The organism is Paenibacillus crassostreae (assembly GCF_001857945.1).
In the GTDB taxonomy this organism is placed as follows: domain Bacteria; phylum Bacillota; class Bacilli; order Paenibacillales; family Paenibacillaceae; genus Paenibacillus_AQ; species Paenibacillus_AQ crassostreae.
Map to the genome: position 1 here is coordinate 3171937 of NZ_CP017770.1, position 115343 is coordinate 3287279.

General features: G+C 40.2%; 111 protein-coding genes, 14 tRNA genes, 7 rRNA genes and 1 other annotated feature (2 of these 133 only partly in view). Of the genes, 126 read left to right on the top strand and 6 right to left on the bottom strand.

Features of this window, described 5'->3' with window-relative positions:
* Positions 1–1403, bottom strand: partial view of a Wzy polymerase domain-containing protein gene (locus tag LPB68_RS14455; protein WP_068657485.1) — the 5' portion only. It extends 1063 nt beyond the left edge of the window; 1403 of the gene's 2466 nt are visible here — the first part of the coding sequence; its start codon is at positions 1401–1403; its stop codon lies off the left edge, out of view.
* A 101-nt stretch (positions 1404–1504) separates the two neighbouring features.
* Here LPB68_RS14455 and LPB68_RS14460 point away from each other — a divergent pair, with 101 nt between their 5' ends.
* From LPB68_RS14460 to LPB68_RS14595, 28 genes are all read left to right on the top strand, one after another.
* Positions 1505–2800 carry a glycosyltransferase gene (locus tag LPB68_RS14460; RefSeq protein WP_232510204.1) on the top strand — a complete coding sequence of 432 codons (1296 nt, stop codon included), beginning with the start codon at positions 1505–1507 and terminating at the stop codon, positions 2798–2800.
* 1 nt (position 2801) lies between these two features.
* Positions 2802–3878 carry a mannose-1-phosphate guanylyltransferase gene (locus LPB68_RS14465; protein ID WP_068657482.1) on the top strand — a complete coding sequence of 359 codons (1077 nt, stop codon included), beginning with the start codon at positions 2802–2804 and terminating at the stop codon, positions 3876–3878.
* 43 nt (positions 3879–3921) lie between these two features.
* Entirely contained in the window at positions 3922–4887 is a 966-nt protein-coding gene (gmd, locus tag LPB68_RS14470) for a GDP-mannose 4,6-dehydratase (RefSeq protein ID WP_068657479.1), read from the top strand.
* An 11-nt stretch (positions 4888–4898) separates the two neighbouring features.
* Positions 4899–5861 (top strand): GDP-mannose 4,6-dehydratase, encoded by a 963-nt coding sequence (locus LPB68_RS14475; RefSeq protein ID WP_068657477.1) that lies wholly within the window; start codon positions 4899–4901, stop codon positions 5859–5861.
* Positions 5858–6625, top strand: coding sequence for an ABC transporter permease (locus LPB68_RS14480; RefSeq protein WP_068657475.1), 768 nt, complete (start codon positions 5858–5860; stop codon positions 6623–6625). The genes LPB68_RS14475 and LPB68_RS14480 overlap by 4 nt, the downstream gene beginning before the upstream one ends.
* A gap of 15 nt (positions 6626–6640) precedes the next feature.
* Positions 6641–7336, top strand: a complete 696-nt coding sequence (locus LPB68_RS14485; RefSeq protein WP_068657473.1) for a hypothetical protein — start codon at positions 6641–6643, stop codon at positions 7334–7336.
* Positions 7323–8942 carry an ABC transporter ATP-binding protein gene (locus LPB68_RS14490; protein WP_082865687.1) on the top strand — a complete coding sequence of 540 codons (1620 nt, stop codon included), beginning with the start codon at positions 7323–7325 and terminating at the stop codon, positions 8940–8942. Before LPB68_RS14485 ends, LPB68_RS14490 begins: the two co-directional genes overlap by 14 nt.
* Positions 8932–10764 (top strand): methyltransferase domain-containing protein, encoded by a 1833-nt coding sequence (locus LPB68_RS14495; RefSeq protein WP_068657471.1) that lies wholly within the window; start codon positions 8932–8934, stop codon positions 10762–10764. Before LPB68_RS14490 ends, LPB68_RS14495 begins: the two co-directional genes overlap by 11 nt.
* Before the next feature lie 11 nt (positions 10765–10775).
* Positions 10776–11819 (top strand): glycosyltransferase family 4 protein, encoded by a 1044-nt coding sequence (locus tag LPB68_RS14500; protein ID WP_068657469.1) that lies wholly within the window; start codon positions 10776–10778, stop codon positions 11817–11819.
* Between the two features lie 10 nt (positions 11820–11829).
* Entirely contained in the window at positions 11830–13191 is a 1362-nt protein-coding gene (locus LPB68_RS14505; protein WP_068657467.1) for a glycosyltransferase family 4 protein, read from the top strand.
* Between the two features lie 86 nt (positions 13192–13277).
* Positions 13278–15977 (top strand): YfhO family protein, encoded by a 2700-nt coding sequence (locus LPB68_RS14510; protein ID WP_068657465.1) that lies wholly within the window; start codon positions 13278–13280, stop codon positions 15975–15977.
* Positions 15978–16103: 126 nt separating this feature from the next.
* Positions 16104–16967: a glucose-1-phosphate thymidylyltransferase RfbA gene (rfbA, locus tag LPB68_RS14515; RefSeq protein ID WP_068657463.1), complete on the top strand. Its 864-nt coding sequence runs from the start codon at positions 16104–16106 to the stop codon at positions 16965–16967.
* A 42-nt stretch (positions 16968–17009) separates the two neighbouring features.
* A complete protein-coding gene (locus LPB68_RS14520) occupies positions 17010–18365 on the top strand; it encodes a hypothetical protein (protein WP_068657461.1) in 1356 nt (451 codons plus the stop codon).
* A gap of 50 nt (positions 18366–18415) precedes the next feature.
* Positions 18416–18832, top strand: coding sequence for a sugar 3,4-ketoisomerase (locus LPB68_RS14525; protein ID WP_099458672.1), 417 nt, complete (start codon positions 18416–18418; stop codon positions 18830–18832).
* Positions 18832–19392 (top strand): acyltransferase, encoded by a 561-nt coding sequence (locus LPB68_RS14530; protein ID WP_068657459.1) that lies wholly within the window; start codon positions 18832–18834, stop codon positions 19390–19392. The genes LPB68_RS14525 and LPB68_RS14530 overlap by 1 nt, the downstream gene beginning before the upstream one ends.
* Before the next feature lie 20 nt (positions 19393–19412).
* Positions 19413–20504 carry a DegT/DnrJ/EryC1/StrS family aminotransferase gene (locus tag LPB68_RS14535; RefSeq protein ID WP_068657457.1) on the top strand — a complete coding sequence of 364 codons (1092 nt, stop codon included), beginning with the start codon at positions 19413–19415 and terminating at the stop codon, positions 20502–20504.
* Positions 20491–21426 (top strand): glycosyltransferase family 2 protein, encoded by a 936-nt coding sequence (locus tag LPB68_RS14540; RefSeq protein ID WP_068657455.1) that lies wholly within the window; start codon positions 20491–20493, stop codon positions 21424–21426. Before LPB68_RS14535 ends, LPB68_RS14540 begins: the two co-directional genes overlap by 14 nt.
* Entirely contained in the window at positions 21410–21781 is a 372-nt protein-coding gene (locus LPB68_RS14545; RefSeq protein ID WP_068657524.1) for a GtrA family protein, read from the top strand. The genes LPB68_RS14540 and LPB68_RS14545 overlap by 17 nt, the downstream gene beginning before the upstream one ends.
* 48 nt (positions 21782–21829) lie before the next feature.
* The gene (rfbC, locus tag LPB68_RS14550) at positions 21830–22378 is read left to right on the top strand and encodes a dTDP-4-dehydrorhamnose 3,5-epimerase (protein WP_068657453.1); all 549 of its coding nucleotides are present in this window, start codon (positions 21830–21832) and stop codon (positions 22376–22378) included.
* 14 nt (positions 22379–22392) lie between these two features.
* Positions 22393–23415, top strand: coding sequence for a dTDP-glucose 4,6-dehydratase (gene rfbB / locus LPB68_RS14555; RefSeq protein ID WP_068657451.1), 1023 nt, complete (start codon positions 22393–22395; stop codon positions 23413–23415).
* Positions 23412–24284, top strand: coding sequence for a dTDP-4-dehydrorhamnose reductase (rfbD, locus tag LPB68_RS14560; RefSeq protein WP_068657449.1), 873 nt, complete (start codon positions 23412–23414; stop codon positions 24282–24284). Before rfbB ends, rfbD begins: the two co-directional genes overlap by 4 nt.
* A gap of 92 nt (positions 24285–24376) precedes the next feature.
* A complete protein-coding gene (locus LPB68_RS14565) occupies positions 24377–25318 on the top strand; it encodes a glycosyltransferase family 2 protein (RefSeq protein WP_068657447.1) in 942 nt (313 codons plus the stop codon).
* Positions 25319–25440: 122 nt separating this feature from the next.
* The gene (locus LPB68_RS14570) at positions 25441–26349 is read left to right on the top strand and encodes a glycosyltransferase family 2 protein (protein ID WP_068657446.1); all 909 of its coding nucleotides are present in this window, start codon (positions 25441–25443) and stop codon (positions 26347–26349) included.
* Positions 26346–27752: an undecaprenyl-phosphate glucose phosphotransferase gene (locus tag LPB68_RS14575; RefSeq protein WP_068657444.1), complete on the top strand. Its 1407-nt coding sequence runs from the start codon at positions 26346–26348 to the stop codon at positions 27750–27752. Before LPB68_RS14570 ends, LPB68_RS14575 begins: the two co-directional genes overlap by 4 nt.
* A gap of 295 nt (positions 27753–28047) precedes the next feature.
* A complete protein-coding gene (locus tag LPB68_RS14580) occupies positions 28048–29121 on the top strand; it encodes an acyltransferase family protein (RefSeq protein ID WP_068657442.1) in 1074 nt (357 codons plus the stop codon).
* 346 nt (positions 29122–29467) lie between these two features.
* Complete coding sequence (locus LPB68_RS14585) at positions 29468–29701, top strand: DUF3953 domain-containing protein (RefSeq protein ID WP_068657440.1); 234 nt, start codon at positions 29468–29470, stop codon at positions 29699–29701.
* A gap of 329 nt (positions 29702–30030) precedes the next feature.
* Positions 30031–30369 (top strand): type II toxin-antitoxin system RelE/ParE family toxin, encoded by a 339-nt coding sequence (locus LPB68_RS14590; RefSeq protein ID WP_068657438.1) that lies wholly within the window; start codon positions 30031–30033, stop codon positions 30367–30369.
* Positions 30362–31468: an ImmA/IrrE family metallo-endopeptidase gene (locus LPB68_RS14595; protein ID WP_068657436.1), complete on the top strand. Its 1107-nt coding sequence runs from the start codon at positions 30362–30364 to the stop codon at positions 31466–31468. The genes LPB68_RS14590 and LPB68_RS14595 overlap by 8 nt, the downstream gene beginning before the upstream one ends.
* 79 nt (positions 31469–31547) lie before the next feature.
* Here the strand turns inward: LPB68_RS14595 and LPB68_RS14600 are convergent, their stop codons facing one another.
* The gene (locus tag LPB68_RS14600) at positions 31548–32678 is read right to left on the bottom strand and encodes a Fic family protein (RefSeq protein ID WP_068657434.1); all 1131 of its coding nucleotides are present in this window, start codon (positions 32676–32678) and stop codon (positions 31548–31550) included.
* A 336-nt stretch (positions 32679–33014) separates the two neighbouring features.
* Between LPB68_RS14600 and pcrB the strand changes: the two genes are divergently transcribed.
* The 3 genes from pcrB to ligA all read left to right on the top strand — a co-directional run bounded on the left by pcrB (position 33015) and on the right by ligA (position 38343).
* Positions 33015–33692, top strand: coding sequence for a heptaprenylglyceryl phosphate synthase (gene pcrB / locus LPB68_RS14605; RefSeq protein WP_418303838.1), 678 nt, complete (start codon positions 33015–33017; stop codon positions 33690–33692).
* Positions 33693–33959: 267 nt separating this feature from the next.
* Positions 33960–36290, top strand: coding sequence for a DNA helicase PcrA (gene pcrA, locus LPB68_RS14610; protein ID WP_068657431.1), 2331 nt, complete (start codon positions 33960–33962; stop codon positions 36288–36290).
* Between the two features lie 40 nt (positions 36291–36330).
* The gene (gene ligA / locus LPB68_RS14615) at positions 36331–38343 is read left to right on the top strand and encodes an NAD-dependent DNA ligase LigA (protein ID WP_068657429.1); all 2013 of its coding nucleotides are present in this window, start codon (positions 36331–36333) and stop codon (positions 38341–38343) included.
* Positions 38344–38438: 95 nt separating this feature from the next.
* Here ligA and LPB68_RS14620 read toward each other — a convergent pair whose 3' ends face one another.
* A complete protein-coding gene (locus LPB68_RS14620) occupies positions 38439–39689 on the bottom strand; it encodes a molybdopterin-dependent oxidoreductase (RefSeq protein ID WP_068657428.1) in 1251 nt (416 codons plus the stop codon).
* Between the two features lie 494 nt (positions 39690–40183).
* Between LPB68_RS14620 and LPB68_RS14625 the strand changes: the two genes are divergently transcribed.
* From LPB68_RS14625 to pssA, 11 genes are all read left to right on the top strand, one after another.
* A 16S ribosomal RNA gene (locus LPB68_RS14625) occupies positions 40184–41739 on the top strand.
* 103 nt (positions 41740–41842) lie between these two features.
* Positions 41843–41915 (top strand) — tRNA-Ala (locus tag LPB68_RS14630).
* A 190-nt stretch (positions 41916–42105) separates the two neighbouring features.
* A 23S ribosomal RNA gene (locus tag LPB68_RS14635) occupies positions 42106–45036 on the top strand.
* Positions 45037–45233: 197 nt separating this feature from the next.
* Positions 45234–45350: ribosomal RNA gene (gene rrf, locus LPB68_RS14640) — 5S ribosomal RNA — on the top strand.
* The 16S, 23S and 5S rRNA genes sit together here with 1 tRNA gene alongside, the layout of an rRNA operon.
* A 633-nt stretch (positions 45351–45983) precedes the next feature.
* On the top strand, positions 45984–46445 hold the full coding sequence (locus LPB68_RS14645; protein WP_068657301.1) for a CtsR family transcriptional regulator: 462 nt from the start codon (positions 45984–45986) through the stop codon (positions 46443–46445).
* Between the two features lie 27 nt (positions 46446–46472).
* A complete protein-coding gene (locus LPB68_RS14650) occupies positions 46473–46997 on the top strand; it encodes a protein-arginine kinase activator protein McsA (protein WP_068657303.1) in 525 nt (174 codons plus the stop codon).
* Between the two features lie 27 nt (positions 46998–47024).
* Positions 47025–48092 carry a protein-arginine kinase McsB gene (locus tag LPB68_RS14655; RefSeq protein ID WP_068657305.1) on the top strand — a complete coding sequence of 356 codons (1068 nt, stop codon included), beginning with the start codon at positions 47025–47027 and terminating at the stop codon, positions 48090–48092.
* Positions 48093–48147: 55 nt separating this feature from the next.
* On the top strand, positions 48148–50601 hold the full coding sequence (gene clpC, locus LPB68_RS14660; RefSeq protein ID WP_068657307.1) for an ATP-dependent protease ATP-binding subunit ClpC: 2454 nt from the start codon (positions 48148–48150) through the stop codon (positions 50599–50601).
* 343 nt (positions 50602–50944) lie between these two features.
* Positions 50945–52312: a DNA repair protein RadA gene (gene radA / locus LPB68_RS14665; RefSeq protein ID WP_068657309.1), complete on the top strand. Its 1368-nt coding sequence runs from the start codon at positions 50945–50947 to the stop codon at positions 52310–52312.
* 62 nt (positions 52313–52374) lie between these two features.
* Complete coding sequence (gene disA / locus LPB68_RS14670; RefSeq protein WP_068657311.1) at positions 52375–53451, top strand: DNA integrity scanning diadenylate cyclase DisA; 1077 nt, start codon at positions 52375–52377, stop codon at positions 53449–53451.
* A gap of 56 nt (positions 53452–53507) precedes the next feature.
* Positions 53508–54233: a CDP-diacylglycerol--serine O-phosphatidyltransferase gene (gene pssA, locus LPB68_RS14675; protein WP_068657312.1), complete on the top strand. Its 726-nt coding sequence runs from the start codon at positions 53508–53510 to the stop codon at positions 54231–54233.
* Between the two features lie 114 nt (positions 54234–54347).
* Here pssA and LPB68_RS14680 read toward each other — a convergent pair whose 3' ends face one another.
* Positions 54348–54743 carry a nucleoside triphosphate pyrophosphohydrolase family protein gene (locus tag LPB68_RS14680; RefSeq protein WP_068657314.1) on the bottom strand — a complete coding sequence of 132 codons (396 nt, stop codon included), beginning with the start codon at positions 54741–54743 and terminating at the stop codon, positions 54348–54350.
* A 212-nt stretch (positions 54744–54955) separates the two neighbouring features.
* Between LPB68_RS14680 and LPB68_RS14685 the strand changes: the two genes are divergently transcribed.
* The 63 genes from LPB68_RS14685 to LPB68_RS14985 all read left to right on the top strand — a co-directional run bounded on the left by LPB68_RS14685 (position 54956) and on the right by LPB68_RS14985 (position 102519).
* Positions 54956–56044, top strand: coding sequence for a PIN/TRAM domain-containing protein (locus LPB68_RS14685; RefSeq protein ID WP_068657316.1), 1089 nt, complete (start codon positions 54956–54958; stop codon positions 56042–56044).
* A gap of 66 nt (positions 56045–56110) precedes the next feature.
* Entirely contained in the window at positions 56111–56809 is a 699-nt protein-coding gene (ispD, locus tag LPB68_RS14690; protein ID WP_068657317.1) for a 2-C-methyl-D-erythritol 4-phosphate cytidylyltransferase, read from the top strand.
* Positions 56806–57294 (top strand): 2-C-methyl-D-erythritol 2,4-cyclodiphosphate synthase, encoded by a 489-nt coding sequence (gene ispF / locus LPB68_RS14695; RefSeq protein WP_068657319.1) that lies wholly within the window; start codon positions 56806–56808, stop codon positions 57292–57294. Before ispD ends, ispF begins: the two co-directional genes overlap by 4 nt.
* Before the next feature lie 42 nt (positions 57295–57336).
* The gene (gltX, locus tag LPB68_RS14700) at positions 57337–58797 is read left to right on the top strand and encodes a glutamate--tRNA ligase (protein ID WP_068657321.1); all 1461 of its coding nucleotides are present in this window, start codon (positions 57337–57339) and stop codon (positions 58795–58797) included.
* Positions 58798–59366: 569 nt separating this feature from the next.
* Positions 59367–60056 (top strand): serine O-acetyltransferase EpsC, encoded by a 690-nt coding sequence (epsC, locus tag LPB68_RS14705; protein WP_068657323.1) that lies wholly within the window; start codon positions 59367–59369, stop codon positions 60054–60056.
* A 4-nt stretch (positions 60057–60060) separates the two neighbouring features.
* Entirely contained in the window at positions 60061–61467 is a 1407-nt protein-coding gene (cysS, locus tag LPB68_RS14710; RefSeq protein WP_068657325.1) for a cysteine--tRNA ligase, read from the top strand.
* Positions 61464–61901, top strand: a complete 438-nt coding sequence (locus LPB68_RS14715; protein WP_068657326.1) for a Mini-ribonuclease 3 — start codon at positions 61464–61466, stop codon at positions 61899–61901. The genes cysS and LPB68_RS14715 overlap by 4 nt, the downstream gene beginning before the upstream one ends.
* 30 nt (positions 61902–61931) lie before the next feature.
* On the top strand, positions 61932–62678 hold the full coding sequence (rlmB, locus tag LPB68_RS14720; protein WP_068657328.1) for a 23S rRNA (guanosine(2251)-2'-O)-methyltransferase RlmB: 747 nt from the start codon (positions 61932–61934) through the stop codon (positions 62676–62678).
* A 6-nt stretch (positions 62679–62684) separates the two neighbouring features.
* Positions 62685–63206 carry an NYN domain-containing protein gene (locus tag LPB68_RS14725; RefSeq protein WP_068657330.1) on the top strand — a complete coding sequence of 174 codons (522 nt, stop codon included), beginning with the start codon at positions 62685–62687 and terminating at the stop codon, positions 63204–63206.
* Between the two features lie 159 nt (positions 63207–63365).
* Positions 63366–64010: an RNA polymerase sporulation sigma factor SigH gene (gene sigH / locus LPB68_RS14730; protein WP_068657332.1), complete on the top strand. Its 645-nt coding sequence runs from the start codon at positions 63366–63368 to the stop codon at positions 64008–64010.
* Positions 64011–64455: 445 nt separating this feature from the next.
* Positions 64456–64605 (top strand): 50S ribosomal protein L33, encoded by a 150-nt coding sequence (gene rpmG, locus LPB68_RS22350; RefSeq protein WP_082865682.1) that lies wholly within the window; start codon positions 64456–64458, stop codon positions 64603–64605.
* A gap of 27 nt (positions 64606–64632) precedes the next feature.
* A complete protein-coding gene (secE, locus tag LPB68_RS14735) occupies positions 64633–64824 on the top strand; it encodes a preprotein translocase subunit SecE (RefSeq protein WP_068657334.1) in 192 nt (63 codons plus the stop codon).
* A 22-nt stretch (positions 64825–64846) separates the two neighbouring features.
* Positions 64847–65383 carry a transcription termination/antitermination protein NusG gene (nusG, locus tag LPB68_RS14740; RefSeq protein WP_068657336.1) on the top strand — a complete coding sequence of 179 codons (537 nt, stop codon included), beginning with the start codon at positions 64847–64849 and terminating at the stop codon, positions 65381–65383.
* Between the two features lie 68 nt (positions 65384–65451).
* Entirely contained in the window at positions 65452–65877 is a 426-nt protein-coding gene (gene rplK, locus LPB68_RS14745) for a 50S ribosomal protein L11 (protein ID WP_068657338.1), read from the top strand.
* An 88-nt stretch (positions 65878–65965) separates the two neighbouring features.
* The gene (rplA, locus tag LPB68_RS14750; protein ID WP_068657340.1) at positions 65966–66658 is read left to right on the top strand and encodes a 50S ribosomal protein L1; all 693 of its coding nucleotides are present in this window, start codon (positions 65966–65968) and stop codon (positions 66656–66658) included.
* Between the two features lie 72 nt (positions 66659–66730).
* Positions 66731–66887: a sequence feature (ribosomal protein L10 leader region), on the top strand.
* A 59-nt stretch (positions 66888–66946) separates the two neighbouring features.
* Positions 66947–67450 (top strand): 50S ribosomal protein L10, encoded by a 504-nt coding sequence (gene rplJ / locus LPB68_RS14755; RefSeq protein WP_068657342.1) that lies wholly within the window; start codon positions 66947–66949, stop codon positions 67448–67450.
* Between the two features lie 64 nt (positions 67451–67514).
* The gene (gene rplL / locus LPB68_RS14760) at positions 67515–67877 is read left to right on the top strand and encodes a 50S ribosomal protein L7/L12 (RefSeq protein ID WP_068657344.1); all 363 of its coding nucleotides are present in this window, start codon (positions 67515–67517) and stop codon (positions 67875–67877) included.
* A gap of 208 nt (positions 67878–68085) precedes the next feature.
* On the top strand, positions 68086–68691 hold the full coding sequence (locus LPB68_RS14765; RefSeq protein WP_068657345.1) for a class I SAM-dependent methyltransferase: 606 nt from the start codon (positions 68086–68088) through the stop codon (positions 68689–68691).
* 346 nt (positions 68692–69037) lie between these two features.
* The gene (gene rpoB, locus LPB68_RS14770) at positions 69038–72583 is read left to right on the top strand and encodes a DNA-directed RNA polymerase subunit beta (RefSeq protein ID WP_068657347.1); all 3546 of its coding nucleotides are present in this window, start codon (positions 69038–69040) and stop codon (positions 72581–72583) included.
* An 86-nt stretch (positions 72584–72669) separates the two neighbouring features.
* Positions 72670–76287, top strand: a complete 3618-nt coding sequence (rpoC, locus tag LPB68_RS14775) for a DNA-directed RNA polymerase subunit beta' (protein WP_068657349.1) — start codon at positions 72670–72672, stop codon at positions 76285–76287.
* 164 nt (positions 76288–76451) lie between these two features.
* Positions 76452–76703 carry a ribosomal L7Ae/L30e/S12e/Gadd45 family protein gene (locus tag LPB68_RS14780; RefSeq protein WP_068657351.1) on the top strand — a complete coding sequence of 84 codons (252 nt, stop codon included), beginning with the start codon at positions 76452–76454 and terminating at the stop codon, positions 76701–76703.
* 142 nt (positions 76704–76845) lie between these two features.
* Positions 76846–77265: a 30S ribosomal protein S12 gene (rpsL, locus tag LPB68_RS14785; protein WP_068657353.1), complete on the top strand. Its 420-nt coding sequence runs from the start codon at positions 76846–76848 to the stop codon at positions 77263–77265.
* A gap of 45 nt (positions 77266–77310) precedes the next feature.
* On the top strand, positions 77311–77781 hold the full coding sequence (gene rpsG / locus LPB68_RS14790; protein WP_068657355.1) for a 30S ribosomal protein S7: 471 nt from the start codon (positions 77311–77313) through the stop codon (positions 77779–77781).
* Between the two features lie 43 nt (positions 77782–77824).
* On the top strand, positions 77825–79903 hold the full coding sequence (fusA, locus tag LPB68_RS14795) for an elongation factor G (RefSeq protein ID WP_068657356.1): 2079 nt from the start codon (positions 77825–77827) through the stop codon (positions 79901–79903).
* Between the two features lie 93 nt (positions 79904–79996).
* Entirely contained in the window at positions 79997–81187 is a 1191-nt protein-coding gene (tuf, locus tag LPB68_RS14800) for an elongation factor Tu (protein ID WP_068657358.1), read from the top strand.
* Positions 81188–81488: 301 nt separating this feature from the next.
* Entirely contained in the window at positions 81489–81797 is a 309-nt protein-coding gene (gene rpsJ / locus LPB68_RS14805) for a 30S ribosomal protein S10 (protein WP_068657360.1), read from the top strand.
* A 46-nt stretch (positions 81798–81843) separates the two neighbouring features.
* On the top strand, positions 81844–82467 hold the full coding sequence (rplC, locus tag LPB68_RS14810) for a 50S ribosomal protein L3 (RefSeq protein WP_068657362.1): 624 nt from the start codon (positions 81844–81846) through the stop codon (positions 82465–82467).
* A gap of 25 nt (positions 82468–82492) precedes the next feature.
* Complete coding sequence (gene rplD, locus LPB68_RS14815) at positions 82493–83116, top strand: 50S ribosomal protein L4 (RefSeq protein WP_068657364.1); 624 nt, start codon at positions 82493–82495, stop codon at positions 83114–83116.
* The gene (gene rplW / locus LPB68_RS14820) at positions 83116–83409 is read left to right on the top strand and encodes a 50S ribosomal protein L23 (protein WP_068657366.1); all 294 of its coding nucleotides are present in this window, start codon (positions 83116–83118) and stop codon (positions 83407–83409) included. Before rplD ends, rplW begins: the two co-directional genes overlap by 1 nt.
* A gap of 30 nt (positions 83410–83439) precedes the next feature.
* Positions 83440–84270 carry a 50S ribosomal protein L2 gene (gene rplB, locus LPB68_RS14825; protein ID WP_068657367.1) on the top strand — a complete coding sequence of 277 codons (831 nt, stop codon included), beginning with the start codon at positions 83440–83442 and terminating at the stop codon, positions 84268–84270.
* 69 nt (positions 84271–84339) lie between these two features.
* Positions 84340–84618, top strand: a complete 279-nt coding sequence (gene rpsS, locus LPB68_RS14830; RefSeq protein ID WP_068657369.1) for a 30S ribosomal protein S19 — start codon at positions 84340–84342, stop codon at positions 84616–84618.
* A 35-nt stretch (positions 84619–84653) separates the two neighbouring features.
* Positions 84654–84986 (top strand): 50S ribosomal protein L22, encoded by a 333-nt coding sequence (gene rplV, locus LPB68_RS14835; protein WP_068537318.1) that lies wholly within the window; start codon positions 84654–84656, stop codon positions 84984–84986.
* 13 nt (positions 84987–84999) lie between these two features.
* Entirely contained in the window at positions 85000–85668 is a 669-nt protein-coding gene (gene rpsC, locus LPB68_RS14840) for a 30S ribosomal protein S3 (RefSeq protein WP_068657371.1), read from the top strand.
* 2 nt (positions 85669–85670) lie between these two features.
* Entirely contained in the window at positions 85671–86105 is a 435-nt protein-coding gene (gene rplP / locus LPB68_RS14845; protein ID WP_068657373.1) for a 50S ribosomal protein L16, read from the top strand.
* Positions 86095–86292, top strand: coding sequence for a 50S ribosomal protein L29 (gene rpmC / locus LPB68_RS14850; RefSeq protein WP_068657375.1), 198 nt, complete (start codon positions 86095–86097; stop codon positions 86290–86292). Before rplP ends, rpmC begins: the two co-directional genes overlap by 11 nt.
* A 44-nt stretch (positions 86293–86336) precedes the next feature.
* Positions 86337–86603 carry a 30S ribosomal protein S17 gene (gene rpsQ / locus LPB68_RS14855; RefSeq protein WP_068657377.1) on the top strand — a complete coding sequence of 89 codons (267 nt, stop codon included), beginning with the start codon at positions 86337–86339 and terminating at the stop codon, positions 86601–86603.
* A 37-nt stretch (positions 86604–86640) separates the two neighbouring features.
* Positions 86641–87009 (top strand): 50S ribosomal protein L14, encoded by a 369-nt coding sequence (gene rplN, locus LPB68_RS14860; RefSeq protein WP_068657379.1) that lies wholly within the window; start codon positions 86641–86643, stop codon positions 87007–87009.
* A gap of 53 nt (positions 87010–87062) precedes the next feature.
* The gene (gene rplX / locus LPB68_RS14865; RefSeq protein ID WP_082865684.1) at positions 87063–87416 is read left to right on the top strand and encodes a 50S ribosomal protein L24; all 354 of its coding nucleotides are present in this window, start codon (positions 87063–87065) and stop codon (positions 87414–87416) included.
* 32 nt (positions 87417–87448) lie between these two features.
* Positions 87449–87991, top strand: a complete 543-nt coding sequence (rplE, locus tag LPB68_RS14870) for a 50S ribosomal protein L5 (protein WP_068657381.1) — start codon at positions 87449–87451, stop codon at positions 87989–87991.
* A gap of 46 nt (positions 87992–88037) precedes the next feature.
* Positions 88038–88223 carry a type Z 30S ribosomal protein S14 gene (locus LPB68_RS14875; protein ID WP_068591169.1) on the top strand — a complete coding sequence of 62 codons (186 nt, stop codon included), beginning with the start codon at positions 88038–88040 and terminating at the stop codon, positions 88221–88223.
* 31 nt (positions 88224–88254) lie between these two features.
* Complete coding sequence (rpsH, locus tag LPB68_RS14880) at positions 88255–88653, top strand: 30S ribosomal protein S8 (RefSeq protein WP_068657383.1); 399 nt, start codon at positions 88255–88257, stop codon at positions 88651–88653.
* 33 nt (positions 88654–88686) lie between these two features.
* A complete protein-coding gene (gene rplF / locus LPB68_RS14885; RefSeq protein ID WP_068657385.1) occupies positions 88687–89229 on the top strand; it encodes a 50S ribosomal protein L6 in 543 nt (180 codons plus the stop codon).
* Positions 89230–89312: 83 nt separating this feature from the next.
* Positions 89313–89681, top strand: coding sequence for a 50S ribosomal protein L18 (rplR, locus tag LPB68_RS14890; RefSeq protein ID WP_068657387.1), 369 nt, complete (start codon positions 89313–89315; stop codon positions 89679–89681).
* 28 nt (positions 89682–89709) lie between these two features.
* Positions 89710–90207, top strand: coding sequence for a 30S ribosomal protein S5 (rpsE, locus tag LPB68_RS14895; protein ID WP_068657389.1), 498 nt, complete (start codon positions 89710–89712; stop codon positions 90205–90207).
* Between the two features lie 12 nt (positions 90208–90219).
* Positions 90220–90405, top strand: coding sequence for a 50S ribosomal protein L30 (rpmD, locus tag LPB68_RS14900; protein ID WP_068657391.1), 186 nt, complete (start codon positions 90220–90222; stop codon positions 90403–90405).
* 45 nt (positions 90406–90450) lie between these two features.
* On the top strand, positions 90451–90891 hold the full coding sequence (gene rplO / locus LPB68_RS14905) for a 50S ribosomal protein L15 (protein ID WP_068657392.1): 441 nt from the start codon (positions 90451–90453) through the stop codon (positions 90889–90891).
* Positions 90891–92189, top strand: a complete 1299-nt coding sequence (gene secY / locus LPB68_RS14910) for a preprotein translocase subunit SecY (protein WP_068657394.1) — start codon at positions 90891–90893, stop codon at positions 92187–92189. The genes rplO and secY overlap by 1 nt, the downstream gene beginning before the upstream one ends.
* Before the next feature lie 75 nt (positions 92190–92264).
* On the top strand, positions 92265–92909 hold the full coding sequence (locus LPB68_RS14915; protein WP_068657396.1) for an adenylate kinase: 645 nt from the start codon (positions 92265–92267) through the stop codon (positions 92907–92909).
* Between the two features lie 5 nt (positions 92910–92914).
* Positions 92915–93130, top strand: coding sequence for a hypothetical protein (locus LPB68_RS22845; RefSeq protein WP_157756181.1), 216 nt, complete (start codon positions 92915–92917; stop codon positions 93128–93130).
* 59 nt (positions 93131–93189) lie between these two features.
* Positions 93190–93498 carry a KOW domain-containing RNA-binding protein gene (locus LPB68_RS14920; protein WP_068657398.1) on the top strand — a complete coding sequence of 103 codons (309 nt, stop codon included), beginning with the start codon at positions 93190–93192 and terminating at the stop codon, positions 93496–93498.
* 2 nt (positions 93499–93500) lie between these two features.
* Positions 93501–93716 (top strand): translation initiation factor IF-1, encoded by a 216-nt coding sequence (gene infA / locus LPB68_RS14925; RefSeq protein ID WP_068537283.1) that lies wholly within the window; start codon positions 93501–93503, stop codon positions 93714–93716.
* Positions 93717–93871: 155 nt separating this feature from the next.
* Positions 93872–93985 (top strand): 50S ribosomal protein L36, encoded by a 114-nt coding sequence (gene rpmJ, locus LPB68_RS14930; protein ID WP_026688601.1) that lies wholly within the window; start codon positions 93872–93874, stop codon positions 93983–93985.
* 19 nt (positions 93986–94004) lie between these two features.
* Positions 94005–94373 (top strand): 30S ribosomal protein S13, encoded by a 369-nt coding sequence (rpsM, locus tag LPB68_RS14935; RefSeq protein WP_068657400.1) that lies wholly within the window; start codon positions 94005–94007, stop codon positions 94371–94373.
* Between the two features lie 19 nt (positions 94374–94392).
* Positions 94393–94788: a 30S ribosomal protein S11 gene (rpsK, locus tag LPB68_RS14940; protein ID WP_068657402.1), complete on the top strand. Its 396-nt coding sequence runs from the start codon at positions 94393–94395 to the stop codon at positions 94786–94788.
* 133 nt (positions 94789–94921) lie between these two features.
* The gene (locus LPB68_RS14945) at positions 94922–95866 is read left to right on the top strand and encodes a DNA-directed RNA polymerase subunit alpha (protein ID WP_068657404.1); all 945 of its coding nucleotides are present in this window, start codon (positions 94922–94924) and stop codon (positions 95864–95866) included.
* A 32-nt stretch (positions 95867–95898) separates the two neighbouring features.
* Positions 95899–96264, top strand: a complete 366-nt coding sequence (gene rplQ / locus LPB68_RS14950) for a 50S ribosomal protein L17 (protein WP_068657405.1) — start codon at positions 95899–95901, stop codon at positions 96262–96264.
* A gap of 232 nt (positions 96265–96496) precedes the next feature.
* Positions 96497–97285 carry a tRNA pseudouridine(38-40) synthase TruA gene (gene truA, locus LPB68_RS14955; protein ID WP_068657407.1) on the top strand — a complete coding sequence of 263 codons (789 nt, stop codon included), beginning with the start codon at positions 96497–96499 and terminating at the stop codon, positions 97283–97285.
* Between the two features lie 184 nt (positions 97286–97469).
* The gene (rplM, locus tag LPB68_RS14960) at positions 97470–97907 is read left to right on the top strand and encodes a 50S ribosomal protein L13 (RefSeq protein WP_068657408.1); all 438 of its coding nucleotides are present in this window, start codon (positions 97470–97472) and stop codon (positions 97905–97907) included.
* Positions 97908–97927: 20 nt separating this feature from the next.
* Entirely contained in the window at positions 97928–98320 is a 393-nt protein-coding gene (gene rpsI / locus LPB68_RS14965; RefSeq protein ID WP_068537266.1) for a 30S ribosomal protein S9, read from the top strand.
* A 191-nt stretch (positions 98321–98511) separates the two neighbouring features.
* Positions 98512–99204: a phosphoadenylyl-sulfate reductase gene (locus LPB68_RS14970; RefSeq protein WP_068657410.1), complete on the top strand. Its 693-nt coding sequence runs from the start codon at positions 98512–98514 to the stop codon at positions 99202–99204.
* A 36-nt stretch (positions 99205–99240) separates the two neighbouring features.
* A complete protein-coding gene (sat, locus tag LPB68_RS14975) occupies positions 99241–100410 on the top strand; it encodes a sulfate adenylyltransferase (protein ID WP_068657412.1) in 1170 nt (389 codons plus the stop codon).
* 83 nt (positions 100411–100493) lie between these two features.
* On the top strand, positions 100494–101258 hold the full coding sequence (gene cwlD, locus LPB68_RS14980; protein WP_068657413.1) for an N-acetylmuramoyl-L-alanine amidase CwlD: 765 nt from the start codon (positions 100494–100496) through the stop codon (positions 101256–101258).
* A gap of 157 nt (positions 101259–101415) precedes the next feature.
* The gene (locus LPB68_RS14985) at positions 101416–102519 is read left to right on the top strand and encodes an Mrp/NBP35 family ATP-binding protein (RefSeq protein ID WP_068657415.1); all 1104 of its coding nucleotides are present in this window, start codon (positions 101416–101418) and stop codon (positions 102517–102519) included.
* Positions 102520–102701: 182 nt separating this feature from the next.
* Here LPB68_RS14985 and gerD read toward each other — a convergent pair whose 3' ends face one another.
* Complete coding sequence (gerD, locus tag LPB68_RS14990; RefSeq protein WP_068657417.1) at positions 102702–103400, bottom strand: spore germination lipoprotein GerD; 699 nt, start codon at positions 103398–103400, stop codon at positions 102702–102704.
* 125 nt (positions 103401–103525) lie between these two features.
* Between gerD and LPB68_RS14995 the strand changes: the two genes are divergently transcribed.
* The gene (locus LPB68_RS14995) at positions 103526–104116 is read left to right on the top strand and encodes a KinB-signaling pathway activation protein (protein WP_068657419.1); all 591 of its coding nucleotides are present in this window, start codon (positions 103526–103528) and stop codon (positions 104114–104116) included.
* A gap of 44 nt (positions 104117–104160) precedes the next feature.
* On the opposite strand, the gene pdaB is transcribed toward LPB68_RS14995, so the two are convergent.
* Positions 104161–104937 carry a polysaccharide deacetylase family sporulation protein PdaB gene (pdaB, locus tag LPB68_RS15000; protein WP_068657426.1) on the bottom strand — a complete coding sequence of 259 codons (777 nt, stop codon included), beginning with the start codon at positions 104935–104937 and terminating at the stop codon, positions 104161–104163.
* Positions 104938–105070: 133 nt separating this feature from the next.
* Here pdaB and LPB68_RS15005 point away from each other — a divergent pair, with 133 nt between their 5' ends.
* The 20 genes from LPB68_RS15005 to ppc all read left to right on the top strand — a co-directional run.
* Positions 105071–105685, top strand: a complete 615-nt coding sequence (locus LPB68_RS15005; RefSeq protein ID WP_068657421.1) for a stage II sporulation protein M — start codon at positions 105071–105073, stop codon at positions 105683–105685.
* Positions 105686–105815: 130 nt separating this feature from the next.
* Positions 105816–106046: a hypothetical protein gene (locus LPB68_RS15010; RefSeq protein ID WP_068657423.1), complete on the top strand. Its 231-nt coding sequence runs from the start codon at positions 105816–105818 to the stop codon at positions 106044–106046.
* A 419-nt stretch (positions 106047–106465) separates the two neighbouring features.
* Positions 106466–108021 (top strand): 16S ribosomal RNA (locus LPB68_RS15015).
* Between the two features lie 130 nt (positions 108022–108151).
* Positions 108152–108268: ribosomal RNA gene (gene rrf / locus LPB68_RS15020) — 5S ribosomal RNA — on the top strand.
* A 43-nt stretch (positions 108269–108311) separates the two neighbouring features.
* Positions 108312–108388: transfer RNA gene (locus LPB68_RS15025), tRNA-Ile, on the top strand.
* 24 nt (positions 108389–108412) lie between these two features.
* Positions 108413–108488: transfer RNA gene (locus LPB68_RS15030), tRNA-Ala, on the top strand.
* Between the two features lie 310 nt (positions 108489–108798).
* Positions 108799–111888, top strand: a 23S ribosomal RNA gene (locus LPB68_RS15035).
* A 255-nt stretch (positions 111889–112143) separates the two neighbouring features.
* A 5S ribosomal RNA gene (gene rrf, locus LPB68_RS15040) occupies positions 112144–112260 on the top strand.
* 61 nt (positions 112261–112321) lie between these two features.
* Positions 112322–112397, top strand: a tRNA-Asn gene (locus tag LPB68_RS15045).
* Between the two features lie 2 nt (positions 112398–112399).
* Positions 112400–112475 (top strand) — tRNA-Thr (locus tag LPB68_RS15050).
* 16 nt (positions 112476–112491) lie between these two features.
* Positions 112492–112566, top strand: a tRNA-Glu gene (locus tag LPB68_RS15055).
* A 22-nt stretch (positions 112567–112588) separates the two neighbouring features.
* Positions 112589–112664 (top strand) — tRNA-Val (locus LPB68_RS15060).
* A 27-nt stretch (positions 112665–112691) separates the two neighbouring features.
* Positions 112692–112766 (top strand) — tRNA-Gln (locus LPB68_RS15065).
* A gap of 5 nt (positions 112767–112771) precedes the next feature.
* Positions 112772–112847: transfer RNA gene (locus LPB68_RS15070), tRNA-Lys, on the top strand.
* A gap of 16 nt (positions 112848–112863) precedes the next feature.
* Positions 112864–112948 (top strand) — tRNA-Leu (locus tag LPB68_RS15075).
* Between the two features lie 7 nt (positions 112949–112955).
* Positions 112956–113030 (top strand) — tRNA-Gly (locus tag LPB68_RS15080).
* 14 nt (positions 113031–113044) lie between these two features.
* Positions 113045–113121 (top strand) — tRNA-Arg (locus LPB68_RS15085).
* Between the two features lie 14 nt (positions 113122–113135).
* A tRNA-Pro gene (locus LPB68_RS15090) sits at positions 113136–113209 on the top strand.
* 18 nt (positions 113210–113227) lie between these two features.
* Positions 113228–113301 (top strand) — tRNA-Gly (locus LPB68_RS15095).
* A 356-nt stretch (positions 113302–113657) separates the two neighbouring features.
* Positions 113658–115343, top strand: the 5' portion of a protein-coding gene (ppc, locus tag LPB68_RS15100) for a phosphoenolpyruvate carboxylase (protein WP_068656934.1). Its footprint extends 1116 nt past the window's final position; only the first 1686 of its 2802 coding nucleotides appear in the window; it begins with the start codon at positions 113658–113660; its stop codon lies off the right edge, out of view.

The window sequence follows — 115343 nt, forward strand, 5'->3', positions numbered from 1 at the left end:
TAGAATATATAGATTAGGAAGGCCATGAATATCACAAATCCAACGATACCGACCTCGACTAAGTATTGAAGGAAGAAATTATGGGCTTGACGGCTTATATAAGGGTTGTTCTGATATTTCTCATATAATGCACCCCAAGCACCACCGCCTGCGCCTAGAACAGGATAATCTTGTACAACCTTCATTGCATCTTTATAAAATGTTATCCGCTCTAGTACACTATGTTGTTGAAAGTTAATATTCTCTAGACGTGTACTCATATTCTCAGGGAGAATGTTACGTGCACTTGTTCCGATCAATAGAAAGGCAACAGCACCTACCACGATGACCGAGCCAACTGGAATCCATAGACTAGAAGTTTTACGTTCCGACCAAGCTTGAAGTCCACGCTCAAGTAATGGAGCGACGAAACGTTGAATAACCCATCCGAGAAGGGCAACAACTGCCGATGCAAAAAGTAATATTCCCCATCCTTTTGCGGCTTCACTGCCATTGTAGGTTGTATTCAATTGCAATCCTAATTCAGTAACCGTACTCGAGATCAATAGGGAGGCAATACCTGCGATACCGATATACACAACCCATAGGATCTGTTTCACTGGCTTCAAAAACAACAGTAGTAGAACAAACACTACGGGAAGCATAACCAATCCACCACGTGATAATGTTAATAGAACAGATAGGATAATAGGTACTAACATAAAAGCGTGAATAGCCTGACCATACCACTTCTTGGAACGAATCAGAAGAAATACGGTAGCGAACAAGAAAGCCATGAGAAATGCAGCATATGTGTTAGCATACTGGAACACCGATGTCAGACGTAATCCATTAGAATCGCTCATGACAGCATCCGTATACTTTCCGTTCAAGACCCCACTAGAGAACCAGTTTACTAACTTTCCAGCGAATGTACCTTGTCCGAACCAATTAAGTAAACCGAATCCGACAATGATGTAAGCTACCGTCATGATCGCAATTTGGATTACTTTATTCGCTAACTTGTCTCGTAGTAAGAACAGTCCAATAATGAACATGATGGCATATGTACATTGGATGATCACCATATTCATTGCTAGATAATGCGAAGCAGCGCCGAAGAGTGAAAGTACAAACGTGATAGGTAGCAACAATACCCATATTGCCATCCAATCTCGTTGACCTTCTAGATTAATAGACTTGTGATCTTTAGCAATCCAGATCAATAGAATCACACAGGCCAGAGCTGCTGCCCAAAAGATAGGTTTCTCAAAGTTAAGCATCTGTCCATTAAATAATGCCACTTGAAATGGCGTCCATGCTAAATATAGAATGAGAGCGGCCATTAATACCCATGATAATACTGGTAATTTAATGACATCACTCGACCTTTTAGCCTGTTTACCGTATACTTGTTTAGACAAAGTTTTCAATCTCCTTTATTTGTAGATATGTAGTATTTTAACATAGGGAATGAATCACGGCTACTTGATTGGACTTGTAAGCAATTGATATGATATCGGTGGTGTTTAACATTAGTAATAAGTTATATCTGGTTCTTTATAAATTTGGCATATTGACGAAGCCTGTATTAAAAAGGATCTTTCCTTCATCATTAATCCAACGAACTAAGAAAAGGTTATTAAAGTCAGCATTTCCTATTGATAATAACAAAAAAGGTTTTTCGAATAATGAGGTTCTTTATATAGAAGGTGTTAATTTACTAGGATATGCTAGGGCTGAGATGGGAATTGGCGAGTCCTGCAGAATAGCTGCTAAAAGTATGGATGCAGTAGACCTTTCGTTTGGGATACTTAACTTCACAGGTACAAATAGTGCCAGAATGTCCGATTTGACTTGGGCAAAGAAGGAAATATCTGAACCTATTTATAATGTGAATATATTTCATATTAATGCAGAACAAATGATTGAAGTATACGCACATTACGGGAATACGATTTTTCAAAATAGATATAACATTGGATACTGGCATTGGGAGTTACCAGACTTTCCTGATGAATGGCAAGAGAGCTTTAGTCTAGTGGATGAAATATGGGCACCCTCAACATTTGTAGTAGATTCTATTGCAATGAAAAGTCCAGTTCCTGTTGTGAAAATACCACATAGTATTGAAGTGAACATTAATGAAATTCGAGATCGGGCTTACTTCAATTTACCAGAAAGGACATTCTTGTTCCTCTCTATGTATGACTTGAAAAGTTATCAGCAAAGGAAGAATCCACAAGCATCTATCAAGTCCTTCCAATTAGCTTTCCAACCAGATGATGTATCTGTTGGATTGGTAATAAAAGTGAATAGTGCAACACGTCCTTCACAGGAATTAGATGAACTTTATTCACTAATAGGAAATTATAAGAATGTATATCTAATTGAAAAAACGTTATCAAGAAATGATACTAATGCTTTAATTTTCGTAACAGACAGTTACATATCTCTTCATCGAAGTGAAGGCTTTGGTCTTGGACTGGCAGAAGCTATGTATCTAGGTAAACCGGTCATTGGGACCAATTGGTCATCAAACACTGATTTTATGGATCACAGCAATTCATGTTTAGTAGATTACAATTTAATTAAGCTTAATCATAATCACGGTCCATATAAAGCATACCAACACTGGGCGGATCCAGATGTTGAGCATGCAAGTAGATATATGCGAAAACTTTGTGAGGATAGAAACTTTTATAAAGAGATTTCGTTAAAAGGTGAGCAAGACATTAAAAGAAATTACTCTCCACAAGTTATAGGTGAAATGATCGAGAAAAGGCTACAGTATATTAATTTGTGGAAATTTGGAGGATGAAATGACAATTACTTGTGTAATCATGGCAGGGGGTAAAGGCGAAAGATTCTGGCCTAAAAGCCGAACTAATCTCCCTAAACAGTTTTTGAATATCTCGGGTAACAAATCGATGATTCAACAATCTATAGCACGACTAGAGAAGTTGGTTGATATTAGCCAGATATTTATTGTGACCAATGAATTGTATGCTGAATTAATTAAAGCGCAAATACCACATTTGCCGTTAGCAAATATTATTATTGAGCCAGTTGGAAGAAACACGGCACCATGTATTGGGTTGGCGTCGATTATTATTGAGGAACGCTTTCCGGACAGCACAATGATTGTAATTCCTTCTGATCATATTATTGAGAATGAAGAAGGATTTATACAAATTTTGGAAACCGCTGTAGAAGTGGCGCAGGATAATAGCAACTTAGTGACGCTAGGTATCCAACCAACTTATCCAGAGACCGGATATGGATATATTGAAAGTAGTGACCAATTTGAACTAATTAATCAATTATCTGTTCACAAAGTAAGTAAATTCGTTGAGAAGCCCAATCTTGAAACAGCTCAATCTTATCTGGAATCAGGAAATTTCTTCTGGAACAGTGGAATTTTTGTTTGGAAAGTTGAGACAATAAGAAGCTATATAAAGGATCTAATGCCGGAGATGCATGATATCTTGGAGACTATGAAGACAGTATTTGAATCTAAAGACCGTGATGCGATCATTCGGTCAGAGTTTATTAAAATGCCAGACCAATCTATCGACTACGGTATTATGGAGAAGGTCTCTAATATATATGTTATTCCTTGTGTGTTCGGGTGGGATGATGTTGGTAGTTGGACAGCCTTAGAACGGATTAATGAGCTCGATGAGAATGGCAATGTAATTAAAGGTAATATATTAAACCTTGATACGAAACGTTGTATTATTGAGAGTAATGGTAAGTTGATTGCCACCTTAGGAATTGAGGATTTAATTATTGTTGATACTGAGGATGTAACTTTGATCTGTACAAAGGATAAAGCGCAGGAAGTAAAACTACTTCTGAAAGAATTACGTATGCAGAAACTTGAAAAGTATTTATAAGTAAAAATCATACTATTTATAAGAATAAAGGAGAACTATACAAATGACTAAACGTGCACTAATCACAGGAATCACAGGACAAGATGGATCATATCTGGCGGAACTTTTGTTATCTAAAGGCTACAAGGTATTCGGCTTACGTCGAAGAACGAGTGTGCCAATCCTTGAAAATATCGAACACTTGATGAATGATATAGAATTTATTGATGGTGATTTGCTTGATATGGGTTCTCTAATAAATGCAGTGCGTATCTCTAATCCTGATGAAGTCTATAATTTGGCAGCTCAATCTTTCGTTGCAACTTCTTGGATTCAACCAGTTGCAACAGGACAAGCAACGGGTATTGGTGTCACTAATATGCTGGAGGCAGTACGTTTAACGAAACCCGATGCAAGATTTTATCAAGCTTCTAGCAGTGAAATGTTCGGGAAAGTAGTGGAAACACCGCAAAAGGAAACTACGCCATTCTATCCTCGTAGTCCTTATGGTGTCGCTAAAGTATACGGTCACTGGATTACAGTGAACTATAGAGAAAGCTATGATATGTATGCATGTTCAGGCATTTTATTCAATCATGAATCACCACGTCGTGGCATTGAATTCGTAACACGCAAAGTCACTGATGCGGTTGCCAGAATCAAACTGGGATTGCAGAATGAACTACGTCTCGGCAACTTAGATGCCAAGAGAGATTGGGGCTTTGCAGGCGATTATGTCAAGGCGATGTGGTTAATGCTACAACAAGATAAGGCTGATGATTTCGTTATATCTACTGGAGAGACTCACACTATTGAAGAATTAGTGGAAATAGCATTCAGTCATGTTGGTTTGAACTGGAGAGACTATGTAGTTGTTGACCAGAAGTTTGTTAGACCGGCTGAAGTGGAATTGCTACTTGGTGACTGTTCGAAGGCGAAAGAAGAATTAGGCTGGGAACTTGAGGTTGGTTTTGAGCAATTAGTGAAGATGATGGTTGATAGTGATCTAGCAAAATTGAAAAGTAAATAGAGGCGGTATGAATGAGAAATGTATTAATAACAGGAATTAATGGTTTCGCCGGAAGGCATCTGGGTGAACACTTGAAGAAAAACCATTATAAGGTTTATGGAACGACTAGAGAATCTAATAATTGTGCGGATCCATCTAAATATGTTGATGAAATGATTGTTTCAGATTTGGATAGTAAGGAAAATATTATTGAGCTAATTAAGCGTGCTAAACCTGAAGTTATCTTTCATTTAGCTGCGCAGAGTAACATAAAAGAATCATGGGATCATCCAAGTTCAACGATGTATGCTAACGTAGTTAAAAGCTTGTTCTTATTTGAAGCAGTTAAAGAAATCTCAAAAACGATCCGTGTGATTAATATTGGATCTTCTGAGGAATATGGTCACTATGAAGGAATGTCATTTCCGATACTTGAGGGAAGTCCACTGCACCCGTTAAATCCTTATGGAGCATCTAAGATGAATATATCCATATTAGCTAAACAATTTTCTGAAAGTTTTGATATGGATATTATTCATTTAAGACCGTTCAATCATATTGGAACTGGACAAATAAAAGGCTTTGTAGTTCCTGACTTCGCGCATCAAATTGTGAATATTGAATCGGGACTTCAAGAACCAATCATATCCGTTGGTAATCTTACGTCAAAGAGAGACTTTACGGATGTAAGGGATATGGTAATGGGTTATCTTTTAGCTGCAGAAAAGGGAGTTAAGGGTGAAGTTTATAATCTCTGCTCAGGAAAAGAAATATCTATACAACATTTATTGAATTTGATGATTTCCTTGTCCGATAAATCGGTGACAGTTAACCAAGACTTGAATAAAATGAGACCGGTTGATATTCCAACATATTTCGGATCTAACAAGAAATTCGTAGAACAGACTGGTTGGGAATGTTGTATAGACATTATTCAAACACTTGAAGATGTATTAAATGAAATAAGAAAAAGAGATTGGAAGAGGTTGACATGAGACTTCATACTGTTTATATGGTTTGGGATATGGTGAAGCGAGACTTTAGGAATAAATATGCTGGATCATTTTTTGGATTGCTTTGGACTCTTCTATTACCAATGGCGTCGATCGTTATCTATACTACGGTATTTTCTCAACTGATGGCTGCAAAGCTTCCCAATATGACGGGTAAGTTGGATTATAGCGTCTATTTAAGTTCAGGTATATTAGCATGGACTATATTTAATATTACGATTACTCGTTTTCAAAATATATTTATTGAGAACTCAAATATTGTGAAGAAAATTTATTTTCCTAAATTTGTACTTTTCTTGTCGTTATTGATTTCGTCTATTATTGAACTAATTGTAAATTATGCCTTGTTATTAGTTGTTTTGTTACTACTAGGATATAGTGTGCATATTAACTATCCATTAGTTTTACTAATTATAGTTCTTCAACAAATATTTTGTACTGGTATTGGATTGATTCTTTCAGTATTTAATGTTCATTTTAGAGATTTAAATCAAATTACGTCGATCGTTATTCAGCTATGGTTTTGGTTAACTCCAATTGTTTATGTCGTTGATATTCTTCCTGTAGGATTAAAGAACTTAATGTATCTTAATCCTATCTATTACTTTATGAAAGGATATCAAGTTCTGATTCTCGAGGGACGGTTGGAAAATATATTGATAATGATGTGTATTTCTATAGGTACCTATATAGTAGGGTGGATTGTTTATAAAGTAATGATTGATGATATATCTGATTTGATTTAGGTAGGGGGGCGAAATATGGAAAACTTAAATTTTAATGAGAAACAAATGAAGGAACGCCTAACTGAAAGGATTCTCCATAGAATAAATAATGGGCTTAAAGAAAGAGCGGAAATTTCAAAAGATAACAATCAAAGTATAGACTTGAAACCATTGATTGATTCTCACAATATAATGGATGTCGAATATTTCTCTCATAGAAGAATACTTGGAAAGCTAATCATATTTAGCAAAAGGGCTTTAAGGAAACTACTGTCTCCAATATTAATGAGACAGATTCATTTCAATCAGAGAGTTATTGATCACTTATATATTATTGATCATAAGATCACTTCTGATAATACATTAGAAGAGAATTATAAACAAATGACCATTGATATTGTTGATGAAATTGTTTGTGAAATGAAGGTCTTGATTGATGCTTCTATTAATAAAGAAGAATATCATAATGAAATTGAAGAGTTAAGACAAAGTACACTTAGTCTTAGCTCCGAGATATTAGAAATGAAAAATAATAACCCTAGCTTGCGTTCCAATATATTATGTGCGTTATTAAATGATCTGGCTAAACTTGAAAATGATAACGGAAAAAAATATCATTTATTATTAATGGCGTTAAATGAGAATCCAGATGATTTGGACTTAGAAGCGCGTGTTTTAAGTGCATTTGAAAGTATGAATAAAAGTAGGTTGAATACTAATGAATCAGTATGATGCGCAAATAAAGTTGATGGATGATCAGGTTGCTTTGTTAGCTACTCAAGGACAAATGAATTCTGTGGGTTTGTTCATAACAAATATAGGTAGTGAAGTTTGGTATGCTTATGATAGAGAGAATCCAATTCTAGTAGGGTATCATTATAACGATGATCAAGGAGTTCTCAGAGAAGGTCTGAGAACAAAGTTACCTTACAATTTGGCTCCAGGTGATAGTGTATTACTCAAATGTAGTTTTATTCTAGAGACAAAAGCTAAAGATGTTATTTTACATTGGGATTTAGTGCATGAGAATAAATCGTGGTTTGAAGCATATGGATCTACGATATTAACAGTCTCAGTAAACCTTAGTGATAAGTTTATTCAAGGAAATGTACTTCATGAAGATACTGCTATTATTTGTGAGAATATATCAAAAAGATTTAAAATGTATCCTAAAAATAGTTCCAAAATTAAAGAGTTTTTATCATTGGGTATAAAAAAGGGTCACCAAGACTTTTGGGCTCTTAAAAACTTGTCATTTGAAGTGAAAAAAGGTGAAACGTACGGTATCGTTGGATTTAATGGTTCTGGAAAAAGTACACTTCTTAGTATACTTGCTCAGACAAAACAACCAACGCAAGGTCAGTTCGAGGTCAATGGTAGAATTGCGGCATTGCTAGAGTTAGGTGCAGGATTCCATCCGGAATTAACAGGTCGACAAAATGTCATGTACAACAGTTATTTATATGGGATACCTAGTTATGAGATTGAAGACAAGATGGAGGACATTAAGGAATTTGCTAGTATTGGCGATTTTTTTGATAAACCAGTTAAAAGTTACTCAAGTGGGATGTATGTTAGACTGGCCTTTGCTTTAGCAATTCACGTTGATCCTGACGTACTGATTATAGATGAGGCGTTGGCTGTAGGGGACGAAGTGTTTCAACGGAAATGTTACTCGAAATTTGAGGAGTTTAAGGCCTTAGGGAAAACTATTATATTAGTGACACATGATTTGAATGCGGTTAGAGCATTGTGTGATCGCGTTGCAATTATTTATGATGGGAATTTAATATTTGAGGGTAATTCTAACGATGTAGTTAATTATTATCAAAAGATGTCTCTAACAGCAAATCTGCAGATGTCCGATCAACTCACAACAGAAGTAAATGAAATTAGATATGGTAATGGAAAAGCAAGAATAGTTGAATATAAATTAACTGATGAATTAAAAAATGAATCTACTGTATTTAAGACAGGAGAAAAAATTAACATTCATTTAAAGGCTGAAGTTTCGGACACTATTAATGTGCCAGTTGTAGGGGTTATTATTAAAACCATTAATGGAATTGAGGTTTTTGGAACTAATACAAAGATACTGGGCTGTGAATCTACTACAGTAGTAAAAGGAAATATGATATGTAGCGAGATTTCACTTCCGATGTACTTAAATGAGGGGACTTATTTTCTTACATTGGGTATTACAGATCAATCAAACGGAGAAACTGTAACCGTAGATCGTATGATTGATGTAACATTTATAAGAGTTGTATCGGAAACTAAGAGTATTGGATTAGTGAATTTAAATTTGGGGGGAGAGGCTAAAATCGATGTTAAATAATATGATTTTAAATAAACCCAAAATCTATATTTTTTGTTTTGGATTTAAAAGAGAAAGAGATATTGAGGCAATAAAGAAGGAAGCTAGAACGTACTATCAGTTTTATAAAAGTATTAGCCAGAGTTTGGAGTTTAAATTTATCTCGCTCGAGAATGAGTTGCTAGATAATGAGGAAATATATGATGCTGATAATGATGTATATTATTGGAGTTACAATTTTAATGAGTTAATCCAACAACAATCTCCTACGATTGCTCATGTTTTTGTCGACAGTTTAGATGGATATTTCCTTTTCGAAAAAAATTATTCGAGTAAGTCTATTATTACTTTTAATACAGTGACCGGTATTGATGCATTTCGTGAGTTCGATGAAGGCTATTTAGAGCATTTAAGACATGCTATTGACGTTGGGAACCTATATTTATTTGTAGAATCAAAGGTTGTTAAGGATGAATTTCTAAAGATGGGATTACAAACTTACTTAATGTATCCTCGCATTAAAGCGCTAAGGAATAGACCCGAGATGATTGAGAATAAACCTTTTACTATTGGATTTGCTTCAGCACCCTTATCAAAAAAAGATTGGGAGGGTCGTGGAATTCAGCTCCTAGTATCCCTGGCTGCTCAATTGAAGCACTATAAATTTAAAATTGCATGGAGAAATGAAGGGTATGACGACTTTATTGCGTTATTAAATGAGAATAATTTAACCAATTTCGAAGTCTATAACGGATATTTAGATATGAACGATTTTTATAAAGGTGTTGATGTCATGCTTGCTCCATATACAACACAGAAGAATAATCATTCATGTCCACTATCTATATTAGAATCAATTCTTCTAGGAATACCTGTAGCCGTAACGAACGTTGTTGGTTTGCAAGATGTCGTAGAACAATATAACTTTGGAGTAGTTTCCAAATGTGAAGTTGGCGAATTGGCTGAGAAAGTCGGTATTTTAGAGAAAAACTATGATTTTTATAAAAAAAATGCAGAGGATTTAGGCTCGGAATTATTTGATATAAACAAACTAGATAATAATAATTATCTTAAAATATATGATGAAGTCATATATCAGGTAGCAGCTCCAACTCTGAATGAATGGCGAAGCCAATTGAATGCTAATAATAAGTATTTGGTCATGAATCAGGATGGAATGGCGGAGTACTACAATGATTCTTTTATAGCAAATAATTATGATGAATCAAGGTTCTCAGAATTCCCGATGCGTACGTATGATCTTCTTGAGAGAAATGCTCTAAATATACTTACTGAGAAGCATTCTCCAAAAGGTATAGGAATGAATAACATTCTTGATATTGCCTCAGGTGAGGGCAGAATAATGCGTAGTTTATTGGAGTATGGACAAATAACAGCGGTTGAAAATTCTGCATTCATGATCTCTGTGTCTGTTAGAAAACTAAGTGATATAAACAAGGTCACTTATGTGAAAAATGATTTCTTCAGCTTTATAACGGATGAAAAATACGATATTATCTCTGTTTTTAGATTTATTAGACACTTTAATTATTTAGACCGGATTATATTGTATCAGAAGATATACAAGCTATTGAACGATGATGGAATTATAATTGCAGACTTTCCGAACAAACAAGCCGAAACACAGTTGCGATCAGTTTATCAATGGGGATCATTCAATGTATATGATGTATTTTGGAATGAATTTGAGATTATTAATGAACTTAATGATAATGGATTTCAGATACTTGACTCAATATCCGTTGGTGAATATTTGAATAAAGGAATAATGAATAATGATGAACTTCCTTTATCCAGAATTGTCTGTTTCGGTAAAAGATAGGTGGTATTAACATGAAGAAGAAAATTGCTATTTGCCACGCTCAGGTTCCTTTTGTTAAAGGAGGTGCTGAGTTATTAGTTACTTCATTAAGTACGGAGTTGCTTCGTAGAGACTTTAATGTTGATATTGTTCAGCTGCCGTTCAAGTGGTATCCAAACGAACAACTGATTCAAAGTATGATGAACTGGAAGTTCATTGATCTTTCGGAAAGTAATGGAGAAAAGATCGATCTTGTTATAGGGACTAAATTTCCTTCTTACGGTGTAAATCACAATAACAAAGTTACTTGGTTGGTTCATCAATTCAGACAAATATATGACTTGCAGGGGACGAAATATAGTCAGTACGACTTTTCTCCAGAAAGCCTATCAATTAAAGAATTAGTTAGTCGATATGATAACAACAGTTTAAGTGATTCAAAGGAAATTTTTACTATAGCTCAAAATACCACTGACCGATTAGAAAGATTTAATCATATTAAGTCGGAGGTGTTATATCATCCTCCTAAACATGTTGGGCTTTACTTTAATAATAGTTTTGATAATTATATATTGTCAGTAGGTAGACTTGATAAATTAAAAAGAATAGACATATTGATAGAATCGTTAAAACAAACAGATTCTAGTATTAAATGTATTATAGCAGGACAAGGACCAGAACGAGAAAATCTTGAGCGATTGGTATCAAAGTTAGGATTAAATGATAGAGTGAAGTTCCTTGGATTTGTTGAAGATAAACAATTGCTTAAGTTATATGCCGATTGTTTAGCAGTTTACTTCGCACCGTATGATGAGGACTATGGATATGTTACTCTGGAGGCTTTCTTATCAGCAAAACCAATAATTACATTGAACGATTCAGGTGGAGTATTAGAATTTGTGAAGGATGAGATTAACGGTTTTGTGTTAACAAATACGAATGAGATCTCTTCCAAAATAGATTACTTATATCGGAACAAACAAGTGGCTAAAGAGTTTGGAGTAATGGGTTATGAATCTGTTAAACATATTACGTGGGATCACGTGATAGATCGATTAACGGAGACAATAAGATAGGAGAAATAAAATGAAAAAGATTGCATATTTTTCACCATTAAATCCGATTCGTTCAGGAATATCTGATTATAGTGAAGATTTGCTACCCGAGTTGGCTAAATCTTTTGAAATAGATGTATATGTCGGAAATGGATTTCAAATTCAGAATAGTGAAATTAAAGAGTGTTTTTCTATAAGGGAGTATGCTGAGTTTTCTAAAAGATACAATGAGAAGCATTATGACGCAATAATTTATCATATGGGAAACAACTATTCTGCTCACGATGAAATATATGAATTTATTCTAAAATATCCTGGCATTGTAGTTTTACATGACTACTCTCTACATCACTTTTTTGCTGCTAAGACGTTAGAATGTGGAGATCTAACAGCATATAGAGAAGAAATGTTGTATTGCCATGGATCAAATGGGATTAATGAAGTGAACCGCTTTGTGAATGGTGAGATTTCACCAATATGGGAAAGTAATTCCCTGAAATATCCTCTGAATTTAAGGATACTAGATCACTCAGCAGGTGTAATCGTACACTCTCAATTTGCAAAAATGCTATTGCAAGAGCAAGCCAGTTATGTCCCTATTGAGGTTGTTCCAATTCCAGCACCTCATATTAGCGAATTTAATGGCATTGAAGTTGAAAAGGGAAAAGCGAGAAACGAATTAAATATTGATGAAGATGATTTTGTGATCAGTACATTAGGCTATGCCAATCCCACGAAGAGAATAGACAAAGTTATCGAGGCTATGTCTATAATTAAGTCAAAGAACATGATAAGTAATATTAAGCTATATATAGTGGGTGAGATAGCACCATCTTATCCTATTGATGAACTTATACGTAAATACAAATTGACAGACCAGGTTATCTGTACGGGGTTTGTTACTTTAGAAGAATTCGATACATATATAGCAGCTTCTGATATGTGTATCAATCTAAGGTATCCCACTCAGGGGGAAAATTCCGCGAGTTTACTCAAAATTATGGGTCACGGCAAACCTGTTATAACGACCCACATAGGTTCATTTGCTGAATTTCCTGAGGATGTCGTGTATAAGGCTAGGTATGATAAGTATGAAGTTGATGATATTGTTAAACATATTTGTGAAATTTATAATTCTAACAGAGAAATACTAACAAGGAAAATATTAGATTATACAAATAGGAATAATACTTTATCAATTTGCCAGATGGGATATTTAAAATTTATAGATAATATTATTAGTGGTGAAGAAGTGAATTTAATGTTAGGACTAAGAGAATATACTAATAAGTATATGAATCTATTGTCATCAAATTTAAGCGCTAAAGACTTTGAACCTATTATGGTTAGTAACATTAGTCATATGTGTAATGCATTTAATAAATTTCAGTAAAAAATGGACTGGATTACAAAAGGTTTAAATGATTAGATTGATGAATGAGCAATACAAGTATTTTACTATGAGGGGTGATATTCGATATGTTATCAAAAAAAAAAGGGTACTTTGTAGTATTTTCATATTTTGTTATTCCATTTATATTTTATTTTAATTTCCTCGGATCAAGTGGATATTGGGCGCCTGGAGATGGTTACGTTTCTTATGCTCCGATAAGGTATCTACTCGCTGAGTCTATTTCCAATTGGAAATTACCTTTGTGGAATAGCTATATCAATTTAGGAACGCCATTTCATGCAGATACTCAAAATGCAATTTTTTATTTTCCTAACCTTTTATTTTATTTAATATTCCCTTTTAAATTCGCCTTTAATTATATGTTTTTATTTCATTTAACATTAGCAGGTCTGTTTACCTATTTGTATCTGAAAAAAATTAATTTAGATTGGAAAGCTGCTTACATTGGTGGAATTGTCTTCATGTTTTCTGGAGTTATTAATGCTAAGCTAGGTCATGTAACCGTGATGAATTCTATTGTATGGTTGCCGCTGATTTTGTACTTTTATGAGTGTTTGCTACAATCCAAAAAGAAAGTCTTTATTGTACTAATGAGTTTATCATACTCAATGCAGATATTTGCCGGATTTCCACAAATAGCACTATATACAGCAATTATTTTACTGATTTATTTTATTGTTTCAATTAAAAAATATAAGACTATCAAGAATTGGTTCATTGATAAACTTCATTTTTCTATTATCACAATTGGAGTTACTGCGATTCAACTTATTCCATTGCTAGTGCTAGCAATTTACTCTGGTCGTACGAAAATAGATTATGAATACTTCTCCAGCTATTCTTTGGAGTTCACTTCACTGACAACACTTTTTTTTCCTAATATATTTGGTGTTCATATTCCTAATAGTCCACTAAGCCTATATAATTATAATTATTTTGGACCGGGAAATTTAACTGAGTTTGCATTGTATATTGGAATTATCCCTTTGATATTTGCTGTATTAGTATGTATTAAGCAATATAAACAAGACTATTATGTGAAGACTTGGATCATTATTAGTATTATTGTACTAATACTTGCCTTGGGTTCATCAATTCCAGTTTTAAATAAAATAATGTTTCACGTTCCTCTTTATAACTCGTTTAGAGTTTCTGCAAGATTCCTTTTCGGGTTCAGTTTTGGAATAACTGTTTTATTTGCCAAACAAGTTGATATCCTTATAAGAAACAAAGGCCTCAATACACCAACGTATAGAATGACGGCAAAGTTAGTAGGAATTACGTTGTTGATATCTATTGCTTGTATTTCTATTATTCATAAGCTTCTAGGTGTTATTTCCAATAATTCGTTAGGACAAAATCTTATTATAAAAGGGCATACACTTGAACAGCTACTTTATATAACTTCATATAAAAATCCAGCTGTAATAATACCACTTGTTATAATGCTTATGTCATTGATAGTCTTTGTTTTACTCAAAAAGATTACTAGGCTCGAAAGTAAGTACATGTTGTTATTTTTAACTTTGTTTCTATTACTAGATCTACATTCGTTTTCATTTTATCATGAAAATATTTTTACAAAAGATAGCTCGATAAATTCCCTTGCTGAATCAGCTAAAGAAAAATCGGACAATAACGAACGTATTTGGCCAGTGATTAATGAGCGTGCGGATATGTCTGATATTGGAATAGGGCCAAATAGAAATATAATCAATGAACTAAATTTACTAAATGGTTTTACGACATTCTTACCACAAGAGTATATTGATATTACAAAATTCAATGAGCGAGGAATGAATAATAGTTATTCGGAATTATTGAGAAATAACGAATTAATTTCAAGCTTAAATACAAAGTTAATTATAGTACCCGATCAGTTGAATGCTGAGATAGACAATATTAACTCAACAAATTATTCTGAAAAGTCAACTGTATTTGAATCTAAGGAAATTAAATTACCCTCTTCATTAGGTGTAGGGATTCCTTCAATATTACAGGAAGAACTTACTCTGGAACCTAACACTATGTATCGATTATCTATTGATTTTAAAACTCCTCCTAAAGAGTTAGTATATGTAGATTTGTATGGAGAAAATTATGACAATGATAGTCAGCAAATGAATGTTAATATTAATGGTAAGATTAAATTTTCCAAAAATATATATTCTGGTTCTGATCTTCCAGAGAAAGTTTACTATCGTATATTTTCTTTCTCGAAAGATAGTATTGATATAGATAGTTGGAAACTCGAAAAATATAGTGTGAACAATGAGGTGAATTTAATTTATAAAAAGGAGACTTCAAACGCCGGATATTCGATATATGAAAATTTGAAAGTTCTCCCTAAAATTTACTCGTTGTCTGAAACCTTAGAAAGTGACAAGGATTACTCGAACATATTTGATCTTGACCTCCATAAAATTAGTATTGTGAATGATTTAAATGCTAATAAGTATTCTTTGGCTGAAATAAAGGATGTCAAATATAATGCGGGTTTTGCGTCAGCAAAGGTTTCTTCTGAAGGCCAAGCCTTTGTTGTTTTCTCTGAAAGTTTTTTTCCGGGTTGGAATGCTTATGTTGATGGAAAGAAAACAAAGGTATACAAAGTAAATGGTCTAACTCAAGGGATAATAGTTCCTGCAGGAGAGTATAATGTTGAATTTCGCTATCAGCCATTAAGCTTGTATATTGGATTATTATTATTCGCAGTTACAATTCTATATGTAATTATATTATTAAGAAAAAAAAGAAAGATTACATGATGATGTTGTCTTGTCGGTAAATTAACTTAGGTCTATTATATCTGCAACATTCTTGAAAAGCATTGTGTTGTAGATACAATAGGGAACTTATTTCCGAACATAATATTAATGAAATGGGTGAATGTAATGAAAGGAATAATATTAGCAGGAGGGAGCGGTTCAAGGCTCTACCCTCTGACCAAAGCAGTCTCTAAGCAACTATTACCTGTATATGATAAACCAATGATCTACTATCCTTTATCTGTTCTTATGTTGGCAGGTATTAAGGAAATCTTAATTATATCTACTCCAGATGATACACCGAGGTTCGAACAATTACTTGGAGATGGATCTGATCTTGGGATTTCAATTAAATATGCTGTTCAGCCAACTCCTGATGGGTTGGCTCAAGCATTTATAATTGGAGAAAAATTTATTGGGCAGGATCGTGTCGTACTAGTATTGGGAGATAATATTTTTTATGGTCAAGGTTTTTCGGAAATGTTGATGAAATCAGTAAAAAAAGAAAATGGTGCTACTATTTTCGGCTATAAAGTTAAGGATCCTGCTAGATTTGGTGTTGTAGAATTTGATGATAACTTTCATGCTTTATCGATTGAAGAAAAGCCGAATCACCCTAAATCTCAGTATGCTGTGACAGGATTATATTTTTACGATAATGAAGTTGTTCAAATTGCTAAATCAATCAAGCCTTCAGAACGTGGAGAACTTGAAATTACAGACATTAATAATGCCTATTTAAGAAAAGGGGAACTGTCAGTAGAAATACTCGGAAGGGGATTTGCCTGGCTAGATACAGGCACTCATGAATCATTGCTACAAGCATCTCATTTTATTGAGACTATTGAAAAAAGACAAGGATATAAAGTTGCCTGCTTAGAAGAGATTGCATATACAATGGGATATATATCTAAGGATCAAATAATTAAGTTAGGAAATAGTATGTTGAAAAATGAATATGGAAAATATCTAATTGATTTAGTAAACTAAAAGTAACTTTATATTATGTTGATTTCCATTAGGGGGATAAATTTGTTTAATATTAATAAAAAAAAATTAATAACACTGTCAATATACAGTCTAGCAACTGGAATATTTATATATTATTTGAATTTAAATTACCGAGTGAACTATTATGATGAAATTGGGTATGTGCATGTAAGTAAGTTAATATTAAATGATGGATTATTTAATATTAATGAACCCTTGAGAACTTATCTTTATCCATTAATTATTTCTATGTTTAGTATGTTTTCTAATGGGGATATTGCGGTTGTTAAAATAATGATGAGTATTTTTCAATTTATTGTTTATCAATATACGGTTAAAAAAATTGCTAACACGTGTTTATATCATTCCAACAATTACCTTATATATTATTCTATTCTTTTTTTCGGTGCATTTAATTTGTACCTTATACAATCAACTACTTTATTGTTAACTGATTTACTAGCTAGTTGCCTAATTATACTATCTCTGTTAGCAGCAATATTTGATGACTGTCAGAATAAAATAAATTATAAGATATTTGCCTTTATATATGCTGCTATTATGATAAGACCATCGTCAATAATTTTTTTACCGATAATTCTAGTAATTCTAGTATTTCGTAAAAAAATCTTGAATAATATAAGCTATAAAAACACCTTAATTGCGATGATCATGCCCATTTTGATTATATTTCCGCAATTATATAATAATATAGTACAATTTAATCATTGGACTCCATTAATTCATATGGATCTTTATGAATTTCAGAGTAAACTTGCTGCTACTTATTTGAAATATGGGACAGTTGTTATTCCGAATGAAGAGGCGTCTCTAGTATTTAGATCTCCTTTTTTGATTGTTGATAATACGAGTATTTATGAATTAATGAGCAATGATTTTATTGCATTTATTTCTATTTTTATGATTCATGTATTTGGAGTTTTGGATTGGGGTTATGTTGATACATATATAAGGAATTTTTATCCAATTACAAGAGTCCCAGCTTCTCTTTATTTATACCTTTTTTGGATTTTATCAGGATGTGGTCTATATAGGGCCGTGAAACATAGAAAAAGGAATGTGAAAGAGAAATTTATTATTTATTCATTAGTGCTTTCCTTTTTAGGGTACTGTTTATTCTTAGGGACTACAGTAATAGAAGCTAGATTTGGATATCCCTTATTTCTTATCGCTCTACCTTTTGCTGGCTTTGGTGTACAGCAAATTGTGAACAATATTTTCGGAAAAAACACAAAAGGTATTAAATTACCAAAATACTTGAAATTATGTTTAATCGTACTAATTTGTATTATAATTTTAATATTATTGCTTAAGTGTTCGTTTTTACTAGATAGCTCTACTGGTAGAATAAATTGGACACTAGATAATATCTTCTAGCAACTATTTATAAAAATTAATAAGATTACTTGAATTTGGAGGATTACAAGATGATGGATATTTCAATGTCTAATAGCAGTAAGATAATCGAACTTAACCAGCTAGGCGATGAACGTGGCTTATTAACCGTTATCGAAGAAAACAGTACAATCCCATTTGATATCAAACGTGTGTTTTATATTTATGGAACTGCTAGTGAAGTAAGCCGTGGTCAACATGCTCATTATAAAACTAGACAAGTACTAGTTGCAGTATCGGGGAGTTGTACAGTTTCCTTAGATAACACTGATAGAAAGACAGAAGTAGTATTGAATTCACCAACTAAAGCGCTTCTATTGGAGCCTAATGACTGGCATGAAATGTATAACTTCTCCTCCGATTGTGTGCTACTTGTTCTGGCTTCTCATTTATTCGATAGTGAGGATTATATAAGAGAATATACCAAATTTATAGAGGTGTATAGCTAATGGAAAAGAACTATTTTGTGCATCCGCAAGCTATTGTTGAAACTGATCAAATTGGTGAAAATACGCGAATTTGGGCTTTTGCTCACATCTTGCCTGGAGCAAAGATTGGTTCGAATTGTAATATTAATGATCATACATTTGTCGAGAATGACGTGATTTTGGGTAATAACGTAACTGTAAAATCTGGTGTGTATATTTGGGATGGAGTAAGAGCAAGTGATAACGTATTTATAGGTCCAAACGTTACTTTTACAAATGATCTAAGACCACGATCAAAGCAATATCCAGGAACATTTCTAAAAACAATCTTGGGGGAATGGTCATCAATAGGTGCCAATGCAACAATTATTGCAGGAAATACAATAGGTGAATATGCAATGATAGGTGCGGGTTCTGTGGTAACTTGCGATATTCCCAATAACACACTATGGTATGGTAATCCGGCAAAATTCAAAGATTATATTTGTAGCTGTGGTGAGAAATTAGATGACCAACTAACATGTCCACATTGTAAAAAAAAGTATTTAATAGATAATGAATGCGTTAGAGAATATCAATAATAACGAGACAGGTGAGATATGTGATTCCTTTTTTAGATCTTAAAAAAATAAATTTGCGTCATGAAGAAGCAATATTAAATGGAATGAAGGATGTGCTTCATTCGGGATGGTATGTTTTAGGACAGGAAGTAAAAAAATTCGAAACTGATTTCGCTAATTTTACTGAAAATAAATATTGTCTTGGTGTAGCCAATGGGTTAGATGCACTAGAATTAATTATTCGCGGATACGATATTGGTATTGGAGATGAGGTTATTGTCCCATCGAATACTTATATTGCATCAATATTGGCTGTTTCCGCGAATGGAGCAACCCCTATTTTAGTTGAACCCAATATATTAACATACAATATTGATCCTGCGAAAATCGAGGAAAAGATTACTTCAAATACTAAAGCAATTATGGTGGTACATCTATATGGTCAGGCATGTAATATGGATCCTATACGCTATTTAGCCCAAAAGTATAATCTGAAGATAATTGAAGATTGTGCTCAGTCTCATGGTGCTATATATAAAGGGAAGATGTCAGGTAATTTAGGTGATGCAGCAGCATTTAGTTTTTATCCAGGTAAGAATTTAGGTGCTCTAGGTGATGCTGGTGCAATTACAACTAATGATGAGGAATTGTATAAAAAACTATTTGCATTAAGAAACTACGGTTCAAACAAGAAATACGAGAATCTTTATAAGGGATATAATAGTAGACTCGATGAATTGCAAGCTCCTATATTGTGTGAAAAGTTAAGATATTTAAACGCTGATAATAAGTATCGTAGAGATATTGCAAATTACTATCTTGATAATATTTCAAATGAAAATGTGATTCTTCCAGTTGTTGAAAATGGCTCCGAGTCTCACGTTTGGCACGTCTTTGTGGTCAGGGTAACTGATAGAGAACGGTTTATGCAATTTATGAACGATAAGCGAATACAGACGTTGATTCACTATCCTATTCCACCTCATAAACAAGAAGCATATAAAGAGTGGGAGAATATGAGTTTCCCTATTTCTGAACAAATCCATTCTCAGGTCGTAAGTATTCCTATCAGTCCAGTTCTTGAAATGAGTGATGTAGTATATATTACGGAGGCAATTAATGACTACCGCTAAATTTAAATTTTCGATTGTTGTTCCAGTATATTTTAATGGATTAAATATTCCTATAACCATTCCTAAATTGCAAGGTCTTCAAGGGCTTCTACCAGATTGTGAATTAGAGTTTGTCTTTGTTGATGATGGCTCAAAAGATAATTCATTACAATTGTTGCTTGAAGCAAAAGAGTTGGATCCAAGAATTAAGGTAATTAAGTTAAGTCGAAATTTTGGATCTATGTCTGCTATTCAAGCAGGTCTTGAGTATGTAACTGGTGACTGCGTGGGTATTATATCGGCTGATTTACAAGATCCGCCTGAATTATTTAGAGACATGATTAGTCTATGGCAAACGGGAAAAAAAGTGGTGCTTGCAACTAGATCTCAACGTGATGAGTCACTTTCGCAAAGAATGTTCTCTAATTCATATTATTATTTGTTAGAAAGATTTGCCCTTGAGAATTATCCTAAAGGTGGATTTGATTTTGTATTAATAGATAAACAAGTAGTTCATGAAATACTTGAAATGAAAGAAAAAAATACGAATATTATGAGTCTAATTTATTGGACAGGACATGAGAGAGAGTTAATTCCTTACGTAAGACAAGAAAGAAAGCTTGGAAAATCCCGATGGACATTATCAAAAAAAATTAAATTATTTGTAGATTCATTTGTAAGTTTTTCCTACATGCCTATTCGATTTATGTCTTTTATTGGATTAATTACTGCTATTATAAGTTTCTTCTACGGAATATTCGTTACTATATGTACACTATTTGGTTTGATCGAACTTCAAGGCTGGACAACGATTATAGCACTGATTACATTTTTACTCGGAATAATTATGACCATGCTTGGAATCATAGGAGAATATCTTTGGAGGATACTTGATGAAAGCAGAAAAAGACCGTCCTACATTGTGGATGAGGTTTATAAATAAAGAGTTTCTGAAGTTTATTATTAGTGGCGGGATAAATACAGTCGCTACCTATGGGATTTATTTATTACTACTTTTGTTATGGGAGTATATGATATCCTATACTATCTCGTATGTCTTAGGGATATTTTTGTCATATTACTTAAATACATTTTTTGTATTCAAGGAAAAGGTGACATTTTTAAAGTTTATAAAATTTCCAGTGGTCTACTTGGTTCAATATTTGATGAATCTAGTAATACTTCATTTACTAGTTGAATACATTAAATTGCCAGCTGAAATTGTACCAATAATTGTTGTTATTCTTACTATGCCGATAACCTATTTGCTTTCAAAATACATTATTAAAGGAAGATAGGATAGTATAGGTAAAGTGTACGAATGGAATAGGAGGGGGGGATTGTTAATGAATGTGGCATCACTGCGATTGAGCGGAGTTAAGTTATTGGAACCAGTTGTTCATATGGATCAAAGGGGATTTTTCTTAGAGAGTTATAATGAAAGTCTCTTACAGAGAAATGGAATAGAACATAAATTCATTCAAGATAATCATTCTTTTTCAAAAGAGCCAGAAGTGCTTCGAGGTCTTCATTATCAACTCAATCCTAAAGCTCAGGTTAAATTGATTTGGGTAGTAACAGGTGCAATTTATGATGTAGTTCTTGATATTAGACGAAGTTCTCCTACTTTCGGTCAATGGGTTGCTACAATACTCAGTGAACATAATAAAAGACAACTATTAGTTCCCAGAGGCTTTGCTCATGGTTTCTGCACACTTGTTCCAAATACCCAAGTATTCTATAAAGTTGATGAGTATTATTCACCTGAGAATGATCGAGGTATACTATGGAGCGACCCAGCTTTGGGGATTGATTGGCCTACGTCAAGCCCGATTCTTTCGGACAAGGATCAACGCCATCCGTTGTTGAAAGACGCAGAATTAAACTTTGAGTAGGAGGATATTTTTAAATGAAACTTCTTGTTACCGGCGGGGCCGGATTTATTGGTAGTAATTTCGTAATCTATATGTTGCAGCAGCATCCAAATTACCAAATTATCAACGTAGATGCTTTAACATATGCAGGAAATCTAGAGAATTTGAAGTCAAGTGAGAATCATCCTAATTATACTTTCGTCAAAGCAGATATTACAGATGTTAAAGCTATGGATGAATTGATCAGCCAAGGTGTTGATGTGGTTGTTAACTTTGCAGCAGAATCACATGTAGACCGGAGTATTCTAGAGCCTGAAGTGTTTGTGAAGACCAATGTATTAGGCACGCAAGTGCTACTTGATGCTTCTAAGAAATATGGAGTGACGAAGTATGTACAAGTATCTACTGATGAAGTCTATGGATCACTTGGTGAGACCGGCCTCTTCATGGAGAGTACACCTTTAGAACCAAATAGCCCATACTCAGCTAGTAAAGCTGGTGGGGATCTATTAGTTCGTGCGTATCATGAGACCTTCGGGCTTCCTGTGAACATTACTCGTTGTTCTAATAACTATGGTCCATATCAATTCCCTGAGAAGCTAATTCCATTGATTATTTCTCGTGCATTGAGTGATCAGGCTTTACCAATTTACGGTGATGGTCTAAACATTCGTGACTGGCTGTATGTTGAAGATCATTGTAGTGCAATTGATCTTGTTATTCATCAAGGTCGTGTAGGTGAAGTATACAATATTGGTGGTAATAATGAACGGACCAATCTTCATATTGTGAAGACGATTCTACAAGAATTGAATAAACCAGAATCACTCATCATCCATGTTGAAGATCGCCTAGGTCATGACCGTCGTTATGGCTTAGATCCAACGAAGATTACTCAAGAGTTGGGTTGGAAGCCGAAGCATAATTTCGAAACAGGAATTAAAGAGACCATCCAATGGTACTTGGATAATCAAGAATGGTGGATTCGTATTCAATCGGGTGAATACCAACAATATCAGCTTAAGCAATATGGTGAACGACTAGGGGATTCTCTATGAGAGCACTTGTCACCGGAGCTAACGGTCAGTTAGGTACAGATGTAGTTACTCTACTACGGAATAGTGGGTATGAAGTACTTGGTTGTGACCGAGCTGCGTTGGACATTACAGACCTATTACAGTGCCAACAAGTGATCGGAGAATATCAGTCGGATGTCGTCATTCATTGTGCAGCATTTACAGCGGTGGATGCGGCTGAGACAGATATCGATGGAGCTTACAGGGTGAATGCCGTAGGCACGAGGAATATAGCGGTTGCTGCTGAACATATCGGTTCGAAGCTAATCTATATTAGTACCGATTATGTATTTGATGGTACTAGTGCAGAGCCATATCAAGAGTATGATAACACGAATCCTCAGAGTATCTATGGAAAGTCCAAACGTGCAGGAGAGGTACTCGTACAGAGCCTATCATCAAGATATTTCATCGTTAGAACGTCTTGGGTATATGGTGTATACGGGAATAATTTCGTGAAAACGATATTACGTCTCGGTCAAGAGAAACCTTCTCTGAAAGTTGTTCATGATCAGAAAGGCTCTCCAACCTACACAGTTGATCTTGCCAACTTCTTAGTAGAGCTCATGACTACTGAGAAATATGGTGTATACCATGCTTCCAATAGTGATGCATGTACTTGGTATGAATTCACGCAGGCAATCTTTGAAGAAGCTCGTGAGTTGGGGATTGACATTATCGCTCAACCAGAGCCATGCTCAACAGATGAATTTCCTCGTCCGGCGCATCGTCCAGCTAACTCGATGATGGAGCATCTATCTATTCGAACGAATGGATTGCAGGATTTACGTCCATGGCGGGAAGGACTTAAAGACTTCTTACATCAATGGAATGCAATTGAATTTAAATAAATATATCGATGAAACCCTCGATCTTTTCACAAATGATCGAGGGTTTCAGTTATAATTAGAAGCAAATCTAATGGATAAAGGAAAGACTCCCTATGAATAGTACGGTTAGTGTACATATCGTAACTTATAATAGTGCTGAAGACATTTCAACATGTTTAATAGCCTTAAATTCTCAATCGTATCCCATTCAGCAGGTCATTGTGGTTGATAATGCATCATCCGATGATACAGTACAACAAGTGAAGTCTTATTCTCAACAACAAAATGAAAGTATTGAAATTGTGGAGAATAAAGTGAATGTAGGCTTTGCCCCGGCTCATAATCAAGCTATTCAAATATCATCGACAGACTTTGTACTGGTACTGAACCCAGATGTGAAATTACATCCGAATTATATCAAATTACTGATTGTTCAGATGAAGAAGCAGTCTGATATCGGAAGTGCTACGGGGAAGTTACTACTAAGTTCCAATTTAGAACTGGTAGATAGTACAGGCTTAATCATGACTAAACATTGTAGGGCATTTGATCGAGGAATAGGGGAACCCTCTTCTCAGTGGAATGAATCTGGAGAAGTATTTGGTGTGTCTGGAGCGGCTGCGCTATATTCACGGAGAATGATCGAGAGTATTAGTATTCATGGTGAATTCTTCGACAGTGACTTCTTTGCATATAAAGAAGATGTAGATGTCGCATGGCGTGCACAGCTATTAGGATGGAAATCCTATTACCTTGCAGATGCTATTGGTTATCACGCTAGAGGGTGGAAACAGGGGGGGCGAAAAAAACAACCTCTCTTTATACGAAGAGCGTCGTATATTAACCGATATAAAATGATATTTAAAAATGTAGAACGTTCGAATATGGTTGGAACGATTCTACGAATTCTACCCTATGAGATTGCTAGTAATGGATATTTTTTGTTGCGAGAACCTAAAGTTCTTGGTGCGTGGAGTTCTTTCTGGGGGCAGTTACGTCTACTAAGAATGAAGCGTGAGGAGATTGCAAATAAGAGAGATAAGCGTTCAAATTGAACGAGTAAAGATTGCTTGTGATGTTAATATCCTCCACTTTACCAAAGAACTCTCCTGTTCTATCCCTAGTATGATATAATGTTGTCGATAGATTACTATTTTTGTCAGGAAGTGCTTTTTACATGGATTTAAGCATTCTTATCGTTAATTACAATACGTGCAAGCTGACGTTGGACTGCCTGCAGTCGGTATTTGCTTCGAAAACAAGATATACCTTTGAAGTCATTCTCATAGACAATCACTCTACAGATTCATCAGTTGAGAGTATCTCCCTAGAGTACCCTCAGGTGACAATTAACGCGAATCAGGATAATACAGGGTTCGCCAAAGCAAACAATCAAGGCATGGAAATAGCGTCAGGTCGATATGTTCTACTTCTCAACTCAGATACAATCATACAGGAAGATACGTTGCAGACAATGATAACTTTCATGGATGAGAATCCTAGCGTGGGAGCGTCGGGATGCAAGGTTATTCTACCAGATGGAACTTTAGATAAGGCTTGTCGTCGTGGATTCCCGACGCCTTCCGCATCATTCTATTATGCTTTCGGTATATCCAGATTATTCCCTGATCATCCGAAATTTAATCAGTATCAACTCGGTCATCTAGATCCGAATGATGCGTATCCGATAGATTGTCTAGTTGGTGCGTTCATGATGGTTCGTCGGGAGACGATTACTGAGGTGGGAGTACTGGATGAGACCTTTTTCATGTACGGCGAGGATATTGATTGGTGTTATCGAATTAAGCAAGCAGGATGGGGTATTCATTATTATCCACTTACCACGATCGTCCATCTCAAAGGGGGAAGTGCTCGTCGTAGACCCACCAAGATTATTTATGAGTTTCACCGTGCGATGGCTATTTTTCATCATAAACATTATAAAGCCCGTTACCCTTGGGTAATCAATAGCGTTATCTATACAGGGATTGGTTTGAAATTTACGTTGGCATGGCTTAAGAATAAATTAACCCGAAATAAGCCGGCTTCGCAACCAGCAGACAATCAGGTGGAGGTAAGATTATGATTCGCAGAAATCAGGGCATATTGACCAAATTATATATTTTATCTGACTTCTTCGTGGTGCAGATGTCATTCTTGCTCGCTTGGTGGCTTAAGTTCGAAAGTGGTTGGATTCCATATGAAACTCCGAAGCCTATAGAAAGTTACATGCTATGGAGTCTAATCTATGGCGGGATTACTATTTTAACAGGGATCGTAATCACGTTATATTCACCAAAGAGAAAAAAGAGATTCGCAGATGAATTTCTTAAAGTCATACAGGTCCATTTTATTAGTATGTTTCTATTGATCAGTATTATGTTTGTTGTTAAAGAAATTGATATCTCACGAGTGTATTTAGCGATCTATCTAGGTCTCAATATCTTCTTTATTATTTTTTATCGTTATTTCCTTAAAGCTTCGCTCAAACATTTTCGTGAAAAAGGTTACAACCGACAGTTCGTATTAATTGTGGGTGCTGGAAGTCTAGGTAAACGATTCTTCAATAATCTGAAACAGTATCCTGAACTAGGGTATGAGGTCGTTGGGTTCTTAGATGATAATCAGGTATGGGATAATGTTGAGACTGCTCATTACAGTCCTATTCTTGGGAATCTGGATGATCTCGAGGACATACTTACTAGAGAACTCATTGATGAAGTTGTGCTAGCATTACCATTGGATGCACATTCGAAATATAAGAAAATTATCGTTCATTGTGAGAAAGCAGGAGTGCGAACGCTTATTATTCCGGACTTCTTCGATTATTTACCTGCAAGACCTTACTTCGATAACTTCGCAGGAATGCCTATGATTAACGTAAGGGATATTCCACTGGATGTGGCGAGTAACCGAATGTTCAAGAGACTATTCGATATTGTGTTTTCTTTATGCACCATTATTATAATTTCACCCGTGTTGCTGGCAGTAGCATTAGGGGTTAAGTTTACCTCGCCAGGTCCAATTATATTTAAGCAAGAACGTGTCGGATTAAATCGTCGTCATTTCATGATGTATAAGTTCCGTTCGATGAAGCAACAGATAGAAGAGGGAGAGGATACGGGATGGACGGTGGAGAATGATCCACGTCGTACGAAGTTCGGTACGTTCATTCGATCGACAAGCCTTGATGAGCTTCCGCAATTCTTCAACGTCTTAATGGGACATATGAGTGTCGTGGGCCCACGTCCGGAACGTCCATATTTCGTAGATCAATTCCGCGATGAAATTCCAAAGTATATGGTGAAACATCACGTTCGTCCAGGCATTACCGGTTGGGCGCAGAGTAATGGTCTTCGTGGTGATACCTCGATCGAAGATCGAATCAATCATGATATATTCTATATCGAAAACTGGACATTATTGTTGGATGTTAGGATAATTATGAAGACCATTAAGAACGGGTTTAAAAATAACAATGCATATTGATTAGATGGAGAGACTGTTCCTTAAGTATTATGCTTGTGGAGCATTCTCTTTTCACATTCAGATAGAATGACGATAATTATACGAGGGTGTGTGGGTTATAGATAGCTTGTTTAAGAACCTGATCGTCGTTCTGAAGTTACTTCGTCCTTAAAGGACTTTCATAGAAAAGAAGTTTATTCTTAGGAAGATTCTAATTGAAAGGCATATTTATAATAACTGTGTGCTAATGGTTATGTTTGCTAATCAAGGATCTTTAACATAAATTGAAACTAAAATAAATTTAGGGGTAATTATTATGGGGAAATATAATTGGCTTTATCAGATTAGAGGAATGGCAATAATAGCTGTAGTAGTTTGTCATCAACAAGGATTATTGCATAGTTCAGAATGGATACAGTTACTAACTTTATATTCAGTTACGATATTTATTTTTTGTGCTGGTGTGACACAAGCGTTTTCTTTAAAAAAATTGAATAGTAGTTTTATAACCAATGAACGATACTCATTTTCTGAATATATTATTAATAGATTAAAACCAATTATATTATCATATATAGTCGTAACTATCGCATATTTATCTCAACGTAATATGTGGACGGGGCTAGAATGGGATATGTTATTTAATGCGTTGTTAACATTTTCAGCTTCACCACCACTATATTTCCTTCGATACTTTATTGTATTAATATGTGTGGCTCCAATTTTATTTGCCTTTGTAAATATTATTTTGAAAAAAAACAGTTCGGGAGTTGTTACTAATTTAAAAATAATTATATTATTAATTTTAACTTTCTTAATAGGTTATTATTCTATAGGTAAATTAGATTCATTGGGTCAAAGTTATTTATTTGTTTATACAGCTGGAATAATATTTGGATCACTGCCTTTTCCAAAAGTTAAAAATGTACAATTACCATTTATTATTACTACACTAATGTTCGGGTTGTGGTCTACAAAAGAATTCTATTGGGCAAGAGTTGCAGGGAATTTCAATTATGCTGAAGGAATTGATTCTCTTGTGCCCAAATTACAAATGAACCCACCTAATTTATCAATTATCATATACTCGGCAGGATGTTTTTTCTTATTTTATTGGTGTTTTAAAAAAGTAGAAATTCATCAAGATAGAATACCTGTATTTGTTTTGTATCCTTTTAAGGCTTTAACATTAATGGGAAAGTATTCTTTAGATATTTTTTTATGGCATTTATTTGTTCAAACATTTTTAACTAGTTTTGAAATTAACTTATTGCCCAACATATGGGTAAAAAGGATTGTGTATTATTCTGCGATGTTTTTTATTCCAGTAATTTTTCGAATCCTATACGAAAAACTAAAAAATTATATATATGATAATTATAAAAAATAAATTTACTGAATAATACTCGAACTTTAGATTAGGTTAATAAATATGTATTAGAATGATAATCGCCAACAAGGAATCCAAATGAAAAAACTTCAGACTCTAAATATGACCCTTAAGTTGGATGATTTAAATCAATGAGCCAATTGGATAAATACTTGAATGTGTAACACGTTACAGAGATAACTATACACTTGATGAAAATAATAAGCATCATTAGATCCCTCATTTTGTCCCAGACAAAATGGGGGATTAGTATTGTAGTGTACATCACGATAAACGAATATAAAGGTTGTGTTATTCTCAGATTCAGATTAATTCGAATAAAATAATTTCAAGAGGGTGCATTGGGTTGCTAAAACTCATTAAATACATTGTAGCCATCATTACAATGATTATGGCTAGCTATGGGCTAATTACTGAGCATTTTGAGTTAAATACGTATATGGTATTCTTATTAGGTGTATTTATGTTGATAATAGGGTTAGAAGAACTTCGTAAAAGTCATAAGAAATTCTGGTATATGAGTATTGTGATTTCGTTATTTTCTTTTTTTGTTTCTATACAAAGCCTTTTCATATACTAATGGTAATTTACGTTTGATGAAACAATACAATAAGGAACTTAAATAAAATAATGATACATTATACTCCAACTGATACCTGTAAGTTAGACAGCTACTATATTGCTGCCCAACTTACGGGTTATTCGTCGTTCATCTAGATGAACAATGATCCTGAACAAACATTATTCACACATATGTAAGCTGTTTTTTCTTTTAATAGGAACGTATGTTTGGTATAATGCAAGTATTAATAATAGAATTGAATCTTATTTCATAAACACGCTTTTTTTTATAAATACATAATAAATTATTAACCCCTTAGGTTAATAATTTATTGACGAGGGATGCTAATGAATATATACTTTAAAGACAGCAAGATCGAGAAAGCGATGAATAATGAAAGGGAATCCATAAAGACTTGGGGACCTGATAACGCTAGGAAGATTAGAACAAGAATGTCAGAACTACATGCTGCGGATAATCTATCGCAACTAAGCCATGTTCCCCCATCGAGGCTTCATGCATTAACTGGAAATAGAAAAGATCAATTTTCTATTACTGTGAAAGAACCGTTTAGGATTATATTTGAAGCACTTAATGACCCTGTCCCTAGGTTATTGGATGGAGGAATTGATAAGACTAGAATTACAGAAATTATGATTATTGAGGTGGTGAACTATCATGGTTAATCATTATGAATATGAACCTAACTATGCTGTTCCTCCAGGTGAAACACTACTAGACACACTTGAAGAACTTGGTATGACTCAAGCTGAATTAGCGAAACGAATGAATAGGCCAGTGAAGACAATTAATGAAATTATTAAAGGAAAAGCCGAAATAACTCCGGCAACTTCATTGGAGTTAGAGAAGTCAACAGGAGTTCCTTCAGCATTATGGAACAATCTTGAAAAGAAATATCGCGATAAGCTTGCTAGAATTAAAGAACGAGCTCGATTAGAGAACCAAGTGGATTTCCTTAAAAATATCCCTGTTAAGGATATGATTCAGCGTGGTTGGATAACTGAATGTAAGGATTCGATTGAACAACTCATTGAGGTGTTAAAGTTCTTCAGAATTTCTACTACCGAGGCTTGGGAAGCGATTTGGGGAAATGAACTTTCGGGCAATGTGGCCTTCAGAAAGACACTATCGTATGAAAGTGATAAAGGAGCAATATCTTCATGGTTAAGACGTGGGGAGATTGAAGCGGAACAAATTATCTGTAATCCATTTAATAAAACTAAATTTAAATACTTGCTTGAGAATGATCTTAAGACTCTTACGAAGGAGCCGAATCCTGATCAATTCTTACCAGAACTTATCCAACAGTGTTCTGATGTAGGAGTTGCCGTTGTAATCATAAGGGAATTACCGGGTTGCAGGGTAAACGGAGCCACCTATTGGACATCTTCAAACAAGGCTATTATCCAATTGAGTGGTAGATATAGATCGGATGATAGGTTATGGTTTACTTTTTTTCATGAAGCCGCTCATATCATCTTACATGGAAAAAAGGAAACCTTCTTGGAGTGTAAGAATGATGGAGGGCTTGAAGAAAAAGAAGAGGAAGCTGATAAATTTGCAACACAATTGTTAATTCCCCACGCCTCATATAGGGACTTTATAGAGAAATCGGTCCATTACAGTCATCAGAATGTAGAACTCTTTGCCACAGAAATTGGAGTATCTCCAGGAATTGTTGTAGGCAGATTGCAACATGATGGGATAATACCATTCAGTCATTTGAATCAATTGAAACAAAGATATGTTTGGACCGAAGAATAAGCCAATTTCCCGATGAAATTCCAAAGTATATGGTGAAGCATCACGTTCGTCCAGGCATTACCGGTTGGGCGCAGTGCAATCAATTCAATAAATCAAGAACATCGTAGTTGAAATACTCAATATTTCTTAATTGACTTGTATTTTTGAAAATCAAACCCAAATCACTTAACTCATTTAGTGCCTTCCTTGCAGTAGTGATAGCTACTCCAAAGTGTACTGATACTTGAACAGCTGTTGTGTTGGGTTCTCTGAAAGTGTAAATAAAGACATCTCTTTGAAGTTGGCGATCACACTTGTCAAGACCTTCATTAGCTAGTTGCTCAGCCCGATCCAATAGGGCTGAGAGCTTATCTGCCATACGGTCACAAGCATTAATAAAGAACTTGATCCAGCTAATCCAATCAGGATCATTGCCTCTCACACTATTCAATAAATGATAGTATCTAGCACGCTGCTTCTCTAATTCTTCACTTACAAAGAATATTGGGCTCGACACCAATTGTGATTGAACCATATATATAGCTATTAATATCCTACCCAAACGGCCATTACCATCCAAAAAGGGGTGGATTGACTCGAATTGAGCATGTAAAATAGCTACTTTAAGTAATGCTTGTGCGTTTTCATCAATAACAACTTCATTTTCTTTCAACTTTGGATGAGGAAGCTTGTCACCGTATGGATGTTTATTCGCGTACAATTCCCAATTCTCCATATAATCTCCTATTTCTTGAGCAGGTACAGGAATATAGACTGCATCTTCTATTCGATTTGTAGGACCAATGAAATTTTGGATCTTACGAAACTCTCCTTTAGATACGTTAGTACCTCTTGCGCCGTCCATTAATATAGTGTGTAACTCTAAAATAAGTCTAGTAGAGATTGGATAACCATTAAGAATACGTTCATGACCTATTCTTAATGCATCCTGGTAATTCTGAACCTCTTTATGTTCTGATTTTGTATGCTGCTTATGTGCCTGTTCAACCATATCGGTAAACGTAACTTGTGTTCCCTCGATCCTCGTAGATTGAACGGATTCCTTCAGTGCCAATGTATTTATAAAATCTGTACGTAAAATAGATTTCTTGAATTTTTCATCTAATCGTCCTAATTTTTCAGTTACTCCTGATAACTTCATCAACAAATCATAGATATGTGCTTGAGGTACTACAACTGGCAATTTTTTAATCCCTTTAACTGCAGCCATTTCATCTCCTCCAATATTTACTGCTTTATATACATGATATTACCATTTAAAGATCGAAATATACAATAGTCGCTCTCTATTTTGAATATTAACATCAATAAGAGTGCAGATATGGATTTGTACTCTCTTTTAGAAGAGGAGATTGACTAATAATAGTATAATTTATTGAATCTATCCAATTGAACGAATGATCACAGGGGGGTTCCATCTGTGGGTCCCTTTTTCACTTCTTTATCCGTTCCTATTCAAGGCGAACAGATTGACACTACCCCCTCACTATCATAGACTAGATTTAGTGTCTTACGAAGATTCGTGGAGGTATGAGGATTGAAGGAAATGATGAAGTCTTGGAGGCATGTATTTAAGCTTGATCCAGATCGTGAATTGGATGATCGGAGTCTGGATGCAGTATGCATGTCCGGTACAGATGCTATAATGGTAGGTGGGTCATCTGGGGTAACGTATGAGAATACGATAGATTTGTTATCTCGGGTTCGACATTATGAATTGCCATGTGTACAAGAGGTATCCGATATGGAATCCATCGTGCCAGGGTTCGATCTCTATCTAATCCCGATGGTATTGAATAGTTCTAATCCTGCTTGGATTGTAGGACATCAGCAACAGGCGATTGAACGTTTTGGTTATTTGATTCCTTGGGAATTACTCGTTACCGAAGGGTATATTGTTCTGAATGCTGACTCCACCGTTGCACAGCTGACGGATGCGTATACCGAACTTGAACCATTAGGGGTTGTAGCTTACGCGCAAGTGGCGGACAAGCTGATGTCATTGCCCATTGTATACTTGGAATACAGTGGTACTTATGGCGATATGGAAACGGTACGAGCAGTACATGAGGAACTAGAGGACGCCCAACTTATTTATGGCGGGGGTATCAAAGACCTTCACACAGCCCAGCAAGCGGCAGCAGTCAGCGACACGATTGTAGTCGGTAACATTATTTATGAGAATCTAGAACAAGCATTGCAGACCGTACAGGTTGTGAAATGATTAGTCAAAACCACAATTACTCTATGCTGATAAAGATGAATAACGCTAAAACTAGCGAAGGGGGCGGAATTGTCCTGGAGAAACGAAGTGGTCGCCTTTGACATTGGATTTCAACCATTAAAGGGGTTATACAATCAAGAAATCTGAGGTCAACAGCGATCGTAAGGACAATCCGTCACCGTAGCGGTCACCATACACTTATTTTTTCAACAAACTAGTTATCGGCTTTAGTAGAATAATATTCCCATTTGAAAGGAGCATGCACGCATGCAACTTATTGATATACATGAAGCGATCAAGAAGCTGAACCCTCCGCAGCAACAAGCGGTTGTAGCCACAGACAACCCTCTATTAATTATGGCAGGTGCAGGAAGTGGAAAGACGCGGGTGCTGACGCATCGGATCGCGTATCTGATTGCCACTCGCAAAGCGCCACCGTGGGCTATTCTGGCGATTACTTTTACGAACAAAGCAGCACGTGAAATGCAGGAACGCGTATCGAAGCTCGTAGGAAGAGAAGGACGGGATATTTGGGTATCTACTTTCCACTCCATGTGTGTACGTATTTTGCGCAAAGATATTGAACGGATTGGATTCAGCTCAAGCTTCTCGATTCTGGATTCGACCGATCAACTCTCAGTTATTCGTAATTGTATGAAGGAACTCAATATCGACACGAAGAAATTCGAACCGAAGGCGATTCAGTCCATTATTAGTGCTGCTAAGAATGAGCTCCTATTACCGGATCAATTCGAACAGAAGGCGACTGATTATTTCGAGGAACTTGCGGCTAAAGTATATAAGATGTACCAAAGACGTCTCAAGAACAACAACTCGTTAGATTTCGACGATCTGATTATGACGACCATTCAATTATTCAGGGAAGTACCAGAAGTTCTTGATTTCTACCAAAAGAAATTCCAGTACATTCATGTCGATGAATACCAGGATACGAACCGTGCGCAGTATATGCTGTGCCGTATGTTAGCAGAAGGCCATCATCGTATTTGTGTCGTAGGGGATAGTGACCAATCGATCTATCGCTGGCGCGGAGCGGATATTAGCAACATTCTGAATTTCGAGAAGGATTATCCCGAAGCGCAGACCATATACTTGGAACAGAACTATCGTTCAACTTCGAATATCCTGAATGCAGCCAATGAAGTCATTAATCTGAATACAGGACGCAAGCCGAAAAAGCTATGGACGGACAAGGGCGAAGGCGCCAAGATCAAAGTATATCGTGCAAGCTCGGAACATGATGAAGGATATTTCGTGACATCAGAGATCACTAAGAATGTGAAAGCTGGGCAATCCTATCAGAATCATGCCATTCTTTATCGTACGAATGCTCAGTCTCGGGTAATAGAAGAAATTCTGATCAAATCAGATATACCCTACCAGATTGTTGGCGGCATCAAGTTCTATGATCGTAAAGAAATTAAAGACTTGCTCGGATACTTGAAGCTTCTGTCCAATCCAGATGATGATATTAGTTTAACGAGAATTATTAATGTTCCCAAAAGAGCGATCGGTGACACCACAGTAGCGAAATTAGCTGCAGCTGCATCGGAGCGTGGAACTTCTATATTCCGAGTGCTTCGGTATGTGGATGATCTTGGCTTCGCTGGCAAAACACGTGACGCCCTTGTTGGCTTTTACGATATGATCGCATCTCTCCATCAGATGGTGGAATATTCCTCAGTTACGGAGTTGACGGAGAAGATTCTTGAGTTCTCTAAATACCGTGAAGATTTGGATAAGGAGAAGACCCTTGAATCACGCTCTCGCTTGGAAAATATCGACGAGTTCCTATCTGTAACGATGGAATTTGAGAAGAATAATGAAGATAAGTCTTTGATATCTTTTCTAACAGACCTCGCTCTGATCGCTGATATTGATAGTGTGAATGATGATCCAGAAGAACAAACTGATTCCGTTATTCTCATGACGATGCATAGTGCTAAGGGCTTGGAGTTCCCAGTTGTATTCATCGTTGGGATGGAAGAAGGAGTATTCCCTCACAGTCGCGCTTTCTCAGATAATGAAGAGTTGGAGGAAGAACGTCGTCTTGCCTATGTAGGTATTACACGAGCTGAACAACAATTATTCCTCTCCTGTGCACAAATGCGGACATTGTTCGGACGGACGACAGCGAATCAACCTTCTCGTTTTCTAGAAGAGATTCCAGATGAACTGAAAGAAGATACGGAGATGTCGGGCGGTCGTGATCGCTATCAGCGCGGTAATAGTGGTGGTGCTTATGGTGGACGTGGCCAAGGTAGTAGTGGAGGAAGTAACTTCGGTCGTGGGGGTGGATTTAATTCATCGCTAAGTGGGTCTGGTGCGCAAGCGGGATCCGCGAATAGTCGTGTGACGGTTACCACTTCCCTGAAGGAGAATACGGAAGCGGGTAATACAGGTGATTTATCTGCGCTTAAAGCAGGAGAAAAAGTATCCCATGGCAAATGGGGAATCGGAGTTGTCGTGTCTGTCAAAGGTAGCGGGAATGATACGGAGCTACAGATCGCTTTTCCAGCACCTGTTGGAGTCAAACGCTTGTTAGCCGGATTCGCACCCATTACCAAAGTAGAGTAAACGTAATATCAACAATTGAATGACGGAGGGATACGCTCGCATGGCTTCGCTTCAATCTATGGAACAGCTCATAGCTGAGATTAACAAATATAATTATCATTACTACACGCTAGATACGCCTCTGGTAAGTGATAAAGAATATGACAGTATGTACGATCAGTTGGTTCAGCTGGAACAAGAAACAGGTATTATACTCCCCGAGTCTCCAACACAGCGGGTAGGTGGAGAAATTCTCAAAGGGTTCGAGCCACATCGCCATCTGGCATCACTCTGGAGTCTAGATAAGGCGCAGAATATGGAGCAACTACGCAATTGGCATACACGGGCGATCAAGCTTGTAAAAGACTACAATAGCAAGAATCCTGACAATCTTTTGCCAGAACTGTGTTATGCCGTTGAATTGAAGTTCGATGGGTTAACGCTCAACCTGACATACAGTAATGGTCAATTAGTGCAGGCTGCGACACGTGGAAACGGGGTTACGGGGGAAGGTATTCTTGCTCAAGTCAAAACGATTAAGTCTGTGCCACTTACGATTCCTTATACGGAGGGTACGATTGAAGTCCAAGGCGAAGGGATCATGAATCTGTCTGTTCTGAGTCAATATAACGAGCGGGCAGCAGAACCTCTGAAGAATGCGCGGAATGCGGCGGCAGGGGCTCTACGTAACTTGAATCCGAAGACAACTGCGGAACGACGGTTAAGTGCTTTTTTCTACAATGTGGGGTATAGCGATGCTGTCGTATTTAAGGATCATCGTGAGATGATGGGCTTCTTGAATGATAATCGATTTAAGGTGAATCCATTTATTGCGTACTATGACAATTTCGATGACGTAACGGAAGAGCTGGCGAAGATCGTGGAGCGTCGTCCTTCACTGGACTATCTGATCGATGGAGCTGTTATCAAAATTGTGGATATGCGTACGAGGGAAGCCTTGGGTTATACTGATAAATTTCCGCGCTGGGCGGTTGCCTATAAGTTCGAGGCAGAAGAGACAACAACGGTGCTTGAGTCTGTCTCCTGGGAAGTGGGTCGTACCGGTAAAATAACTCCAGTCGCACGTGTTGAAGCAGTAGAGCTAGCAGGTGTAACGGTTCAGAACTGTACGTTGAACAATATCGGTGATATTGAACGCAAGAACTTGAAGCATGCTTTAGGTGCGCGGGTGTTCATTCGTAGATCCAACGAAGTTATTCCTGAAATTCTTGGCAAAGTAACAGAAGATCATGACGGCGAGGAGATCATATTCCCAACGAATTGCCCATCCTGTGGATTCCCGTTAGAGCAAAAAGGTGCACACCTCTTCTGTAACAATCGCCTTGCGTGCAAACCACAACTGATTGGACGGATTACTCATTTTGCCTCGCGGGATGCCATGGATATTGATACGTTTAGCGTCATGACGGCAGAGTTATTATATAGTGAGCTTGGAGTTCGTGAGCCTGCGGATCTGTACACTTTGGCTTTTGACGACTTGGTGAAGTTGGATCGCTTCGGAGAGAAGAAGGCTAATAATCTACTAGCTGCTCTGGAAAAGAGCAAAGAACGCGACCTTGCCTCATTTTTATTTGCATTAGGTATTTCGAATACCGGCAAAGCTACTACACGCATGCTGGCCGATCATTATCGTGATCTCAACCTAGTGATGGCGGCTACTGTTGATGAGCTAGTGGTTCTACCGGATGTTGGGGGAATTGTTGCGGAGAGTATCGTGAACTTTTTCGCAGATCCGCTTATGCGCGATGGGATTGATCGAATGCTAGCCTTAGGTATACAAGCGAAAGCACCAGAGACACCACGAGTGGTAAGCACAGATTCCTTCTTTAGTGGTAAGACAGTTGTGCTGACAGGTACGTTACACCAGTTAACACGTGATGAAGCGGCGGCTCGTTTAGAAGCACTTGGTGCGAAAGTTACAGGTAGTGTCTCAGCGAAGACGGATCTTGTTGTAGCGGGTGAGAAGGCAGGCAGTAAACTAGCTAAGGCACAGAAACTCGGGATTCAAGTGATTGAGGATGAAGATGAGTTTATTAGACTCTTAGAAAATTGATCTTATATACAAAAGCAGTAACCTCTGACTGAGAAGAGGCTACTGCTTTTTTTTAAATAAAAATAAATGCTTAACCAAAACGATACTCTCGTATTTTAATAATCCATTTTGTTTGTTTTGGTTACCCATGCGTCCTTGTCATACCCTCGATCCTCCCAATAACCTGTATGTTCTCCTTGAATAAGTTCAATTCGATTCAGCCATTTAACCGATTTATATGCAAACATCCGAGGTACAATCAAGCGGGCAGGTCCCCCAAGGTCAGCAGGAATAACTTCACCATCATGCAATACTGCGACAAGAACATCATCCATCTGGGCTTGTTTTAGTGTAAGAGAATCTGTATATATACCATCACCGGAGTAAAGTTTAACCGTGGTAGCTTCTGATTTAACACCAGCCTCTTGCAAGAAAGTCTTGAGGGGGATACCCTCCCAAGTATTGTTGTATACTGACCAGCCAGTAACACAATGGAAATCACTAACTTGGACGGTGCGGCCAAACATAACAAATTGTTCCCAATTCCAAATGTTAGGTCGATCGACTAAGCCATCAATCGTAAATGACCAATTGCTATTATCAAAAGAAGGTATAGGCGTAACGGAGTAGACTCTGAAATCCCCTCGGGCTCCACCACCAATGGGTGGCAATGAAGATTCGGCAGGCGTTGGTGCAGGGACTAGATTGTTGGAGTCAGTGCTTATGAGGGCGGCCTTATTTATTCCTGCAGTTAGACCATTGCCTATCCACTTGATGAAAGAAGGGCCAACCGTTACAGCGATTCCAATCCCAATCGCGGATCGAATGAACTCGCGGCGTGTATATAGTGGTTGGAAAGAGCCAGGAGTTTGATGTTGATGTTTTTTTTCTTTAGTAATGGATAGTCGTTCAGGATGTTTGAGCCATGCAGTACGTGTAAGGGAATGATAGATGATATAGGGTAATCCAATCCATGTTAGTAGATCATGAATAAGTAGAGCGGAATTCGCCCATAGCGGACTGAATAGTCTGATCTGCCATAATATAATACCTGAACCAATCCAGCCTACTAATAAGATCAGAACAAACACAACGTTGAATTTTTGCCAAGGCTTTCCTCTGAGTTGTTTCCAATGTTTCTTGATAAGAAGAAAATAGTAGCCAATGGGAATCAGGAGCACTAGACCCACTCCCACATGAAGCCATTTGAGCCATACTCGACCTTCACCCAACACTTCTCTCCAGAAGCTACCGAGTAATATTAAACCACTAAGTGCTAATACAACGACAATCCAAGCGTTCCAATAATGGATAAAAGTTAGCTTACGACCATAGCTCTTAGTTATTCTAGATAACCAGTTCTTCAATGGATCTCCACCTTCCTTATGGAGTATATTATAGCTGTTGAATGATCTGTATTATATTACTCTTAATATAAGATAAGTTATGTTGATTAGATAGATTAATGTCTTAGTTCTATATGGAATAAAATACTTTTATTAAAAAGCTTGAATTATGTCGAATCCTGTGTTAAATTATTAAATGTCGCTTCAAGCAAGTGACTTATCAAGTCTCTCACAAGTAATAAAAAAAAGAGTTGACATTGATAGATAAGATATGATATATTATTGTTCTGCCCCAAACGACACATTGTTTGAAAGCAGACCAAATAAGTTCTTTGAAAACTGAACAAATGGATGATATGATTTTTTTTACAAAAAGAACATTTATGTTCTTGTCAGTTTGTTTCAAAATGAGCGAATCGCTCTTTTCATAGTTCGTTCCAAATCGCTGCAAAGCTAATTTGAAACGAACTCCTGATGAAATTAAGATCACTGCAAAGTCGATCTGAAATTCATCCTATATGGAGAGTTTGATCCTGGCTCAGGACGAACGCTGGCGGCGTGCCTAATACATGCAAGTCGAGCGGAGTGATTTGAAAGCTTGCTTTCAAATCACTTAGCGGCGGACGGGTGAGTAACACGTAGGTAACCTGCCTGTAAGACTGGGATAACTACCGGAAACGGTAGCTAATACCGGATAACTTGTTTCCTCTCCTGGGGAGACACTAAAAGGCGGAGCAATCTGCCACTTACAGATGGGCCTGCGGCGCATTAGCTAGTTGGTGAGGTAACGGCTCACCAAGGCGACGATGCGTAGCCGACCTGAGAGGGTGAACGGCCACACTGGGACTGAGACACGGCCCAGACTCCTACGGGAGGCAGCAGTAGGGAATCTTCCGCAATGGACGAAAGTCTGACGGAGCAACGCCGCGTGAGTGATGAAGGTTTTCGGATCGTAAAGCTCTGTTGCCAGGGAAGAACGCTTGGGAGAGTAACTGCTCTCAAGGTGACGGTACCTGAGAAGAAAGCCCCGGCTAACTACGTGCCAGCAGCCGCGGTAATACGTAGGGGGCAAGCGTTGTCCGGAATTATTGGGCGTAAAGCGCGCGCAGGCGGTCATTTAAGTTTGGTGTTTAATTCCAGGGCTCAACCCTGGGTCGCACTGAAAACTGGGTGACTTGAGTACAGAAGAGGAGAGTGGAATTCCACGTGTAGCGGTGAAATGCGTAGATATGTGGAGGAACACCAGTGGCGAAGGCGACTCTCTGGGCTGTAACTGACGCTGAGGCGCGAAAGCGTGGGGAGCAAACAGGATTAGATACCCTGGTAGTCCACGCCGTAAACGATGAGTGCTAGGTGTTAGGGGTTTCGATACCCTTGGTGCCGAAGTTAACACATTAAGCACTCCGCCTGGGGAGTACGGTCGCAAGACTGAAACTCAAAGGAATTGACGGGGACCCGCACAAGCAGTGGAGTATGTGGTTTAATTCGAAGCAACGCGAAGAACCTTACCAGGTCTTGACATCCCTCTGAATCCACTAGAGATAGTGGCGGCCTTCGGGACAGAGGAGACAGGTGGTGCATGGTTGTCGTCAGCTCGTGTCGTGAGATGTTGGGTTAAGTCCCGCAACGAGCGCAACCCTTATGCTTAGTTGCCAGCACATAATGGTGGGCACTCTAAGCAGACTGCCGGTGACAAACCGGAGGAAGGTGGGGATGACGTCAAATCATCATGCCCCTTATGACCTGGGCTACACACGTACTACAATGGCCAGTACAACGGGCTGCGAAACCGCGAGGTGGAGCCAATCCCAACAAAGCTGGTCTCAGTTCGGATTGTAGGCTGCAACCCGCCTACATGAAGTCGGAATTGCTAGTAATCGCGGATCAGCATGCCGCGGTGAATACGTTCCCGGGTCTTGTACACACCGCCCGTCACACCACGAGAGTTTACAACACCCGAAGTCGGTGGGGTAACCCGCAAGGGAGCCAGCCGCCGAAGGTGGGGTAGATGATTGGGGTGAAGTCGTAACAAGGTAGCCGTATCGGAAGGTGCGGCTGGATCACCTCCTTTCTATGGAGAATCGTTTCCTGCAATGGAAACATTCAAATAACGGCCGACATATGTCGCCGTAAACATCATATCATCTCATTTGTTCAGTTTTGATGGAACTTATGGGGCCATAGCTCAGCTGGGAGAGCGCCTGCCTTGCAAGCAGGAGGTCAGCGGTTCGATCCCGCTTGGCTCCATCAATAACTTCATCAATTTGATCCTTGAAAACTAGATAACGAACGAATTTGCAAGTTGAAACATTCTTGATGATTTTTAAATTGGATTTCATCAATTTCAAATTCATCACTTTTATATTTACGTTTTGTTACTTGTTAACAAAACAAAGTGTAAAAGTAGCTACAATATTTTCTCTTTGAGAAAAATTGAGGTTAAGCTACTAAGAGCACACGGAGGATGCCTAGGCGCTAGGAGTCGATGAAGGACGTGGCGAACAACGAAACTGCCTCGGGGAGCTGTAAGCAAGCTTTGATCCGGGGGTGTCCGAATGGGGAAACCCGGCTGTGGTAATACGCAGTCACTCCCACCTGAATACATAGGGTGGGTAGAGACAGACCAGGGGAACTGAAACATCTAAGTACCCTGAGGAAGAGAAAACAATAGTGATTCCGTCAGTAGCGGCGAGCGAACGCGGATTAGCCCAAACCAAGGAGCTTGCTCCTTGGGGTTGTGGGACGTCTCGCATGGAGTTACAAAGGAATATATTAAGCGAAGAGGTCTGGAAAGGCCCGGCATAGAAGGTAAAAGCCCTGTAGCTGAAAATGTGTTCCCTCCGAGACGTATCCCGAGTAGTGCGGGGCACGTGAAACCCCGTATGAATCCAGCAGGACCATCTGCTAAGGCTAAATACTCCCTAGCGACCGATAGTGAAACAGTACCGTGAGGGAAAGGTGAAAAGCACCCCGGAAGGGGAGTGAAATAGAACCTGAAACCGTGTGCTTACAAAAAGTCAGAGCCCTATTAATGGGTGATGGCGTGCCTTTTGTAGAATGAACCGGCGAGTTACGTTCCCGTGCAAGGTTAAGCTGAGAAGGCGGAGCCGCAGCGAAAGCGAGTCTGAATAGGGCGACATATAGTACGTGGACGTAGACCCGAAACCGAGTGATCTACCCCTGTCCAGGGTGAAGGTGCGGTAACACGCACTGGAGGCCCGAACCCACGCATGTTGAAAAATGCGGGGATGAGGTGGGGGTAGCGGAGAAATTCCAATCGAACTCGGAGATAGCTGGTTCTCCCCGAAATAGCTTTAGGGCTAGCCTCGGATGAAGAGTCGTGGAGGTAGAGCACTGATTGGGTGCGGGGCCCGCAAGGGTTACCAAGCTCAGTCAAACTCCGAATGCCATGTACTTATATCCGGGAGTCAGACAGTGAGTGCTAAGATCCATTGTCGAAAGGGAAACAGCCCAGACCATCAGCTAAGGTCCCCAAGTGTGTGTTGAGTGGAAAAGGATGTGGAGTTGCACAGACAACCAGGATGTTGGCTTAGAAGCAGCCACCATTGAAAGAGTGCGTAATAGCTCACTGGTCGAGTGACTCTGCGCCGAAAATGTAACGGGGCTAAACACACCACCGAAGCTATGGCTAGATGCTAATCGCATCTGGGGTAGGGGAGCGTTGTATAGAGGTTGAAGGTGTACCGTGAGGAGCGCTGGACACTATACAAGTGAGAATGCCGGTATAAGTAACGAAAAGATCAGTGAGAATCTGATCCGCCGAAAGCCCAAGGTTTCCTGAGGAAGGCTCGTCCTCTCAGGGTAAGTCGGGACCTAACGCGAGGCCGAAAGGCGTAGTGGATGGACAACAGGTTGAAATTCCTGTACCACCGTAATCCGTTATGAGTAATGGGGTGACGCAGCAGGGTAGTGACGCGGACTGATGGAATAGTCCGTCTAAGCAGTGAGGCTTGTGTGTAGGCAAATCCGCACACTAATAGGCTGGGCTGTGATGGGGAGCGAAAATTATAGTAGCGAAGGTCATGATCTCACACTGCCAAGAAAAGCCTCTAACCAGGAGAAGGTGCCCGTACCGCAAACCGACACAGGTAGGCGAGAAGAGAATTCTAAGGCGCGCGGAAGAACTCTCGTTAAGGAACTCGGCAAAATGACCCCGTAACTTCGGGAGAAGGGGTGCCCCGGTAGTGTGAATAGCACGAGGGGGCCGCAGTGAAAAGGCCCAAGCGACTGTTTAGCAAAAACACAGGTCTGTGCGAAGCCGTAAGGCGAAGTATACGGGCTGACGCCTGCCCGGTGCTGGAAGGTTAAGGGGAGTGGTTAGGGGAAACCCGAAGCTATGAACCGAAGCCCCAGTAAACGGCGGCCGTAACTATAACGGTCCTAAGGTAGCGAAATTCCTTGTCAGGTAAATTCTGACCCGCACGAATGGCGTAACGATTTGGGCGCTGTCTCAACGAGAGATCCGGTGAAATTTTAATACCTGTGAAGATGCAGGTTACCCGCGACAAGACGGAAAGACCCCATGGAGCTTTACTGCAGCTTGATATTGAATTTGGGTACGATTTGTACAGGATAGGTGGGAGCCTGAGAAATAGGAGCGCAAGCTTCTATGGAGGCGCCGTTGGGATACCACCCTGATCGTATCTAGGTTCTAACCTAGGACCGTAAACCGGTTCGGGGACAGTGTCAGGTGGGCAGTTTGACTGGGGCGGTCGCCTCCTAAAGAGTAACGGAGGCGCCCCAAGGTTCCCTCAGAATGGTTGGAAATCATTCGAAGAGTGCAAAGGCAGAAGGGAGCTTGACTGCGAGACCTACAAGTCGAGCAGGGACGAAAGTCGGGCTTAGTGATCCGGTGGTACCGCATGGAAGGGCCATCGCTCAACGGATAAAAGCTACCCTGGGGATAACAGGCTTATCTCCCCCAAGAGTCCACATCGACGGGGAGGTTTGGCACCTCGATGTCGGCTCATCGCATCCTGGGGCTGAAGTAGGTCCCAAGGGTTGGGCTGTTCGCCCATTAAAGCGGTACGCGAGCTGGGTTCAGAACGTCGTGAGACAGTTCGGTCCCTATCTGTCGTGGGCGCAGGAAATTTGAGAGGAGCTGTCCTTAGTACGAGAGGACCGGGATGGACGCACCTCTGGTGTACCAGTTGTTCCGCCAGGAGCATAGCTGGGTAGCTACGTGCGGACGGGATAAGCGCTGAAAGCATCTAAGCGTGAAGCCCCCCTCAAGATGAGATTTCCCAATTAGTAAGACCCCTTGAAGACTACGAGGTAGATAGGTTGGAGGTGGAAGTGCAGTAATGCACGGAGCTGACCAATACTAATCGGTCGAGGGCTTATCCTAAAAGTTTTCCGTAGGAAAACTAACTTCGGAAGCATTACGCTTTACATCGAAGGAAGAACTACGGAGACAAGTGTTTCAATGCAGATTCGTTCGTATCTAGTTTTCAGGTGATCAAACATCTGATAGCTGCATGTCCTTTCTAAGGGCTGATATTTTCTCGCAGCGATTTCGAGAAGCGTAAGCTTCGAAAAATCACGTTTGGTGGCGATAGCGGAGGGGTTCCACACGTACCCATCCCGAACACGACCGTTAAGCCCTCCAGCGCCGATGGTACTTGGACCGCAGGGTCCTGGGAGAGTAGGACGTCGCCAAGCATAAGAACCACTATTGATTTCGATCAATGGTGGTTTTTCTTTGTGTTTTTTGGTAACTATAGGATTTCTGAATGAGCTAAGACAACTACTTTACTTTTAATTAATTTATTCATTTTGAGTTGCTTCATCAGATTTATTAAGTAATCGATTCAGTTTAAGTAGTCTGCTCCTCCGAAAACCCGAGATTTTCAGAGAAAGATTCCTTCACTCACAAATTAGTTGTAAAAAGTGCAGCTAATATTGAGGTAATGATGGCAAATGGATTTTTTCTGGTTATTAGATGTATTTAGCGCAATTAAAAATAGAAATCATCGATTATCGTCAGAATTAGGTGTACTTTATGTAGCTAATTTCAACTCTCATTAAAATTACATAAATCGCAAAGGTGGCATTTGGTGATATTAAGCAACACTTTTGAATTTTGGTGAAACAGCTAGTATAATTTAAGAAACAGGATAACCGTATCAGAAGTATCACAGCTATTACATATCCATAACCTCTCAAGAATATTTTTGTTCGGACAAGTCTACACTAAAAATATGTAAGAGCTATTGGCAAAATAAAAGAATATGATATAATATTAATAAAGTCAAAGAAAGTCAAAGTCAACCAATGACAACTGGAGGATGAGTGATGCGTAATATCTCTGATGTTATTGAACAATATCTGAAGAATATTCTGCATGAAAGTCCCGAAGGAACAGTGGAAATTCAACGCAATGATCTGGCTGAGAAATTCGTCTGTGTACCATCACAGATTAATTATGTCATCAGTACTCGCTTTACGTTAGAGAAGGGTTATCTTGTGGAGAGCAAGCGAGGTGGTGGTGGATATATTCGGATACAACGAATTGATCTTCCACAACACGCAGAACTTCATACCCATCTTCGACAGACGATTGGTGAGGTTATCGACCAGACTACAGCGGAAGGGCTGATCTATCAACTGGAAGGATCCTGTTTCTTAAGCAAACGCGAAGCTAATCTAATGCGTTCAGCGATCTCCAGGGAATGCCTCATGATCAAGCTACCTTACAGGGATGAGATTCGTGCCAGAATAATGAAAGCGATGCTGATCTCTTTATTAGGTAAATGACCTACGAAGAAAGGGAGGTACATCGAAATGCTTTGTCAAGAATGTGGTAATAAACCCGCAACACTTCATTTTACAAAGATCGTAAGTGGTGAGAAGACGGAATTTCATATTTGTGAATCATGTGCTCGTGAGAAGGGTGAGATGATTCCAGGAGTATCTGGAGGGTTCTCGATCCATAGTTTATTATCTGGACTTATTGATTTCGATACGGCTAACAAGATCAAATCTGGGGTTGGGAAAGATATTCAGCCACTTCGATGCGAAGATTGTGGAATGACGTACTCTCAATTCAGTAAGGCTGGACGCTTCGGATGTAGTTCATGTTATAAATACTTCAATACCCGACTAGATCCTTTGTTCAAAAGAGTTCATGGCAGTACTTCACATGTGGGTAAAGTTCCTATTAGGGGCGGCGCTCAAATACAAGTTAAGAGAAGATTGCAAGATATGAAGAATGAGTTGCAACTGAGAATTGCTCAAGAAGAATTTGAAGAAGCAGCAACACTTCGTGATCAGATTAGAGAGCTTGAGAAGGGTTCGATTGAACAGTAAAGTTCTTTCAAGAAGGAGGAATGCGTGATGCCAAATCTCCGGTTTACCGAAAAAGCGCTTAGTGACTGGATGCTCGGTAACGCAAATGATTCCGACATTGCGATAAGTAGCCGAGTTCGTGTGGCGCGTAATCTACAGCATATTCCATTCCCGTTGCTTGCGACCAGCGAGCAGTCTATGGAAGTGTTGGATCGCCTATCCGATATGGAGAAATATGATTCATTAAAGTCATTAGGAACGTTTTATATGCTTCCATTAGATGACATAGCACCACTTGATAGGAAAGTTCTGGTCGAGAAACATCTCATTAGTCCAAGTCTGGCGAATGAATCAGAACATGGTGCGGTTATTCTTAGTGAGGATGAATCCATTAGCATTATGATTAACGAAGAGGATCATTTACGTATACAATGTCTCTACCCAGGATTTCAAGTAAGAGAGGCTTGGGAGAAAGCAACTGTTATTGATGATATATTCGAAGCGCATATTGATTATGCTTTTGATGATACACGTGGTTATCTGACTAGTTGTCCTACTAATGTGGGAACAGGTCTCAGAGCATCGGTGATGATGCATTTGCCGGCTCTGGTGATGACACAGCAGATTAATCGGATTTTGTCAGCAGTATCCCAAGTTGGATTAACGGTACGTGGGATCTATGGTGAAGGTAGCGAAGCGGTGGGTAATATTTTTCAAATATCGAATCAGATTACACTAGGGCAGACGGAGAGCGAGATTATCGATAATTTGCATAGTGTCGTATTACAAATCATTGAACATGAGAAGAATGCTCGGGAACGGTTACTTAAAGAATCTAAGCTGAGAATGACGGATCGTGTACGACGTTCATATGGTATTCTATCTTATGCGGAAATGTTAGATTCGAAGGAAGCTGCTCAACGTTTATCAGACGTTCGTCTTGGCATGGATTTGGGTATTATTGAGGGAACCTCAACATCTGTTATGAATGAATTAAATGTGATGACCCAACCAGGATTTCTGCAAAAGACATTTGGGGAAGCCATGAATACAGAGGAACGTGACGTTTATCGAGCTAAGTTAATTCGAGAAAAGTTAAGTCCACAGCAACATTAACATTTATAACGAGATCAAAAATAGGAACTTAAATTTCATGGAGGTGTAGGAGATTATGATGTTCGGGAGATTTACGGAACGTGCGCAGAAAGTACTTGCTTTAGCTCAAGAGGAAGCAGTTCGTTTAGGACACAATAATATTGGTACAGAGCATATTTTACTTGGTCTAATTCGTGAAGGAGATGGGATTGCTGCGAAGGCACTCATTGGATTAGGTCTAGGACTTGAGAAGATACAAGACGAAGTGGAGACTTTAATTGGTCGTGGACAAGAGCAACCAACGAATATCGCTTACACACCACGTGCGAAGAAAGTCATTGAACTTTCAATGGATGAAGCCCGTAAACTGGGTCATACTTACGTAGGTACAGAGCATATTCTGCTTGGTCTAATTCGTGAGGGTGAAGGTGTAGCTGCACGAGTATTGAATAATTTAGGGATCAGCTTGAATAAAGCGCGCCAACAAGTCCTTCAACTACTTGGAAGTAGTGAAACTGTATCTAGCCATAGTGGTACACCAGCTAATGTGAATACACCAACATTGGACAGCTTAGCTCGCGATCTAACGGCGTATGCCAAAGAAGGTAATCTGGATCCTGTCATTGGCCGTAGTAAGGAGATTGAAAGAGTTATCCAAGTTCTTAGTCGTCGGACCAAGAATAATCCAGTCTTGATTGGTGAACCTGGAGTTGGTAAAACAGCGATAGCCGAAGGACTTGCACAGAAAATAATTAACAATGAAATTCCTGAGACGCTTCGTGACAAACGTGTCATGACACTCGATATGGGATCAGTGGTTGCCGGTACGAAATACCGTGGTGAATTCGAAGATCGTCTGAAGAAGATTATGGATGAAATTCGCCAAGCTGGTAATATCATATTATTCATTGATGAATTGCATACATTGATTGGTGCTGGTGGAGCTGAAGGCGCGATTGATGCTTCTAATATACTTAAACCTTCACTTGCTCGTGGTGAATTGCAATGTATAGGTGCTACAACGTTGGATGAATATCGTAAGTATATTGAGAAAGATGCAGCATTAGAGCGTCGTTTCCAACCTATTACGGTGGATCAGCCGTCACCAGAAGAAGCAGTTCAGATTCTATTCGGACTACGTGATCGTTATGAAGCACATCACCGTGTGAAGATTACGGATGAAGCCGTTATTGAAGCTGTTAAATTATCGGATCGTTATATTCCAGATCGTTTCTTGCCGGATAAGGCGATTGACCTAATAGATGAAGCTGGTTCAAAAGTAAGATTGAATTCATACACGATCCCACCTAACTTAAAAGATTTAGAAAGTCGTCTTGAAGATATTCGTAAGGAGAAGGATGCTTCTGTGCAAAGTCAGGAATTTGAAAAGGCAGCGGCACTCCGTGATACAGAACAGAAGATTCGTGAAGAGTTAGATGTTACGAAGAATCAGTGGAAAGAGAAACAAGGAAGTACCGACGCAGAAGTTACACCTGATGATATCGCGCAAATCGTGGCGAGTTGGACGGGGATTCCTGTTAGCAAACTAAAGGAAGAAGAAACACAACGGCTTCTGAATATGGAATCTATTCTACATGAACGTCTTGTGGGCCAAGAAGAAGCAGTCAAAGCCGTAAGTAAAGCCGTTCGTCGTGCTCGCGCGGGTCTTAAAGATCCGAAGCGCCCAATGGGTTCGTTCGTGTTCCTAGGACCAACTGGTGTAGGTAAGACAGAACTAGCACGTGCACTAGCTGAGGCGTTATTCGGTGATGATAATGCTGTGGTTCGGATCGATATGTCTGAGTACATGGAGAAACATGCTACTTCCCGCTTGGTTGGAGCACCTCCAGGATATGTAGGGTATGAAGAAGGTGGGCAATTAACAGAGAAAGTACGTCGTAAACCTTATTCTGTCGTGCTTTTAGATGAGATTGAGAAGGCACACCCTGAAGTGTTTAATATCCTGTTACAAGTACTTGAAGATGGTCGATTGACTGATTCTAAAGGCCGTGTAGTGGATTTCCGTAATACACTGATTATTATGACTTCAAATGTAGGTGCTGAAGCGATTAGACGTAATTCAACGTTGGGCTTTACAGCAGTACAAGATGGTGGAGCAGATTACTCCAACATGAAAGATAAAGTGATGGGTGAGTTGAAGAAAACCTTCCGTCCTGAATTCTTGAACCGGATCGATGAGATAATTGTGTTCCACTCCTTGGAAGAGAAGCATATTGCAGAGATTGTGACATTAATGTCCGAAGAACTTCGTAAGCGTCTGAAGGAACATGAAGTTGATTTCATTTTAACGGATGAAGCTAAAGCTTTCCTAGCCAAGGAAGGTTATGATCCTGCCTTTGGTGCTCGTCCACTTCGTCGGGCAATCCAGAAGCATATCGAAGATCGATTATCTGAAGAGTTGCTTATAGGTAATATCAGTAAAGGTGATTCACTTATTATTGATAAAGGTGAAGATGGATTGATTGTAACGAAGAAGGATTCATCAGATCTGTCACAAGAGACCGTGTAAATAAAATATACAACCGAAGAAGTGCCTGCCGATCCGTGGTGGGTACTTTTTCGTATAAAACAGGGTCAAATTATCATCTAAAGGGACTTTTTACTTATAATTATACGAAGAGATGTAAACTTTTTATCGAATATTTACGATAAATCTTAATAGATGGTAAACTGTAAGAATAGACATATTATTTAAAAATATAAGAAAGTATAAGTTTCACTTGAATCAATTTCATAATCGCCGATGGCTCTAAATCGATTTACGTAATTATGAAATTGATTCTTGATACTCTATTTCTTATGTTTCGACATTATTTGCAATTCTTACAAAGATATTTAATTAAGGAGAGACTATGGCTAAGCTTAAAACAAAATTTAACTGTACCGAGTGTGGTTATGATTCACCTAAATGGTATGGTAAATGTCCAGGTTGTCAGGCTTGGAATTCAATGGTGGAGGAGACCGATAGTGTCATTAAGACACAAGGTATGAACTCTTCTCTTTTTCAGAGTAAAGAAAAGCCACTTTCCATCATAAATATAGAAAGCAGCAAGGAAGGAAGAGTGCTTACAGGAATTGGGGAATTGAATCGTGTACTTGGTGGAGGAATTGTTCCAGGATCACTTATTCTTGTAGGTGGGGATCCGGGTATTGGGAAGTCCACTTTACTGTTGCAGGCGTCACATTCCCTCTCTATTTCTGGGCTTCGAGTATTGTATATTTCGGGTGAAGAATCCGTACAGCAGACGAAGTTACGTGCTGATCGACTTGGAGCACTCTCACCTGAGCTATATGTTTTGTGTGAGACTAATATGGAATCAATAGAAGAAGCTATTGAGAGTGTTAAGCCTGACTTTCTGGTGATTGATTCTATCCAGACCGTCTATTTACCTGAAGTAACAAGTGCCCCAGGAAGTGTAGCTCAAGTCCGTGAATGTACTGCTCGTTTCATGCGTGTCTCTAAGGGGCAAGGTATTGCTACCGTACTAGTCGGTCATGTAACTAAAGAGGGTGCTATTGCAGGGCCGAGAATGCTTGAACATATGGTGGATTGTGTACTTTATTTCGAAGGTGAGAGACATCATACGTACCGATTGCTCAGAGCCGTTAAGAACCGGTTTGGATCGACGAATGAAATTGGTATTTTTGAAATGGGTGAAAGTGGGCTTAACGAAGTGGAGAACCCATCCGAACTGTTCTTATCGGAGCGACCACTAGGCGTTGCAGGTTCATCCGTTGTTGCTAGTATGGAGGGCACAAGACCGGTACTTGTAGAATTACAAGCATTGATTACTACTACCAATTTCCCAGCACCGCGTCGAATGTGTACAGGGATTGATCACCACCGTATGAATCTTATTATTGCTGTCTTGGAGAAAAGAATGGGCTTGTCCCTTCAGAATCAGGATGCATATCTGAATGTTGCTGGTGGAGTCAAACTTGATGAACCTGCAGTTGACTTAGCTATCGCAGTGAGTATAGCTTCTAGCCTTCGAGATCTATCAACCAAACCCTTTGATGTATTCTTTGGAGAGGTTGGGTTAACAGGTGAAGTAAGAGGTGTATCCCGTGCAGAGCAACGTGTTAAGGAAGCAGAGAAATTAGGATTCAAAAGAGTAATTTTGCCTGAGAAGAGCCTGAAAGGATGGCGTCATCCCAAAGGAATAGAGCTAATTGGCGTAACTACGGTAGCGCAGGCACTAAAGGCGGCTTTAGATTGATTCTAGTTGTATTGATTAGCTAAATATTTGCTGTTGCGTTAAATTAGGGGGGCTTTTAACGGATGAAGGAAGCGAATCAATTAGATATAATGAGTGATTTACTTAGACTAGTTGCACCAGGTACTCCCTTTAGAGATGGATTAGACAATGTTTTACGCGCAAAGACGGGTGCATTGATTGTTGTAGGTTACAGTCCTGAGGTGATGGAGGTTGTAGATGGAGGGTTCTCGATTAACTGTGACTTTTCACCCAATTATTTATACGAATTGGCGAAGATGGATGGAGCCATAATATTGAGCGAAGACCTCAAGCGTATTCTATATGCTAATACACAGTTGATTCCTGATTCATCGATTTCATCATCTGAGACAGGAATAAGGCATAGAACCGCTGAACGGGTGGCGAGACAGACTGGTAAGCTAGTTGTATCCATCTCGCAACGTCGTACGATTATTACTTTGTATCAAGGGAATTTGCGATATACACTTAAAGAGATCGGTGTAATTCTGACGAAAGCTAATCAGGCTCTTCAGACATTGGAGAAATATAGAGCGGTTTTGAATCAATCTTTAACCAATCTGTCTGCTTCGGAGTTTGAAGAACTCGTTACAATCCCTGAAGTTCTCAGTGTAGTTCAGCGTGTAGAGATGGTACTCCGGATCAAATCAGAAATCAAACGTTATATTACGGAATTAGGAAATGAAGGACGTCTGATCAGCATGCAGCTTGAAGAGCTGGTTAGTAATATGGAAGTTGAAGCTTGGCTTCTGTACAAAGACTATGCTCGTGAGGATAAAGAAGATAAGATTCGTGAGGTCATTGCTGGACTTAAACGTGCGACCGATGATGAACTATTGGATCTGCATTATATTGCACGCCTTTTAGGGTATTCTTCATCGTCTGTCACTTCTGAGGAAGCGGTAGTCCCAAGAGGATATAGAGTCCTGAACAAGATTCCACGACTACCCAATGTGATCATTAATAACTTGTTAGAACGCTTCGAGCAATTGCCACAAATTATGACAGCAACTGTTGAAGAATTAGACGAAGTGGATGGAATTGGAGAGGTTCGAGCGAGAAATATTAAAGAAGGTCTCAATCGTCTACAAGAGCAAGTATTCATTGACAGGCAAGTTTAAATACCATACAATCAGTGGATGATCTGGGCCTATTTGAAACATATTGAGGTGAATGCATGATAACAAAGTCAATTCCAAACATGTTTACAATAGGTAACCTAGCTCTTGGAATGATTGCGCTAATTTTGGCATTGAACGGCAAGTACAGTATGGCTGCAATAATGATTATTATTGCTATGTTATTGGACGGTCTAGATGGGCGCGTAGCAAGAGCACTGCATGTACAAAGTGAATTTGGAAAAGAACTTGATTCACTTTCGGATGTGATCTCTTTTGGAGCAGCACCTGCACTTCTTATGTATATGGTAACATTACAGAGTATGCCGGAGTCAATTGCTTGGACTGCAACAGTTATCTTTCCGATCTGTGGAGCTATTCGTCTAGCCCGATTTAACGTTAGGGCAGGAACCACAGGTTATTTCATTGGATTACCTATTCCAGCTGCTGGAGGCGTTTTGGCAACATTATCACTTTTTCATAATGAGATCTCAGGAACTTATATGATTATAATTATGTTATTGCTATCTTATCTAATGGTTAGCAGGGTCAAATACCCTAACTTTAAGAAGGTCGGTCTTCCTAAAAAGGCAGTGCTTGGCGCACCGATTGTCATTGTTATTGCTGTAGCTATTGCAGTAATCTTTCCAGAACAAATATCGAAATTAATCTTTATTCCGCTTGTCATATACGCTATATATGGTGTGAAGCAAAATATAGAGACAGCTTTGAGGCGTCGTCGCCACAAGAAGAAAGAGGAAGACCCCCTTCATTTAGACAATTAATTGAAAAAGGTCTGAGCACCTCCATATATGTAAAAATAAAAAGCATTTATTTCATGCCCTTAAGGCAACGAGATAAATGCTTTTTTGTCTTTTCAAAGCAATAGGAATTCACTACTACGACATATTGAATAAACCCAATGTGGAACATTTCTTCGATTCTTCTTGAACAACTTCGTCCATATTAATCTCAAGTAAGTTACACAAAGCAGACATATAGAACATGTTCCGGCCTAATTCGGTGCTGATAATTTCTCTACAGTTCTCGCATAAATGTCCAGATACATGGGTTCCCACAACATCTTTCGAAGAAGCAAGATCTAATTCCGGTTCAAAAGTTTGTTGGGAAGCGTGTATTTCAATACAACCGCAGTCGGTTACAGCTTTGACAACGGCCCTATTCAATGACGCGCTACTCTGTCCATTCTTAGACATGACATCAAGCAGACTGCGGTGACGAAGTAATAAATCTGATACTTGATTCTGGAAATCTTGTAAACTAAGCGAGCTCATTTTATCGATCACCTCTAGTATTATGAATTGGGTTAATTATATGCCAGTCGTAAGATTGTTTTCAACTAGAAATGCATTGATCGTCATAAACTCTTTATTTATGGCGGATAAACTAAAAATGTTAAGTGTGACAGGGTTAATTTTTCTTGAATTGGATCATACTGGTTAGGGATATCTAGAAACGTAATATTATGAAGGAGGTGTGGGTTCTGATGTTGAAAAAGGTAATATTAACATTTCTCGGGCTATGTGGTGCATGGGCGGGCTATGTAATCTACGATCTGTTAGGGCAGTCGTTCCCAGAATGGATAACCCTATTTGGTGGGAGTGGCAGTGTATCAGGAGGATTGGTCTTTGCAGCGTTAGGTGCAATTTTATTTATGTTGATTGGCTCAATAAGTGCAGAACCCTTTATCAGTAAAATTCAGTCATTTGTGAGTTCTTTCTCAACGATGCCCATGAATGAATTGACGGCAGGAGCCACGGGATTAACAGGTGGCCTTCTAATGGCGTTGTTGTTGTATCCTAGCCTCGCTTGGCTCGGAACAGCGGGACAGTTGCTTGGCGTCGGAGTGACGCTTATATGCGGTTATATGGGTCTTAGAATCGCGATGGAGAAACGAAGCGAATTAGCGACCTTATGGACATCAGGTCGATGGGGCCGTGAGGAACTTTCCGATGAGAGAAAGCTAGAAGAACATAAAATATTGGATACGAGTGTTATCATCGATGGGCGTATCGCTGACATTTGTAAGACGGGATTTATTGAGGGGACGATTGTGATCCCTGAGTTCGTGCTTGAAGAGTTACAGCATATCGCTGACTCATCAGATCTGCTTAAGCGTAATCGAGGCCGTAGAGGACTTGATATTCTGAATAAGATTCAAAAAGAATTAGAAATTAAAGTGTGGATCTACGAGGGAGATTTTGAAGATATTACGGAAGTCGATAGTAAACTTGTAAAGTTGGCTAAGGTGCTGCAAGGGAAAGTGGTCACGAATGATTTCAATTTAAACAAAGTATGTGAGTTACAAGGAGTATCCGTTCTAAATATCAACGATCTTGCGAATGCGGTTAAGCCTGTTGTTCTTCCAGGTGAAGAGATTATGGTCCAGGTTATTAAAGACGGTAAAGAGCATGGACAGGGTGTAGCCTATCTGGATGATGGGACGATGATTGTAGTCGAAGGTGGGCGTGATTATATCGGAACGCTCATGGAAGTGTTAGTGACTAGCGTTCTTCAGACCTCTGCAGGACGAATGATCTTTGCGAAACCGAAACTGTTGGAAAAAGCACAGTAAAAACGGTATGATAGAGATAATTATTTCTTCTTAGTACATGGGAGTGAAGACAGGGGTATAATTATTATGGACAATAGTCTGGGGATCATTATTGTATCAGCGGGTAAAGGTTCTCGTATGGGTACAGAAGAGAGCAAACAGTATTTATTACTAAACGATAAACCCATTATTATTCATACACTTGAAGTATTCAATAGGTTGCCGTTGGTGAAGGAGATTGTTCTCGTTACGGGACTACATGATGTCGAACGCGCTGAGGCATGGGTACAGCAATATAAGTTGGACAAGGTGGTAAAGGTAATACCCGGGGGTAGTGAGAGACAATACTCCGTATATAAAGGATTACTAGAAATTAATACCGATTGGGTTATGGTCCATGATGGTGTGAGGCCGTTTGTGGAAGCGGGTGATATTGAAGCATGTTATCAAATGGCACTCCGTACCGGGGCTTCAGTATTAGCAGTTCCTGTGAAAGATACAATCAAAAAAGTTGATGATTCGGGTATTATTGTGGCGACACCTGATCGTCAAAGTCTGTGGGCTATTCAGACCCCACAGACTTTTCGTGTTTCAGAACTTCTGAGGGCTCATGAAGAGGCCCAAAGTACGGGCTTTGTAGGAACTGATGATTCTATGCTAGTGGAGCGTTTAGGTGTGCAAGTCGCTGTCGTACAGGGAGATTATTCGAATATTAAGCTAACAACACCTGACGACTTGGAGTATGCGTCATTTATAGAGAAACGTAAGGGAGAGGGAAGACGATGATACGAGTGGGCCAAGGATTTGATGTGCATCAATTGGTTGAAGGTAGGCCATGCATTATTGGGGGAGTAACTATTCCGTATGAGTTAGGTTTAGCAGGACATTCAGATGCTGACGTATTGTTGCATGCAGTCACAGATGCAATCCTAGGCGCATTAACATTGGGTGACATTGGGAAGCATTTCCCAGATACGGATCCAAATTATAAAGATGCTGATAGTCTCAAATTGTTAGAACATGTGTGGAATCTAGCCAAGGAAAAAGGATATCGCCTAGGTAATATTGATTCTACTATTATTGCTCAAAAACCGAAGATGGCTCCTTATATTCCCCAAATCACGGAGGTAATCGCTAAGGTGCTGAATGCTGAACTTAGCCAAGTAAACGTGAAGGCAACGACAACAGAGCAATTAGGATTCACGGGTAGAGGCGAAGGGATCGCAGCCCAATCTATTGTATGCTTAACTAAAGATATGCTATCATCATGAATTATGAATAACGTGTAAGATTTACGAATTGGAGGGATTATGATGACTAATGAAGTGCGTGTTCGTTATGCGCCAAGTCCAACAGGACATTTACATATTGGTAACGCCAGAACGGCCTTATTCAACTATTTATTCGCTCGCCATTTAGGTGGGAAATTTATTATTCGTATTGAAGATACAGATGTGAAGCGTAACGTTGAGGGCGGAGAAGAAAGCCAACTGAAATATTTGAAATGGTTAGGTATGGATTGGGATGAAAGTATCGATGTTGGTGGAGCATACGGCCCATATCGCCAGACGGAAAGACTTGATATATACCGCAAGTATTGGCAAGAGCTACTGGATAAGGGTATGGCCTATCGTTGTTATTGTACAGAGGAAGAGTTGGAACAGGAGCGGGAAGGTCAAATTTCCCGTGGAGAAACACCTCGTTACTCCGGTAAACATCGTGATTTAACTGAAGAACAATGTCGTGCTTTTGAAGCGGAAGGTCTTGTGGCTAGCATTAGATTCCGCGTTCCTGAAGATAAGACGTTTACTTTTGATGATATTGTAAAGGGAAGTATCTCTTTCACGACACATGATACAGGCGACTTTGTTATCGTGAAGAAAGATGGGATACCAACTTATAATTTCGCCGTTGTAATCGATGATCATCTCATGGAGATTTCGCATGTATTGCGTGGAGAAGATCATGTATCTAATACGCCTCGTCAATTAATGATCTACGAAGCTTTAGGATGGGATGCACCTCAATTTGGACATATGACTTTGATTGTGAACGAACATCATAAGAAGCTAAGTAAACGGGATGAATCGATCATTCAGTTCATTGAACAATATGATAAATTGGGGTATTTGCCAGAGGCATTGTTCAACTTTATTGCTTTACTTGGATGGTCACCGGAAGGTGAAGAAGAGATGTTCGGTAAGGAGGAGTTAATCTCTATCTTTAATGCAGAACGTTTATCGAAGAGTCCTGCCGTATTTGATCAGCACAAATTAGCTTATTTGAATAATCATTATATTAAGCAAGCCGATTCAGATCGGATAGCTAAGCTAGCGATTCCGCATTTGCAACAAGCAGGTCGCTTGCCGGTGGAATTGAATGCAGAACAGGAAGCTTGGGCGAAATCGCTTATAGCTCTCTATCAAGAACAATTAACTTCCGCTTCTAGCATTGTGGAATTGTCTGAGATGTTCTTTCAGTCAGATGTTGAACAGGAAGAGGAAGGGAAAGCCATTCTTGCGGAAGAACAGGTTCCTACAGTTCTAGCTGCTTTTCTTGCTAAAATAGAAAGCACAGACGAGTTTACCCCAGCGAATATGGCAGTTCTTATAAAAGAAGTTCAGAAGGAAACAGGCTTCAAGGGAAAACAATTATTCATGCCAATTCGCGTGGCTTTGACAGGTCAGACGCATGGTCGTGATCTGAATCAAACGATCTATCTACTCGGATTAGATACTGTGAAGAACAGATTGAAGTCACAAATCAATGTGTAAAAAGATGTGAAAATTTCACATCTTGTGGCTAATGATTCTTGAAAGTCTTGTCAGTTTCCATTCTTTTCGTTATAATACTTCCAAATCATCATATACAAAATAATCTTCAAATGGATAATGAAACTTGAATATATATATGTTAATAGCTAGGATCAGGAGAAGTAAGTTACTTAGACATTTTACAGAGAGGATAACCGGGGGAATGAGATTGCTTCCTCTAGGGCTGTGAGTTATCCATATGTCGGTATTTGAAATGCACCTGTGAGCTGCTCGACCGAGCGAAGGAGAGCTGTATTACTCTATCGTTAGATCGAACCGGGTCGTCATCCGTTATTGGACGCTAAGATGAGATGTAATCATGTTAATGATATATATTGTTAACATGTTGAACATCTCAAGCAGAGTGGAACCGCGATCAACGCCTCTGCAGCATATGCTGCAGGGGCGTTTTTGATTTTTATATGTAATAACTATGACACTAACGTGAATCGCTCTACTAGTTCGTGATGCAATATATGGGGATACGATTACTGCTAAGGTAACAGTAAAGTGTCGAAGAGGAGAACAATATGTTTAAGAATATGAAATCAGATATCCAAGCGGTATTTGAAAACGATCCTGCGGCTAGAGGTTTATTCGAGGTCATCTTTACGTATTCTGGACTTCACGCGATTTGGGCACAGCGGATCGCACATATTTTTTACAAGCGTCATTGGTTTACATTGGCAAGGATCATTTCACAGTGCAGCCGGTTTATGACGGGAATTGAAATTCACCCGGGTGCAACAATCGGTCAACGTTTATTCATCGATCATGGGATGGGAGTCGTTATCGGAGAGACTTGTGAAATTGGAGATGATGTTGTGATTTACCAAGGGGTGACTCTTGGAGGGACTGGTAAGGAAAAGGGTAAACGGCATCCTACTATTGGTAATAATGTTGTTATAGCATCAGGTGCTAAGGTGCTGGGTTCTTTTACTGTGGGCGACCAATCTAATATAGGGGCTAACTCTGTTGTTCTGAAGGAGGTTCCACCGAATAGTACCGTGGTTGGTATTCCGGGTAAGATTGTTAAGAAGGATGGAAGACGTGTTGATCGTCTTAGTCATCAATTGCCAGATCCAGTCATAGATGCTATGCATGAAATGCAAGTTCAAATACACGAACTTCGAGTGGAATTGAATCGAGTACAACAAGAAAATAAACAGCTTATTAAAGAAGAAGTAGAAACCAGAACAAGAATGAACGAGAGGATTTGAACAAATGGCTCTAAAAATTTATAATACGTTGACTAGAAATAAGGAAATCTTTGTATCACAAGAACCTGGGAAGGTGAAAATGTATGTATGCGGACCAACCGTTTACGACTTTATTCATATTGGTAACGCGCGTCCGATGATTGTATTTGACGTGGTCCGAACTTATCTAGAACAACTGGGTAATGAAGTGAAATACGTTGTGAATTTTACAGATATTGATGATAAATTAATTCGAAAAGCAGAACAAACAGGGAGCACTGTGCCTGAAGTCGCGGATACTTTTATTGGTGCTTATTATGAGGATTTAGAAGGTCTCGGACTGACTCGTGCTACGTTAAATCCACGTGTTACTGAAAATATGGATTCGATTCTAGAATTTATTCAGGAGCTTGAGGATAAAGGATTCGCTTATGAGAAGGGTGGAGACGTATTTTTTCGTACTCATAAATTTAAAGAATACGGTAAATTGTCTCATCAGAAACTCGAGGAATTGCAATTCGGCATTCGAATCGGTGTGGATGAACGTAAAGAGAATCCAGAAGATTTCGTGCTATGGAAAGCTGCGAAACCAGGTGAAATAGCATGGTCTAGTCCATGGGGTGAGGGAAGACCTGGGTGGCATATTGAGTGTTCAGCTATGGCACGTCGTTATCTAGGTGAAAGTATTGATATCCATGGTGGAGGACAGGATTTACAATTCCCACATCATGAATGCGAAGTAGCTCAGACAGAAGCAATTACTGGTAAGACATTCGCTCATTATTGGATGCACAATGGATACATTAATATTGATAATGAGAAAATGTCCAAATCATTAGGTAACGGTATACTAGTTAAGGATTTGCGTAAACAGTATAAGTGGGAGTCCATCCGTTACTTTATGTTATCGAGCCAGTATCGTAATCCATTGAACTTCAACAACGAGATCATCGATCAGGCAGAGAAAAGCACAGAACGGATTCGAAATGCCGTGGATAATCTGAAACATCGCTTAACTGCTGTTGTGGTAGATATGAACGATACAGTTGATGAGACATTGCAGTCCAGACTTTCTGATATTCTAGCGATGTATCATGATAAAATGCAGGATGATTTCAATACACCAGACGCGATTACAGCTATATTCGAATGGGTAAACGAAGCCAATTCTTTACTGCAGCGAGCTGTTGTGAAAGCTGTTGATATCTATGCTCTATTACATGTATTTGATGAGATGAATCAAGTGTTAAGACTATATGCTGTCAATGAAGTGGAATTGATCGATGAAGAGGTTGATAAGCTAATTGTTGAACGTGAACAGGCTCGTAAAGATAAAAATTGGAAGCGTGCTGATGACATTCGCGATTTACTTGCATCCCGTGGCATTATATTAGAGGATACGGCGCAAGGTATGCGCTGGAGACGTAAGTGAGCGCGGACAATGGTCAGAAATTGTTTGAAGAGGGTTTGTTTACATTTCCTCCTTCGAAGCAAGCTAAACTCATTCCCCCAATTGTATTAGCGTATATTGGGGATGCACTTTATGAAGTAGCTGTGCGACAATATCTGATTTCCAAACCTAATTTACGGCCCCATCACTTGCATACATCGGCTACAAAGATGGTATCCGCGAAGGCACAGAGTAAAATTGTAACCTATCTAGATACCTTTTTAACCGAGGAAGAACGTGATGTGGTTAGACAAGGGCGTAATGCTAAATCAGGCAGTATTCCTAAAAATGCTGATGTATTAGAATATCGTCATGCTACAGCGTTTGAGGCTTTAATTGGATACTTGTACTATACAAAACAATTGGAAAGAATGAATGAATTAATTATGTTAAGCATTCAGTATATGGATCAATAGATTTCATACTGGATAAGAAGGAGGAGCAACATGGAAGAGGAAATGATTGCAGGTAAGCATTCAGTCACCGAGGCACTTCGATCGGGAAGAAGCATTAATAAGATATGGATATCTGAAAATGCACAAAAACATTTGACACTTCCCATTATCGCTGAAGCCAAGAAGCGTGGGGTCGTGATCCAGCAAGTGGACAAGCGGAAACTAGACCAACTCGTCCCTGATGTTCAGCATCAAGGTGTAGTGGCTCAAGTAGCTCCATATGAGTATGCTGAAGTAGACGATATTATTGCTATAGCGGAGAAAAAAGGTGAGAAGCCTTTCTTGATCTTGCTTGATGAAATTGAAGATCCTCATAATCTAGGATCTATCTTACGTACAGCAGACTGTACTGGAGCTCATGGTGTAATCATTCCTAAACGTCGTTCTGCTCAAGTAACCGCAACGGTATCCAAAACTTCAGCAGGTGCTGTTGAGTATGTGCCGGTAGCCCAAGTGACGAATTTGGGGCAGACTATAGATAAGCTGAAAGAGTTGGGTATCTGGGTAGTGGGTACTGACGTTGAAGCTGTGCAGGAAATTTATGATACGAATGTATTTGATGGTCCTGTTGCGGTAGTTGTTGGTAATGAAGGAAAGGGCATGGGGCGATTGATTCGAGATAAATGCGACGTGTTAGTGAAATTGCCAATGAAGGGTCAGATCAACTCATTAAATGCTTCCGTGGCAGCTGGAGTAGTCATGTATGAAGTGCTGCACCGACGTCGTAAGCAAGAGTAATTATATATGGTAAACCTACGGGATGTGCTTCTTGTCGATGCATACAACATGATCGGGGGATGGCCCGAACTGGCCCAGTTGGCAAGCATGAATATGCAAGAAGCAAGAGACCGTCTACTGGAACGACTAGCGGATTATCAGGCATTCTCAGGGAAACAAGTCATTGCAGTTTTCGATGCATATCGCGTACCCGGATTAGGTAAGTCCTTCTCTCAGAGTAAAATACAGGTGTATTTCACGAAAGAAAAAGAAACAGCTGACGAGACGATTGAACGACTAGTAGGTGAAATGAGTCAAAGGCGGCGTCAGATCTATGTAGCAACCAGTGATTTAATAGAGCAAAATGTCATTTTTGCTAAAGGTGCACTCCGGTTATCAGCACGTGAACTTCTAATCGAAGTTGAGAATTCTGAACGTGAAATTGAAGAGCAGATTAAACGGGAACGGGTTGGCTCTAATCGTAATACAATAGATGATAAATTGAGTCCGGAGCAACGAAAGTTATTTGAACGTTGGCGGCGGGAATGATATATTTGAATATATTACCATTTTAAAGTTCTTGACATTTATGACATACTTGTAATCATTAGTAATGTTATGGTTGACGGTAATAGGTTACATAATATATACTGATCCTATATTTCACAGAGTAACGGTGTACCTTTCGTTGCAACCGGGGGGATTCTGGTGAGTGTCGACCTGAAGGATTTAATGGTGTCTGATTATGCATGCCTCAGTGATGAGGACATAGTCGAAGCTTTCCGCTTAGGCGAGAGTTTAGCACTAGAGTTCTTGATCAACAAGTATAGAAATTTTGTACGAGCAAAAGCTAGATCCTATTTTTTGATCGGTGCTGATCGTGAGGATATCGTTCAAGAAGGAATGATTGGGTTATATAAGTCGATAAGGGACTTCAGAGGAGATAAGCAATCATCGTTTAAGGCTTTCGCTGAATTGTGCATTACAAGGCAAATTATTACTGCGATTAAGACGGCTACGAGACAGAAGCATATTCCATTAAACTCCTACATATCGTTGGACAAGCCCATATATGATGAAGATTCTGATCGGACATTGCTTGATGTAATTTGTGGGTCGCAAATATCTGACCCTGAGCAATTGGCTATTAATAAAGAAGAATTTATGGGTCTGGAAGATAAGATGTCTGAAATTCTTAGTGATTTGGAACGTAAGGTTCTTATGTTGTATTTAGACGGACAATCCTATCAAGAAATTTCGGTGGATTTAGACCGACATGTTAAGTCAATTGATAATGCTCTTCAACGTGTGAAACGTAAGTTGGAGAGATATTTGGAAGTAAGAGATAACTGAATATCTGCTTTAATTGAGAAAGGCTCGATCTTGAGTCTTTTTTTAAGTATAAGAAAGTATAAGTATCATCAGTAAATCATATTTAACGTGAACATCTATCAGATGGAATGAAAATGTTTAGCCCCACTAAGAATGTACTATACTAGTATATGATTGTGGGCAGTTCCCCAGTAAAGAAAAAGGATAGAGACAACCTTTAGTTGTAAAGTGAGCCTCTATTGTGGGTGCATTCTTTCGTTGACATGATATGAGCCATGTGATAAAGTGTTTTAGGTAGGCCTAAATTCGCGTGGTTTTAATGAATAAGAAAGCAAAAGTCATCTTGTATTCTTTCTTGTTCATCTCGCAGAAACGGCTTTTTCTTTCAGCAATGAAAGGTCTAACTGTTTCTAATTGGGATCAATATAGAGTCTTCTTAAGGAGACGTCTACGGGAGGTGCACATCATGCGGGTAATTATCACTTTGGCTTGTACAAATTGCAAACAAAGAAACTACGCAACCACGAAGAACAAGCGGAATCACCCCGACCGCATGGAGATGAAGAAATTTTGCAAGTATTGTAACGAGCAAACTCCTCATCGCGAAACCAGATAAGATAGTCTTATTGGAGGTGTAGTCGGCGTGAAAGGTAAGTTCAAGTCTTTTTTTTCCTTTTTCTCTGAGAGCTGGGCTGAACTCAAAAAGGTTCGCTGGCCCAATCGTAAAGAACTGACGAACTATACTCTTATAGTCATTGGTACGGTTACGTTTGTCACAATTTATTTTTGGGTGCTAGACATCGGTATTTCCGCTGTGATCGAAGCGATTATTTAAGAAGGGTCCCAGGTGGCTTGATATGGAAAAAAGATGGTATGTCGTTCATACCTATTCAGGGTATGAGAATAAGGTCAAAGCCAATTTGGAAAAACGCGTAGAGTCTATGGGGATGGAAGATAAGATATTCCGTGTTCTTGTTCCGATGGAAGAAGAAATCGTAAACAAAGACGGTAAGAAAAAAACTGTCATGCGTAAAGTTTACCCCGGATATGTCATTGTCGAAATGATCCAGACTGATGATTCTTGGTATGTTGTTCGCAACACACCAGGAGTAACAGGTTTTGTTGGTTCAACAGGCTCAGGTTCTAAACCTACAGCTCTGCTTCCAGAAGAAATGGAACAGATCCTGAAACATATGGGAATGAATGAACCGAAACCCCACATCGAATTTGAACTTAAGGAATCGGTTAGAATTAAAGTCGGTCCTTTTGCGAACTTCGTGGGCTCCGTGGAAGAAATTTTGGTAGACAAGAGCAAAGTCAAGGTACACGTTAACATGTTTGGACGGGAAACCCCAGTAGAGTTGGATTATACTCAAGTGGAGAAGATTGATTAATCTTCAGGTTTCTTGTGGGAGGGCAGCGATGTCCGCTTAACCACTATTGAGTCAAGGAGGTGTTTTACATGGCAAAAAAGGTAATCAAAATTGTAAAACTGCAAATTCCTGCAGGTAAAGCGAATCCGGCACCACCGGTAGGTCCTGCGTTGGGTCAAGCAGGTGTCAACATTATGGCATTTTGTAAAGAGTTCAATGCTCGTACAGCAGATCAAGCTGGATTGATTATTCCGGTTGAAATTTCTGTATTCGAAGATCGTTCGTTTACATTCATCACCAAAACTCCTCCTGCTGCAGTTCTACTTCGTGTAGCTGCAAAGATTGAGAAGGGTTCTGGCGAACCGAATAAGAAGAAGGTTGCTACAGTTAAGCGTGCAGTAGTACGTGAAATCGCTGAGCAAAAAATGCCTGACCTTAATGCTGCATCCGTTGAGGCTGCTATGCGTATGGTTGAAGGTACTGCCCGCAGTATGGGAATCACAATCGAAGACTAATTTTAGGTTTTTCTGCGACACGCAGGTCTGAATAAGGCCGGCATATGTGGGAGGAATTTCCGCTAAAACCACAAAGGAGGAAGATTTCATGGCTAAACATGGTAAGAAGTATCAAGAAGCTGCTAAGCTAATTAATAGCGAATCAGTATACGAGCCTTCAGAAGCCGTAGCATTGGTGAAAAAGGCAGCAACTGCTAAATTCGACGAAACTGTTGAAGCAGCTGTTCGTTTGGGCGTAGACCCACGTAAACAAGACCAAGCCGTTCGTGGTGTAGTTGTCTTGCCTCACGGCACAGGTAAAACACAACGTGTATTGGTATTTGCAAAAGGTGATAAGGTGAAGGAAGCGGAAGCGGCTGGTGCTGATTATGTTGGGGATGCTGATATAATCAACAAGATCCAACAAGGCTGGTTCGAATTCGATGTCTGCGTAGCTACACCTGATATGATGAGTGAGGTTGGTAAACTGGGTCGTCTACTTGGTGGTAAAGGTCTAATGCCTAACCCTAAAGCAGGCACGGTTACTTTCGATGTTGCTAAAGCTGTTCAAGAAATTAAAGCTGGTAAGATCGAATACCGTCTCGATAAAGCAGGTCAAATTCACGCGCCAATCGGTAAAGTATCATTCAGTGAAGAACAATTGAATGAGAACCTTAAATCTTTACTTGATGCGTTAAACCGTGCAAAACCAGCATCTGCTAAAGGTGTGTATCTGAAGGGGATTGCTATTTCCTCGACGATGGGTCCAAGTGCACATGTGAACACATCTGCTTACAAATAAGAAATTTATATTGACTAGTTCAATAGGATTTGCTATTATGTAAGAGTTGTTGTGAATGACTTGATGTTATTTTAAAGTTGAATATGCTTACCGTAGACAGTAGGTGCCAGTGGCTTAATTCCCTACCGAGGTGTTGTGATAGAACGTCAGTAATGCTTGGACGAAAGTCCTTACAAATGATGATTCATCAGGCCTTCGTAGATTCTGCGGAGGCTTTTTAATTGCCTAAGTAGAATGTTCAGTGGTTATGAATACTGCTGTATAGTAAACTATCAGGAGGTGTATAGATTGGCAAATGCAAAAGTAATTCAATCAAAACAAGAAGCAGTAGATGTAGTTACAACAAAGCTACGCGAAAGCGTAACAACTGTTATTGCAGACTACCGTGGATTGAATGTAGCTCAAATCACTGAATTGCGTAAGCAACTTCGTGAAGCGGGTATTGAAATGACAGTGTTGAAAAACTCATTGTTGCGTCGTGCAACTGCTGCTACTGAACTTACAGAATTGGACAGCGTTCTTGTTGGTCCAACGGTTGTAGCGTTTGGTGGAGAAGATGCAGTAGCACCTGCTAAAATTCTTAACGACTTCGCTAAGAAGAATGATGCGTTGAAATTGAAGGGTGCTGTAGTTGAAGGTAAAGTAGTAAGTGTTGAGCAGATTAAAGCTCTTGCTGAACTTCCTTCGCGCGATGGACTTCTTTCCATGCTTCTCAGTGTGCTTCAAGCGCCTGTGCGTAACTTCGCACTCGCTGTTAAAGCTGTTGCTGACAAAGAAGAACAAAGCGCGTAAGTACTTTGTTCCTCAGTTTTACGTAATAAACAAAATATTTTAATATAAAATTGGAGGTTCACCCATGAGTAATGAACAAATTTTAGAAGCTATTAAAGGTATGTCTGTATTGGAATTGAACGATCTTGTTAAAGCAATCGAAGAAGAATTCGGCGTAACTGCAGCAGCTCCAGTAGCAGCAGCAGGTGGCGGAGCAGCAGCAGTAGCTGAAGAGCAATCCGAGTTTGACGTAATCTTGACTAGCGCTGGCGCTTCTAAGATCAACGTTATCAAAGCAGTTCGTGAAATCACTGGTCTTGGTTTGAAAGAAGCAAAAGACTTGGTAGATAACGCTCCAAAAGCATTGAAAGAAAAAGTATCTAAAGAAGAAGCAGAAACAGTAAAAGCTAAATTGGAAGAAGCAGGCGCTGGCGTAGAAGTTAAGTAATTTCTTCTCAAATTTTCAAAAGTTTGACTGCTTGTTAACATTTCCGAAAAAAACAAACCCCTTGAATTTAGTTCAAGGGGTTTGTTTCTAATTTAAAATATAAGAATCTATAAGTTTCACTTGGTATAACCGTTTCTGCTTATATGATGACTAAATTTTCATAAAATCGGAAAAAATAGAATATGAAGTTAGATTCGGAGGGGTTGAGATGTCGCAGCACTATTATTCGAATCAACCGGAATCGAAACATGACCGCAAGATTATCGAAGAGCAATTAAATGGGACAACTTATCGCTTTGTAAGTGATGCTGGAGTATTCTCAAAAAACGGTGTTGATTTCGGTAGTAAGGTATTGATCGAGGCCTTGGAATTACCGGTTGTGGCTGAGGTGCTGGATGTCGGATGCGGTTATGGACCGATTGGGCTTTCAGCGGCAAGGGCTGTTCCTAATGGTCATGTCACCATGTTGGATATTAATGCTAGAGCCATCGAGTTAGCTAAAGAAAATGCTCAATTGAATAAGATCACTAATGTTTCTATCATGGAAAGTGATTTGTTTGCGGCTGTACAGGGGAAAGTTTTTGATGTCATTGTGAGCAATCCACCTATTCGTGCGGGCAAAGATACGGTTCATTCCATTTTTGAACAAGCTTATGAACATTTGAGAGTTGGTGGTGCACTGTGGATTGTGATTCAAAAAAAACAAGGTGCACCATCTGCAAGAGAAAAGCTAGAAAGATTATTCGGTGAAGTGCAGGAAGTGACGAAGGAAAAAGGATATCGTATATTTAAAGCGATAAAATCCGAGGAATAATGCGAATTAGAACTATTGACTTGACATTTCAGATATGATACTATTATGAAATGTCAGTATTAGGATAGGCTTCTTGTCTTTAGTTTGCTCAATTATCTAAAGTCTTGTTAGTCAAATAACATAGACTTTTCGTATCATAATATGGTATGGCGTACGAGAGCAAATCTTTAGATAAAGAGGTCTGTGTGATTGGAAGGCCCATAGTAAGTGCTCTTTGTTCGAAAAAATTCGGGTAAGGGCTTTTCTTTATTTGTGGGAGTGGCTTCTGTATGGTTCCATTATAAATGTCCAAACAGAGGTTCGCAATGTATTTTTAAAGTGAGTAGACATGAGGGGTGAGTTAAAGTTGGCAGGACATCTTGTTCAGTATGGTCGACGCACTCGGCGAAGTTATGCACGAATTAACGAAGTACTCGAAATTCCGAACCTGATCGAAATCCAGCAGAAATCGTATGATTGGTTTTTGGAGGAAGGATTACGGGAGATGTTTCACGATATTTCGCCGATCCAAGATTTCACAGGTAATTTGGTTCTGGAGTTTATTGACTACAGTCTTGGTGAGCCTAAGTATAATGTAGATGATGCCAAAGAGCGTGACGTTACGTATGCGGCGCCATTACGCGTTAAAGTTAGACTCATTAACAGAGAAACGGGAGAAGTCAAAGAGCAGGAAGTGTTCATGGGAGATTTCCCATTGATGACGGAGACCGGTACATTTATTATTAACGGTGCAGAACGGGTAATTGTCAGCCAGTTGGTTCGCTCTCCTAGCGTCTATTTTAGCACCAAAATCGACAAAAATGGTAAGAAGAATTACACAGCAACTGTGATTCCTAACCGTGGAGCATGGCTTGAACTGGAAACGGATGCGAAGGACATTATGTATGTCCGTATTGACCGTACTCGTAAAATACCAGTAACTGTATTGCTTCGCGCACTAGGCTTTGGTAGCGATGCTGAAATTCTTGATTTGCTGGGTGATGATGAATATATCCGTAATACGTTGGATAAAGATAACACGGACTCAACTGAAAAAGCACTCATAGAGATTTATGAGCGTCTTCGTCCAGGTGAACCTCCTACTTTGGACAATGCAAAGAGTTTGTTAATTGCACGTTTCTTTGATCCAAAACGTTATGATCTAGCAAATGTAGGTCGTTACAAAATTAATAAAAAATTACACATTAAGAATCGCTTGTTTGAACAAAAATTGGCTCAGAATCTAGTTGATCCAGAGACAGGAGAAATTCTGGCTGAATCTGGTCAAATCGTGGATCGCCGATTGTTGGATACATTGCTTCCTTATTTAGAGAATGGTGTTGGTCTTAAGACATATCATGTGGCTAATGGCGCACTTGATGCAGGAGAAGTTTCACTTCAAAGCATCGAAGTATATTCTCATAATGAAGAAGGCAAAGTTATCAAAGTGATTGGTAATGCCAATATTGATAAATTAGTTAAAAATATTACACCTGCGGATATCATTTCATCCATCAGCTACTTCCTTAACTTGCTTCAAGGTGTAGGTAGTACGGATGATATTGACCACTTGGGTAACCGTCGTTTACGTTCTGTTGGTGAATTGCTACAGAATCAATTCCGGATAGGTCTTTCGAGAATGGAACGTGTTGTTCGTGAAAGAATGTCTATTCAGGATGCGAACGTTATTACACCGCAAGCGTTGATTAATATTCGACCTGTAATTGCATCTATTAAGGAGTTCTTTGGTAGTTCACAGTTGTCGCAATTTATGGATCAAACCAATCCGCTTGGTGAATTGACGCACAAACGCCGTCTATCCGCTTTAGGACCTGGTGGTTTGACTCGTGAACGCGCTGGATTTGAAGTTCGTGACGTCCATCCAAGTCATTATGGCCGGATGTGCCCAATCGAGACACCAGAAGGACCGAACATCGGGTTGATTAACTCCTTGTCTACATTTGCTCGTGTGAATGAATATGGATTTATTGAAGCGCCATATCGTTGGGTAGATCCGAAGACAGGAATTGTAACAGAACATATTGATTATCTTACTGCTGATGAAGAATATAACTATATTGTTGCTCAAGCGAACTCTGTATTAACAGAAGAAGGTAAGTTCCGTGATGACATCGTTATCGTTCGTTATAACAAACAAGCAGATAATATTCTTTCTATGCCAAGTGATCGTGTAGATTACATGGATGTATCACCTAAACAAGTAGTATCCGTAGCAACGGCGTTAATTCCATTCCTAGAGAATGATGACTCCAACCGTGCGCTAATGGGATCTAACATGCAACGCCAAGCTGTGCCACTTCTTATTCCTAAAGCTCCATTAGTAGGAACAGGGATGGAACATAAGTCTGCTAAAGACTCTGGTGTATGTATTGTATCCAAATATGACGGTATTATCGAACGATCTTCAGCCAATGAAATTTGGTTACGTCGTGTAGAGATGGTAGACGGCAATGAAGTGAAGGGCGATATCGTGAAGCATAAGTTACACAAATTTATGCGTTCAAACCAAGGAACTTGTATTAATCAACGTCCAATCGTTAAAAGAGGAGATGTTGTGAAAGCAGGAGATATCCTTGCAGATGGACCATCTACTGAAATGGGCGAACTTGCTCTTGGACGTAACGTAGTCGTTGCTTTCATGACTTGGGAAGGTTACAACTATGAGGATGCTATCCTTCTAAGTGAGAAGATGGTTAAAGAGGATGTATACACTTCGATCCATATTGAAGAATATGAATCTGAAGCACGTGATACGAAGCTTGGACCTGAAGAAATCACACGTGATATTCCTAATGTAGGTGAAGATGCACTTCGTAATCTGGATGAACGCGGAATTATTCGAATTGGTGCTGAGATCAGCGCTGGTGACATCCTAGTTGGTAAAGTAACACCGAAAGGTGTAACGGAGCTAACAGCAGAAGAACGCTTGCTGCATGCTATCTTTGGTGAAAAAGCTCGTGAGGTGCGTGATACCTCTCTACGTGTACCGCATGGTAGTGACGGTATTATCGTCGATGTTAAGGTATTTACTCGTGAGAACGGTGATGAGTTGCCACCGGGTGTTAATCAAATGGTTCGTGTTTATATAGCGCAGAAACGTAAAATTTCCGAGGGCGATAAGATGGCTGGGCGCCATGGTAATAAAGGGGTCGTAGCCCGCATCTTGCCTGAAGAAGATATGCCGTTCCTTCCGGATGGAACTCCAGTACAAGTTTGTCTAAATCCACTAGGGGTACCATCACGTATGAACGTCGGTCAATTACTTGAAGTGCACATAGGTATGGCAGCGATGCTCCTTGGTATCCATGTGGCAACACCAGTATTTGATGGTGCTGATGAGAATGATGTATTCGACGCGATGGAAGAGGCAGGTATGCAACGTAATGGTAAGACAAGATTGTATGATGGACGAACTGGTGATATGTTCGAACGAGAAGTTACCGTTGGTGTTATGCATATGATCAAACTTGCACATATGGTTGATGATAAAATCCATGCTCGTTCCACAGGTCCTTACTCTCTCGTTACACAACAACCACTGGGTGGTAAAGCTCAGTTCGGTGGTCAACGCTTCGGGGAAATGGAAGTTTGGGCATTGGAAGCTTATGGTGCTGCTTATACACTGCAAGAAATCTTAACAGTTAAATCCGATGATGTAGTGGGTCGGGTGAAGACGTATGAATCTATCGTTAAAGGTGAAAATGTTCCAGAACCGGGTGTTCCAGAATCATTCAAGGTTCTGATTAAAGAACTTCAATCCCTAGGTATGGATGTTAAGATTCTTAGTGGCGACGAACAAGAAATCGAGATGAAAGAACTCGATGACGAAGATGAAGTTTCAGGTGATAAGTTGAGTCTTAACTTAGAGGGTGCAGAAGTAGGTTTGGAATAAGAGACACGTGATCGGCGGTTAGGCTTGCCTTACTGCCCGACTCGCGTTAACTAATAAATTTGTACTAGATTAAGGAGGGTTGCTCCTTGTTGGACGTTAACAATTTTGAATACATGAAAATCGGGCTCGCTTCTCCAGAGAAGATTCGATCATGGTCCCGCGGAGAAGTTAAAAAGCCGGAAACGATTAACTATCGTACGCTTAAACCGGAAAAAGAAGGTCTGTTCTGCGAGAAAATTTTTGGACCAACGAAAGACTGGGAATGTCACTGTGGTAAATATAAGCGTGTCCGTTATAAGGGCGTTGTATGTGATCGCTGTGGTGTCGAAGTTACTCGTGCGAAGGTCCGTCGTGAGCGTATGGGACACATTGAACTAGCTGCCCCTGTATCTCATATCTGGTATTTCAAAGGAATTCCAAGCCGGATGGGTCTTGCTCTTGATATGTCTCCAAGATCACTTGAAGAGATCATTTATTTTGCATCATATGTTGTAACAGACCCTGGCGAAACTCCTTTGGAGAAAAAACAGCTCTTGTCTGAAAAAGAGTATCGTAGCTATCGTGAAAAATATGGTTACGGATTCCATGCAGGCATGGGTGCGGAAGCTGTTAAAAGACTTCTTCAAGATATTGATGTTGAAAAAGAACTAGAGTTTCTAAGAGAGGAATTGCGTACTGCTCAAGGTCAACGCCGTAATCGTGCGATTAAGCGCCTTGAAGTCATTGAAGCATTCCGTAATTCTGGGAACAAACCTGAGTGGATGATTATGGATGTTCTACCAGTTATCCCTCCTGAACTTCGTCCGATGGTACAGTTGGATGGTGGACGTTTCGCAACGTCTGATCTCAATGATTTATACCGTCGTGTAATCAACCGTAACAATCGTTTGAAACGTCTACTGGATCTTGGAGCGCCGGACATTATCGTTCAGAATGAAAAGCGTATGCTTCAAGAAGCTGTTGATGCTCTTATCGATAATGGTCGTCGTGGACGTCCAGTAACGGGTCCTGGTAATCGTCCGTTGAAATCTTTGAGCCATATGCTTAAAGGTAAGCAAGGACGTTTCCGTCAAAACTTATTAGGTAAACGCGTTGACTATTCAGGTCGTTCGGTTATCGTTGTTGGTCCATATCTGAAAATGTATCAATGTGGTCTTCCTAAGAAGATGGCATTAGAATTGTTCAAACCTTTCGTAATGAAGGAATTGGTCAATAAAGGTCTTGCTCATAATATTAAGAGTGCTAAGCGTAAAGTTGAACGCGTAAGCCCTGAAGTATGGGATGTCCTTGAAGAAGTTATAAAAGAGCATCCGGTATTGCTAAACCGTGCTCCTACGCTTCACCGTTTGGGTATCCAAGCGTTTGAACCGATCCTTGTAGAAGGTCATGCAATCCGACTTCATCCACTAGTATGTACGGCTTATAATGCCGACTTCGATGGTGACCAAATGGCTGTTCACGTTCCATTGTCTGCTGAAGCTCAAGCAGAGGCACGTATTCTTATGTTAGCATCTGGTAACATACTGAATCCGAAAGACGGTAAGCCAGTTGTAACACCTTCTCAAGATATGGTTCTTGGAACTTTCTACCTCACAATGGATAACAAAGAGGAAAAAGGGACAGGAATGATTCTGAGAAATGTGAACGAAGCGGTGTCTGCATATCAACGTGGAGCAGCGGGTCTACATGCTCGTGTTGCGATCCCTGCTAAAGCATTGGGTAAAACTAACTTTACAGAGAAACAACAAAATGCCATGTTGCTTACAACGATCGGTAAAATTATCTTTAATGAAATCTATCCGAGCAGCTTCCCGTACATTAATGAAGCAACTCGTGAGAATTTGATCAACGGGACACCTGAAAGATACTTTGTGTATGATAAAGGTGCGGATATTCGTGAGAAAATACAAGAACTGCCCATTAGTGGCGCTGTTGGTAAGGAATATCTCGGACAAATTATTGCACGTTGTTTCGAGACGTACCATACAACAGAAACTTCTGTTATTCTAGATGATATTAAGCAACTTGGGTTTACGTACTCTACTCGTGCGGGTATTACTGTTGCGGTATCTGACGTTATCGTTCCTGAAGAAAAGGTTGGAATTCTTAAAGAATCAGACGCTAAAGTTAGTGTCGTTACAAATCAATACCGTCGAGGTTTGATTACTAACGAAGAAAGATATGATCGAGTTATCGATATTTGGTCCAAGACGAAAGATGAACTTACAGAAGTTCTTATGAAATCGATGGATCGATATAACAATATTATGATGATGGTTGATTCTAAAGCACGTGGTAATAAATCGCAGATTACTCAGTTGGGTGGTATGCGTGGTCTGATGGCCAACCCATCAGGACGAATTATCGAACTTCCTATTAAATCGAACTTCCGTGAAGGATTGACTGTCTTAGAGTACTTCCTATCTACCCACGGTGCGCGTAAAGGTCTTGCCGATACAGCATTACGTACTGCCGATTCAGGGTATCTTACACGTCGCCTTGTTGACGTTGCACAAGATGTTATTGTACGCGAAGAAGATTGTGGAACAGATAAAGGATTTACGGTTACTAAGATTCAAGATGGTAAAGAAGTTATTGAGGATCTATATGACCGTATTGAAGGACGTTATTGCTTCGAAACCGTTCGTCATCCAGAGACTGGTGAGATCATCGTAAACCGAAATGACCTCATCGATTCTGATAAAGCGAGTGCGATCATCGATGCAGGCGTTGAAAAACTTCAAATTCGTTCTGTTCTTAGTTGCCGCGCGCGTCACGGTGTATGTAAAACTTGTTACGGACGTAATCTAGCTACTGGTAAGCATGTTGAGATTGGTGAAGCGGTTGGTATTATCGCAGCGCAATCCATTGGTGAACCAGGAACTCAGCTTACAATGCGTACGTTCCATACCGGTGGTGTCGCGGGTGATGATATTACACAAGGTTTGCCGCGTATTCAAGAACTATTTGAAGCACGTAACCCGAAAGGGCAAGCAACGATCAGTGAAATTGATGGGGTTGTTAAAGAAATTCGGGAAACCAAAGATCGTCGTGAAATTGAAATCCAAGGTGAAGCTGAAACCAAAACATATCTTGTTACTTATGGATCTCGTCTTCGCGTTAGTGAAGGACAAGAGATCGAAGCTGGTGACGAATTAACGGATGGTTCGATTGACCCGAAAGAAATTTTACGCATCAAAGGTATTCGTGGCGTACAGAACTACATCTTGCAAGAAGTACAACGCGTATATCGTAACCAAGGTGTTGAAATTAACGATAAGCACGTTGAAGTTATGATCAAACAAATGCTTCGGAAGATTCGCATTGTTGATGCGGGTGAAACGACACTTCTTCCAGGTGCATTCTCAGATATTCATGAATACGAAGCAGCTAACAAAGTTGCTATTCTATCTGGTAAAGAACCAGCGGTTGCTAAGCCAGTTCTACTAGGTATCACTAAGGCATCTCTAGAGACTGACTCATTCTTGTCAGCAGCATCTTTCCAAGAGACAACTCGCGTATTGACGGATGCCGCAATCAAAGGTAAAGTTGATAAGCTTCTCGGATTGAAAGAAAATGTCATCATCGGTAAGCTAATACCTGCGGGTACAGGTATGAATCGTTATCGTAGTGTGACTTATGCTGATCCAGAATTACAGAACAAAGTACTAGAAGAAGTAGTAGAAGCAGTTACAATAGATTAAACATAGTAGGCCAGTGAAGTCATGTGAATAACATGACTTCACAAACCAACTATAATGAACAAGAGTAATAAGAAACTTCTTGACATCAAAGATATGGAATGCTAATATATCATAGGTGCATGAGTCGTTATGTTATGCCTGTTCTTTTGGAGGAATCGTAAAAGATGTCTAATGATAAAGGATTGCAGGATGTTCATGTTCGAATTGGAACCAAACAAACCACAAGAGCTGTGGAATTGGGCCAAGCTACAGAAGTCTATGTGGCATCAGATGCGGATCACCGGCTTATTTCAAAGATTGTAGCGCTATGCGAAAAGCATGGTGTGAACATAACGTATGTGGATACCATGACTGAATTGGGCGAAGCATGCAGCATTGAAGTGGGTGCAGCAATGGCTGCCGTCATTAAACAATAGTTATAAGAGACGTTTTTGTTCAGGAAGAACCACATTCTTTCGGCAAAAACTTTTCATTTGTCTTTTTATGAATCACCTGGGTCTGTGGACTTGGGATGAGGGTGTAGAGAGACATTATTATGGGGAAGGGGGTGGCAACAACATGCCAACAATTAATCAACTAGTTCGTAAAGGACGCCAATCCAAGATTTACAAATCTAAGTCTCCAGCTTTGCAAAAGGGGTTTAACGCTTTGAAGCGTGAAGAGACTGGATTGAGTTCTCCACAAAAACGTGGTGTTTGTACTCGTGTAGGTACTATGACTCCACGTAAACCGAACTCCGCACTTCGTAAATATGCCCGTGTTCGTTTGACGAATCGCATAGAGGTGACTGCTTATATCCCAGGAATCGGACACAACTTGCAAGAGCACAGTGTCGTATTGGTTCGTGGTGGGAAAGTAAAGGACCTTGCAGGAGTACGTTATCACATCGTTCGCGGTGCGCTTGATACTGCAGGGGTCAATAATCGGATGCAAGCTCGTTCCAAGTATGGTACGAAACGTCCGAAAGCGAAAAAATAATAGTGAATCGATAAAGATTCAATGATTTGAGAAAGGGGGATATCCATGCCACGCAAGGGTCCAGTTACTAAAAGAGACGTATTGCCAGATCCGTTGTATAACAGCAAGCTGGTTACACGTTTGATCAACCGTATCATGTTAGATGGTAAAAGAGGGACTGCTGCAACTATTCTATATAATGCGTTCAAGCTTATTCAAGAACGTACGGAGAAAGATCCGATGGAAGTATTTGAAGCAGCAATCAAGAACATTATGCCAGTTCTAGAAGTTAAAGCACGTCGTGTAGGGGGTTCAACCTACCAGGTACCACTAGAAGTGAAACCTGAAAGACGTACAGCTTTAGGTCTTCGTTGGCTCGTTAACTACTCCCGCAACCGCGGAGAGAAGACTATGGAAGAACGTTTGGCAGCTGAAATTATTGATGCTTCCAACAACACAGGAGCTTCTGTTAAGAAGCGCGAAGATACACACAAAATGGCAGAAGCGAACAAAGTGTTTGCTCACTACCGTTGGTAGGATTAATTTAAAAATAATTTGTATTTGAAGGGAGACTATTTTCATGGCAAGAGAGTTCTCCTTAAATAATACACGTAATATTGGGATCATGGCTCATATTGACGCTGGTAAAACAACTACCACGGAGCGGATCTTGTTCTACACAGGAATAACGCACAAAATCGGTGAAGTTCACGAAGGTGCTGCGACTATGGACTGGATGGAGCAAGAACAAGAGCGCGGAATTACAATTACTTCCGCTGCTACAACTGCTTCTTGGAAAGGGCACCGCGTTAATATCATTGATACCCCGGGACACGTTGACTTCACTGTTGAAGTTGAACGGTCCCTTCGTGTATTAGATGGGGCAGTAGGTGTGTTTAGTGCGAAAGAGGGCGTAGAACCTCAGTCCGAGACAGTATGGAGACAAGCTGATAAGTATGGCGTGCCTCGTATTGCCTATGTTAACAAGATGGATATTATTGGCGCTGATTTCTTGAATGTTATTGAAACTATGCGTGATCGTCTTCGTGCGAATGCTGTAGCGATTCAGCTACCGATTGGTGCTGAGAGTGATTTCACGGGTATTATTGACCTTGTTGAGCAAAAAGCTCATATGTACAAAGATGATTTGGGTCAAAATATTGAAGTGGTTGAGATTCCAGAAGAATTCAAAGCTAAAGTTGAAGAACTTCGTGCTGAACTAATTGAAAAAGTTGCTGAATTAGACGAAGTTTTGACAATGAAGTATCTTGAAGGTGAAGAAATCACAATTCCAGAAATTAAAGCTGCTCTTCGTAAAGGTGTTGTGGAAACTAAGATTTTCCCAGTTATCTGTGGATCTTCTTATCGCAACAAGGGAGTTCAATTAATGATGGATGCTGTTGTTGATTATCTTCCTGCTCCAACAGATGTTCCTGCGATCGTTGGTCATTTGGATGATGGTACAGAAACAGTTCGTCATTCTGATGACAAAGAACCTTTCTCAGCACTTGCGTTTAAAATTATGACTGACCCTTACGTGGGTAAACTTACGTTCTTCCGTGTATATTCCGGTGTATTGCAATCCGGCTCTTATGTATTGAATGCAACGAAAGGTAAACGCGAACGGATCGGACGTATCCTACAAATGCATGCTAACAGCCGTCAAGAAATCTCTGAAGTTTACTGCGGAGATATCGCTTCAGCTGTTGGGTTGAAGGATACAAGTACAGGTGATACACTTTGTGATGAGAAACATCCGGTAATTCTTGAGTCTATGAATTTCCCGGAACCTGTTATCTCCATTGCTGTTGAACCAAAAACCAAAGCTGACCAAGATAAAATGGGTGTTGCTCTCGGTAAACTTACTGAAGAAGACCCTACTCTACGTGCTCATACAGATGAAGAGACTGGTCAAACAATTCTGGCAGGTATGGGCGAACTTCACCTTGATATCATCATTGACCGTATGCGTCGTGAATTCAAAGTGGAAACTAATGTGGGTAAACCACAGGTTGCTTATCGTGAAACATTCCGTACTCCAGCTCGTGTAGAAGGTAAGTTCGTACGTCAATCTGGGGGCCGTGGTCAATACGGTCATGTATGGGTTGAATTTGAACCACTTGAAGCAGGAACTGGTAATACTTTCGAAAGCAAGGTTGTCGGTGGATCTGTTCCTAGAGAATATATCGCTCCAGCACTTGCAGGGATTGAAGAAGGAATGAAGAATGGTGTCATTGCAGGCTTCCCGCTTGTTGATGTTAAAGCAACTATCGTCGATGGTTCTTACCATGATGTCGATTCCAATGAAATGGCATTTAAGGTAGCTGGTTCTCTTGCACTGAAAGCTGCTAAAGATAAGTGTAAGCCAGTTCTTCTTGAGCCAATCATGAAAGTTGAAGTAACTGTTCCTGAAGAATATATGGGTGATGTTATGGGTCTGCTGAATTCCCGTCGTGGACGGATTGAAGGTATGGATTCCCGTGCAGGAGCTCAAGTTATTCGTGCTAAGGTACCTCTTTCCGAAATGTTCGGATACTCGACAACACTTCGCTCTGGTACGCAAGGACGCGGTGTGTTCTCAATGGAACTTTCTCATTATGAAGAAGTTCCGAAGAACATTGCTGAGGAAATTGTTTCGAAGCATAAAGGTGAAGAGTAATTAAAGTTTCCATATAGAAGGGAGTGAGCAATCGCTCAACTCTTAACTGTATGAACATAAACAATTTATATATTAAAGGAGGAAGTGTTTAAAATGGCAAAGGCTAAATTTGAACGCAATAAAACACACGTAAATATCGGTACTATTGGTCACGTCGATCATGGTAAAACGACGCTTACTGCAGCAATTACAACTGTATTGTCCAAAACTTACGGGGGTGCTGCTGTAGCATTCGATCAAATCGATAAAGCTCCAGAAGAGCGCGAACGTGGTATCACAATCTCTACGGCTCACGTTGAGTATGAAACTCCTAACCGTCATTATGCACACGTTGACTGCCCAGGTCACGCCGACTATGTTAAAAACATGATCACTGGTGCTGCACAAATGGACGGAGCGATCCTGGTTGTATCCGCAGCTGACGGCCCTATGCCACAGACTCGTGAGCACATCCTATTGTCTCGTCAAGTAGGTGTTCCTTACATCGTTGTATTCCTAAATAAATGTGACGTTGTTGAAGATGCTGAACTTCTTGAATTGGTTGAAATGGAAGTTCGTGACCTATTGAGCGAATATGACTTCCCAGGCGACGACACTCCAATCTTCCAAGGATCAGCTCGTGAAGCATTGGCTAATCCAGAAGGAGAATGGGCTAAGAAGATTGTTGAAATGTTCGAAACGATCGATACTTATGTGCCAGACCCAGTTCGTGATACTGACAAACCTTTCTTGATGCCTGTTGAAGATGTATTCTCAATCACTGGACGTGGTACCGTTGCTACAGGTCGTGTAGAACGTGGTACTGTTAAAGTCGGTGAAGAAATTGAAATCATCGGTATTCATGAAGAGTCCAAGAAATCTGTTGTAACTGGTGTAGAAATGTTCCGCAAATTGCTAGATTCCGCTCAAGCAGGTGACAACATCGGGGCATTGCTTCGTGGTGTTGATCGTACACAAATTGAGCGCGGTCAAGTACTTGCTAAGCCAGGTACTGTTAAACCACACACAGAATTTTCTGCACAAATCTATGTGTTGACTAAAGAAGAAGGCGGACGTCATAAACCTTTCTTCACTGGATATCGTCCACAGTTCTACTTCCGTACAACTGACGTAACTGGCGTTATCTCATTACCAGAAGGTACTGAAATGGTAATGCCTGGTGATAACATCACTGTAACTGTTACATTGATCAACCCAATCGCGATTGAAGAAGGTACTAAATTCTCCATTCGTGAAGGCGGACGTACTGTTGGTGCGGGTGCCGTTGCAACAATCTCTAAATAAGAATAGGCTTCGGTCTTAAACATATGTAACAGTGTACTGTAACGAGCAACAGTGTGATGTGAACGCAAAGAGATTGAGGGTCTTGTCCTCCAAGGATAAGACCCTTAATTTATTTAGGCAGTTTTGATTTAATGCTTGCATTATATCTGACTATTATATATAATTATAAATGTTGTTCTGAGACGTTGCGATGAAGTGAGAGGTTACTGACACACCAGGCCCCTTTGCCATGGAGCGGTGGTTAGAAAATTTTCGCGGAGTATGTCCGATACCAAATTGGGCGATAGAAGGAGGGACTAAAATGGCAAAGCAAAAAATTCGTATTCGTTTGAAGGCTTATGATCACAGAGTTCTTGATCAATCCGCTGAGAAGATTGTTGAAACTGCAAAACGTTCGGGTGCTAGTGTATCCGGGCCGATTCCACTTCCAACTGAGAAACAAATCATTACCATTCTCCGTGCGGTACACAAGTACAAGGATTCGCGGGAACAGTTCGAACAACGCACTCATAAGCGTTTGATCGACATTGTGAACCCGACTCCACAAACTGTGGATGCCCTAATGCGCTTGGACCTGCCGTCCGGTGTAGATATTGAAATTAAATTGTAATATTGATTGACTAGTACGGAACTTTGAAAGGAAAAGAGGTGTCAACATGAAAGGTATCTTAGGAAAAAAACTCGGAATGACTCAAGTATTTACAGCAGAAGGTAATGTAATTCCTGTAACGGTAATTGAAGCAGGACCTTGTGTTGTTTTACAAAAGAAAGATCTAGAGAACGATGGCTATATAGCAGTTCAACTAGGCTTTTCCGATAAAAAAGAAAGAAACGCGATCAAACCTGAAATAGGTCATGCGAAAAAGGCAAACACTGCGCCTAAGCGCTACGTTCGCGAAATTCGCGGGATTGACTCCACAAGTGTTGAAGTGGGTCAAGAATTGAAAGCTGATGTATTCACTGAAGGTGAATTTGTTGACGTAACAGGTACTTCTAAAGGTAAAGGTTTCCAAGGTGTTATCAAGCGTTGGGGACAAAGTCGCGGACCAATGTCTCACGGTTCTCGTTACCATCGTAGACCGGGTTCCATGGGTTCTATCCAAGCTAACCGTGTACCAAAAGGTAAACACCTAGCAGGACATATGGGTCACACTACGATTACTGTACAAAGACTTGAAGTTATTAAAGTTGATGTGGAACGTAATGTTCTACTAGTCAAAGGCGCAGTTCCGGGCCCTAGAAACAGCTATGTGAAAATCAAAGAAACGGTGAAGAAATAATCACCAATAGAAAGGAGGAACAACAATGCCAAAGGTAGTACTCTTTAATGTCGGTGGAAGTGAAGTGGGAGAAGTTGAATTGAGTGACACTGTATTCGGTATTGAACCGAACGTACATGTTATGAATCAAGCTGTCTTGCTACAAAGAGCTTCTTTACGTCGTGGTACTCACAAAGTTAAAGGACGGTCTGAAGTACGAGGCGGCGGACGTAAACCTTGGAAACAAAAGGGTACAGGTCGTGCTCGTCAAGGTTCGATTCGTTCACCACAATGGAAGGGCGGCGGTGTAGTTTTTGGACCAACACCACGCAGTTATACTTTCAAATTGCCTAAGAAGGTTCGCCGTTTAGCGATTAAATCTGCTTTGTCTTCCAAAGTGATCGGTAACGATATCATCGTGTTGGATGCATTGACATTGAATTCGCCAAAAACGAAAGAATTTGCAGCAATTTTGAGTAACTTGAAAGTTGATCGTAAAGCGCTTATCGTAACACCGGCTTATGATGATACAGTAGCATTGTCTGCTCGTAACATTCCGGGTGTGAAATTTGTAGCAGCGGACGGCATTAATGTCCTTGACGTACTGTTGTATGACAAGTTGATCATTACGAAGGAAGCAGTCCAGAAGGTAGAGGAGGTGTTCGCATAATGAAAGATCCTCGCGATGTGATCAAGCGTCCCGTGATTACGGAACGTACGGCCGAATATATGAGCGATTTGAAATATGCCTTTGAAGTTGAACTCCGTGCGAATAAAACAGAGATCAAACAAGCTATTGAAGCTATTTTCAAAGTCAAAGTAACAAATGTTAATACAATGCGTGTTCCGCAAAAACCTAAACGTTATGGTAAATATTCTGGATATACATCCGAATGGAAAAAGGCTATAGTAACGCTTAGCAAAGATAGCAAACCGCTAGAATTTTTTGAATCAGTAGAATAGTAAAATTGCTAAAGTAAGGAGGGAAATTCAGTGCCCATTAAAAAGTATAAACCGACATCCCCGGCTAGAAGACACATGTCTGTGTCCACGTTTGAAGAAATTACAACAAACCAACCGGAGAAATCTTTGTTGGCTCCCCTGAGCAAAACAGCGGGCCGCAATAACCAAGGTAAAATCACTGTGCGTCACCACGGCGGCGGACATAAGCGTAAATACCGTATTATTGACTTCAAACGATTGAAAGATGGAATACCAGGTAACGTTGCTACGATCGAATATGATCCAAACCGTACATCCAATATTGCACTGATCCATTATGCAGACGGAGAGAAACGCTACATTATCGCTCCTCAAGGTCTAAAAGTTGGAGATGTAATTGAATCAGGACCTTCTTCTGATATCAAAATTGGTAATGCACTTCCGTTGGAAAACATTCCAGTAGGTACAGTTATCCACAACATCGAATTACAACCAGGTAAAGGTGCACAGTTAGTACGCGCTGCTGGTACTGAAGCTCAACTTCTTGGTAAAGAAGAGAAGTACGTAACAGTACGTTTATCTTCTGGTGAAGTTCGTCATATCCTTAAAGTTTGTCGTGCTACAATCGGTTCTGTGGGTAACGCTGACCATGAACTTATCAAGATTGGTAAAGCAGGACGTAACCGTTGGAAAGGACAACGTCCAGAAGTACGCGGGGTAGTCATGAACCCTAACGATCACCCACACGGTGGTGGTGAAGGTCGCGCTCCAATTGGTCGTAAATCACCATTGTCTCCTTGGGGTAAACCTACTCTTGGTTACAAGACACGTAAAAAAGGTAAAGCTTCTGACAAATATATCGTTCGTCGCCGCACAAAATAATGCACTTTGTGCATAACAATGTGAAGTGCCGAAAGTAACGAGAAGATTTGATGAAGGGAGGATTCACATATGAGTCGAAGTTTAAAAAAGGGACCTTTTGTTGATGGTTACTTGTTGAAAAAAGTAGAAGTTATGGATGATTCGGCTAAAAAAGGCGTTATTAAGACTTGGTCACGTCGTTCCACTATTTTTCCACAGTTCATCGGACATACATTCGGCGTGTATGATGGACGTAAACACGTTCCAGTATACGTAACTGAAGATATGGTAGGACACAAATTGGGAGAGTTCGCTCCAACTCGTACCTACAGAAGTCATACAGATGACGATAAGAAAACAAGAAGATAATATTTTAAGCTCTTTGTCTGAGAGGAGGTAACACAATGGAAGCAAAAGCACATGCTAAATCTATTCGGATTTCTTCCCGTAAAGTTCAATTAGTAATTGACTTGATTCGTGGAAAAGAAGTTGGCGCTGCAATCGCAATTCTTCGCCACACTCCGAAAGCCGCTTCCCCGGTTGTGGAAAAGTTGTTGAACTCAGCGATCGCAAATGCTGAACACAACTATTCACTAGATGTTAACAAGTTGTTTGTTAGTGAAGTTTATGTCAACCAAGGACCGACGATGAAACGTTTCCGTCCTCGTGCGATGGGACGCGCTAGCAAGATCAATAAGCGTACTAGCCACATTTCTTTGGTGGTATCTGAGAAATAAGGAGGGATAACGAGTGGGCCAAAAAGTAAATCCAATAGGACTACGTGTAGGCATTATTCGTGATTGGGAATCTAAATGGTTTGCCGGTAAAGAGTTTGGTACTCTTTTAATCGAAGACATTAAAATTCGCGAATACGTTAAAAATAAATTAAAAGATTCAGCTGTATCACACATTGAAATTGAGCGTGCAGCTGGTCGTGTGAACGTTACTATTCATACAGCTAAACCAGGAATGGTAATCGGTAAGGGTGGTGCTGAAGTAGAAGTACTTCGTACACAAATTACTAAAATTTCTGCTGGTAAAAAAGTTCACATTAACATTTCAGAAATCAAACACCCTGAGCTAGATGCTATTCTCGTTGCGGAAAGCATTGCACAACAATTGGAACGTCGTGTTTCATTCCGTCGTGCTTTGAAACAAGCTATGCAAAGAACTATGCGCTCTGGTGCTAAGGGGATTAAAACTCAAGTAGGCGGACGTCTTGGCGGTGCTGAGATTGCTCGTTCAGAAGGCTACAGCGAAGGAACTGTTCCACTTCATACGCTTCGTGCTGATATTGACTATGGTACTGCAGAAGCTGCTACTACTTTCGGTCTTATCGGAGTAAAAGTATGGATCTATCGTGGAGAGGTACTTCCAACGGCTAAGAAACAACAAGCTGTGCAGGAAGGAGGCAACTAATCATGTTGGTACCAAAACGTGTAAAACACCGCAAACAACAACGCGGACACATGAGAGGTCAAGCTAAAGGCGGAACTGAATTGAACTTCGGAGAATTCGGTTTGGTAGCTCTTGAACCATCATGGATTACCAACCGTCAGATCGAAGCAGCGCGTATTGCTATGACGCGTTACATCAAACGTGGCGGTAAAGTATGGATTAAAATTTTCCCGGATAAGCCAATCACACAGAAGCCTCTAGAAGTACGTATGGGTAGTGGTAAAGGTAACGTGGAAAAATGGGTAGCAGTAGTTAAACCTGGCAAGATTATGTTTGAACTTGGTGGTGTGCCGGAAGATATCGCTCGTGAAGCGATGCGCCTTGCTGCTCATAAACTACCAATTAAAACGAAGTTTGTGAAACGTGAAGAAGTGGGTGGTGAAGCAAATGAAAGCTAATGAATTGCGCAACCTAACCTCTGCTGAAATAGAACAAAAGATATCTGGTTTTAAAGAAGAACTCTTTAATCTCCGTTTTCAACTGGCTACTGGTCAGCTTGACAACCCGACTCGGATACGTGATGTTCGTAAGGAAATAGCTCGTGCTAAAACTATTATCCATGAAAGATTACTTGGAATTAGTTAATTGAATCGGACTAACCTTGTCTATATTCAGGAAGGAGGATTACAATGAGCGAAGAACGCAATGCACGGAAAGTACAATTCGGTAAAGTCGTTAGTGACAAAATGGATAAAACAATTGTTGTCGCTATAGAAACCCACAAAAAGCATAACTTGTATCACAAGCGCATTAAATATACTAAGAAATTTAAAGCGCATGATGAGAACAACACTGCAAAAATCGGGGATATTGTGAAAATCATGGAAACCCGTCCGTTATCTAAAGATAAATGCTGGAGATTGGTCGAAATCGTAGAAAAAGCGATTATTGTCTGAGCCTCTTGAACCTTTTTTTCGAAAGGAGGAAATATAAATGATTCAAACATTTACACGTTTGCATGTAGCCGATAACTCCGGAGCGAAGGAATTGATGTGTATCCGAGTTTTAGGAGGAACAGGTCGTCGTACAGCTGCAATTGGAGATTTGATCGTATGTGCTGTCAAACAAGCAACACCAGGCGGCGTTGTCAAAAAAGGTGATGTCGTTAAAGCGGTTGTTGTTCGTACAAAACGTACTACACGCCGTAAAGATGGATCTTACATTACGTTTGATGAGAATGCAGCAGTGGTAGTTAAAGATGATAAGAGCCCACGTGGAACTCGTATTTTTGGACCTGTTGCTCGTGAACTTCGCGACAGAGATTTCATGAAGATTGTTTCCTTGGCTCCAGAAGTTATCTAATTCAAAATAACCTTTAACTTGCAACATATAGCAAGCCGCAGGAGGTGTAATAAATGCCAAAAGTGAAAAAAGTTCTAGAATCATATAATCATAAGCTGCATGTCAAGAAAGATGATACAGTGATGGTGATTAGCGGGAAAGACAAAGGAAAGAAGGGCCGCGTAATTGCAGCTTATCCTCGTCAGAATCGCGTCTTGGTTGAAGGTGTGAACATGATGAAGAAACACCAAAAGCCAAATCAATCAAACCCTCAAGGTGGTATCATTGAACAAGAAGCAGCAATTCACGTTTCTAACGTGATGCATATCGATCCAAAGAGCGGAAAAGTAACTCGTATCGGATACAAAGTATTGGATAACGGAAAAAAAGTTCGCGTAGCGAAAAAATCCGGAGAAGTTATTGACTAATAGGAATAGTGAAGAAAGGAGGATTGTAATTCATGGCAGTAAGATTAAAAGACCGTTACTTAAACGAAATAACACCTGCTTTGATACAGAAGTTTAACTATACAACAGTTATGCAAGTTCCTAAGATTGAGAAGGTTGTTATCAACATGGGTGTTGGTGAGGCTGTTTCTAACTCTAAAGTTCTTGATGCCGCTGTTAATGATATGCAGTTGATTTCTGGTCAAAAGCCAATCATTACTAAATCTAAGAAATCTATCGCTGGATTTAAATTACGTGAGAATATGCCGATCGGGGTTAAAGTAACACTTCGCGGTGAACGCATGTATTATTTCTTGGATAAATTATTCAACATTACTCTAGCACGTGTTCGTGATTTCCACGGTGTTTCAAGCAAAGCATTTGATGGACGGGGTAATTACACACTTGGACTTAAAGAGCAATTGATCTTCCCTGAAATTGAATATGATAAGATCGATAAGGTTCGTGGTATGGATATCGTTATTGTAACGACAGCTAAAACTGATGAAGAATCCCGCGAGCTTCTCACTCAAATGGGAATGCCTTTTGCGAAATAGTTTCGCGAATCCATTTCTCCGAAAATTATAGGAGGTGTCAGTCTAAGTGGCAAAAACGTCGATGATAGTAAAACAACAACGTACACCTAAGTTTAAGGTGCGTGGATATACAAGATGTGAACGTTGCGGTCGACCACATTCAGTACTGCAGAAGTTCAAAATTTGCAGAATTTGTTTCCGTGAATTAGCTCATGCAGGTCAGATTCCTGGCGTGAAAAAAGCAAGCTGGTAAGAAGTCCATAACGGGAAGGAGGTTTACACACATGACTATGTCTGATCCAATTGCAGATATGCTAACTCGTATTCGTAATGCTAATACAGTACGTCACGAAACGGTAGAAATGCCTGCTTCAACAATGAAGAAACAAATCGCTGATATTCTTAAGCGTGAGGGATTCATTCGTGATGCAGAAGTTGTCGCTGATAACAAACAAGGGATTATCCGTATTTTCTTGAAATATGGACAAAATAACGAACGTGTTATTACCGGTTTGAAGAGAATCAGTAAACCAGGCCTTCGCGTATACACGAAGAGTAACGAAGTTCCTCGTGTTCTCGGCGGTTTAGGTATTGCGATCATTTCTACTTCAAAAGGAATTATGACCGACAAAGAAGCTCGTCAATCCAAAGCTGGCGGAGAAGTTATCTGTTACGTTTGGTAATATAATGTCACAAGACAAGGAGGTGCAACATATATGTCTCGTATTGGTCGCAAGCCAATTACTGTACCAAGTGGTGTAGATATCACTGTAGATAATTCTGTAATCACAGTAAAAGGACCTAAAGGAACTTTGACTCGTGAACTTCATAAAGATATGAAGATTACAGTAGAAAATAATGAAATTCTTGTTGAACGTCCATCTGACAACAAAATGCATCGTTCCCTACACGGCACGACACGCAGCGTTGTCTTCAATATGGTTAGTGGTGTAACTGAAGGGTTCACTAAATCTCTAGAATTGGTTGGGGTCGGATATCGTGCAAGCAAATCCGGAGATAAAATCGTATTGAACGTAGGATATTCTCACCCAGTAGAAATAACACCAGAGTCAGGTATTGAATTTGAAGTACCTGTGAACACAAAGATTCTTGTTAAAGGAATCGATAAAGAGCGCGTGGGTGCTTATGCTGCTCAGATCCGTGGTGTACGTCCTCCTGAGCCTTATAAAGGTAAAGGTATTAAGTACGAAGGTGAACGCATTATCCGTAAGGAAGGTAAAGCTGGTAAGAAAAAATAAGGTATTTTTTCTTATTAGTGATTTACCGTTTGCGTCTTAAAGTGAGGCTTTGATGGCAAACTGAAGGGAGTGAAAAGGAATTTATGATTACAAAACAAGATAAGAACAAAGCGCGTGTGCGTAGACATCTTCGTGTTCGTAAGAGAATTACTGGAACAGCTGAACGTCCTCGTCTCAACGTTTTCCGTTCTTCCAAACATATCTATGCTCAATTGATCGATGACGTTGCTGGTGTTACATTAGTATCAGCGTCTACGCTTGATAAAGAATTGAGTGAAGGAATTACCAATGGAGCTAACGTAGAATCCGCTCGCAAAGTTGGAGAACTAGTTGCAAAGCGTGCTAAAGATAAAGGCCATGCTTCGGTTGTATTTGACCGCGGAGGTTACTTATATCATGGACGGATTCAAGCACTAGCTGATGCAGCTCGCGAAGCTGGCTTAGAATTCTAAGATATTTTTAAAAAAGGAGGTTAACGACTTGCGTGTAGATCCGAATACTTTAGAACTGACTGAAAGAGTTGTAAATATTAACCGCGTAGCAAAAGTTGTAAAAGGCGGACGCCGTTTTAGCTTCAGCGCGTTAGTAGTTGTCGGCGATGGCAAAGGTTATGTTGGCGCCGGTATCGGTAAAGCAGGCGAAGTACCTGATGCGATTCGCAAAGGTATTGAAGATGCTAAGAAAAATCTAATTCACGTTCCACTTGTTGGAACTTCTATTCCTCACCTAGTTACAGGTCACTACGGAGCTGGTAGAGTATTGTTGAAACCAGCATCTGAAGGTACTGGAGTAATCGCTGGCGGTCCTGTACGTGCTGTACTTGAACTTGCTGGTGTAGGTGACATCTTGACAAAATCTCTGGGTTCTTCGAACTCCATGAATATGGTCAACGCAACTTTAGAGGGACTTTCCCGTCTAAAACGCGCTGAGGATGTTGCGAAATTACGCGGCAAATCCGTCGAAGAATTGCTCGGTTAAGGAGGGAACGTCATGACAAAACTTCAAATTACCCTCGTCCGTAGCTTAATTGGTCGTCCAGAAGATCAACGTGCGACTGTTAAAACACTTGGTTTGAAAAAAATCAACAGCATAGTTGTTCAAAACGACAATCCCGCGATTCGCGGAATGATCAATAAAGTGTCCCATTTAGTATCCGTTACTGAAATTCAAGATTAATCTACAGAAGATTAATCAAAAATAATTAAGGAGGTGCAACGAACGATGAAATTACATGAGCTTTCCTCAGCCCCTGGTTCCCGCAAAGAACGTAAACGTGTCGGACGCGGACCAAGTAGTGGTACGGGTAAAACATCTGGCCGTGGTCATAAAGGTCAAAATTCTCGTTCCGGCGGTGGAGTTCGCCCCGGATTTGAAGGTGGACAAAACCCGTTGTATCGTCGCTTGCCTAAACGTGGATTTGTAAATCCTACGCGTAAAGAATATGCGATCATCAACACAGAAGATCTTAACAACTTTGCAGCAGATACAGAAGTAACACCTGAATTTTTGTTCGAAAATGGAATCGTGAAAAATGCTAAAAGCGGAATCAAGATTCTTGGCAACGGCGAAGTTACTGTTAAGCTGACTGTCAAAGCGAATAAGTTTTCTCAATCTGCGGTAGAGAAAATCGAGGCTGCCGGCGGTAAAACCGAGGTGATCTAATGATTAAGACGATTAAGAATATTTGGCATATTGAGGACTTACGTAAAAGAATTTTGTTCACATTGTTCGTATTGTTTATCTACCGTATCGGTACTTTCGTACCGGTACCGGGTGTTGATAAAAGTGTTTTGACTGCTGCGGATAGTGCTGGAGCTGACTTGTTCGGTCTACTCAATACGTTCTCTGGTGGCGCTCTTATGCAGTTCTCGATATTCGCTCTAGGGATCACGCCTTATATTACTGCATCCATCATTGTGCAATTACTTTCAATGGATGTTATTCCTAAACTTTCCGAGTGGGCCAAACAAGGTGAACACGGTAAGAAGAAATCTGCACAATTAACACGATATGGTACGATTATTTTAGGGATTATTCAAGCATTTGCGATGTCAATCGGATTTAACCGTATGTACGGTACTGAAATGATACCAAATGCTACATTCACGAAGTATTTACTGATTGCAATTGTGTTGACCGCTGGTACTGCCTTCCTAATGTGGTTAGGAGAGCAAATTACGGAAAAAGGGATTGGTAACGGGATTTCGATTCTGATTTTTGCGGGTATCGTAGCCAATATACCAACTTATATTCGTACAACAGCTCAGTCTTCCTTTATTCAGGAAAATCAAGTGTTTATGAATTCTTTAAAAACAATCATCCTCGCTCTTGTCATTGTACTGATTGTTGTAGGTATTATTTACATTCAACAAGCGATTCGAAAGATTCCAGTGCAATATGCAAAACGTGTCGTGGGTAACAAAATGTATGGCGGACAGAATACACACATACCGCTTAAGATTAATGCTTCAGGTGTTATTCCGGTAATCTTCGCTATTTCATTGCTTCAATTTCCAGTTATCATTGCTAACTTCTGGTCCACACAAAGATGGGCTGACTGGGTTATTCAAAACTTAAGTCAAGATAAACCATTAGGTATGGTACTCTATGTTATTATGATTATTGGATTCACATTCTTCTATACATTTGTACAGATGAATCCTCAACAAATGGCTGACAACATGAAGAAAAACGGTGGATATATTCCAGGGATACGTCCAGGGAAAGGTACTGAGAAATATTTAACTAGAGTATTGTCACGTTTGACAATGACTGGTGCTATATTCCTCGCTGTCATATCATTAATACCGATCTTCTTGGGTTCATTGGCTGGATTGCCTAAATCGGTTCAAATCGGGGGTACAGCATTACTAATCGTAATTGGTGTAGCACTGGATACCATGAAGCAAATTGAAAGTCAATTGATCAAACGTCATTACAAGGGATTTATAAATAAATAAAGGATCCGGCGAAGTTGAAGAGCTTCCCGGTGACTTTAGATCTTGCAATAGGAATTCTTTGAAGGAGTGATAATCTTGAACATTCTTTTCATGGGACCTCCTGGGGCAGGTAAAGGTACTCAAGCAGCGGCTATTATTAATGAATTTGGTATTCCCCACATATCTACAGGCGATGCATTTCGTCTAGCGATAAAGCAAGGAACTCCCATTGGAATTAAGGCCAAAGAATATATGGATCAAGGCTTACTGGTACCAGATGATGTAACGATTGGGATTGTGGGAGAACGTCTTCAGCAGTCCGATTGCGAAAAAGGTTTCTTACTGGATGGTTTTCCAAGAACCCTTTCGCAAGCGGAAGCGCTTGAGGGAATACTTTCAGAATTGAATACACAATTGGATCATGTCATTAATCTGAAAGTTGATCGCAATAAATTGTTGGCGCGTTTAACTGGACGTCGGATCTGTAAGAACTGTGGAGCCACATATCATGTGATCTTTAACCCACCTAAACAGGAAGGTGTATGTGATATTGACGGAGGAGAATTATACCAACGCTCTGATGATAATGAAGAGAGTGTCGGTAAACGTCTTGACGAATATATTAACAAGACTGCACCACTCCTAGATTTTTATGAACAAAAAGGTTTATTGCGTCAGATCGATGGTGAAAAAGAAATTGATACGGTCTCTAAAGATATCGTAGCAATTTTGCGAGGTTAGTTGTAATGATCATTAGTGGGTCCGATCTAGAACTTGGGCTTATCAATGAAGCAGGACCTGTTGCAGCAATTAGCCAACATGTTGACCAGTACTTTCGCAGTGAAACATTAGTGTCATCCATCAATGGCTACATTAGTATTCTCACTAGCAGTTGCACTTCGGTCCTAGTCTCTGGATCCTCCGCGAAACGCAAATTAAACGAAACCACATTGTTATGCTAGGTATTAGAACGCAATATCTTGGCATTTCACAAAATAACTGAAGTGGTTGGTGATGGTCATTGAATAACCAATCCGTACCTCATATTGGTCAAATTGTGAAAATATTAAGAGGTAAGGATACCGGACAGGTAGCGGTAGTCCTCTCCCATGCCGATAACAAATTCGTCTATATTGCGGATGGGGATAAACGTAAGTTTGACCAAGCGAAGAAGAAGAATCTAATTCATTTGGAAACCCAAACGTACATTAGCAGTGAGGTTGCAAATAGTTTAATGGAAAACGGTCGGGTGACGAACGGAAAGCTACGTTACGCAGTGATGAAGTTCAGACAATCTACCGAAACAAATGCTGAAGAGAAAGGAGACTAATTGTGGCTAAAGAAGATGTCATTGAAGTAGAAGGTACAGTTCTTGAATTGTTACCTAACGCAACATTTAAGGTTGAACTTGAGAACGGTCATCAAATATTAGGTCATGTTTCAGGAAAGCTACGGATGCATTTCATTCGTATTCTGACAGGAGACAAAGTGGTCGTACAGTTATCACCTTATGATTTAACCAAAGGTCGTATAACGTACCGTAAATAGTAAATTAGTGTAATATAGAATTAGGCTATATTCTGTTCTGCCTGGCATAACAGATCTAGTTCTTAAATAGTGTCTAAGTCAGTTTTGCTTTGCAAAACTGAGCTAATCCTTACGAAGTTAGTTTTGCTTCGCAAAACTTTAGGGAGGTAATTCTCATGAAGGTAAGACCTTCTGTAAAACCCATGTGCGAAAAATGCAAAGTCATTCGTCGTAAAGGGACTGTAATGGTGATTTGTGAAAATCCGAAACATAAACAAAAACAAGGTTAAGAAGGGGGTGTAGCGTAAAATGGCTCGTATAGCTGGTGTGGATTTACCACGTGATAAGCGCGTTGAGATCGCCTTAACTTATATTTTCGGAATCGGTAAAACGACTTCCCAGAAAATCCTAAAAGATACAGGCATTAGTTCAGATACTCGCGTAAGAGATTTAACTGAAGATGAAGTGAGCAAATTGCGTGAAACGATCGACAAAACGGTTAAAGTTGAAGGTGACCTTCGTCGTGAAATTTCCTTAAATATTAAACGTCTCGTTGAGATTGGTTGCTATCGTGGTGTGCGTCATCGCCGTGGGTTGCCGGTTCGCGGACAACGTACTAAGACGAATGCACGTACACGGAAAGGCCCTCGTCGTACGGTAGCGAATAAGAAGAAATAATAAGGGGGGATAAAAGACAATGGCAAAACCTAAGAAAGTCGTACGTACTAAACGTCGCGACCGTAAAAATATTGAATCAGGTGTGGCACATATTCGTTCCACATTTAACAATACAATCGTTACGATCACTGATCCACATGGTAATGCAATCGCTTGGGCAAGCTCAGGTGGCCTTGGATTCAGAGGATCACGTAAATCCACACCATTTGCTGCACAAATGGCTGCTGAAACTGCAGCTAAAGCAGCAATGGAGCATGGTATGAAATCGGTAGAAGTTATGGTTAAAGGTCCTGGTGCTGGTCGTGAAGCAGCTATTCGTTCTTTGCAAGCTGCTGGTCTGGAAGTCAACCTAATTAAGGATGTTACTCCAGTACCACATAACGGTTGCCGTCCACCTAAACGTCGTCGTGTCTAATAAAGTCAACCTGAACAATGTGGTATAAAACCGGCGCAATCTGCTAACAATGGTTGTTTAGGCATACTACATGGGATACGCTTGACAAAGTGACCGGTTCATATAGGAGCGACGTTTGAAGGAGGGTACATGCGTGATTGAAATCGAAAAGCCAAAAATTGAGACCATTGATGTAAATGAAGATGGTAATTATGGTAAATTCGTAGTAGAACCACTAGAACGAGGATATGGGCAGACTTTGGGGAATTCACTTCGCCGGATCTTGCTTTCTTCCTTGCCTGGTGCAGCCGTGAATTCAGTACAGATTGATGGTGTTCTACATGAGTTCTCAACGATTCCAGGAGTAATGGAAGACGTAACGGAGATTATTCTGAATTTGAAAGCTCTATCCTTAAAAATTCATTCTGACGAAGAGAAAGTGTTCGAGATTGATGCAGAAGGTGATGGAGTGATCACAGCAGCGGATATCCGCGCGGATAGCGATGTAGAGATCCTTAATCCAGATCTTCACATCGCAACATTAAATCCTGGCGCAAGACTTCACATGCGTATTTTTGCTAGTCGTGGTCGTGGCTATGTAACAGCAGATAAGAACAAACGTGATGATCAACCAATTGGTGTCATTCCGATTGATTCTATCTATACCCCGATTTCCCGTGTTAATTATGGCGTGGAGAATACTCGGGTTGGTCAAGTCACGAATTATGACAAGCTTACAATGGAAATCTGGACGGATGGAAGCATTAGACCAGAAGAAGCAGTGAGTCTTGGAGCTAAAATTTTGACCGAGCACCTTATGTTGTTCGTTGGTCTCACTGATGAAGCAAAAGATGCTGAAATTATGGTTGAAAAAGAAGAGGACAAGAAAGAAAAAGTGCTTGAGATGACGATCGAAGAGCTTGATCTATCCGTCCGCTCATACAACTGCCTCAAACGTGCTGGTATTAATACAGTACAAGAACTTACAACAAAAACTGAAGAAGATATGATGAAGGTTCGTAACTTGGGCCGCAAATCTTTGGAGGAAGTACAAGAGAAGCTAGAGGAACTTGGATTGGGACTTCGGACAGAAGAATAGCTTCTTAGATTGTTAGCGAAGGAGGGAAAAACATGGCATACCAAAAGTTGGGACGCGATGCTAGTGCACGTAAAGCATTATTTCGTGATCTAGTAACGGACCTATTCTTATACGAGCGCATTCAAACAACTGAAGCGAAGGCAAAAGAAGTTCGTTCTATTGCTGAAAAGTTGATTACAAAAGCTAAAAAAGGTGATCTTCATTCACGTCGTCAAGTTGCTGCATTCGTTCGTCGTGAAACTGTAGATGGAGAGCAAGATGCTATCCAAAAATTGTTTAGCGATTTGGCACCTCGTTACTCTACGCGTCCAGGCGGATACACTCGTATCTTGAAACTTGGACCTCGTCGTGGCGATGCTGCACCTATGGTTTATTTGGAATTAGTAGACCGCGCTTAAACTATCGAAATGTTGAAAGGGTAAGAAGGAATCACAGATTCTGTACTAACCCTTTTTTCACTTCATTTCGGAATTAGGGAGCTCCGGAAGGGGCTTCCTTTTTAAATGATAAGAAAGTGTATGTTCCGCACCAACCTTTACTTATCGATTAAATATTCATAGGTTCTATCTCAATAGAGATGGTAACTCTTTGTTATTTAATGTTGTGGATTTGCTAAATGAGGTGATGTAACTGCGCAACTTATGTATGAAGGTCAGTTACGATGGTACACATTATAACGGCTTTCAAACACAGCCTGATGGTAGAACAATTCAGGATCAACTTGAGAAGGCTATAAAGATGCTTTCTGATGAAGATGTAAAGATTATAGCATCAGGTCGTACGGATGCAGGTGTGCACGCCTACGGTCAGGTATTCAATTTCTTGACGCAATCTCACATTCCAGTAGAACGGTGGCCGATGGCACTTAATACTAGACTACCGGATGATATTGTTGTCAGAGAAGCAATTGAAGTGCCAGAACTCTTTCATGCTCGTTATTCAGCAAAGCAGAAAACATATCGTTATACAGTAAATGCTAATCAATTTATTGATGTGTTTCAGCGTCATACTCAATTTCATCATCATGGAAAATTAAACATCGAGGCTATGCAAAGAGCTATAAAGCACTTCATCGGAACTTATGATTTCACATCATTTGCTTCAAGACGTTCTACAAAGACTTCTCATATTCGAACATTATTTGACGCATATATGGTTGTGGATAAATCGATGTGTAGATCTTCTACCTATGATCAAGGTGTTATTCATACGTATGTAACCGGCAGTGGCTTTTTACAGCATATGGTTCGTATTATGATGGGCACTTTGCTAGAAGTGGGAGAAGGTAAAAAGTCTCCAGATGATATAACTGCGATAATAGCAGCTGAAGATCGGTCGAAAGCTGGTCCAACTGCTGTGAGCAAAGGTCTAATTTTATGGGATGTAGAATATAATGATTTTCCGAAAAAAACTTTCTAATACTCTTGCGAATTGATTGTGAATGCTGTACAATAATAATTGTGTTTTCTTAATGGCTTTCCCACAGCCCCAAATAAGATATTCACAGTCTAATTATAATTAATTAAATTATGTAGCTAACTACTATGAACGAAGATAAATGAAATATGTTTGATTTTCGGACGAAAACAAGGAGGAACTATTCATGCGTACCACCTATATGGCTAAGCCAAATGAAGTAGAGCGCAATTGGCATATCATCGATGCCGATGGTAAAACGCTCGGACGTTTGGCAACAGAAGTTGCTGCTCTAATTCGCGGTAAACACAAGCCACAATTTACTACACACGTTGATTCAGGCGATTTCGTTGTTGTAATCAATGCTGAGAAGATCCATTTAACAGGAAGAAAATTAACTGACAAGAAATACTACCGTCACTCCATGCATAACGGTGGATTGAAAGTAACCACAGCTCAAGATATGCTTAAGACTTTCCCTGAACGTGTTATTGAGGCAGCTGTTAAAGGTATGCTTCCTAAGACTCGTATGGGAGACAAAATGCAATTGAGACTTAAGGTATATGCAGGTACAGAACATCCACACGAAGCACAAAAACCAGAAGTTTACGAACTTCGCGGGTAATTTAAAAGGAGGACAGTTTCATGGCACAAGTACAATACTATGGGACAGGTCGTCGTAAACATTCGGTAGCACGTGTACGTCTTATACCGGGTGAAGGACGCATTGTCATTAATAAACGCGACATTAATGAATATTTCGGTCTAGAAACACTTAAGTTGATTGTTAAACAACCACTTAATTTAACAGAAACATTGGGTAAATACGATGTTCTTGTTATTGCTCATGGTGGAGGAACATCAGGTCAAGCTGGAGCGATTCGTCACGGAATTTCACGTGCATTGCTTAAAGTAGATCCTGAAATGCGCTCTTCACTTAAGAAAGCAGGATTCTTGACTCGTGATCCACGTATGAAAGAACGTAAGAAATACGGACTTAAAGCAGCACGTCGTGCTCCTCAGTTCTCAAAACGTTAATATTATTTGTTTATCAAGAAACTCTTGGCCTCATTGGCCAAGGGTTTTTTCTTTTTTTTATCAAAAAAACTCCCTAAAAACATTAAATTTGTTAACTATTTATTGACAATGAGTGATTAAGATTTATAATAGTAGTAAATTCACATTAAGATAGTAGGAATTATTCTGGGGATGTATTAGGGGAGGAAATCATGAACTTACTAGAGAAGGAACAGCTTATTCAACAAAAAGCAGATGAATTTGAACATTCATCACCTGAAGAAGTCATTCGTTGGGCAATTGAGACATTTCCGAACATTACATTTGCATGTAGTTTTGGTGCCGAAGATGTTGTATTAGTTGATATGATTCAAAAGATTAGTCCATCCACAGATGTGTTTTATTTAGATACGGATTTCCATTTCACAGAAACGTATGAAACCCGTGATAAGATGGTTGAAAAGTATGGAATGGAATTTGTTCGTGTATCACCCAAGATTACACCTGAACAGCAGGCGTTGGAATTTGGTGAAGCATTGTGGAACGTTGATCCTAACCAATGTTGCAATATACGTAAGGTAGAACCTCTGACACGTATTCTTACAGAGTATGATGCGTGGATCACAGGTATACGTCGTGATCAAGCACCTACACGTGCTAATAGCAAAAAAGTTGAGTATGATACGAAATTTGGATTGGTTAAATTCAATCCGATTGCTTCGTGGACGTCGGATGATGTGTGGGAATATATTCGCACGAATAATGTTCTATACAATCCGCTACATGATCAGAATTACCCAAGTATTGGTTGCGAATATTGTACTCGTCAAGTAATGCCTGGTGAAGATCCTCGAGCAGGACGTTGGGCGGGTTCGGAGAAGACAGAATGTGGGCTTCATAAATAAAGATATACGATATATCTATGGATGAGGAGATAAAGGATGACTTCGATATTACCGCATGGTGGAAGTTTAGTTCAACGGGTTTTGGGAGGTAATGAAAGAGAGGCTTTATTGCAGGCAGCTGAGAGTTTTCAAAAGATCGCTATAAACACTTGGACAATTTCTGACTTAGATCTCATTGGTGTAGGAGCTTTTTCGCCACTTACAGGATTCCTGAATGAAGATGATTACCGATCAGTGATTAAATCAATGAAATTAGTTGATGGTACTGTATGGACTATTCCAATAACTTTATCTATTGATCCACAACAAGCTTCAGAATTAAATATTAACGAGCAAGTTGCCCTAGTGGGTGAGACAGATGGAATAGTATATGGAACACTGACAGTGGAAAGTATTTATGAAGTCGATCACGCTGAGGAAGCTATTAATGTATTCAGAACAAACGATTTAGAGCATCCTGGGGTCAAAAAATTATTAGAACGTTCTACAACTTATGTGGGTGGTTCAATTCAAGTATTGAATCGGCCAGAGCCTAAGAAATTCAAAGAATTCTATTTTACGCCTAGTGAAACACGAGCTTTGTTTGCAGAAAAGGGATGGAATAGAGTTGTAGGCTTCCAAACTCGTAATCCTGTGCATAGAGCACATGAATACATTCAAAAGAGTGCAATGGAGATTGTTGATGCTCTTTTCTTGAATCCACTTGTAGGTGAGACTAAATCTGATGATGTACCTGCTAACGTGCGCATGAACAGTTATTTCGCACTTTTAGAGAACTACTATCCTAAGGATCGTGCTTTTCTCGGTGTATTCCCAGCCGCTATGCGCTACGCTGGACCTCGTGAAGCTGTATTTCATTCCCTTGTCCGGAAGAACTATGGATGTACACATTTCATCGTAGGAAGAGATCATGCGGGTGTTGGTGATTATTATGGAACGTATGAAGCACAAGAGATCTTTAAGAACTTTACGGCTGAAGAAATTGGAATTACACCGTTATTCTTTGAACATAGTTTCTTTTGTACCAAATGTGGAAATATGGCTTCGAGCAAGACATGTCCTCATGGAAAAGAAGATCATATGACACTGTCTGGAACAAAGGTACGTGCTTTACTTCGTGATGGCCAGTGTCCACCTCCAGAATTTACTCGGCCTGAAGTTGCTAAAATTCTGATCGAAGGTATGGCAGAGCAAGTAACGAATTAATTACGTGTTCGTTATGGTAATATTTGTCCACCTCCATCCATATAGATGATAAGAGTCTATATGGGACAGGGGGTGTTTTTTGTATGTCCAGGCCTAAGCGTAATATTATTTCGGTGTGGATTCAATTTAGAACGATTAAGAAACTTTTATTAGGGCTATGCTTGTTGATTGTCTTTGTAGCGGTGCTTACCTATGAAATTCCTGCCAAACAAACAGCGAAGTATTGGAGTTTACCATTAGCAGGAAAAGTAATTAGCCTAGATGCAGGACATGGTGGACCTGATGGAGGTGCTGTAAGCCGCCAGGGTGTAATTGAAAAGGATATTAACTTAGCAATCACTTTATACCTAAGAGATTATTTACAACAGGCTGGAGCGATTGTAGAGATGACAAGAGAAGGTGACTATGATCTAGCCGCTCACGATACAAAGGGTTATTCAAAACGTAAGACTGAGGATTTAAAACAGCGTGTGAAAAAAATTGAAGATGTGCAAACCGATTTATTTGTCAGTATCCACATGAATAGTATCCCATCGAATCGTTGGAGAGGTGCACAAGTATTTTATTATCCTTCTCATTCAGATAATGCTAACTTGGCTACACTAATGCAAGATGAGCTCAAAAGAAATTTGGAGAATACGGATCGTATAGCTAAGACTGTCAACACAGTATATCTTCTTCAAGTTCTTAAGATCCCATCCGTCCTTGTCGAAGTGGGCTTTCTTTCAAATATAGAAGAGGCATCTTTATTAAAGGATGAGCAATATCAACGTAAGGTGGCTGCTTCGGTTTACAATGGTATTTTACGGTACACTTCTGGGGAGAAATCTAAGGTGTCGTCAGATTAAGTACAAATATAATAAAGTATAAGTTTTACTTGATACTTTATTTCTTATATTTCGGCAGAGACGGATACCGTCCTTGAAAAAGGACGGAATAGCCGTTTCTGCTTGAGAAATGGTATAATATACAGATACCAATATACGAAGCTGAGGTGCTGCATTGATGTTATCCAAAGAGAAAGTACAGGAAATATTACTGCCAATCGTAGAGGCGACCAGCGGCAAAAGTTTGATTGAATTACAGTTCATTCGAGATATTGTTATAAAAGATAACCGGGTCTCACTTTCAGCCATGTTTATTGACTCTAGTGAAGAGTACCATGCTGAACTCGAGCAAGAAATTCGTCAGCTTCTGAGTAAGGCAGGAGCAGAGGAAGTACATATCCGTTTACGTGTAGCTACGGATTATGATCGAAAACTAGCCTTCGGGGAAGAGTTATCACCAGAAGATGAATCGGTATTGAAGAAGGGGCATGCAGCTGGATTAGAAGATCATGCTCTGATAAGAGAAGATTCAGGTGTACATTTTATTGCGATCGCTAGCGGTAAAGGTGGCGTTGGTAAATCTACCGTTGCCGTTAACTTAGCTTGCGCTTTGGCTCGTCAAGGTAAAAAAGTAGGTTTAATAGATGCAGATATATATGGTTTTAGTGTTCCCGATATGATGGGGCTAGAAGAGGGTCCTGTCGTAGATAATGAGATGATCATACCTGTGGAACGTTTTGGAGTGAAAGTGATGTCGATGGGGTTCTTCATCCGCGAGAATAATCCTGTGATATGGCGTGGACCTATGTTAGGTAAGATGTTACGTCAATTTCTGAGTGATGTTGGATGGGGAGAATTGGATTATTTATTATTAGATCTTCCTCCAGGTACGGGGGATGTTGCTCTTGATCTACACCAGATGCTTCCGCAGAGTAAGGAAATTATAGTAACGACTCCACATGCGACAGCTGCATTTGTAGCCGCTAGAGCAGGAGCTATGGCTCTTCAGACGGATCATGAGATATTAGGTGTTGTGGAGAATATGGCATACTACGAATGTCCAGGTTGTCATGAGCGTGATTATATATTTGGAAAAGGTGGTGGAGCGCGATTAGCTGAAACCTTGAATACAGAGTTACTCGCGCAGATTCCATTAGGTATTCCGAGTAATCATCCATCAGAACCGGACTTCTCGCCTTCGATTTATAAGCCTGACACTGTAAGTGGTAAGATTTATGACACTATGGCAATATCCGTAATCGAAAAGTGTGAGAACAATTAATTCGACTGATTTGAATATAAACAAAGAGTCCCCTGGGGTAGGGAACTCTTTGTTTATATAAATATAAGAAAGTATAAGTTTCACATCATACATTATACCCTTATATTTCGGCAGAGACGGATACCGTCCTTTAAAAGGACGGCGTAGCCGTTTCAGCTTGTGATACTCTACTTAATGTATAGTTACTCGCCACCCTCTTCTGATTTCTTTTCTTCGCCGCCACCTTCACCTTGACCACCGCCACCACCTTCGCCGCCTTCTTCACTTTTCTTTTCTTTTTCTACTTTGGGCTGAAGTTCACTTTGCACCACAGTTTTTAGTAATTCCATGACTTCCATTTTGAATAAGGGATTTTGCATAGCTTCGCTCATGACAGTCATGGTTTGTTTACGGAAATCAGGTGTTTTTGTAAGATCTAAGAACATTTTTGAAATCTCAGGTGACTTCATGATGTCAGCGACCGCTTTTTGATAAGTGGGATCTTTAATAAGTTCCTGATGGAGTTCTTTACTTTGTGAATTTATGGATTTCGCAAAATCTCCAGCAAATTGTGGGTCGGTCATAATTTTTTCAATCTCTTTTTTATAGTCTGGAGATGTGATCGTATCTTTTACCGCTGTTCGTATATCCTCTTTAGAAGCTGAAGATAACATTTTCATACTTAATACTCCAGCACCACCACCGCCACTTTCGGAACTAGGAGAATTTAATGCTTCCTCCACGGCTTTTTTTCCATCATCACTCTTGAGAATATCAACAACCATAGATTTCATTTCTTTATATCCCATTGATGAGGATGAATTTTGTTCAGCTCCACAGGCAGTCAGAGTTGTCACAAGTACAATTATTAATCCGATGAGGCGTATACCCGTTGGTTTCATTTATGTTGACCTCCTTAAACATGGATACTAAGTGTAGTATGTGGAGCAGTTATAAGAAATATGTTTGGAGGGTAATGGTTTTTTATATAGAACGTTGGTACAATATTTTCTTAGGGGGTGAGTTTGTGACATTAAGGAAATGGTTTAAATTATTTTGGCAGGCGTTATTGGTTGGTGCAGTGGTTTCTGTAGCGACGGGGATTGTGTTAAGTTTTGAAGATGGTGGTATCTCATTTAATGGATTTTCTGATTATGTTGTTTATTTTGTCATCCTATTTGGATATGGGGTGCTGGCGAGTGTTTATTCGCAATTAGGATTTTTCGCTTACTTGATATTGAATTATATGGGAAACGGTGTGTTCTCCAAAAAAGGTTGGCAGTACATACAAATGGTGCTCACTGTGTTGGCATTACTTGAATTAATGTTCTTCCGAACATTTGTTGGTGGACAAGCAGGACAGTCATCTGACCTTATCCTAAGCATTGTTATTCTTGTGGTGGCCATAATAACAGCATTATATAAAGCAAGAATGACGAATATTTCCGCATGGATTCCTACCTTATTCTTTATGATTGGAGTTACGATAATTGAAATTGTAGGTGGGCTCAAAATTAACGTTGATAATGCGACAGCTTTTATTGTGATCCCATTGTTAGCATGTAACGCTTTTCAAATATTAATTCTTCATCGTGTAGTGCAGACTGAAAAGAGCTAAGAAACTTAGCTCTTTTTTATCTTTCCGTAATATTCGCATGTATCTTACTCCAAAGCTTGATCACGAACTTCCTTACCTTTGATCTCAGTTTGGTTAATCAGTTCAGTTACGGTCACAAACTCATAACCTTGTTTACGTAGTTCATCAATGATGATTGGTAATGCTTTATGTGTTTGTTTGGATGAATCACTTGCATGTAACAAGACGATATCACCTGGATGCGCTTTGTTTACTACTCGTTCAACGATATTTTCAACACCAATATTTTTCCAATCTAAGGAATCTGTATCCCACTGAATGACTTTGTAGTTCATATTTTCGGCAATCCGCAATACTCTTTTGTCAAAATCTCCATTAGGTAACCTTAGCAATTTAGGTTCATTTCCTGTCATATCGGTTAATACAGAATTAGCAATAGAGATTTGGTTACGAATTTCCTCATCACTAAGTGTTGTGTAGTTCACATGTTTGTGTCCATGACTTCCTATTTCAAAGCCACTGTCCTTAATATCTTTGACGATATCTGGGTGACTCTTACTCCAAGGTGAGGAGAGGAAAAAAGTGGTTTTTCGTACGTTCTTATCCTTCAAAATTTGAATTATAGGACCGGGTCTTGTATCACCCCAGCTAATATCGAAGGTCAAAGCAATTATTTTCTTATCGGTGGGTACACTGTAGATAGCTGAGGGAGCTCCATCAGAAAATACGGTGATTTGATCTCGCTCAATGTAAACCACTCCAATTGCAAATACTGCGGCCGCGGTAATGAGTAAAAACCTTTTGATCTTTTTCCAATTCAGCACATAAAAAAATGATTTCATTGAATTCATCCGCCCTCTCTTGCATGAATGCTTGTATACTTCAAATTCTATGCTCGTACTGAAGAGTTATTACTAAAGCAGCCATTCTTACGTGATCTGTTTATCAAAAAAATGTTATATAAGGAAGTGTCTCGTGTTTAAGCTATCAAGTTTTATAAAAGATATTGCCTTGATCAAGCGAACTATGATGTTGTCCACTATATTATTTGGGATAGGTATTCTGGTGGGTTGGATTAGTACAGACTTCATAGAGCAATTTATTAATCAACAAATCGAAGGTATTCGTCAAATTAGCCAAGGCTTAAATGAATCAGAGAATCCGCAATGGAGTTATTTTAAATTTATATTTTTAAACAATAGTATTAAAAGCGTATTGATTATTTTCTTTGGAATATTCTTGGGTATTCTACCGATGATCTTTTTGATGGTTAATGGTATGGTTCTCGGATATTTAGTACATTCTTTAGCAGTTCAAGGAGAGAGCATGTTTGAAGTTATCGTGAAGGGACTATTGCCACATGGGATTATAGAGGTTCCAGCGATTATCATTGCTTGCGGGTTCGGACTAAGATTAGGGACATTGGTCTGGATTAGTATTGGTCAGAGGAATGATGGGAAGCGGGCAAATTTAGGGCAACAGTGGACCTATTTTTTCAAAAGAGTAGGACCAAATGTGGTATGGATCGTTATTCTGCTTTTCATTGCTGCAATCATTGAAAGCACGGTTACATTGTGGCTGATGCAATAAAGAGTTTATTTTTATCCGGATTATAATAAATTTAACCAAATATGTGCATAACAGTAAAACGATTATATAGTTAATTATCTAGTTAGGGGCTATATATTCTCTTGAGAAACAAATAAGGAGGTAATTAAATATGTTAGGTATGTTATTTAATGATAGAGAGTGCAAGGAATTAGATTATGTGATTCGCAAAGAATTGGATGAAATGCTGATGGATTTGGACGATAAGAGACTGGATCAAGATATAAGACAATCCATTGCTAAAAGATATAAAGTAGTTTTTAGTATGTACGCAAGGTTTGCAGCACCTAGGGAACTTTCGAAATACGTAAGAAATAGTAGGTTCCCTCAAGCTAAGAACTAATATTTCATTAAAACTATTGACTTCAAGTTTCAATATGTGTTAAATTAATTCTCGCTTCCTTATTGGTGAGTAGCAGGATGCGAGAATATTTTATTTTAAAGTGATTGAAACTTTTTGAAAAAAGTTCTTGCAAAATACTTTGGTAGTATGATATATTATAGAAGTTGTCGCCGAGAGTAATCGACGATGAACGAAAGAAGATTTGATCTTTGAAAACTGAACAACGAGTGAGTGGTTTTCACGAAAGTGAGAACAAAACAAATGAGAAATCATTTGATAGAGAAAGAAATTTCTCGTCAGTTTGTTTCAAAATGAGTGAATCGCTCTTTTCATAGTTCGTTCCAAAATGCTGCAAAGCTAATTTGAAACGAACTCCTGATGAAATTAAGATCACTGCAAAGTCGATCTGAAATTCATCCTATATGGAGAGTTTGATCCTGGCTCAGGACGAACGCTGGCGGCGTGCCTAATACATGCAAGTCGAGCGGAGTCATTTGAAAGCTTGCTTTCAAATGACTTAGCGGCGGACGGGTGAGTAACACGTAGGTAACCTGCCTGTAAGACTGGGATAACTACCGGAAACGGTAGCTAATACCGGATAACTTGTTTCCTCTCCTGGGGAGACACTGAAAGGCGGAGTAATCTGCCACTTACAGATGGGCCTGCGGCGCATTAGCTAGTTGGTGAGGTAACGGCTCACCAAGGCGACGATGCGTAGCCGACCTGAGAGGGTGAACGGCCACACTGGGACTGAGACACGGCCCAGACTCCTACGGGAGGCAGCAGTAGGGAATCTTCCGCAATGGACGAAAGTCTGACGGAGCAACGCCGCGTGAGTGATGAAGGTTTTCGGATCGTAAAGCTCTGTTGCCAGGGAAGAACGCTTGGGAGAGTAACTGCTCTCAAGGTGACGGTACCTGAGAAGAAAGCCCCGGCTAACTACGTGCCAGCAGCCGCGGTAATACGTAGGGGGCAAGCGTTGTCCGGAATTATTGGGCGTAAAGCGCGCGCAGGCGGTCATTTAAGTTTGGTGTTTAATTCCAGGGCTCAACCCTGGGTCGCACTGAAAACTGGGTGACTTGAGTACAGAAGAGGAGAGTGGAATTCCACGTGTAGCGGTGAAATGCGTAGATATGTGGAGGAACACCAGTGGCGAAGGCGACTCTCTGGGCTGTAACTGACGCTGAGGCGCGAAAGCGTGGGGAGCAAACAGGATTAGATACCCTGGTAGTCCACGCCGTAAACGATGAGTGCTAGGTGTTAGGGGTTTCGATACCCTTGGTGCCGAAGTTAACACATTAAGCACTCCGCCTGGGGAGTACGGTCGCAAGACTGAAACTCAAAGGAATTGACGGGGACCCGCACAAGCAGTGGAGTATGTGGTTTAATTCGAAGCAACGCGAAGAACCTTACCAGGTCTTGACATCCCTCTGAATCCACTAGAGATAGTGGCGGCCTTCGGGACAGAGGAGACAGGTGGTGCATGGTTGTCGTCAGCTCGTGTCGTGAGATGTTGGGTTAAGTCCCGCAACGAGCGCAACCCTTATGCTTAGTTGCCAGCACATTATGGTGGGCACTCTAAGCAGACTGCCGGTGACAAACCGGAGGAAGGTGGGGATGACGTCAAATCATCATGCCCCTTATGACCTGGGCTACACACGTACTACAATGGCCAGTACAACGGGCTGCGAAACCGCGAGGTGGAGCCAATCCCAACAAAGCTGGTCTCAGTTCGGATTGTAGGCTGCAACCCGCCTACATGAAGTCGGAATTGCTAGTAATCGCGGATCAGCATGCCGCGGTGAATACGTTCCCGGGTCTTGTACACACCGCCCGTCACACCACGAGAGTTTACAACACCCGAAGTCGGTGGGGTAACCCGCAAGGGAGCCAGCCGCCGAAGGTGGGGTAGATGATTGGGGTGAAGTCGTAACAAGGTAGCCGTATCGGAAGGTGCGGCTGGATCACCTCCTTTCTATGGAGAATCGTTTCCTGCAACGGAAACATTCAATAAGAGTCAAGATAAGACTTGTGAGACATAGATCTCACGAATATTTCCTCACTCGTTGTCAGTTTTGAAAGAACAAGTTTCTTTCAGCATTGCGTTTGGTAGCGATAGCGGAAGGGTTCCACGCGTACCCATCCCGAACACGACCGTTAAGCCTTCCAGCGCCGATGGTACTTGGACCGCAGGGTCCTGGGAGAGTAGGACGCTGCCAAGCGCGACCCTTATGGGTTTAACCCATAAGAGTTTTTTATTGTTAAGGGCCCTTAGCTCAGTTGGTTAGAGCGCACCTCTGATAAGGGTGAGGTCGGTGGTTCGAGTCCACCAGGGCCCACCATGTATGTTTATAACTTTATAATTTGGGGCCATAGCTCAGCTGGGAGAGCGCCTGCCTTGCAAGCAGGAGGTCAGCGGTTCGATCCCGCTTGGCTCCACCAATATGATTTAACTTGATCCTTGAAAACTAGATAACGAACGAATTTGCAAGTTGAAACATTCTTGATGATTTTTAAATTGGATTTCATCAATTTCAAATTCATCACTTTTATATTTACGTTTTGTTACTTGTTAACAAAACAAAGTGTAAAAGTAGCAGCGAAGTATTCGATTTATCGAATACCAGCTAAGTTGATATGCGAGTGATTTGAGGCTGGAGATCCTTTGGGAGCTTATTTCTACTAATGAATGGTTTATCCAATCAGGAAATAAGCGTACAAGAGAGCGCCAGACGCAAAACAGGAGCATAATGGTTAAGCTACTAAGAGCACACGGAGGATGCCTAGGCGCTAGGAGTCGATGAAGGACGTGGCGAACAACGAAACTGCCTCGGGGAGCTGTAAGCAAGCTTTGATCCGGGGGTGTCCGAATGGGGAAACCCGGCTGTGGTAATACGCAGTCACTCCCACCTGAATACATAGGGTGGGTAGAGACAGACCAGGGGAACTGAAACATCTAAGTACCCTGAGGAAGAGAAAACAATAGTGATTCCGTCAGTAGCGGCGAGCGAACGCGGATTAGCCCAAACCAAGGAGCTTGCTCCTTGGGGTTGTGGGACGTCTCACATGGAGTTACAAAGGAATATATTAAGCGAAGAGGTCTGGAAAGGCCCGGCATAGAAGGTAAAAGCCCTGTAGCTGAAAGTGTGTTCCCTCCGAGACGTATCCCGAGTAGTGCGGGGCACGTGAAACCCCGTATGAATCCAGCAGGACCATCTGCTAAGGCTAAATACTCCCTAGCGACCGATAGTGAAACAGTACCGTGAGGGAAAGGTGAAAAGCACCCCGGAAGGGGAGTGAAATAGAACCTGAAACCGTGTGCTTACAAAAAGTCAGAGCCCGATCTATGGGTGATGGCGTGCCTTTTGTAGAATGAACCGGCGAGTTACGTTCCCGTGCAAGGTTAAGCTGAGAAGGCGGAGCCGCAGCGAAAGCGAGTCTGAATAGGGCGACATATAGTACGTGGACGTAGACCCGAAACCGAGTGATCTACCCCTGTCCAGGGTGAAGGTGCGGTAACACGCACTGGAGGCCCGAACCCACGCATGTTGAAAAATGCGGGGATGAGGTGGGGGTAGCGGAGAAATTCCAATCGAACTCGGAGATAGCTGGTTCTCCCCGAAATAGCTTTAGGGCTAGCCTCGGAATGAAGAGTCGTGGAGGTAGAGCACTGATTGGGTGCGGGGCCCGCAAGGGTTACCAAGCTCAGTCAAACTCCGAATGCCATGTACTTATATCCGGGAGTCAGACAGTGAGTGCTAAGATCCATTGTCGAAAGGGAAACAGCCCAGACCATCAGCTAAGGTCCCCAAGTGTGTGTTGAGTGGGAAAGGATGTGGAGTTGCACAGACAACCAGGATGTTGGCTTAGAAGCAGCCACCATTGAAAGAGTGCGTAATAGCTCACTGGTCGAGTGACTCTGCGCCGAAAATGTAACGGGGCTAAACACACCACCGAAGCTATGGCTTGGATCGACTTCACTGCTTCTTTGAGGGTGAAGACCACGAGGAACATTTTTGTCAGAAGCGAATTTTAATGCTGATGACCAAATGTTTTCTAGGGGATAAACACAGAACTTCGGAAACGAAGGACTGCACTTTGGAATAAAGTGTGAACTTCGAAGGCGGAGTGAAGTCGATCCTGGGGTAGGGGAGCGTTGTATAGGGGTTGAAGGTGTACCGTGAGGAGCGCTGGACACTATACAAGTGAGAATGCCGGTATAAGTAACGAAAAGATCAGTGAGAATCTGATCCGCCGAAAGCCCAAGGTTTCCTGAGGAAGGCTCGTCCTCTCAGGGTAAGTCGGGACCTAACGCGAGGCCGAAAGGCGTAGTGGATGGACAACAGGTTGAAATTCCTGTACCACCGTAATCCGTTATGAGTAATGGGGTGACGCAGCAGGGTAGTGACGCGGACTGATGGAATAGTCCGTCTAAGCAGTGAGGCTTGTGTGTAGGCAAATCCGCACACTAATAGGCTGGGCTGTGATGGGGAGCGAAAATTATAGTAGCGAAGGTCATGATCTCGCACTGCCAAGAAAAGCCTCTAACCAGGAGAAGGTGCCCGTACCGTAAACCGACACAGGTAGGCGAGAAGAGAATTCTAAGGCGCGCGGAAGAACTCTCGTTAAGGAACTCGGCAAAATGACCCCGTAACTTCGGGAGAAGGGGTGCCCCGGTAGTGTGAATAGCACGAGGGGGCCGCAGTGAAAAGGCCCAAGCGACTGTTTAGCAAAAACACAGGTCTGTGCGAAGCCGTAAGGCGAAGTATACGGGCTGACGCCTGCCCGGTGCTGGAAGGTTAAGGGGAGTGGTTAGGGGAAACCCGAAGCTATGAACCGAAGCCCCAGTAAACGGCGGCCGTAACTATAACGGTCCTAAGGTAGCGAAATTCCTTGTCAGGTAAATTCTGACCCGCACGAATGGCGTAACGATTTGGGCGCTGTCTCAACGAGAGATCCGGTGAAATTTTAATACCTGTGAAGATGCAGGTTACCCGCGACAAGACGGAAAGACCCCATGGAGCTTTACTGCAGCTTGATATTGAATTTGGGTACGATTTGTACAGGATAGGTGGGAGCCTGAGAAATAGGAGCGCAAGCTTCTATGGAGGCGCCGTTGGGATACCACCCTGATCGTATCTAGGTTCTAACCTAGGACCGTAAACCGGTTCGGGGACAGTGTCAGGTGGGCAGTTTGACTGGGGCGGTCGCCTCCTAAAGAGTAACGGAGGCGCCCCAAGGTTCCCTCAGAATGGTTGGAAATCATTCGAAGAGTGCAAAGGCAGAAGGGAGCTTGACTGCGAGACCTACAAGTCGAGCAGGGACGAAAGTCGGGCTTAGTGATCCGGTGGTACCGCATGGAAGGGCCATCGCTCAACGGATAAAAGCTACCCTGGGGATAACAGGCTTATCTCCCCCAAGAGTCCACATCGACGGGGAGGTTTGGCACCTCGATGTCGGCTCATCGCATCCTGGGGCTGAAGTAGGTCCCAAGGGTTGGGCTGTTCGCCCATTAAAGCGGTACGCGAGCTGGGTTCAGAACGTCGTGAGACAGTTCGGTCCCTATCTGTCGTGGGCGCAGGAAATTTGAGAGGAGCTGTCCTTAGTACGAGAGGACCGGGATGGACGCACCTCTGGTGTACCAGTTGTTCCGCCAGGAGCATAGCTGGGTAGCTACGTGCGGACGGGATAAGCGCTGAAAGCATCTAAGCGTGAAGCCCCCCTCAAGATGAGATTTCCCAATTAGTAAGACCCCTTGAAGACTACGAGGTAGATAGGTTGGAGGTGGAAGTGCAGTAATGCACGGAGCTGACCAATACTAATCGGTCGAGGGCTTATCCTAAAAGTTTTCCGTAGGAAAACTAACTTCGGAAGCGTTACGCTTTGCATCGAAGGAAGAACTACGGAGACAAGTGTTTCAATGCAGATTCGTTCGTATCTAGTTTTCAGGTGATCAAACATCTGATAGCTGCAGGTCCTTTCTAAGGACTGATATTTTCTCGCAGCGAAGAACTGATTTTAAGTTGCATGCCCTTTATAAGGGTGGATATTTTGCTGAAGTGAATTCACTGAAGTAAATGGCAACGCATAAATCCTGTTTGGTGGCGATAGCGGAGGGGTTCCACACGTACCCATCCCGAACACGACCGTTAAGCCCTCCAGCGCCGATGGTACTTGGACCGCAGGGTCCTGGGAGAGTAGGACGTCGCCAAGCAGTAACCTTGTAAGACATCATTTACGTACTATTCTAATGAATGTTGAACAAACACTTATATTCCCTGATAGCTCAGTTGGTAGAGCACTCGACTGTTAATCGAGTTGTCACAGGTTCGAGTCCTGTTCGGGGAGCCACTGCTCTCATAGCTCAGTAGGTAGAGTGCATCCATGGTAAGGATGAGGTCACCGGTTCGAATCCGGTTGAGAGCTCCATAAGTACGTTAGATATGGCCCGTTGGTCAAGTGGTTAAGACACCTCCCTTTCACGGAGGTAACAGGGGTTCGAGTCCCCTACGGGTCACCATTATTGTGGTTAATGATTATTTGGAGGCTTAGCTCAGCTGGGAGAGCATCTGCCTTACAAGCAGAGGGTCGGGGGTTCGATCCCCTCAGCCTCCACCATGATATATTTAGGGATATCGTAAATATTGGGGATTAGCCAAGCGGTAAGGCAACGGACTTTGACTCCGTCATGCATAGGTTCAAATCCTATATCCCCAGCCATTTATGAGCCATTAGCTCAGTTGGTAGAGCACCTGACTTTTAATCAGGGTGTCGAAGGTTCGAATCCTTCATGGCTCACCATTTTCTTTACAAGTGTGCGCGTGTGGCGGAATTGGCAGACGCACTAGACTTAGGATCTAGCGTTTCACGACGTGGGGGTTCAAGTCCCTCCACGCGCACCATATGTTTGCGGACGTGGCTCAGCGGTAGAGCATCGCCTTGCCAAGGCGAGGGTCGCGGGTTCGATTCCCGTCGTCCGCTCCATTCTTGTCAAATTTGCGCCCTTAGCTCAGCTGGATAGAGCGTTTGACTACGAATCAAAAGGCCAGGAGTTCGAATCTCTTAGGGCGCACCATTATTTTTTTATTTCGGGACGTAGCTCAGCTTGGTAGAGCACCTGGTTTGGGTCCAGGGGGTCGCATGTTCAAATCGTGTCGTCCCGATACTTTAACTTTATATATGCGGGTGTAGTTCAATGGTAGAACTTCAGCCTTCCAAGCTGATAGCGTGGGTTCGATTCCCATCACCCGCTCCATATTGTATTTCATAACTCTTGAGTTTCAAGAGTTTTTTTGTATCTTTAATCGAGGAATTGTAACAAGAAATATCGAATTATAGCTTATAAACTAAACTATTATTGTGTATAATTATGTCCTTGATATATTAGAGAATATTACATAAAACTTAGGTTAACTCTCATGATAATGAGGGTATATGTTATGTTCCTAATAATATCTTTTGTATTTTAATTCACATTTAATTAATATTAATACATTTATTTATGATTTTTATTTGAGAAAAATAAAGATTTCTATCTAATTTTATTGTATGATATTATGAAGGTGAAAAAAATAGATAGTATATGAAGCGGGAAAAGATAGGAGGAGTAACATGTCTGAACTTATGGGTAACACCAGTAAAGGTAACTCCAATAACCTGTTACGGCGTGACGTACGGTTTCTTGGAAATATTCTTGGAGAAGTTTTAGTCCATCAGGGCGGAAATGAACTCCTAGAAATAGTGGAAAAAATTCGTGAAACAAGTAAATCATTGAGAACTGAATATGTATCTGAAGTGTACGATGAATTTAAAGAGACGATAAGTACATTGAAGCCAGACACACGGCATCAAGTCATTCGTGCGTTTGCAATCTACTTTCAGCTTGTTAATATTGCTGAACAGAATCATCGAATCCGAAGAAAACGTGATTATGAACGTTCCGCTGGGGAAACGATTCAACCAGGTTCCATTGAGAGTGCTATTCAAGAATTGAAAAACCGCAATTTCTCAGATGAAGATGTTAAAGACATTATCGAAGGCCTATCTCTTGAACTTATTATGACGGCTCATCCAACAGAAGCTATGCGTAGAGCAATTTTAGATATACACAAACGGATTTCTGAAGATGTCATGTCTCTAGATAATCCAACATTAACTTTTCGTGAACGGGAGCAATTACGTGAGAAGTTATTAAATGAAGTCATTACTTTATGGCAAACAGATGAATTGAGAGACCGTAAACCAACTGTCTTGGACGAAGTTAGACATGGAATGTATTATTTTCATGAAACGTTATTTCACGTACTTCCGGATGTCTATTCAGAGTTAGAGCGATGTTTGACAAAATATTATCCAGGTGAGAATTGGCATGTGCCTGACTACCTTCAATTCGGTTCATGGATTGGTGGAGATCGAGATGGTAATCCTTCGGTTACTTCCGACATTACTTGGAAAACACTTAGTATGCAACGTAAATTAGCTATTCGTGAATACGAACGTATCATAAAGAAATTAATGGAGCATTTAAGTTTCAGTACTACGATTGTTACAGTGTCAAGTGAACTTGAGGAATCGATTCGTGAAGATCAATCTGTAGTTAATTTAAGTAAAAATCTAATCTGGCATAATGATTGTGAACCGTATCGTATTAAGTTAGTACACATGTTGACTAAGTTGAATAATGTACTCGATGATAGTAAGAAGGGTACGCCAGAGCGTTATGCTTCACCGGAGCAATTCATTGAAGACCTTAACATTATCGATCGAAGTCTACGCCACCATTACGCTGACTATATCGCCGATACGTTCATTAAAAAGATTATTCGACAAGTTGAATTATTCGGCTTCCATACAGCTGCATTAGATATACGACAACATAGTAAGGAACATGAAAAGGCAATGACTGAAGTTCTGGCTAATATGAATATTGTACAAAATTATGCTGAGTTGCCTGAAGATGATAAAATTACACTACTTAATGGTCTATTAAACGATCCAAGACCTATTACCTCGCCATATCATGTCTACAGTGACAGTACCAAAGAATGCCTTGATGTATACCGCGTGGTTTACAAAGCGCAACAAGAATTTGGTAAGGGTTGTATTACAAAATATTTAATAAGTATGGCTGAAGGTGCTAGTGATATTCTAGAAGTTATGGTTTTCGCTAAAGAAGTAGGTCTATTCCTCCGTAATGAAGATGAGACGGTAACATGTACGCTTCAGGCAGTACCATTGTTTGAAACGATAGATGATTTATTTGCAGCACCTGATATTATGAGACAAGTATTTAGTTTA

Coding starts and splice junctions, on each gene's coding strand:
- rpmC (WP_068657375.1), top strand. CDS start 86,095: ATGAAAGCTAATGAATTGCGCAACCTAACCTCTGCTGAAATAGAACAA.
- rplW (WP_068657366.1), top strand. CDS start 83,116: ATGAAAGATCCTCGCGATGTGATCAAGCGTCCCGTGATTACGGAACGT.
- ispF (WP_068657319.1), top strand. CDS start 56,806: ATGATACGAGTGGGCCAAGGATTTGATGTGCATCAATTGGTTGAAGGT.
- rpsK (WP_068657402.1), top strand. CDS start 94,393: ATGGCAAAACCTAAGAAAGTCGTACGTACTAAACGTCGCGACCGTAAA.
- rplO (WP_068657392.1), top strand. CDS start 90,451: ATGAAATTACATGAGCTTTCCTCAGCCCCTGGTTCCCGCAAAGAACGT.
- rpsJ (WP_068657360.1), top strand. CDS start 81,489: ATGGCAAAGCAAAAAATTCGTATTCGTTTGAAGGCTTATGATCACAGA.
- LPB68_RS14655 (WP_068657305.1), top strand. CDS start 47,025: ATGCCAAATCTCCGGTTTACCGAAAAAGCGCTTAGTGACTGGATGCTC.
- LPB68_RS14565 (WP_068657447.1), top strand. CDS start 24,377: ATGAATAGTACGGTTAGTGTACATATCGTAACTTATAATAGTGCTGAA.
- LPB68_RS14465 (WP_068657482.1), top strand. CDS start 2,802: ATGACAATTACTTGTGTAATCATGGCAGGGGGTAAAGGCGAAAGATTC.
- cwlD (WP_068657413.1), top strand. CDS start 100,494: ATGTCCAGGCCTAAGCGTAATATTATTTCGGTGTGGATTCAATTTAGA.
- LPB68_RS14645 (WP_068657301.1), top strand. CDS start 45,984: ATGCGTAATATCTCTGATGTTATTGAACAATATCTGAAGAATATTCTG.
- gltX (WP_068657321.1), top strand. CDS start 57,337: ATGACTAATGAAGTGCGTGTTCGTTATGCGCCAAGTCCAACAGGACAT.
- rplD (WP_068657364.1), top strand. CDS start 82,493: ATGCCAAAGGTAGTACTCTTTAATGTCGGTGGAAGTGAAGTGGGAGAA.
- LPB68_RS14540 (WP_068657455.1), top strand. CDS start 20,491: ATGACTACCGCTAAATTTAAATTTTCGATTGTTGTTCCAGTATATTTT.
- LPB68_RS14485 (WP_068657473.1), top strand. CDS start 6,641: ATGGAAAACTTAAATTTTAATGAGAAACAAATGAAGGAACGCCTAACT.
- LPB68_RS14595 (WP_068657436.1), top strand. CDS start 30,362: ATGGTTAATCATTATGAATATGAACCTAACTATGCTGTTCCTCCAGGT.
- ispD (WP_068657317.1), top strand. CDS start 56,111: ATGGACAATAGTCTGGGGATCATTATTGTATCAGCGGGTAAAGGTTCT.
- pdaB (WP_068657426.1), bottom strand. CDS start 104,937: ATGAAATCATTTTTTTATGTGCTGAATTGGAAAAAGATCAAAAGGTTT.
- rplP (WP_068657373.1), top strand. CDS start 85,671: ATGTTGGTACCAAAACGTGTAAAACACCGCAAACAACAACGCGGACAC.
- LPB68_RS14765 (WP_068657345.1), top strand. CDS start 68,086: ATGTCGCAGCACTATTATTCGAATCAACCGGAATCGAAACATGACCGC.
- rplR (WP_068657387.1), top strand. CDS start 89,313: ATGATTACAAAACAAGATAAGAACAAAGCGCGTGTGCGTAGACATCTT.
- fusA (WP_068657356.1), top strand. CDS start 77,825: ATGGCAAGAGAGTTCTCCTTAAATAATACACGTAATATTGGGATCATG.
- LPB68_RS14650 (WP_068657303.1), top strand. CDS start 46,473: ATGCTTTGTCAAGAATGTGGTAATAAACCCGCAACACTTCATTTTACA.
- rplM (WP_068657408.1), top strand. CDS start 97,470: ATGCGTACCACCTATATGGCTAAGCCAAATGAAGTAGAGCGCAATTGG.
- rpsQ (WP_068657377.1), top strand. CDS start 86,337: ATGAGCGAAGAACGCAATGCACGGAAAGTACAATTCGGTAAAGTCGTT.
- rplX (WP_082865684.1), top strand. CDS start 87,063: ATGCCAAAAGTGAAAAAAGTTCTAGAATCATATAATCATAAGCTGCAT.
- LPB68_RS14525 (WP_099458672.1), top strand. CDS start 18,416: ATGATGGATATTTCAATGTCTAATAGCAGTAAGATAATCGAACTTAAC.
- LPB68_RS14725 (WP_068657330.1), top strand. CDS start 62,685: ATGGTAAACCTACGGGATGTGCTTCTTGTCGATGCATACAACATGATC.
- LPB68_RS14685 (WP_068657316.1), top strand. CDS start 54,956: ATGTTGAAAAAGGTAATATTAACATTTCTCGGGCTATGTGGTGCATGG.
- rpsH (WP_068657383.1), top strand. CDS start 88,255: ATGACTATGTCTGATCCAATTGCAGATATGCTAACTCGTATTCGTAAT.
- pssA (WP_068657312.1), top strand. CDS start 53,508: ATGATAACAAAGTCAATTCCAAACATGTTTACAATAGGTAACCTAGCT.
- LPB68_RS14495 (WP_068657471.1), top strand. CDS start 8,932: ATGTTAAATAATATGATTTTAAATAAACCCAAAATCTATATTTTTTGT.
- LPB68_RS14970 (WP_068657410.1), top strand. CDS start 98,512: ATGAACTTACTAGAGAAGGAACAGCTTATTCAACAAAAAGCAGATGAA.
- LPB68_RS14600 (WP_068657434.1), bottom strand. CDS start 32,678: ATGGCTGCAGTTAAAGGGATTAAAAAATTGCCAGTTGTAGTACCTCAA.
- rplF (WP_068657385.1), top strand. CDS start 88,687: ATGTCTCGTATTGGTCGCAAGCCAATTACTGTACCAAGTGGTGTAGAT.
- LPB68_RS14490 (WP_082865687.1), top strand. CDS start 7,323: ATGAATCAGTATGATGCGCAAATAAAGTTGATGGATGATCAGGTTGCT.
- rpmJ (WP_026688601.1), top strand. CDS start 93,872: ATGAAGGTAAGACCTTCTGTAAAACCCATGTGCGAAAAATGCAAAGTC.
- rpsG (WP_068657355.1), top strand. CDS start 77,311: ATGCCACGCAAGGGTCCAGTTACTAAAAGAGACGTATTGCCAGATCCG.
- LPB68_RS14590 (WP_068657438.1), top strand. CDS start 30,031: ATGAATATATACTTTAAAGACAGCAAGATCGAGAAAGCGATGAATAAT.
- LPB68_RS14985 (WP_068657415.1), top strand. CDS start 101,416: ATGTTATCCAAAGAGAAAGTACAGGAAATATTACTGCCAATCGTAGAG.
- LPB68_RS14530 (WP_068657459.1), top strand. CDS start 18,832: ATGGAAAAGAACTATTTTGTGCATCCGCAAGCTATTGTTGAAACTGAT.
- nusG (WP_068657336.1), top strand. CDS start 64,847: ATGGAAAAAAGATGGTATGTCGTTCATACCTATTCAGGGTATGAGAAT.
- epsC (WP_068657323.1), top strand. CDS start 59,367: ATGTTTAAGAATATGAAATCAGATATCCAAGCGGTATTTGAAAACGAT.
- LPB68_RS14680 (WP_068657314.1), bottom strand. CDS start 54,743: ATGAGCTCGCTTAGTTTACAAGATTTCCAGAATCAAGTATCAGATTTA.
- sat (WP_068657412.1), top strand. CDS start 99,241: ATGACTTCGATATTACCGCATGGTGGAAGTTTAGTTCAACGGGTTTTG.
- rpsM (WP_068657400.1), top strand. CDS start 94,005: ATGGCTCGTATAGCTGGTGTGGATTTACCACGTGATAAGCGCGTTGAG.
- ligA (WP_068657429.1), top strand. CDS start 36,331: ATGGCTTCGCTTCAATCTATGGAACAGCTCATAGCTGAGATTAACAAA.
- clpC (WP_068657307.1), top strand. CDS start 48,148: ATGATGTTCGGGAGATTTACGGAACGTGCGCAGAAAGTACTTGCTTTA.
- rpsS (WP_068657369.1), top strand. CDS start 84,340: ATGAGTCGAAGTTTAAAAAAGGGACCTTTTGTTGATGGTTACTTGTTG.
- pcrA (WP_068657431.1), top strand. CDS start 33,960: ATGCAACTTATTGATATACATGAAGCGATCAAGAAGCTGAACCCTCCG.
- disA (WP_068657311.1), top strand. CDS start 52,375: ATGAAGGAAGCGAATCAATTAGATATAATGAGTGATTTACTTAGACTA.
- rfbA (WP_068657463.1), top strand. CDS start 16,104: ATGAAAGGAATAATATTAGCAGGAGGGAGCGGTTCAAGGCTCTACCCT.
- rplV (WP_068537318.1), top strand. CDS start 84,654: ATGGAAGCAAAAGCACATGCTAAATCTATTCGGATTTCTTCCCGTAAA.
- tuf (WP_068657358.1), top strand. CDS start 79,997: ATGGCAAAGGCTAAATTTGAACGCAATAAAACACACGTAAATATCGGT.
- LPB68_RS14480 (WP_068657475.1), top strand. CDS start 5,858: ATGAGACTTCATACTGTTTATATGGTTTGGGATATGGTGAAGCGAGAC.
- LPB68_RS14545 (WP_068657524.1), top strand. CDS start 21,410: ATGAGGTTTATAAATAAAGAGTTTCTGAAGTTTATTATTAGTGGCGGG.
- rplK (WP_068657338.1), top strand. CDS start 65,452: ATGGCAAAAAAGGTAATCAAAATTGTAAAACTGCAAATTCCTGCAGGT.
- LPB68_RS14575 (WP_068657444.1), top strand. CDS start 26,346: ATGATTCGCAGAAATCAGGGCATATTGACCAAATTATATATTTTATCT.
- rpmG (WP_082865682.1), top strand. CDS start 64,456: ATGCGGGTAATTATCACTTTGGCTTGTACAAATTGCAAACAAAGAAAC.
- LPB68_RS14570 (WP_068657446.1), top strand. CDS start 25,441: ATGGATTTAAGCATTCTTATCGTTAATTACAATACGTGCAAGCTGACG.
- LPB68_RS14580 (WP_068657442.1), top strand. CDS start 28,048: ATGGGGAAATATAATTGGCTTTATCAGATTAGAGGAATGGCAATAATA.
- rpmD (WP_068657391.1), top strand. CDS start 90,220: ATGACAAAACTTCAAATTACCCTCGTCCGTAGCTTAATTGGTCGTCCA.
- rpsI (WP_068537266.1), top strand. CDS start 97,928: ATGGCACAAGTACAATACTATGGGACAGGTCGTCGTAAACATTCGGTA.
- rplC (WP_068657362.1), top strand. CDS start 81,844: ATGAAAGGTATCTTAGGAAAAAAACTCGGAATGACTCAAGTATTTACA.
- rplN (WP_068657379.1), top strand. CDS start 86,641: ATGATTCAAACATTTACACGTTTGCATGTAGCCGATAACTCCGGAGCG.
- gerD (WP_068657417.1), bottom strand. CDS start 103,400: ATGAAACCAACGGGTATACGCCTCATCGGATTAATAATTGTACTTGTG.
- pcrB (WP_418303838.1), top strand. CDS start 33,015: ATGATGAAGTCTTGGAGGCATGTATTTAAGCTTGATCCAGATCGTGAA.
- rfbB (WP_068657451.1), top strand. CDS start 22,393: ATGAAACTTCTTGTTACCGGCGGGGCCGGATTTATTGGTAGTAATTTC.
- LPB68_RS14500 (WP_068657469.1), top strand. CDS start 10,776: ATGAAGAAGAAAATTGCTATTTGCCACGCTCAGGTTCCTTTTGTTAAA.
- LPB68_RS14510 (WP_068657465.1), top strand. CDS start 13,278: ATGTTATCAAAAAAAAAAGGGTACTTTGTAGTATTTTCATATTTTGTT.
- LPB68_RS14505 (WP_068657467.1), top strand. CDS start 11,830: ATGAAAAAGATTGCATATTTTTCACCATTAAATCCGATTCGTTCAGGA.
- rplL (WP_068657344.1), top strand. CDS start 67,515: ATGAGTAATGAACAAATTTTAGAAGCTATTAAAGGTATGTCTGTATTG.
- LPB68_RS14780 (WP_068657351.1), top strand. CDS start 76,452: ATGTCTAATGATAAAGGATTGCAGGATGTTCATGTTCGAATTGGAACC.
- rplQ (WP_068657405.1), top strand. CDS start 95,899: ATGGCATACCAAAAGTTGGGACGCGATGCTAGTGCACGTAAAGCATTA.
- rlmB (WP_068657328.1), top strand. CDS start 61,932: ATGGAAGAGGAAATGATTGCAGGTAAGCATTCAGTCACCGAGGCACTT.
- gmd (WP_068657479.1), top strand. CDS start 3,922: ATGACTAAACGTGCACTAATCACAGGAATCACAGGACAAGATGGATCA.
- secY (WP_068657394.1), top strand. CDS start 90,891: ATGATTAAGACGATTAAGAATATTTGGCATATTGAGGACTTACGTAAA.
- rpsL (WP_068657353.1), top strand. CDS start 76,846: ATGCCAACAATTAATCAACTAGTTCGTAAAGGACGCCAATCCAAGATT.
- LPB68_RS22845 (WP_157756181.1), top strand. CDS start 92,915: ATGATCATTAGTGGGTCCGATCTAGAACTTGGGCTTATCAATGAAGCA.
- LPB68_RS15010 (WP_068657423.1), top strand. CDS start 105,816: ATGTTAGGTATGTTATTTAATGATAGAGAGTGCAAGGAATTAGATTAT.
- rfbD (WP_068657449.1), top strand. CDS start 23,412: ATGAGAGCACTTGTCACCGGAGCTAACGGTCAGTTAGGTACAGATGTA.
- radA (WP_068657309.1), top strand. CDS start 50,945: ATGGCTAAGCTTAAAACAAAATTTAACTGTACCGAGTGTGGTTATGAT.
- rplE (WP_068657381.1), top strand. CDS start 87,449: ATGGCAGTAAGATTAAAAGACCGTTACTTAAACGAAATAACACCTGCT.
- cysS (WP_068657325.1), top strand. CDS start 60,061: ATGGCTCTAAAAATTTATAATACGTTGACTAGAAATAAGGAAATCTTT.
- rplA (WP_068657340.1), top strand. CDS start 65,966: ATGGCTAAACATGGTAAGAAGTATCAAGAAGCTGCTAAGCTAATTAAT.
- rfbC (WP_068657453.1), top strand. CDS start 21,830: ATGAATGTGGCATCACTGCGATTGAGCGGAGTTAAGTTATTGGAACCA.
- LPB68_RS14475 (WP_068657477.1), top strand. CDS start 4,899: ATGAGAAATGTATTAATAACAGGAATTAATGGTTTCGCCGGAAGGCAT.